Below are 96321 nucleotides of genomic sequence, written 5' to 3' on the forward strand. Positions count from 1 at the left end.
GTCGGCGCGGCAGCCTGTCCGAGGGGTGGTGGAGGACCACCGCCAACTGGAATCTGCTCAGCGTCCTGGCGGCCCGGGACAGCAGCTCATCCGGTTCGGAGGAACCCCGGGTACTGCCCGCCTGATGGGCGTTCGCGACAAGGACGAGCCGACCCGCGTTCTGCCGCCTGAGTGCCGTACGCCACCGGGACCGCTTGCCCGGTGAAAGGTCGACACCGAGCAGCCGCAGCACCTCGGAGAAGACTTCCTCGGTGGTGCGACCGGCGGCGTCCACAAGGACGCTGCCTTCGGTCTGCCGGTGGATGTCCTCCAGGACGGCAACACCGGCAGTTCGGGAGGCGGCGACGAGATGGGCCCATTTATCCCCGGGGCGCCAGTCGCGCCACCAGGCAGTGAGGGAGGCAGCTGTCATTTGTGGCGAGGTGTGGTCAGGTGCCCGGTCGTGCTCCGTCACACTGTCCCTTCTGCTGGTGGTTTCGGGCACATCTCATCACGGGCCTTCGGTGCGGAGGCGCGCGATCGGCTGATCCGACGACGAAGTCCTCGCTCCGCTTTCGACTTGCGTTGATTCTTGTAGAGGAGGCTGATTTCGGCGACGTTGGGGAGGACGTCAATACGATCCGAGATCGTCCAGATCGCCTTCGAATACCTCGTCCCAGTGATCACCGGTCTCTGTGGCCGGGTCGATCTCTTCGGCCCATTCCCGGAGGCTCCACCGAGCGTCCAGCGCTTCAGCGACGGTGGGAAGCCAACTGGTTCGGTACTCGCAGTACAGCCGCAGGAGTGTGAAGAACTGCTGCAGGCTGCTGGCCAAGAGGACCGAGGAGTATCCGCTCTCCGTATCCTGGAGGACCGACCCACTCGGCCCGTCCAGGACCACGGCTCCCCCCATCCAGGATCCGATCCGGTAGAAGGGGCCTTCCCTCTCCGGTTCCGGCCCGTCTTCGGGCCACTCGAATTCCTGGAGCCCCTCCTCATCCAAGGCAAGCGTGGAGAAAAACGGGATCTGTCCCGTGAGGTGCGGAATGCCGACGACGGTCAGGAACTCTCGGGCCGAGGTGTGGAGGCCGTGAGGCAGTTGATGCTCGGGAAGGGTTCGACAACTTTCGCTGCCGAACGTCTTCTCCAGCCACGGCCGCGAAGGGGCACCATCGGAGAGCGCCTCCTCGGGGCACCGCCATGTGGCGGACTTCGTCAATGACCCCAATAGTGGACCACCACTCCACCGGCCAGTCGCAGGATCAGTCACGGCCGCTACGTCCAAGGTGTACAGGCCGCCCTGGCCACCGACCACCCAGCGCCCTGGCCCGGCAGGCTTGATGGCCCGGTAATTGCCAGGGGTTCGTGGCGGTGGCAGCGCGGCATCGTCCTGGAACTCCGGCAACTCGGGCGGTTCCTGGTTGTAAGGAATCCGCACGACGGACTCGGCGTCCACTTCAACGCCGTCGTCAAGGGTGAAAGAGCGCTCCACGTATTGCTCGTTCAGCGGCCCGCCCATGTCGTCGTACTGAACGACCCTGCGCATCACGGCCACCGGTGCTCCGCTCCGGCGTTGAACGCGCACCTGGTCGACGCGTCCTACCTCCCCCTCGACCGGGCCGAATACGCCATACGGCCGTTGACGCGACCAGAGAGTGCGCCAGGGCATTCCGGCATTCGCACGTACGAGCCCCTCCGCGACATCCTGTTGTCCGCGGTTGACTGCGGCCCAATGCAGCCATGAGACCCACTCGCCATGTGAGACCGGATCGACTCGCTGTGTCTCCAGGTAATGAATGTCCGTGGCCAGGGTCCCTTGCGGCACTCCATTAGGCCAGGCTGCTGCGATACCTTGCAGCAGCCCATAGCGTTCGACGCCGGCAAGTATTACGCCATTACTCAACAGCTCCTCAATGATGCCACCAAGGGCCGCATGTAGCGGCACGGTCTGAGCGGCGTATCGAGCGAGCGCGGAGGGGCGATCATGCGAGGTGAGAAGGTGGAAGAGGCGCTGATGATCCGAGGCGGAGAGGCCGGCCGCGGCGCGGGCGGCCCAGCGTGTGGCCTGCGAAGTGAAGGCGACGCATTCGGCGTTTGCTTCGTCGCCTTCAGTATCCGGGTACGCAGAGAGGTGCTCACGGTATTGAGCGATGAGCGAGTGCAAGTCTCCTTCGGAGGTGGGGAAGTCCAGCGCATTGCACAGCGCGGCCCAGGCAGAGGGGGAAACCTTGGAAGTTTCGGCCGCAGCAAGAATTTGAACGGCACGCTCACATACGACCGGAGGGGCATCCTGTCGGGTAATGCTGCCATCCGTTCCAGCGCCGCCCCCGACCAGCACCTCGGGAAGGTGCCGGCGATGAGGAATGCGCAAACGCTCGCTATCGCCCTCCATCACGATCCGTAGGCACCGACGGTCGTCCTCCCCCAAGCGTTCGGCAACCCTGCGCAGAACGCGCTCGGGCTCCGTCGATGTGGTCGTGGGCCCTGCCCACTGGGCGTTCGCCAGCACTACGACGGCGTCGCGGCTGATGAGCCCCTGCGCATCCCAGAGGCTCGGTCGCCGCTTGTGCGCATCCTCCGGCGTCACGCCCAGGCCGACGAGCACGCGCGCTGCCACTTCCTCAGCGGTCAGATGAAGGCAGTCGACGAACACTCCGCCGGACAGCCGTCGGCAGAGCGCTTCCAGCAACTGTCCCGCACCCGATCCGGTGGCGTCGCGCAAGACCACCACACCACCTTGCCGCCGCGGCTCGTCGAGCCAGATGTCCAGCTCTGCGAGGGTTACGGGAGGTGATTCCACGTTCTGCTCTCCGATCGATCTCAGGGTGCCATTTGGGGCGCCGCTCCCGCCACCACTCGCCGATCAGGTCGACGGCTTCGGGAAGCGAGGAGCTTCGGGGGGCGTCTTCGTGATACGTCATGGCGTGCCCACTGTCCCGTCGATCTGCCGTTGCACCATCTGAGTTCTGGTCAGTGGCCAGAGGTCACCTACCACCTTTCGCCAGGTGACTCCTTCAGACGGCGAGGCATGAAATGTCCCCAATGCCCCAGGAGTATGGGCATCCAGCGGCCCTGCTGCCCGCCAACCTGGCTTCGGTTTCTCGGCGGATGGCCTTGGGCAGCAGACTTCCTGGGTCCGTTGCGTGAAGACCAGTGACGAATTTCTGCCGGCGCCGGGGATGGTCTGCCTTTGAGTATCTGCGGGGCGCGCTGTTAGGCGGCGAAATCGGCTGGTAGTCGACGTCCCGAGGCGTTGGTTAGGGTTCCCGCTATGAACGATGACATCCAGAGGCTTACCCACCAGCTCTGCGCGGATGATCCTGACGAAAGGGACGCGGCCGAACAGGCATTGTGCGCGCTTGGCGCTCGTGCGGTGCATGGCCTGTTGCCCCTGTTGAGCGATCCGGCGGGGCCTGGTCGCCTTCGGGCACAGAACTGCCTTGAAACGATCGGGGCCGAGGCTGTCTCTGTCCTTCAGGGGATTCGGCGGGAGGGTCCAGGCGGGCTGCGGCGCCCCGCGCTGGAGGCCCTGGCCGACCTGACTGGTGGGGAGGGTCTGTCGGAACGCGACCTCAAGGCCGTGGACAGACTGGTGCGCATCAAGCTCATCGACGAGCAACCTGACGACCTGCCAACGGGGCGCTGGCTCGCTGTGCACAACGCGCAAATCCAAGACATCGTGGCGGCCTTGGGTCTTCGCGATGCCCGTCCCGCGACCGTCGCCATGGGAATTTGTGCTGCTGTGGAATGTGAGAACTCCATTGAGTTCCAGGACGCTGATGGGCATGCGGAGCAAGCCTACCGGGTGTTCATCACCCCTAGTTTTGACGGTTGGCGTCTCATTTATGGTGATGACTTCATCAACGACCATTGGGGAAACGCCGTAGAGAATCTGAGCGCACGATGTGGAGAGGCTCACTTCTACCTGGTAGATGACTTTGACGGCGCCAACGTGTGGTGGGTTTCCCAGAACGGCTCGGATCGCCGAGGGTATCGAACGTATGGCGATCCTGAATGGGTGGGCGAACCCATGGATTTCGAGCGCTCGCTGATGGTGGACGAGGATGACCCTCTCTATGATCCTGACGAGCACGCTGACTATGCCGAGGGCGTCACTGACCCGGAAAACGTGGCGTCTTGGATCTCGATTCCCCCCACCACGGTCGGTATCGCCGAGAAGGTGGACCACGGTTGGCTTGCCGTGACGAACGGTGAAGTACCGCACGAACGGTTCAAGGGCGCGCTGCACATCTGACTCGACGTCAGGGGGTCGAGCCGGCCTCTTGAGTCCGGGACCAGGAGGTAAACGTTGAACCCGGACTCAAGAGGCGCCGCGCAGGTTAGCTGACCAGCTGTGGGTAGACCTTGTGCCAGGTCTCTTCCAGCGCGTCGACATGCCGTTCCATTTCCCGCACGATCGCGTGTTCCTTTTCGGTTCGCTCGTCTTCCTTCAGTTTCTTGTAGTCGCTGTCAATGACCTTCTTGAGCTTTTCTCGGGCGCCGGCGGCGTCTGCAGCGGAAAGCTCCGCCAAGTGCTTCGCCGTTCGACCCGAGTTCTCGCCGTATCGTTCGGTGACCCGTCGGGTGACTTCCGCTCTCACTTCGGAGTCCGAGAGGGAGGGGATCGCCTTGACTACGGCACGCTTCTGGACATCGAGCGCCTTGCGGGCAGCAACGCCTTCGGGGTCGGTCCGGTAAGTCGTGCTGTAGTAGATCGGAATTCCCTTGAGGTGCTTCTTGAGCTCCTGGGAGCACTTGGCGTGCCCCTGCCCCTGACCGCAAGGCTCGCGTTCGGTGTACAGGCTCTGCGCTGTGTACGACTTCCCGGTGGGTAGGCCCTCGTTGCTCCGCTTCAACCATTCGATCAGGTGCTTCTCTGAATGGCGACCCGAGACGTACTTCTCGCCTGTCGGGACCGACGAGTCGACCACGAATGTGGTCTCCCCGTCAGGCCCCTTGACTTCCAGTACGGCGTAGTTTCGATCTGTGAAGTCAGGGCCGTGCTTCCAGATGTCGTTCGTCTGGGCTTCGTCGGCCTCCGGAATGTCTGACAGGTATTTGTCTCCGGAAGCCTTGTGCCCCTTCACGCCCAGTGATCCGTCGGCATTTTTGGCGGCGCTGTCCCGGGTTCCTGGAGCCGGCGCCGGCTTGCCTTCTCCGAGGTACGGCTTTTCGATAGGTCGGGGGTTGTTGCCGACGCCGTGCTGTTCATGGAAGGCGAGGCTCAGACGCGCCATCGAAGAAATCACGGCCATTTGTTCGCCGTGTTCCATCGTGCCGAAGCCCGGCAGATACTTGATCAGGTCATCTTTGTTGAACCTAAGGGGGTCATTTCCGGCGTCCTGCTCAGACGGATTGGCATCGCCTGCGGCAGTGCGCAGTGCACGCGCCAGACTTCCGTCGTCCGCCCACTGATTGAGGTGGTCATGGACGTTGTCCAGGCGGACCCTGTGTACGGCCTGCTGCGCCCGGAGTGCCTGCTGCAGTGCGTCCGGCTCCAGCCCGTATTCCTTCGACTTCTCACCCTCGCGTGCGAAGACGGACTTCTCACCCGTCTCCTGCGCCGAGGTGTCACTGTCGCCACGATCATGAGGATGGCTGTACTGCTGCGAGGTCGAAGACGTCTCGTCGACGTCCATCGAATCGGAATCGAGCTTCGGTTTCTTGGCGTCGTGACCGTCGTCCCCGTCGATGTCCATGTCGTCGGGGTGCTTGTGTTTGCTTCCGCCGCCGGCGGGTTCGGCGGCGGGGCGGCGCGGAGGCTTGGGGCGCGTGTCGCCGGAGCGGTGATCGTTCGGGGTGGGTGTGGGGGTGGTGGGGCGGCGGTTGGCGTTGAGGGGGATGGCGTGGACGCCGTTGGTGCCGTCGTGGAGGGGTTTGTTGCTGGTTTTGCCGGTCTGGGCGTCGACGTAGGTGATTTTGCCGTTGTGGTTGACGACGTTCCAGGCGTGGGCGCGGCCGTTGTTGTCCTGGGTGACGATGACGGCTTGGGAGCCGTGGCCGTTGTTGCGCAGGTCGTTTTCGAGGCGGTGGAAGGCGTCGGGGCCGTTTCCGTAGTCGTGGAAGGGGGCGCCGAGGGTGTTTTCGATGCGGTCGCGGCCGTTGGTTTCGCCGCGGTCGGAGGGGGTGCCGTCGGGGTGGGTGTCGGGGGTGCGGTGGGCGGCGGCGGTGGGGTTGCCGGCGTAGGTGTCGGCGGTGGCGAGGGCGGCGTCGACGCAGTTGTTGTTGCGGCCGGGTGCGTCGGGGCCGGGGTGGTTGATGGTGCCGACCCAGTTGGTGTCGTGGGGGTCGGGGTGGCGTTGGGGGTCGCCGTTGTCGTCCTTGGGGATGGCGTTCTCGACGTGCTGTTGGTGCTCGTCGGTGGGGCCGTCCAGTCCGCCGGGGCGCTCGCGGTTACGGGTGTCGGAGGCGGGAGGGGGATCGTCGTGTGAGCGGTCGTGGTCGCCCTGGTCGCTGGGGTCGCCCTGCTCGGTGTGGTGACGCGTCTCCGAGTGGTCGGCCTGGTCAGTCTTGTGGGAATCGTGGGACTGATCGGCAGGCGCGTGGTCCCGGTCCTGGGAGTTCTCCTCCGAGGTGGGGGAGTGGTCGGCGGCCTCGGGACGTTCTGCGTCCTGGGGACGCTGGGCGTCGTTGGGGCGGTCGGAATCCGGCGTGGGCGAAGCGCCGGCGGCGGTGTTGGGGGCGCCTGCCGGGTGTTGCGGGTTCTGGAAGTTCTGCGGCTGGGGGTAGTGCGGTGCCTGCTGCTGGTACGGGTTGGGCTGCTGCTGGGCGTACGGCTGCTGGTGGGGTTGCTGCGCGTACGGGTTCGGCTGCTGCTGGTGTTGGGGCTGGGCGTACGGGTTCTGCTGCGGGTGCTGCTGGTACGGCCCAGGCTGGTGCTGCGGGGCCGGCTGCTGAGCGTAGGGGCTCTGCTGCTGGTACGGGCCAGGCTGCTGTTGGTGCGGCTGCGGCTGGGCGTACGGATTCGGCTGCGCGTGGTGGGGCTGCGGCTGGGCGTACGGGTTCGGTTGCTGCTGGGGCTGCTGGGTGTACGGGTTGGACTGCTGCTGTGGCTGTTGCTGGGCGTACGGGTGCTGCTGGTACGGGCCGGGCTGCTGCTGGTGCGGCTGCTGCTGCGCATACGGGCCGGGCTGCTGAGCCTGAGGGGTCGGCTGCTGCTGGTTGGGCTGGTTGTACGGGCCAGGCTGCTGCTGTTGCTGCTGGTGGGGCTGCTGGGCGTACGGGTTGGGCTGCTGAGGCTGCGGCTGGGGGTGCTGCGGCTGCTGTTGCTGCAGGTTTGGGTGTTGCTGCGGCTGCGGCTGCGGCTGCGGCTGTGCCTGCTGTTGGGGGTGGGGTTGCTGCTGAGGCTGAGGCTGAGGCTGTTGGGGCTGAGGATGCTGGGTGTGAGGGTTGGGTTGCTGCGGCTGCTGCTGGGGCTGGGGCTGGGGTTGTTGGTTCTGCGGCTGCGGCTGCTGGGTTTGTGGCTGTTGGTGGTGTGGTTGCTGGTTCTGGGGGTTTTGGGTTTGGTGGGTGGTGGGGTCGAAGGGCTGGCGGTTGGCGTCGAGGACGAGGTGCCAGACGCCTTCGGCGCCGGTGTTGATGGGCTGGTGGCTGACCTCGCCGGTCTGGCTGTCGACCCAGACGACCTTGCCGTCGTGGTTGACGGCGTTGAAGACGTGGGCGCCGCCGCCGGAACCATCGGGGTTCTTCGGCCAGGTCACGAGGACCGCGGCGGCCGCGCCGGGGCCGGCCTGGCGGAGCTCGTCGGCTATTCGGTCGTAGCCGTCCTTGGAGTTCGGGCCCGAGTTGCGGAACTTCGCGCCCGTGTACTCCTCGATGTTGCGGGTGCCCTCACGCTCACCTGAAGCCCGGTCGATGCCGCCCTTACCGTCCGGGTCGTACGTACGGACCGCGGACACCTGCGGGTTGCCGTACCAGGACTCCATGAAGGAGCGGGTGCAGTCGGCGCAGTTGTTGGACCGGCCGAGAACGCTGGGGCCACCGTCGTTCTGGAGCTGGGCCCACGGCTGGAACGGGTCGTTGAACGCGCGCGGGGTCCCGTCCGGGTTCCGCGGGAAGTTCGCCTCCAGGGCCTGCTGGTCGTGGGGGAACGGCGAGTACAGGCCGCTGGGCTGGTGGTTGAGGCCGACCCGCACGTCGGTGTGGCTGCGGAGGTTCGTGGGCTGGGGGATCGGCGGCTGGTGCTGTTGCTGTGTGGGCTGTTGTGGCGGAGCGGTGGGCTGGGCCTGGTTCTGGTGGGGGGACTGCTGCTGGTGGGGAGCCGGGGTCGGCTGTTGGTGGACGAACGGCTGTTGCTGTTGCTGTTGCTGCTGCTGGGGGTGGGGTTGCTGCGGCTGCGGCTGCGGCTGCTGCTGGTTCTGGGGATGAGGCTGGTTTTGCGGGGTTTGTTGCTGGGGCTGCTGCTGTTGCTGGTTTGGCTGCTGGGCCTGGGACTGGGGCTGCTGCTGTTGCGGGTTCGGCTGCTGCTGGGGCTGCTGGTGGGGGGTGTTGGGGGCGGGGGCAGCGGGGGACTGGGCGCCGGGGGTGGTCGGGGCCTGCGCGGGGGCGTCGGTCCGGGGGCGGTCCGAGCGGTTGGGGGCAGGCTGCTGCTGGCCGTCCTGCGGGCGTGACGAGTCCGGCCGGGCGGTGTCCGGGCGTGTGGCCTCCGGACGCGAGGCGTCGGGACGTGACGTCTCTGGGCGCGCCGAGTCGGGACGGGTGGTGTCCGGGCGTGAGGCGTCGGGGCGCGACGCGTCGGGTCGTGATGCGTCGGGACGTGACGTCTCCGGGCGTGACGAGTCCGGGCGGGTGGCGTCAGGCCGGGGGGCGTCGGGGCGAGTACCTTCCGGGCGGGTGTTGTCCGGGCGGGGGGTGTCGTTGCGGGGGGTGGTGGGGGCGCCCGGGGTTTCGGGGCGGGTGGGGTCGTCGCGGCGGGGGCCGTCCAGGCGGGGGTTGTGCGGGGGGCGCTCGGGGCTGGGCTGCTGGGTGTGGTCCTGGACGATCTGGGAGCCGTCGGGGCGGCGGTTGGTGCCGGGCGGCGTGGCGGGGGCGTCCTGGCGGGGGCCGTCCAGACGGCTGTCGTGCGGGGGTGGCGTCTGGTCGCGGCGGGGGCCGTCGAGGCGGGGGTTGTAGGCGGGGCGGTCCGGGGTGGGCCGCTGGGTGTGGTCCTGGATCGCCTGGGAACCGTCGGGGCGACGGTTGGTGGGGCGTGCGGAAGCGTTTCCGTTGCTGGGGGAGTTGGCCTGCGCCTGGTTGGCGGAGGGGGCGCCCGTGCGGGGCGGGGTGGCGCTGGACGGGGTGCCGGTGGCGGTGGCGCGGGGCGGGGTGCCGGCCGTCGGAGCACCGCCCTGATGCGGGACTGCGCCCATCATCATCGGGCCGCTGGCCTGGGGGGAGTTGGGCTGGGCCTGGGGTGTGGTGGGGCTGCTGGGGGCCGAGTTGGTGGGGTCGGCGGTGTGCTGGGTGGGCGGGGGGAGGGTGGCGGTGCCTGCGGACTGGGTGGTGACGGTGGTGTCGTCGCTGCCGTCCACGGTCGGCATGGGGTCGCCGGGGGCCGGGTCGCGCTGCTGGATGGGCTGGCCGGACGGCGCGTGCTGGACCGGGGCGCCCTGCGGGGTGCTGAGGTGCGGCACGGAGGGGCGGCCGCCGGCGCCGGTGCTGGAGTTGTCGCCGTTGGTGGGGTTGGTGCCGGTGGCGTCGTGGGAGGCAGCGCCGGTGTGGGAGTCGGGGGTGTTGTCGCCGTACGAGGGCGGGTTGCCGGCCACCGCGTCGGTGGCCGGGGACGCCGGGGTGGGCTGGGTGCTGACGCCGTCGCTGTCCGGGCGGATTGCCTCGGGTGTGGTGTCCCGGGCGGGCTGGGTGCTGATGCCGTCGGTGTCGGGGCGGGCCGCGTCCGGGGTGTTGTCGTGCGTGGGTTGGGTGGTGATGCCGTCGGTGTCCGGGCGCGCGAAGTCGGGTGTGGTGTCCCGGGTGGGGTGAGTGCTGACGCCGTCCGTGTCGGGGCGGGCGGACTCTGGGGTGTTGTCGTGCGTGGGCTGGGTGCTGACGCCGTCGGTGTCCGGGCGGGACGAATCCGGGCGGGCCGCGTCCGGGGTGTTGTCGTGCGTCGGCTGGGTGCTGACGCCGTCCGTGTCCGGGCGGGAGGTGTCCGGGCCGCCGTCGGGGGTGTGGGAGGGGGACGAGCCGTGGGAGCTGCTGTCGTTGCCGCCTGTGTAGCCCTCGTCGAAGGGGGAGCGCTGGTCCGGGGGCGGCAGCGGCTGGGACGGGGGGACGTCGTGCCTGGGCTGCGAGCCGTTCGGGGAGGAGTCGGAGCCGTCGGAGGGCTGGGAGTTACCGGAGTTACCGGAGTTACCGGAGTGAGTGGAGTGAGTGGAGTTGCCCGTGCCACCGGAATTGTCGCCGTCGCCGGAGTTGGCGGAGTTGCCGGAGCTGTTGTCGGAGGTCGGGGTGGTGTCCGACGGGCGGGGGGTGTGGCTGCCGCCGCCATCGCCGGGGCGGTTGCCGTCCGAGCCGTTGGAGGAGGAGTTGCTGCCGGAACCCGCGCCGGAGCTGGTGCCGGCACCGCCATCGCTGGAGCCGCCGTCGTGCGACCCGCCGGAACCCGACCCCGACCCAGAACCCGACCCAGAACCCGACCCCGACCCGGAGCCGGAACCCGACCCGGAGCCACTGCCCGACGACGAGCCGCTGCCAGAGCCGGATCCCGAGCCCGAGCCCGACCCGGAGCCGGACCCGGAACCTGACCCCGAGCCGCTCCCGGAATCGTTGGAGTGGCTGCCGCTGCCGCTATCACTGCCGCTGTCGCTGCTGCCGTGGTCCCCGTCGCCGCCGTGGCTGTTGCCGTGGCCGGCGGCGGAGTCCAGACCGCCGCGGGCGCGGTGGCCGGCGCGGTGGCCGGCACCGTCGCGCAGGCTCTCGCCGAGGCTCTCGCCGGTGTTCTTGATCGCGTCGGTGGCGGCGCTCTGGCCCTCCTTGAGGGTCCGGCCGAGGTTGTAGCCGTTCTGCGCGCCGAAGTTCTGGTTGACGGTCTGGGCGATGATGTCCGAGACCATGGCCTCCAGGGCGGAGATCACCGGCTCCTTGGCGGCCTCCAGGATCGCGTCGAGCAGCTGCTTCGCGACCTCCTTGAGGATCTTGCGGACCATCTCGCGGGTGGCCAGGGTCGCCGCCGCGCCGCCGATTTCCGATAGGCCTAGCGTGAAGGGTGCCGCGGCTTGCGCGGCGATGATTTCGGCCGCCAATATCGCCAATTGGACGATGACGGCGATCTTCATGCCGATGACGAGCGCGGCGGCGGCCTCGAAGGTGAAGGCGATGACCTCGGCCGCCTCACGGGCGTCGCTGAAGTAGCCCGAACCGCCGCCGAACTTGTCCCATGCCTTGCTGAAGCCCTCGATGGAGTCGCCGGCGTTCTGGCTGAGCACGTTCGACGCGGCGGTCGTGCCGGTGGCCTGGTGGCCCTCGACCTCCGAGGCGAACGTACGCCAGACGTTGGCGCACTCGATCAGCTTGTCCTCGTCGGCGGTGGGCCAGTTGAAGCCGAGCATCTCGAGGACCCACTCAAGAGCGTTCGGCAGCATCATGGACAAGGTGGAGCTCCCCCGTGAAATGTGCGCATATCGGCGTGGTGCGGATGAGGGCCTCGCGGGGAGGCTCTCGCTCGTCAGAAGGACGTCAGAAGGGCGTCAGGAAGGCGTCAGAAGGGCGGGCCCGGCTGGGTGCGGTCCGGCCAGGCGGGTGCTGTGGCTGGTGGGCTCAGTCCTTGGCCGGGTACCAGGCGGTTCTGACGACCTCGTCGGGCTGCTGCTGCTTCGTCGGGTCCTGCCAGGCCTGTTTGTTGTCGACGTGCTGCTTCATCAGCGCGTCGTTGAAGTCCTCGTTCTCCGCGTGGTTCTTGGACATATCGGTCAGCGCCTTGCCGATTTCCTGGAGCTTCGCGGAGAGGTGGCCCATCGACTCGTACATGCCGTCACGTACGCCCTCATAGGCCACGCCGAACTTCTCGCCGAGGTCGTCGTCGCCCCACGGCGGAGCGCCGTCCTTGCTGTCGAACGTCGTCAGTCCGCTGATGAACTGCTGGCCGAACGACTTGTCCTCCGGCTTGGGTGCGTTCGAGGGGTCGGCCGGCGGGCCCGCGCCCAGCGCACTCAGGCCGTTCATCAGCCGCGCCACGGACTGGTAGAAGTCCTCGCCGAGCTTGGTGAAGGTCGTGCCCTCGGACTTGAGGGACTCCACATCGGTCTGAAAACCGCCTGCTCCGGCCACAACGCCCCCCGCGTTCGTAACGGTTACCCAATGAGATGTTCAAGGTAAAGCTTAACTGTCGCCACTGACACGCCGACAGGTGTTGACGGTCCAGCCCTGTCCCGGCCGTGGCATCACCGCCGCCGAGCCTGGCCCGGTCCTGGCCCGGTCCCGGCCCGGTCGCGACTCAGGCCTCGGAAGACGGGCGGTAGATGCGGTGGTAGAGCTTCTCGGCCGCGGCCGGGGGGAAGTTGGGCAGGGAGGTGACGTCGCCGTTCTCCTTGTTGATGACGATGTTGCTGCCACCGGGAGAGGCGGGCGGGGCGGTGGGGTCCTCGGGGAGGGGCCAGCCGGCGTAGATGAGGTAACCGAGATCGAATTCGTGCACGTGCAGGCTGGCAGGACCGTTGGGCGAGCCGACATCGGGGAAGTGCTGACGGCCGATTTCGAGTGCCTCGTCCGCATTCGCCGGGACGGGCCGGGGCCCCTCGTCCGCCACCTGCGGGGGCAGCGGCGGAGGCGTGGGCGGCAGCGACCCGTTGTTCCCCGTCAGTCCGTTGCCTGCCGGGTTGCCACCCGCCACGTTGCCGCCTGCCGGGTTGCCGCCCGTCGGGCCGCTTGCCGTCGGGTCGCTTGCCGTCGGGTCGCTTCCCGTCTGATCGGAATCGGTCATGTGGCTGTCTCCTCGGCGCTGATCCTGTCGGTGATGGTCAACTTAACTCACGCGCTGATGGCCTGATCGGTTCGCCCGAGGGCGCGACGAGTCTGCATCTCCTACCGATGCTCTCGGTTCCCACGGGTGGCGTCAGGCGGGTGCTGTCGGTGTGCTGACTCGAAGCCGTGTGTTCACTCGAAGTTGACCAGCGACAGCCAGAACTCCAGCAGGTCCGCATCGCCGGTGACGGTGAAGGCCTCCTGGTCGGAGGAGCGGCGGCCGTAGATGAGGAGCAGGAGGTCGGTCAGTGGGGCGCTGACGGAGACGGCGGCCGGCTCCTTGGCGCGTCGCCAGGCCAGGGCGTCGCCGGTGAGGTCGACGAGCCAGTCGGCGGCGGCCTCCGGCGGGGTGTCCGTGGCGTGGAAGTGGAGCGTGCGGCCGGGGGCCAGGAGGGCGCGCCGGTCGGGGTGGTAGTCGAACATCTCGGGCAGCGAGCCGAGTTCCATCCACTCGTCGAGGGCGTCGAGGGCAACCGGCTGGGTGACGGAGAAGTCGGTGTTCAGGGCGAGGGTGGCGTCGGCCCGGTGGATGACCGTCTCGTGGCACATACGGCGCGCGAAGAAACGAGGACTCCCGGAGGGCAGCGGGGTCCAGATCCTGGCCTCCGGGCCGGCGGTGCGGAGCGTCGCGGCGAGCAGCTCGGCACCGTCGATGAGCCAGCCGGCGAGGGTGGCGGGCGGCTCCGTGGTGTCCCGGGAGAGGACACGCAGGGCCGTGTCGGGCGGGGGTGCGGTGGCCCGGGTCCGTACGACCTCCGCGACCCAGCGGTGGGCCTCGCCCAGGTGGCGCACCAGCTGGGCGAGGTTCCAGTCCGGGCAGGACGGTACGACGTGGCTGAGGTCCGTGTCCTCCGTGAGGGCGGAGCCCAGCAGGAGGGACTGGGTGACGATTTCGGTGCAGTGGCTGTCGTAATCCATGGCTGGGGGCATGACGTCACCGTAGGCGCCATTACGGACAACGCCCGGCTACGACGTCACTGAGGCGGCTGGTACTGCCGTCGGTAGTCAGCCCCGTCGGTAATCAGACCCGCCGACACCCGGAACCGCCGACACCCGGCCCCCCGACACCCGGAACCCCCGACACCCGGAACCGCAGCCGGCAGATCACCGCGTCCGTGTCGCGGCGGATCGCGTGGGCGACGACCGCGCCGCGCTGGTTCTGCAGGAGCCGCTGCCACAGGCGGGCCGGTCCGGCCTCCGGGATGAGGACGGTGATGCGGGTGCCGGGGCGGCGGGCGGTGAGGTCGGTGACGCAGTCGGCGATGGGGCGGCCGAGGGAGCGGGTCGCGGAGGGGAGTTCGAGGAGTTCCACGCCGGGGTTCCACAGTTCCCGGTCGCGGCGCAGCGCCTCGGTGGCCGGGCGGTCCTCGGGGGTGTCGTGGGTGACGGTGACCGCTATGACTTCGTTCCCCAGGGACACCGCCGCGTTCAGCGCTTCGCAGGTCAGCCGGGACAGGTGCGACACCGGGACGATGACGAGGGAGGGGGCACGGCGCGGGCGTCGGGGGCGGCGTAGGGGTGGGGCCGGGTTCCGGTTCCGGGCGGGGGAGGGGCCGTAGTGGCCAGGCCGGGGGCGGCGGCGAGTCCGTCGGCGTTCCGACCGGTGCACGGCCGGTATCCGGGGGTTCCTCAGGGCGGCCGTCGGGCCGGGAAACCGTCGTCATCGTTCGTCGTGCCTCCGTGCGGTGCGGTGCACCGCGCTGTGAGATGCACCGTGCTGCGAGGTGCACCATGCGGTGCGGTGCACCGTGTTTGTGCTGGGCCGGCCCTGTGCCGGGCTGTTCGGCTGGACCCGCCCAGCGTGCGGGCCCCGGCGGACGCCGACGAGCGGTCTTTGCGGTCCCTTGGCGGACGGCGGGGCGTTCTTCACGTGTTCTTGACGCGTGCGCCTCGGCCCTGCAGCGGGCACATGCCGCACGGCCGGATCCGGCGCCTCGTATGGCTGCTTTCCGGCGCCCGTGTCAACGCCACGTCATCGGCGCGTCAAGGTTGGGAGCGGCCGCATCAGCGCCCTGTAAACGTCTGGGGAGGGCCCGGTGCGCCGCCCTAGCGTCGAGGCATGGGACGGCGACGGGGCCTGGGGCCCGGCTTCACGAAGGACGGGGACGGCGGGGGCGGCGACGGAGGACGACGGGTCGTGTGGCGGCTGCCGGTCGCCCGGTCGGCGATCCCCCCGCCCCTGCCCGCGAACGGCACCGTCCACGACCGGACCTGGCTGCCCGAGCTGCGCGCCACGCTCTGCTGCACGGCCGGGCTGCTCGTCGTCATGCTGCTGGTCGACCTCGCCAACGGGACGCTCACGCCATGGCGCGCCGGATGCTGGGTGGCCGTCGCGCTGGTGCTGTTCGCGGTCCTCTTCCCGCCACGGGTGACGGCCGGGGACGGCTGGCTGAGGTCCCGTGGGCTGGTGCGCGGGCACCGGGTCGAGACCGACCGGCTCGTCGTCGTACGGCGCACCGACGGGATGGCGCCGCGGCTGGTGCTCCGCGACGCCCGGGGTGGCCGGGTCGAGCTGGATCCCAAGGTCCTCAGCGCCAACCCCGTGCTGTGGCACCGTCTCGACCAGGGCGTCCACCGGTCCCGTGAGCGCGGACTGCTGCGCTGCGGCGCGGCGACGCTCCAGGCCCTGGCGGACCGGATCGATCAGGACGGCGCGCGGGCGGTCTTCGAGGCGTCCGGGCTGGAGTGAGGCCCAGTCGGTCGGCACGGGGCGGCTGGGGGCCCGAGTGAGCGCTCAGCTCGGACGACAAGGGGCGGCTGGGAGGCCGGAGTGAGTGCTCAGTCGGACGTGGAAGATACGGAGAAGTCCCCGCCGACCTCCCCGTCGAAGTCCCCGCCGAAGTCGTAGTGCACGCCCGTCAGTTGTTCAGAGGCGGCCCAGAGCCGTTCGCCGTTCGTGTCCTTCTTCGTCCAGGGGGCGCGGAAGGACTGCGCCGGAGCGCCGCGCAGCCCGTTGCGCGGGCCGACGAAGGAATCCGGCCGCATGTGCGGGGCGGTGGCCGCGCAGAGGGTGCCCAGCGCGCCGCCCTCCGCGGGCTGGGCGATCAGGCGGTTGCCCAGCTCGATGACCCGTTCCGCCGCGTTGCGGCCTTCCATCCGGGCGCCCGCGGTCTGCAGGTTGGTGGCCGCGTAACCGGGGTGCGAGGCGGCCGCGACCAGCGGCGAACCGGCCGCCGCGAGCCGCCGGGCCAGCTCGTGGACGAAGAGCAGATTGGCGCTCTTGGAGCGGCCGTAGGCGATCCAACGCCCGTACGACCGCTCGCTGTTGAGGTCGTCGTAGTCCAGGTCGGCCAGCGCGTGCAGCATGCTGGAGACGGACACGACGCGGGCTCCCGGGGTGGCCAGCAGCCGGGGCAGCAGCAGTCCGGTGAGCGCGAAGTGGCCGAGGTGGTTGGTGCCGAACTGCATCTCGAAGCCGTCGGCGGTGGTGCGGTACGGCAGTGCCATCACGCCCGCGTTGTTGACGAGCAGGTCGAGGCGGTCGCCGGTGAGGTCGTCGAGGGTGGCCGCGAAGTCCCGTACGGAGGTGAGGTCGGCGAGGTCGAGCGGCCGGAACTCCACCTCGGCGGTGGGGACTTCGGTGCGCAGCCGGTCCAGGGCCGCCTTGCCGCGCGAGGCGCTGCGGCAGGCCAGCACCACGCGGGCGCCGCGGCGCGCCAGTTCGCGCGCGGTGATGTAGCCGATGCCGCTGTTCGCGCCCGTGACCACCGCCGAGCGGCCGGTCTGGTCGGGGATGTGGCTGGTGTTCCACCGGGTCACGCCTGCACTCCTCCCTAGGGGGCCGGCGGCCGGGGGGCGTTGGGCCCGCGGCCGACGAGCCGACGGATCACCCACCCTACGCCCGAGTAGCCCGGCCCGCGGCGGCGGGCCCGGGCTCGGCCGGGGGCGCCCCGGGCCAGCGCGATCACCGGGCCGGCACGATCACCGAGCCGGCCGGCACCCCCGTCGGCGTACCCCGCCACCGGCCGTCGTCACTCGCTGGCCCGCACTGCCACGGCCGTCGTCACCCGTTGTCCCGCACCCGCACCCCGTACACCGGCACCGACACCGACGGATCGTCGAGGCAGTCGCCCGACTCCAGGTCGAAGCGCTGCTTGAGCAGGGGCGAGGCCACGAACGGGCGGCCGTCGACGCTGCCGGTCAGGCCGCGGGAGAGGACCTGGGCGCCGGTGAACGGGTCGCGGTTGCCGATCGCGTACGGCCGGCCGGCCCGGTCCGCGAAGAGTGCGGCCTGGCTGCCGTCGGGGAGGAGCGCGGCCACTCCGCGCCCCGGAGTGAGGTCCTCCGGTGTGCAGACCGGGAGCCAGCCGCCCTCCGGGCAGTGGATCTCGACGAGGGCGGCCGCCGTGCCGTCGGACGTACCGGTGGCAGTACCGGCGGCCGTGCGCACGGTGGCTTCCGGCTCCGGCAGGACGGGCGTCGCTTCGGGCGAAACGGTCGTGGTCATCAGGCTCATCGAGCTCATCGGGCAGAGGTCCCTTCCAGAGTGCGAACGGGCAGGGTCGGTCCGGCCAGCAGCGTCAGATCCGGCTTGACCTGGTCACGCTCCGGGACGAAGCGGACCGAGGGGTCCGGCGCGCCGGGCGCGTTGACGAACGAGACGAAGCGGCCGAGCCGTTCGGGGTCGGCGAGGGTCTCGGCCCATTCGTCGCGGTAGTGGGAGACATGGGCGGCCATCAGCGCCTCCAGTTCGTCGCACAGCCCGAGGGAGTCGTGCACGACGACATCGCGTACGTGGTCGAGGCCGCCCTCGATCCGCTCCAGCCAGGCGGAGGTGCGCTCCAGACGGTCGGCGGTGCGGATGTAGAACATCAGGAAGCGGTCGATCAGCCGGATCAGTTCCGCGTCGCTCAGGTCCTGGGCGAGCAGATCGGCGTGGCGCGGGGTGGCACCGCCGTTCCCGCCGACGTAGAGGTTCCAGCCGCCGGCGGTGGCGATCACGCCGAAGTCCTTGCCGCGGGCCTCCGCGCACTCCCGTGCGCACCCGGAGACCGCGGACTTCAGCTTGTGCGGGGCGCGCAGCCCCCGGTAGCGCAGCTCCAGATCGATGGCCATCCGGACGGAGTCCTGTACGCCGTAGCGGCACCAGGTCTCGCCGACGCACGACTTCACGGTGCGCAGCGCCTTCCCGTACGCGTGGCCCGACTCGAAGCCGGCGTCCACCAGGCGCGCCCAGATGGCCGGCAGCTGGTCGACGCGGGCGCCGAAGAGGTCGATCCGCTGGCCTCCAGTGATCTTCGTGTAGAGGCCGAAGTCGCGCGCCACCTCACCGATGACGATGAGCTTCTCCGGGGTGATCTCACCGCCCGGGATCCGCGGCACGATCGAATAGGAGCCGTTCCGCTGGAGGTTGGCGAGGAAGTGGTCGTTGGTGTCCTGGAGCGCCGCCTGCTCACCGCCCAGTACGTAGCCGTCGGCGCCGACCGCCGGGGCGAGGGAGGCCAGCACCGAACCGACCGCGGGCTTGCAGATCTCGCAGCCCTCGCCGCCGCGCGCCTCCTCCCGGCCGTACGCGTCCAGCAGCTCGCCGTACGAGGTGATCCGACGGACCCGGACGATCTCGTAGAGCTCGGCGCGGGTGTGCGGGAAGCAGCCGCACAGGCCCTGGTCCTCGGACTGGGGCAGCAGCTGGCCGATCAGCTTCACACAACTGCCGCACCCGGTACCGGCCTTGGTGCACTGCTTGACCTCGGGGAGCGTGGCGCACGCCTGGATGGCGTCCTTGGTGACGTTGTGGCAACTACAGATCACCGCGTCGCCGGGCAGCGCGTCCGGGCCCAGTGCGGCGCCGCCGCCCTCCGCGAGACCGGCCGGCAGCACCAGCTGCTCGGGCGCCACCGGGGGCACCGTGCCGGTCAGCGGGCGCAGCGTGCCGTACGCGTCGGCGTCGCCGACCAGCACCCCGCCCAGCAGCGCGCCGTCGGCGCCGATCACCAGCTTCTTGTAGACGCCGCTGCGGGCGTCGGAGTAGACCACGTCGAGACAGCCGTCGGCGGCGCCGTGCGCGTCACCGAAGGAGGCCACGTCCACGCCGAGCAGCTTCAGCTTGGTGGACAGGTCCGCGCCGGTGAAGCCGGGGCGCTCCCCGGCGGGCTCCGCCGGCTCCTCAGCGAGGGCGGCGGCCTCGGCCAGGCGCTCGGCGAGGTCGGCGGCCGCCACCCGGGCCATGTCGTAGCCAGGCGCGACCAGCCCGTAGACCCGGCCGTCGACGGCCAGCGCGCACTCGCCGATGGCGTAGACGGCGGGGTCCTCGGTGCGGCACTGCGCGTCGATGACGATGCCGCCGCGCTCCCCGACGGGCAGCCCGCAGTCCCGGGCGAGCTGGTCGCGGGGGCGGACGCCGGCCGAGAAGACGACCAGGTCGGTGTCGATGCGGGAGTCGTCCGACAGGCCCATGGCGCTCACCGCCCCGGCCCCGTCCGCGACGATCTCCTTGCCGCCGACGCCGGTGTGGACCGTGAGGCCCATCTCCTCGACGGTACGGCGCAGCGCGCGGCCACCGCCCTCGTCGACCTGGAGCGCCATCAGCCGCGGCGCGAACTCCACGATGTGGGTGCGCAGTCCGAGCCCCTTGAGCGCACCGGCCGCCTCCAGGCCGAGCAGCCCGCCGCCGACCACCACACCGGTGCGCGCGTTCTTGGCGTACTCCTCGATGGCCAGCAGGTCGTCGAGGGTCCGGTAGACGAAGCAGCCCGCGCTGTCCTTGCCGGGCACCGGCGGGACGAACGGATACGACCCGGTGGCCAGCACCAGGGCGTCGTAGCGCACGGTCCGCCCCGAGCGGGCGGTGACCGTACGGGCGGCCCGGTCGACGGCGGTGGCCGGGTCGCCGAGGAGCAGTTCGATGCCGTGCCGGGCGAGGAAGTCGGGATCGGTCAGGCTCAGGTCGTCGGCGCTGCGGCCGGCGAAGTACGAGGTCAGCTGGACCCGGTCATAAGCCGGGCGGGTCTCCTCGCACAGGACGACCACCCGCGCCCGTGCGGTGACGCCGCGGTCGGCGAGCTCTTCCAGGAAGCGCTGGCCGACCATGCCGTGGCCTATCAGGGCGATGGTGGGGGCGGTGTCCGGTGAGGTGGCCGGTGCGGTGTCCGGGAGCGATGGAGTGGAGGTCATGGTCGTCAGCCTGCGGGGCCGCTGTTACCCGCCGGCATCTGGTATGTTTCCCGGGCGGAACGCCTGCCTCAGTGCGGGGGAGGCGGGCGTGTGAGGCACGGTCCCGGTTCTCGTACCAGGGGCGGTGATCCGGTGAGTACCCCTACTCATGCCGCGCTGGGGTCCGCCCGCCATCATGGGCGCATGAAGATACCGGGGACACTTACGGCGGCCGCCGCCGTGCTGCCCGTGGCCTTACCGGTCGCCGTGTGGGGGCTGCTGGGCCAGGACGACTACCAGGGCGTGCCGCCGTCCCGGCTGGACTATTTCGTCCGGCCCCCGGAGCTGCCGCCGGGCCTGGACACCGCGCTGGGCGTGCTGGCCCTGACGGCCGTGGTGGTGAGCGCGGTGACGCTGGCCCGCGCCACCTGCCACCACGCCTTCGACCGGCGCTGGTGGCAGGTGCTGGCCCCGCTGCTGGCGGCCGGGCTGCTGGCCGGCTGGGGATGGCGGGTGCTGACCGCCGGGACCATCGGCGCGAACATCGGGGCGGGCGTGGTCCTGATGGCCTTCGGCCCGGTGGTGGCCGCACTGGTGCTGGCCGCCGCCGGCCGCGGGATCTGGCTCGCCCGGCACTCCGGTTGAGTACGACCGTGCCGGGGGCTGCGGGCTCCACGGGCCCGGTGCCCCGGACCCGCCCCCTGCGCACCGTCCTGACCGCCCCCTTCACCCCTCGCAGCCTCGCGGCCGTGGCCCACGCCCTGCTCGCCGCGCCCCTCGCGCTCTGCGGACTGGTCCTGGTGCCGGGCGGGCTGGCGCTGGGCGCCGTGCTGTCGTGGACCGCCCTCGGGCCCTGGCTGCTGGCACTGACCGTACGCGGCGCCCTCGGCCTGGGAGGAATCCAACTCGCCCTCGCGCGGCGCCTGTTGGGCATGGACACCGAACCGGCGGGGCGGCGCGTCGCGCCCGGGGCGTTCGGCTGGCGGCGGGCGCTGCTCGGCGACCCGGCCGGCTGGCGGGCCGTCGCCGCCGCGCTGCTCACCCCGTTCACCGCCCTGCTGCCGCTGCTCGCCGTCCTGGTCGGCTACGTCTACGGCCTGCTGGCGCTCGCCCACCCCGGGCTGCGCCGCTGGAACTACGTCACCCTGCGCGGCGCGGACGGCTCGGTGCGCCGGGTGTCGCTGCAGATTTACGGCGTGGAGTTCGACAGCTGGCCGCGCTGGACCGTGGTGGTCGCCGCCGGTGCGCTGCTCGTGCTGCTCGCGCCCTGGCTGGTGCGCCGGGCGGGCGCCCCGCACCGGCTGCTGCTGCGCGCCCTGCTGGGCCCGAGCGCCGCGGAGGCCCGTATCCGCACCCTGGAGGAGACCCGCGCGCACGCCGTCGACGACGCCGTGGCCACCCTCCGCCGCATCGAACGCGATCTCCACGACGGCACCCAGGCCCGGCTCGTCGGCCTGGGCATGCACCTCACCCTCATCGGCGAACTGATCACCCAGGACGCCGACCGGGACCGGCTGCTCGCCGTGGTGGAGACGGCCCGGAGCAACGCCACCCGGGCCGTCACCGATCTGCGCCACCTCGTACGGGGCATCCATCCGCCCGCGCTCGACCAGGGCCTTGCGACCGCCCTGGCCACCCTCACCGCGGACGCCCCGCTGCCGGTCGCCCTGCACACCGCCCTCGGCCCGCGCCCCTCCCCGGCCCTGGAATCCCTCGCCTACTTCTGCGCGGCCGAACTCCTCGCCAACGCCGTCAAGCACAGCGGTGCGGCGCGGGTGACGGTCGAGGCGCGGCACGAGCCCGCGGACGCTGGGCCGGGAGACGCGGCCGGCCCCGCGGGCGGCTCCCCCGAGGGGGCTCTCCTGCTGACCGTGCGGGACGACGGGCGCGGCGGTGCGGTGGTCGGCGCGGGCACCGGCCTGACCGGGCTGCTGGGCCGGATCCGTACCGTCGACGGCACACTGACCTGCGACAGCCCGCCCGGTGGCCCTACGGTGATCACCGTCCGCCTTCCCTACCCGGCAACGGGCCGGGCGCCCACGTGAGGCGCGCTCGCGGGAGGCTGGACGGGGCAGACACGACGACCCGACGGGGGACCCCATGCGCATCGTCATAGCCGAGGACTCTGCGATCCTGCGCGAGGGCCTGGTCCAGCTGCTGGAGCTGCGCGGGGTGACCGTCGCGGCGGCCGTCGCGGACGCCGAGGCGCTGCTCGCGGCGGTCGCCGCGCACCGCCCGGACGCCGCCGTGGTGGACATCCGGCTGCCGCCCGGCCATACGGACGAGGGTCTGCGGGCCGCCGTCCGGCTCCGCCGCGACCACCCCGGTACCGGCGTGCTGATCTTCTCCCAGTACGTGGAGACCGCCTACGCCGACCGGCTGTTCGGCGCGGGCTTCGCCGGCGTCGGCTACCTCCTCAAGGAACGGGTGATGGACATCGGCGAGTTCGTGGCCGCGCTGGAACGGGTGGCGGCCGGTGGCACCGCGCTGGACCCGGACGTGGTGTCCCAGCTGTTCGGCGCGAGCCGCCGGTCCCGGGCGCTGGACGCGCTGACCCCGCGCGAGCACGAGGTGCTGGCCCTGATGGCCCAGGGCCGCACCAACCAGTCCATCGCCACCGCCCTGACCGTCTCCGAGCGGGCCGTCGAGAAGCACGTCGCCCATGTCTTCGCCAAGCTCGGCCTCCCGCCCTCGGAGACGGACCACCGCCGGGTGCTCGCGGTGCTGCGTTACCTGGAGGCCGCGGGCCCCGCCGGCGTGAGCTGAGCCGGGCACAGCCGGCGCGGCTGCGCGTCGGTGCGCAGTTCGGCGTCGACGCAGCCGCCCGGCAGCCCGTCGTGGGCCGTGCTGCCGAAGTTGGCGGTGACGGTCAGGGTGCCGTTGCCGAAGACCGTGCGCTGGACGGTGCGGTCACCGGTCAGCCACCGGAAGGACGTCATCCGCTCGGTCCCCGCGGCCCGGTGCAACGGCGCGAAGTACCGCTGCAGCGCGGCAAGTTCACTCCCGTGCTCGGTCAGCGAGCGACCGTCCAGAACGTAGTTGAGCGGCGTGTTGTAGAGCATCGCCAGCAGCGCCCGGGTGGTCTTCTGCGCCGGCAGCTTCTCGTAGGACAGCTCCCAGCGTTCGGCGTTGACCAGCGAGCCGTGCAGCGCGGTCTCGTACAGCGGCACCCGGTACTTCGGGTCGTACATCGCCTTCGCCACCTCGGCCGGCAGCCGCACCGGCTTGAAGAACGCCTTCGGTGCGTTCTCCGGGTAGTAGTTGCCCCAGTTCGGCTTGTCGCGCTCCAGTGCCCACAGGCCGTCCGCGACCGGGGTGCCCGAGCCGTGGTCGTATGCCAGCACCTCGTTGGCCCACGGCTGGGCCGATTCCGAGCCCAGCACGAAGTCCCGGGACAGCCGCCGCATCCGGGCCAGCCGGTTGGCCCGGTCGCCCGCCTTCGTCATCTCGTGCCCCGCGGTGTGGTCCCGGAAGACCTCCCCGGTCGCGTCGACGTCCAGGAAGTAGCTGTCCGCCCCGTTGGCGGTCATCGTGCGCGTACGGTCGGCCAGATAGCGCTTCGTCGGCTCGGCCTTCTCGAAGGCGCGCGAGCTGAGGTAGCAGCCACGGCCGCCGAAGCCGGTCTCCGGGGTGCCGTCCGCCTTTCGTATACAGAAGTCGGGATACACCCGGTCCGGCCACGCCGAGGTGGGACTGTCGGCGGTCTTCGGGTCCTGCCCGTTGGCGAACGTGTCGTACGGGCCGACGAGATAGCCCGCCTTCTTGGCGGCCCGCACCGCCGCGGCGTCCATCGGATGCGGGCCGGCGTCATAGCCGAGCCACATCCGCCCCACGCCGAGCCGCTTGAGCTTGTCGATACCGGCGGCGGTCCGCGCCTCGCCCCACACATACGCGTGGAACGCCCCGAGCAGCTTGGCGGTGGCCGGGTTCTGCCGGATCTTCCGCTGCAGACTGCCGAGCTTCCCGCGCTGGGCGAGGTACGCGCGGTAGTCGTCCGCCGGCGCGACCGGGTCGCCGTCGGTCAGCGCGAACGACACGTCGTACTCCCGGGTCCCCGCACCCCCGTCGAACGCATGGGTGGCGGTGCTCCGCAACCGCCCGCCCACGGAGGCGAACCGCAACGACGTCCCGATGTCCGTCGGCACGAGATAACTCACCCCGTGCCCCTGCCCGCTGCCCTTGCCGCCACCGGTGCGGCCGCGGGAGCCGTCCAGCGCATACCCCCACAGCGGCAACGCCAGATCCGCCCCCACATCGACCGTGCTCCCGGCCAGCCCGCCCTTCTCCGCCCCCGCGTTCCAGAAGGCGTCCCGCACCGGGATGTCCAGCCCTTCCCCACGCGGCAGTTGAACGGACGAGGCGGCCCGGTCCGTCCCGGTCACCGGCCAGCTCACCGACCCGTCCCGCTCCGCCCGCAGCCGGATCCGCAGCCGCCCGTGCTCCACGCCGGCCGACACCGACAGCCCCTTCGCGGGATAGCTCCAGCGCGCCCCGTCCGCCGTACGCGTCACCGCCCCCGGCTTCCCGAGCCCGCCCCCGGCCGCCGCCGCTGCCTCGGACAACACCATCCGCCGCCCGTCCCCGGCCCGCGCACTCACCGCGAGCGTCCCGGTGTCCACGACGGCCGTGCCACCCGCCACGGGCAACTCCAGCTTGCTCCCGTGCAGCGTCCCGGCGGCGGCCCTGTCACATCCGGTCACACCGAGGGCGGTCGAGGCGAGCGCGAGGGACGCGGCGAGGACGCGAGTGGTCCGGGCCCGGGAGAATCGGCGGCGACGCGGGCCGCCCGTGGGGGAGTTGACGCCCCGGGGGATCGTGAATGATGAGGTCATGCCCCCTGGATAGTGAGCACCCTTAAGAGCCTTCTAAGAAGCCTTCTAAGAGGTCGCGCAGATAGGCGTGTATTCATGTGCGCATGGGCGGCTGTGTGGGCGTGCGTCCCGGATGGTCAGGCTGCTGGTGCGAAGGCCGTGATGGCGTCGACGAGGTCGGCCGGAGCTTCCAGCGGGATCAGGTGACCCGTGTTCGGAATCACCGCGAAGTCAGCTCCGGATAGGTAGGGCACCAGGTTGTTGACGAGCACGTCGACGGGCTCGACATGGTCGTTCTCTCCGGCGACGACGAGGGCGGGGACGCTGATCATGCGGGTGTGCTCGCAGATGTCCTCCGCGATGCCGCGCAGCGGCCACTCCATGCGGGCGGCGTCGGTGCCGGCCCGCGAGTCGGTCGCGATCTGCGACTTGATCCATTCGGGCAACTCGGTCGCGGTGAGGATGTGATCCCGGGCGCCGGCGACGGACTCGTCGGAGTCGTAGGCGTGGGAAAGGCCTTCCCGGTACTCGGGAGTGATCCCTGCGGCGGGCTTCGCCGGAGCGGAACCAACGAGGATGATCCCGCGGAGGCCGGTGGGCCGGGTCGCCGCTATGAGCTGCGCGACCTTGCCACCCATGGAATGTCCGACGAGGACGTAGTCGGTGACGCCCACGTCGGCGATCACAGCGAGCGTGTCGTCGGCGAGTTGGCGGAGGGTGTAGGGGCCGGCCAGGTTGCTCGAGCGGCTCCACCCGCGGAAGTCGACAGTGAGCATGTCGCGTCCCGCGAGGCGGTCGACGACGAGGTCCCAGGTGCGGGCGGATCCACCCCAGTAGTGCAGAAACACCAGGGTCGGTCCGGTCCCCGGCCGGTGGTCATGGGCGGGCAGCAGCGGCTGCTGCGTCGTGTGCATCGTGACTCTCTCGATCAGTGTTCCGGGCGGTTGTTCCATGTGTTCATGGAATCTCTTCCGCTGGGCCGGGGCATCGGCATGACTGGTCGCCTGATGGTGAAAACTGGACAGATGACCGTGATCCGGCAGATGACCTACCAGCCCGTCGGTCGCCGTGCCGCCACTGTCGAAACCATGACGTTCGACCGCCTTCGCGAGCTGAACGACGGCGGGACACAGCGTGCCGATTTCCACGTCCTCGCCGTCGTCGATGCCGGGCACGGCTCCGTCACCGTGGACTTCCTCCGACACCTGATCCAGGAGCGGTCCGCGGTGTGGGTCGCTCCTGGAGCTGTGCACCGGTGGGATGACATCGCCGGCGTGGCTGGGCACGTCGTGCTGTTCGTGCCGACCGCGCCGGTCACCCACGCCACCCGGGAGCTCGTCGCGTCCCCGAACCTGGTCGCACACTGGAGCATTCCCGACGCCGACTGGCCGTTCGTCGACACCGCGCGTAACCATCTCCTCCTCGAAGCATCCGCCCCACCCGGGGATATCTCGACGGAGCTGCCCGAGATCCTGCTCTCCGCACTCATCGCCCGGCTCCGGCCCCCCCACGCCGAAGCACGGTCGATCAATCCGGTGTTCCGCCTGTTCCGGTCCAGCGTCGAAGCGCACTTCCGGGAACATCACGACGCCGGCTACTACGCCCGGACACTGGGGTACGCGCCCCGCACTCTCTCAAGAGCGGTGCAGCAGGTCACCGGCCGCAGCGCGAAGGTGTACATCGTCGATCGGATCGTCCTGGAAGCCAAGCGGCTCCTCGCACACGACCGTCTCACCGCGGCCGCCTGCGCCCAGACGCTCGGCTTCCCCGACGCGTCCAACTTCTCGGTGTTCTTCCGGAAGGCGACAGGCATGCGCCCTGGCTCGTGGCAGGCGACGGTGGCCGTCGGCACCATGGCTCCGACCGGCCCCAGCCTCGCCCACCAGGGGCCGGAGTCGTAGACCTGGTCTTCGGGGCGGTGCGGGGAGTCGCGTGCGGTGGGGGTCATGCCGGAGGTCTCCGAAGGGGTGTCATCAGGCCGAGGCCAGTCGCCGCGCCGCCAGTTCGGCGTAGACGGCGGCGCCGTCCGCCAGTACGGCGTCGTCGAACTCGGCGAGCGGGGAATGGTTGTTGGGGCTGCGCTCCGGGTCGGCGCCGCGGGGCGGGGCGCCGAGGAAGAGCATCGCCCCCGGGACCTCGGCGAGCACCCGGGAGAAGTCCTCCGAACCCTGGAGCGGCTGCGCCTGCGGCACGTAGCGCTCCTCGCCCAGTGCCTCGCGGATCGCGCCCGCCGCGAAGTCCGCCTCCGCGTGGTCGTTGACGGTGACGGGGTAGACCTCCAGGAACTCCGCGTCCACGTCCACCCCGTAGGCCGCCGCGATGCCGCGGCACACCTCCACCGTGCCGTCCTTGACGCGGGCCTGCGCCGCGTCCGAGAAGCTGCGCACCGTCGCCTCGAAGACCGCGGTGTCCGGGATGACGTTCTGCTTCGTACCGGCGTGGAACGTGCCCACCGTCAGGATCACCGGGTCGAAGACGTCGAAGGTGCGGGTGATCCACGCCTGCAGTGCGGTCACCATCGCGCAGCCCGCCTGCACCGGGTCCTTGGCACGGTGCGGCATCGACCCGTGGCCGCCCTCGCCGCGCACCGTCACCCGCAACGTGTTGGACGCGGCCATCGCCGTACCGCCACGGGTCCGGAAGACGCCGCTGGGCAGCCCCGCCGACAGTACATGGATCGCGTACGCCGCCACCGGCCGCTGCCCGGACGCGTCCAGTAGCCCCTCCGCGAGCATGTGCCGCGCCCCGTCGTAACCCTCCTCGCCCGGCTGGAACATGAACAGCACGTCCCCGGCGAGCCGGTCACGGTGCGCGCTGAGCAGTCGTGCGGCGCCGGTGAGCATGGTGGTGTGCAGGTCGTGACCGCAGGCGTGCATCCGCCCGTTGTCGGCGGCGAAGTCCAGCCCGGTCCGCTCGGCGACCGGCAGCGCGTCCATGTCCCCGCGCAACAGCACGGTGGGCCCCGGCCGTCCCCCACGCAACACGGCCGTCACCGAGCTGAGCCCGTCGCCCGTACTGACCTCCAACGGCACCCCGTCGAGCGCGCCCAGCACGGTCTCCTGGGTACGGGGCAGTTCGAGCCCCGTCTCCGGAATGCGGTGCAGGGTACGGCGCAGTTTGATGAGCTCGTCGGACAGCGCCCGGGCGTCGTCGCGGAGGTTCACGGAAGCTCCTTTTCAGGCGGCGAACTGCCCTTGTTTGACGGCCGAGATGAAGGTGGTCCAGTTGGTTGCGGCGAAGATGAGGGCGGGGCCGTCGGGGTGCTTGCTGTCGCGGACGGGGACGAGGCCGTGGGCGTCGGTGAGGGCGCGGGAGAACTCGATACAGGCCCCGCCGTTGCCTTCGCTGTGGGAGGACTTGGTCCACGCAAAGTCGCGGGTGAATTCGACGCAGTCGCCGCCACTGCCGTCGCTGCAGGAGGACTTGATCCATGTCGCAGTGCTGAGATCCATGCGCCCTCCTCAGGCGGCGAACTGCCCTTGTTTGACGGCTGAGATGAACGTGGTCCAGTCGTCGGCGGGGAAGAGAAGGGCGGGGCCGTCGGGGGCCTTGCTGTCGCGTACGGGGACCAGGCCGTGGGCGTCGGTGAGGGCGCGGGTGAATTGGAGGCACTGGCCGCCGTTGGCGTCGCTGTAGGAGGACTTGACCCATTGGGCGGCTGCAAGATCCAACTCGGGGCTCATGCGCGGTACTCCTTCAGCAGAGTCTTGATCAGAGCTAGTGATTGATCAGGGGACAACGCGTGCGCCCGGAGAAGATCATAATCGTCCAGGGCAGCATCGACCGTTTGTGCGGAGTCATTCATCCTGCCTCCTACCCGAGTCTCCGTGTACAGCACCGTGGGTGAGTCCGTGAAGCGCAGCACAGTGAATGGCTTCGTCGAGGCGGCGGGAGCGCCCGCGGTGAACGGCATGACCTGTAGCTTGACGTGTGGAGACGTGGCAGCGGCAAGAAGGTAGTCAAGCTGGCTGGCCATGACCTCGGAGCCGCCGACAACCGTTCGCAGACACGCCTCCTGCAGGATGGTCCAGAGGAACGGCCTATCGTCCCGCTCGAACACCTCGCGCCGCCGAAGTCGCGCGGCGACCGTGCCCTCGATCACCTCCGGCTCCTCGTTGGAGAAGTACGCGCGGAAGATGGCCCGCGCGTAGTCCTCGGTCTGGAGCAGCCCCATGACAAGGTTCGCCGAGTAATCCAGGATTCTTGACGCCTTGCGCTCCAGGTTGAGGTACGGAACGAACCACGACGGATGGTCCCCTTCGTCGATCCTGCGTAGCAGCCCGGCGAACAACTCGCCCGTTCCGAAGGCGATGTCGAGACCCTTGGCGAACTTCTCGCTGGGCCTGGCCAGAACGCCGGCCTCGACCCTGCTGACGTACGCCTCGGAGTAGCCCGCGGCTCTGCCCAGGCCCTTCTGGGTGAGCTTGCGTGCCAGGCGTACCTGTTTCACGTCGCGCCCGAAGCGCTGAAGCGGGTTCAAGTGGTCGGGTGAGGTTGCCTCGTCCATCGCTGTGACCTCTCGCCATGCGATCGCCGCCGGCATTTCAGCAGGCAGGTGACTTGCAGGCTCTTGTGCAAGTGATCCGATTCTATTGCCCGTCGCGTTGTCCGCGTGACCGAATGACTACATCCGGTTACTCGGCAAGCGCGCCCAGGAGGCCGACGACATGACGGACGAAACCCCCACATGCAACCCCGCACCCACCTCGACCCCCACCCCCCGACTCCTCCCCTGGACCGGCCCCGACGGGAAGCCATGCCTGCTCCTCGGGGACGGCGAGGGCTTCATCTCGCGGCTTGCGGACGACATCGAGGCCGAGCAGCTCTGCTACACCGCCGAGTTGCGCAAAGAGGCGCGGCGGATGCTCGACGGGCGGAGCTGGACGACCGGGGAGCTTCAGTTGCTGACCGTCGAGCTGACGGAGGCGCTCGACGCGGTGCAGCGGATCGCGGAGAGCCGGGGTGAGCGGCTGGTTCTTAACCAGCGGTCAAGCCGCTGATCGTGGAATGCCGTCGCTGGAGTACTTGGCGCTCGGTTACGGTCCCGCCATGTTCGTTGTCACAGTGACCTATACGGCGCCCCTGGCGGAAGTGGACCCGTGGAGACCGGCCCACGGCGACTGGCTGAAGGACCTCATTTCACGGCGGCTGCTGCTGGCAGTCGGGCGCCAAGTCCCTTTGGTGGGTGGCATCTACCTGACCGCCAAGATGCCCGTCGAGGAGCTCGGCCAGCTCCTCGCGACCGATCCGTACGTGCTCAACGGCGTCGCCTCGCACAGCGTGGTCGAGTTCGAACCCTTGCTGGTCGCGCCCGGCTTGGAGGACCTCAAGCGCCATGGGTGAGTGCTCCCTCGGCAGCAGTGGCGCGAGCACCGCCCCCACGCACACGCAGACACACCGATTCACACCGATTCACACCGAGACGCACCGAGGCACTTCGGGGGGCGCCGTGTACAGCTTCTACGTGTTCGAGGGCTCGCTCTGGCAGGGCGGCGGTGGTTGGGAGCACCTTGAGGTGTGCAGCGACCTCGAAGAGCTCGACGCCTCGGTCGCGTACTACGTGCGCACGGGTTCGTGGGCGGTCGGCGATGCGTTCGTGGTCAGGGTGTACCAGCGCGGGGAGCTCCTGACGGAAAGGGAGCTGGGCCCGTTCGTGACGGTGAAGGTCCCCGGGCTGACGGCGATGCGGTCCGCGGCGGACATGCGGACCAGTGGCGGTGTACCGGAGCCCGGTGGGCGGTACGACGGCATGGAGGAGTACGCGATCTGGGAGGAGCTGCCCCAGGACATGTACGAGATCGCGACGGAATCTCCCGAGCGCATCCAGGTGAGCGTCGACCGGGACGGCCTTGCTCTGCCGGCGCTGGTCCCGCCCGTGCTGCCGCCGGGGGTCGGTGTCGTGATCGACGGGCGCGAGTTGCCCTACGGCCGCACCTCGACCCTGGACGGCTGCCTCTGATCCGGCGGACGTACGCCCCTTCCGCTGACGTACGTCCCTCCCGCGGACGTGCGCCCCTCCCGCGGACGTACGTCCCTCCCGCGGACGCATGCCCCTCCCGCCCCGGCGGTGTTCGTCACAGCGGCCGTAATTCCGGGCCCGGGCCGCGGCCCGCTTCTTAAGATCAGCCGGTGCCCGCTGACATATCGCTGTTCGCCCTGACCCTGCTCTGCCTGGCCGCGCTCGCGGCGGGCTGGATCGACGCCGTGGTGGGCGGGGGCGGACTGTTGCTGCTCCCGGCGCTGCTGGTCGGCCTTCCGCACACGCCCGCCGCGTACGTCCTCGGCACCAACAAGTCCACCGCCATCGTGGGCACGACGGCGGCCGCGGTCACCTACGTGCACAAGGCGCCGATCGATCTGCGGACCGCGCTGCGGATCGGGCTGGCGGCGGTGGCCGGCTCGCTGGGCGGGGCGTTCTTCGCGGCCGGGATCAACAGCGAGGTGCTGCGCCCGCTGATCATGGCGGTCCTGCTGGGTGTGCTCGCCTTTGTGCTCTTCCGCCCGGCCTTCGGGACCGCACCGGCGCCGTCCGGACCGGTCTCCCGGCGGCGGGTGCTCGCCGCGGTCCTCGTCGCCGGTCTGGGCATCGGCTTCTACGACGGCCTGATCGGGCCGGGGACCGGCGCGTTCCTGGTCATCGCGCTCGCCGCGGTGCTGCACATGGACCTGGTGACCTCGTCCGCCACGGCCAAGGTCGTCAACGTCTGCACCAACGTCGGCGCGCTGACGATGTTCGCCGTCCAGGGCACCGTGCTGTGGCAACTCGGCGCGCTGCTGGCGCTGTTCAACCTCGTGGGCGGCCTGGTGGGTGCCCGGATGGCGCTCAAGCGCGGGGCCGGGTTCGTCCGCGGGGTGCTGGTGGTCGTGGTCGTCGCCCTGCTGTGCAAGCTGGCGTACGACCAGTGGATCGCGGTCTGAGGGGCGCGATGCGGGCCGCGATGCGGGGCGAAGGGCGGCTCGATCGGCTGTGGCCCGGCGGCTCAGAACCGGCAGTGGTACAGCCGCCAGGTGTCCCGCACCGCCGGCACCTTGGCCGCGGCCCGGGCGGCCAGCCGGGAAGCGGGCGGCAGTTGCCCGATCCCCGGGAGCTCCAGTGCGCTGACGTCCTCGACGATCCGCAGGCGCGGGCTGAGCGCGGCGATCCCCGCGCGGTCGGTGCCCCAGCGCACCCGGGCCCCGGCCTTCCTGAGCACACGGCTGAGCCGCTGGGTACGGACGGCGAAGCCGCTGAAGGCGTCGAAGGCCGCGGCGCCGTGCGGTGCGTGGACGATCAGCCGCCGCAGCAGCGCGGTGGCGTCCGCCTCGGTGAGGTACATCAGCAGCCCCTCGGCGACGATCATCAGCGGCCGGTCCGCGGGCACCTGGGCGACCCACGCCGGGTCGGTCACGGAGGAGGGGACGGCCGTGTAGTCGGCCGCCGGCTCCGGGAACAGCTGCCGGCGCAGAGCGATGACCTCGGGGTGGTCGACGTCGAACCAGCGCACTCCGGGGCCCGGGGCCAGCCGGTGGACGCGGGTGTCGAGGCCGCAGCCCAGATGCACCACCACCGCGTCGTCGTGCCGGTCCAGGAACTCCGCCGTCCAGCGGTCCAACTGGCGGGCGCGCAGGGCCACCGTGACGGCGTCGCCGGCGCTCAGCCGCATCGCGCGGAAGTCGTAGTCGATCCGGCGGACGGTGTCCAGGGCCATGGTGTCGCCGAGGACCGGGTGGGGGGAGAGGCAGTCGACCGCGCGGGCGTAGAGCGTGGGAAGCAGGGTCTCCTTCTCGCCGGTCAGCCGCACCGCGTTGCCCGGCCCGCCGGTGCCCGGACCGCTAATGCCCGGACCGCTAATGCCCGGCCCGCTGGTGCCCGCCCCACCGCTGCGGGGGCCGCTGCCGCGCGGGCGATTACCGGCGGGGCCGTCACCGGGCCTGGAACTCGTCATGCTCCTCAAGCTACATAAGATTCAGAAGAACGTGAAGAGTCGAGGGCCTCTACCCCCGCGCCGCCCCCGCCGTCTCCGCGCCGCGGACGTCCTCGCCCTTGAACTCCGTGACGGACGTCAGCAGCACCGCCGAGTCCTCCATGGCCTCCACTCCGTGCCGCTCCTGCGGGAGCACGACGATCTGACCCGCTTTCAGTTCCCTGCCGTTGCCCGGCCCGGTCAGCCGGACCCGGCCCTTGAGGACCTGCAGGCTCGCCGCCGGTGGCGCCTGGTGCTCGTCCAGCGAGGCGCCGGCGATCAGTGCGATCACGGTCTGCCGCAGCGGACCGTCGTGGAGGAAGAGATGGGCGCTGCGTCCGTGCGCGGAGGCCCTGGCGTCGTCGAGCTGCTGGCGGGTGAGTGCGTCGAGGTCGTCCATGGTGCTGGCCTTTCGATGCGGTGCCGGCGGCTGGCTCCCTTCCATCGTTGCCGCTGTACCAGCGGATGCAACCGGGGAATTCGGCCCCGTGCTTCCGGGTGCGTGCCCCTGCGGGGGGCGGCCCGTCAGCTGAGGAATGATCATCCCGGTCCGTACGATGCGGGCAGCGTCCGTTTGTCCCCCACCGGGTGCCCACCATGTGCCCGCGCCATGTCCCCCACCATGAAGGATGCCGCCGTGGCCGATCCCACCGACCCGACCTCCCGCCCGGGCGACCCGACCTCCCGCCGGGGTGAACCGCCCGTGTCCACCGAGTTCCTGACCGTCATGACCACCACGGACAGCGAGGAGGCGGCCGAGCGCCTGGCCCGCGGCGCGATCGAGGGCCGGCTCGCCGCCTGTGCCCAGGTCGGCGCCCCGGTGACCTCGGTCTACCGCTGGAAGGACGCGGTGGAGACCTCGCGGGAATGGCAGGTCTTGTTCAAGACCTCGCAGGTGCGCTACCCGGAGCTGGAGCAGTACCTCCTCCAGGCGCACGACTACGAAACCCCCGAGATCATCGCCACCCCGATCACCCGCGGCGGGGCCGGCTATCTGTCCTGGGTCGCAGAGGAGACGAGCTGACGTGGCGCGACACGCGAGGCGGCGGACCCCGGGCCCGCTGCGCACCCCCCTGCTGACCCGCGGAGGCAAGGCCGTGACGACGGCCCTCGGTATGGCGTTCTGCCTGGCCGCGGCGCCGGCCGTGCACGCGGCCGAGAGCGCCCGGGGCAGTGCCGCCGCCGGCGACCGGCCGACCCGGGCCCCCGACGCGCCCTGGACCAGCCGGGACGCGGCCGCCTACTGGACGCCCGAGCGGATGGCCGCCGCCGCACCGGCCGCGAAGGCCACCCCGGGCGCGGCGGGGTCCTCCGGGTCCGCCCCGGCCGCCCGGCCGTCCGGTGCCGCCGCCCGACTCCCCGCCACCGCCCGGCACTTCGACGGCATCCCGACCGTCGGCGTGCTGTTCTCGGTGGACGGCGACGCCCGGGCCCACCACTGCACCGCCAGCGTCGTGCACAGCCCCCACCGCAACCTGATCCTGACCGCGGGGCACTGCAATCCGGGCGACCGTGCCGCGTTCGTCCCGCAGTATCGTTCCGGTGCGCAGACCCAGCCGTACGGGGTGTGGGCGATCGACGAGTCCTTCGCCTACCCGGACCGCGGCACCACCGGCGACAAGTCCGACCTCGACTTCGCCTTCGCCACCGTCGAGCACGACGCGGACGGCCGCGCGCTGGAGGACGTCACCGGCGGCAACATCCTCGCCCCGACGCCCGGTTACACCAACGACGTCACCGTCATCGGCTACCCCACCGTCCGCAACGACCCGGAGGACCGTGCGGTGCGCTGCGTCACCCGGACCTCCCGGCTCGCCGGCACCGACCAACTCCGCATGGAATGTGGTGGTTTCTACGGTGGTACCTCGGGCAGCCCCTGGCTCGCCGGCTTCGACGAGCGGACCGGGACCGGCCGGGTCATCGGGCTGATCGGCGGCCTCAACGGCGGCGGCCCCAAGGGCCCGAACAGCGACCGGGTCTCCTACAGCCCCTACTTCGGGGCGAAGATCCTCAGCCTGTACGCCCGCGCGACCAAGGCCTGAGACCGGCCAGGGGCCAGGGGCCTGAGACCGGGCCAGGGGCCGGAGGCGGAGGCGCGCGCCCTCGGCGCAGCGCCTCCGTCACGCCTCGGCGCAGCGCCCCGGCCGGCCTCAGCGCAGCGCCTCCGTCACGCCCTTCTCGCGCGGGCCGAGGAACTGCGGGTCGGGCCGCAGCAGCGCGTCCGCCGCCGCCTTCCCGGCCGCGAAGATCTCCCGCACACCGCCGTACGCCCAGGTCACATCGCGCTTGGCAGCGACCCCGACCCCGTAGGAGTCGATCCCGGCCGCCGTGCACAGTGCGAGCGCACGCCGGATGTGGAAGCCCTGGCTGACCAGCACCGCCCGGTCCACGCCGAAGATCCGGCGGGCCCGGCTGCAGGAGTCCCAGGTGTCGAAGCCCGCGTAATCGCTGACGATCTTCCGGGCCGGGACGCCGTGGTGCAGCAGATAGCCGCGCATGGCGTCCGGTTCGTCGTAGTCGTGGCGGCTGTTGTCGCCGGTGACCAGGAGGGCCCGGACGGTGCCCCGCCGGTAGAGCGCGGCGGCCGCGTCCAGCCGGTGGGCGAGGTACGGGGACGGTTTGCCGTCCCACAGGCCCGCGCCGAAGACGATGGCGACCGGTGCGGCGGGGGCGTCGGCAACGGTCCGCACCCGGGGGCCCGCGGTGGCGTTCAGCCAGGTCGCCGGGGCCAGCGCGAGCACCGTGGCGGCCACCACGGCCTGAAAGGCGCGGCGTTGCCCGCGCCGGGTCCGCGGCAGCCGCAGCCGGGACACCCCGCCCTGTATGCGCCGCACCAGCCCTGCCACCGGCTCCCGCATGCCCCGCCCCGTCCCCGATCGCAAGTGATCGCAGCCGCTCGCACCCGGACCGGGCCCGACTGCATCTGATCGCGTCCGATCGCGATCGTGTCTGCAGGCACCGACGCCCACGGGCCGATGATGGTTGCACCGGCCGATGACGGGCAGTGCGGGGCGATGCAATGCGGCTGCAAGCCGGACGACCCCCATGGCCTACAACCCCCCGTGCCGTACGCCCCCACGCCGTACGACCCTGGAGAGGACCCCACCACCCGGGAGAGGACCGCGCCCCCATGACCACCGAGCCCGAGCGCCTGCCCTTCTTCGTCTACGGAACGCTGCTCCCCGGCCAGGCCAACCACGCCTGGGCGCTCCGCGGCCGGACCGCCCACGAGGAACCGGCCCGGATCGCCGGCGCCCTGCTCTACGACGGCCCCGGCTACCCGTACGCGATCCCCGGGCCGCCGGACGCGGTGGTGCACGGCGCGCTCGTCCACCCCCGGCCCGCCGATTACGACGAGGTACGGACGGTGCTGGACCGGCTGGAGGACTACGCCCCCGGCGACCCGCGCAACCTCTACGAGCGGGTGGTCACCGCCGCCGTCCGCCCGGACGGCCGCACCGTACGGGCCTGGGTCTATCTGGCCGCCGAGCCGCTCGCCGCCCGCCTGCGCACGACCGGCAGCCCCATAGCGGGCGGCGACTGGCTGGCCGCCCCCGCCGAGCGCGTCCCTCACCCGGTCGGTTCCGCGGCTCCCCACCACCCGGTGGGCTCCGGCACTCCGGCGACTAACCTGGAAGATCCCTCCCGTAGTACCGAGGGCCCTTCACCTACCGCAGAACAGGTCTGACCAGCGTGGCTTCCTCCCCGAACCCCTCCACCGACCGGCCGGCCGCCGGGCCGCTGCCCAAGGCGGAACTGCACCTGCACATCGAGGGCACGCTGGAGCCCGGACTGGCCTTCGCGCTCGCCCGGCGCAACGGCGTGCGGCTGCCCTACGCTACCGAGGACGAGCTGCGCCGCGCCTACTCCTTCGAGGACCTGCAGTCCTTCCTGGACCTGTACTACGCGCTGATGGCCGTGCTGCGCACCGAGGACGACTTCGCCGACCTCGCGCACGCCTATCTGGCCCGCGCCAAGGAGCAGGGCGTACGGCACGCCGAGATCTTCTTCGACCCGCAGGCGCACACCGCGCGCGGCGTCGCGATCGGCACGGTGATCGACGGCCTGGCCCGGGCGCTGGACGCCGCCGAGGAGACGTACGGCATCAGCACCCGGCTGATCATGTGCTTCCTCCGGGACGAGAGCGCCGAGTCGGCCCTGACCACCTTCGAGGCGGCCCGGCCGCACCTGCACCGGCTCACCGCCGTCGGGCTGGACTCGGCCGAGGTCGGACATCCGCCGGTGAAGTTCCGGGAGGTCTTCGCGCGGGCGAAGGAGGCCGGGCTCAAGTGCGTGGCGCACGCGGGCGAGGAGGGCCCGCCGGCGTACGTCTGGGAGGCCCTGGACGTCCTCGGCGTGGACCGGATCGACCACGGGGTGCGCTCCATGGAGGACGAGCGACTGGTCGCCCGCCTGGTGGCGGACCAGGTGCCGCTCACGGTCTGCCCGCTGTCCAACCTCCGCCTGCGGGTGGTCGACGACCTCGCGGACCACCCGCTGCCCGCGATGCTGGACGCCGGGCTGCTGGTGACCGTCAACTCCGACGACCCGGCGTACTTCGGCGGCTACGCGGACGACAACTTCACCGCCGTACGCGACGCCCTCGGCCTCGACGAGGCGACGCTGTGCACCCTCGCCCGCAACTCCTTCCGCGCGTCCTTCCTGGACGAGCCGACGCGCGAGCGCTACCTGAAGGAGATCGACGCCCACGAGGTCGCCACCAGGGAGAGCGACGCGGCGAGCGGCGGGGACAGTGCGGAGGACGGCGACGGCGCACACGGGGCGTGACGCCGACGCACCGGGGCCGTAACGCGTGACGCCGGCGCACACGGGGCGTCACGCCGGCGGCAGGCATACGGAACACGGAGTTCCCCACCACGAAACGGCAGCGCAACGCCCGGCTGCCACGCTCGGATCATGACGGTGCCGATACCGCAGCCCTCCGCCTCCGCCTCCTCCGCGCCGCTCGGTGCGGGCGAGCTCGCCGCCGAGATCACCGCCCAGCTCAGCAGAGGGCTCCGCACGGCCCGGCTGCGCGGCTTCCGCCCACCGCGCCCGGCCGCCCCCACCCTCGTCGCCGTCGCGCACGGCAGCCGGGACCCGCGCGCCCTGCCGGCCGTCCGCGCGCTCCTCGACCGGGTCCGTGCGCTCCGCCCCGGCCTCCCCGTACGGCTCGGGCACATCGAGCTCAACCGGCCGCTGCTCGCCGACACCCTCGCGGACCTCCGCGGCGACGCCGTCCTCGTCCCGCTGCTTTTCGGCCACGGCTACCACGTCACCCACGACCTGCCCGCCGCGCTCGCCGCCGCACCCCATCTGACCGGCCGGATCGCCGCGCCGCTCGGCCCGCACCCGCTCCTCGCCGAGGCGCTGCACGGCCGGCTGCTGGAGGCCGGCGCCGCCGCCGGGCCCGGGAGTACGGCCGTGGTCCTGGCCGCCGCGGGCTCCCGGGCCGCCCGCTCCGCCCGGGACACCGAGCACACCGCCCGCCTCCTCTCCGCCCGCCTCGGCGGCCTCCCGGTCGTCCCCGCCTATGCGTCCGCCGCCGCCCCGACCGTCGCCGAAGCCGTCCGGGCGCTGACCGCCGACGGCCACGAGCGGATCGCGCTGGCCGGCTGCTTCACCGCCCCCGGCCGCTTCGCCACCCAGTGCGCGGCCGCCGCCCCCGGTGTCGCCGCCGCGCCCCTGGGAGACCACCCCGCGCTGGCCCGCCTCGTACTGCACCGCTACGACCAGGCGCTCCTGACCCGCACCGGATCCGGTCCCGAAAGCATCCGGGCGGCTACCGTCGCTGTATGACGGGCACACGACCGACCATCACCGGCTACACCGCGGCCGATACCGAACGCTGGGTCCCCGAGCCCGACAAACGCCCGGGCCGCACCGCCTTCCAGCGCGACCGCGCCCGGGTGCTGCACTCCGCGGCGCTGCGCCGACTGGCCGGCAAGACCCAGGTCGTCACCCCCGGCACGCTCACCCACGCCTGGGACGCCAGCCCGCGCACCCGGCTGACCCACTCCCTGGAGTGCGCCCAGGTCGGCCGGGAACTGGGCGCCGCCCTCGGCTGCGACCCCGACCTGGTCGAGACCGCCTGTCTGGCGCACGACCTCGGCCACCCGCCCTTCGGGCACAACGGGGAACAGGCCCTCAACGAAGTCGCCGCGCCCTGCGGCGGCTTCGAGGGCAACGCCCAGTCGCTGCGGCTGCTGGCCCGTCTGGAGCCCAAGCGGTTCGTGCCCGCACCGGACGGCACGGCGCTCAGCGTCGGCCTCAACCTCACCCGCGCCGCCCTCGACGCCGCCACCAAGTACCCCTGGCCGCGCGGCGCGCACCCCACCGACCCGCACTCCCCGAAGTTCGGGGTCTACGAGGACGACCGGCCGGTCTTCGCCTGGTTCCGGCAGGACGCGCCCGACGCGGCCCGCAGCTTCGAGGCCCAGGTCATGGACTGGTCCGACGACGTGGCGTATTCGGTGCACGACGTCGAGGACGGGCTGCACGCCGGCCACCTCGACCCCAACCTCCTGCTCGCCGACGCCGAGCGCGCCGAGATCTTCGCGGTCGCCGCCGAGCGCTACGCCCCGGGCGCCGGCCCCGAGGAACTGGCCGCGGCGCTGGACCGCCTGCTGGAGCAGGAGTGGTGGCCGCACGGCTACGACGGCAGCGCACTCGCCCAGGCCCGCCTCAAGGACGCCACCAGCCAGCTGATCGGCCGTTTCTGCCTCGCCGCGGAGGGCGCGACGCGGGCCCGGTGGGGGAGCGGCCGGCTGACCCGGTACACCGCGGAGCTGGTGGTTCCGGCCGAAACCCGGCTCGAATGCGCCGTTTTGAAAGCGGTCGCCGACCGGTACGTGATGCAGCGCCCGGACCAGGAAGCCCTCCGCGCCGACCAGCGCATCGTCATCGCCGAACTGGCCGAGGCCCTCCTCGCCCGGGCCCCCGACGGCCTTGACCCGCAGTTCCGTTCGCTGTTCGAGGCGGCCCCCGACGACACCGCGCGGATGCGGGCCGTCATCGACCAGATCGCGGCCTTGACGGACACGACGGCCCGCTCCCTGCACGCCCGTCTCACCCGACGGCCCGGTAACGCGCCGGGCAACCCAGGGTGACCCTAGGGGGGAAGCCCCTCTTCCCCCCTCACGCTCCGTGCGGGACGCTCGAACCCGACCGTTGTCGAACGGCGAACAAAGAGAACCCCGCCAACACCGCACACATCTACGAGGGAAAGCACACCGGGACAGCGCATCGGGACGGCACACCCGGTCGGCACACGGGGGAAGGGACACCGGAAACACCACACCGGGGGCACATCGGGGGCGTTTACGGACGCGGACGCGGACGTACGGCACCGCAACGAGGAGGAAGCAAGTGGTCGACGCACACCAGACGTTCGTCATCGTCGGGGGTGGCCTGGCCGGGGCGAAGGCCGCGGAAACGCTCCGTTCCGAGGGCTTCACCGGCCGGGTGATCCTCATCTGTGACGAGCGCGACCACCCGTACGAGCGCCCGCCGCTCTCCAAGGGGTACCTGCTCGGCAAGGAGGAGCGCGACAGCGTCTTCATCCACGAACCCGCCTGGTACGCCCAGGCACACATCGAGCTCCACCTGGGCCAGCCCGCCGTCCACCTGGACCCGGCCGGCCGGACCGTCCGCCTCGGGGACGGCACCCTCATCGCCTACGACAAACTGCTGCTGGCCACCGGCGCCGAACCGCGCCGCCTGGACATCCCCGGCACCGGCCTGGCCGGCGTGCACCACCTGCGCCGCCTCGCCCACGCCGAGCGGCTCCGCGGCGTCCTGGCCTCCCTCGGCCGCGAAAGCGGCCGGCTGGTCATCGCGGGCGCCGGCTGGATCGGCCTGGAGGTCGCCGCCGCGGCCCGCTCCTACGGCGCCGAGGTCACCGTCGTCGAACCCGCCCCCACCGCCCTGCACGGCATCCTCGGCCCCGAACTCGGCGCCCTCTTCACCGACCTGCACCGCGAACACGGCGTCCGCTTCCACTTCGGCGCCCGCCTCACCGAAATCGTCGGCCAGGACGGCATGGTCGTCGCCGTCCGCACCGACGACGGCGAGGAACACCCCGCCCACGACGTGCTCGCCGCGATCGGCGCCGCCCCGCGCACCGCCCTCGCCGAACAGGCCGGCCTCGACCTCGCCGACCCCCAGGCCGGCGGCGGCATCGCCGTCGACGCGGCGCTGCGCACCTCCGACCCGTACGTCCACGCCGCCGGTGACGTCGCCGCCGCCGACCACCCCCTGCTCGACACCCGCATCCGGGTCGAGCACTGGGCCAACGCCCTCAACGGCGGCCCGGCCGCCGCCCGCGCCATGCTCGGCCAGGACATCAGCTACGACCGCGTCCCGTACTTCTTCTCCGACCAGTACGACGTCGGAATGGAGTACTCCGGCTACGCTCCGCCCGGCTCGTACGCCCAGGTCGTCTGCCGTGGCGACGTCGCCAAGCGGGAGTTCGTCGCCTTCTGGCTCGCCGCCGACGGCCGGCTGCTGGCGGGCATGAACGTCAATGTCTGGGACGTCGCCGAGACGATCCAGCAACTCATCCGCAGCGGTGCCCCGTTGGAGCCCGCCGCGCTGGCCGATCCGGATGTTCCGCTCGCCTCGCTGCTCCCGTAGCGTGCGCCCATGACGCAGAGCCCCAGCGGCCCCAGCGGCCCCAGCGGCCACCCCCGCCCCGCCGGCCCCGGCGCCCCGGACACCGTCACCCTCGACGACGTCCGGGACGCCGCCCGGCGGCTGGCGGGCGTGGCCCACCGCACGCCCGTCCTGCGCTCCCGCACCCTCGACGCGCTGACCGGCACCGAGGCCCACCTCAAGTGCGAGAACTTCCAGCGCATCGGCGCCTTCAAGTTCCGCGGCGCCTACAACGCCCTCTCCCGGCTCGCCCCCGACCAGCTCGCCCGGGGAGTGGTCGCCTACTCCTCCGGCAACCACGCCCAGGCCGTCGCCCTCGCCGCCCGCGAACTCGGCAGCCACGCCGTCATCGTGATGCCCGAGGATTCCCCGCGCTCCAAGACGGACGCCACCGCCGGCTACGGCGCCGAGATCGTCCGCTACGACCGCTACACCGGCGACCGGGCCGCCCTCGCCCAGCAGCTCGCCGAGGACCGCGGACTGGCCCTGATCCCGCCGTACGAGCACCCGCACATCATCGCCGGCCAGGGCACCGCCGCCCTGGAACTCCTGGAGGAGACCGGTCCGCTCGACGCGCTCCTGGTGCCCGTCGGAGGCGGCGGCCTGATGGCCGGCTCGGCCACCGCCGCCACCGCCCTCGCCCCCGGCATCCGCATGATCGGCGTCGAGCCGACGGCCGGCGACGACACCCGGCGCTCACTGGCCGCCGGCCACCCCGTCACCATCCCCGTCCCGCGCACCATCGCCGACGGCCAGGCCGTCGACACCCCCGGCGCCCTGACCTTCGCGATCAACCAGCGCCTCCTCGACTCGGTGGTCCTGGTCACCGACGACGAGATCCGCGCCGCCATGACGTTCGCCTTCGAACGACTGAAGATCGTCACCGAGCCCAGCGGCGCCAGCGCCCTGGCCGCCCTCCTCGCCGGCAAGGCCGGTCCGCTCCCGCCCCGCACCGGCGTGATCATCTCCGGCGGTAACATCGGCCTGGACCGGTTCCTGGCGGTCATGGCGGGCGCGGACGGCTGACGGCCCGACTGCGATCCAGGGGGAATCCGGCCCCGCCGCGGTGACCTGGCCCGATGCCCGCCGCCCCGTGCCCGGCCGGCCCGGCCGCGAGGCCCACGCGGCCGGGACTGTCCGACCCCGGCCGTAGAATTCACGCGTGGCAGGCAGGATCAACGATGACGATGTGAAGGCGGTACGGGACGCGGTCCCGATCGACGCCGTCGTGTCCGAGTACCTCCAGCTCCGCAACGCCGGCGGCGGCAACCTCAAGGGCCTCTGCCCCTTCCACGACGAGAAGTCCCCGTCCTTCCACGTCAGCCCCGCCAAGGGCCTCTACCACTGCTTCGGCTGCCAGGAGGGCGGCGACACCGTCGACTTCATCATGAAGATCGACCACCTCTCCTTCGCCGAGACCATCGAGCGCCTCGCCTCCCAGGCCGGCATCACCCTGCGCTACGAAGAGGGCGGCTACACCCCCGGCCGCCAGCAGGGCGAGCGCACCCGCCTGGTGGAGGCCCACAAGGCCGCCGCCCAGTTCTACGTCGACCAGCTCGACAGCCCCGAGGCCGAGATCGGCCGCCGCTTCCTCGCCGAGCGCGGCTTCGACCAGGCCGCCGCCCAGCACTTCGGCGTCGGCTACAGCCCGGCCGGCTGGGACCACCTCACCCGCTTCCTGCGCGGCCGCGGCTTCAGCGACAAGGAGCTGATCGTCTCCGGCCTCTCCCAGGACAGCCGCAGCGGAAAGCCCATCGACCGCTTCCGCGGCCGCCTGATGTGGCCGATCCGCGACATCGCTGGCGAGGTCGTCGGCTTCGGCGCCCGCAAGCTCCGCGACGACGACAACGGCCCCAAGTACCTCAACACCCCCGAGACCCCCCTGTACCGCAAGTCCCAGGTCCTCTACGGCATCGACCTCGCCAAGAAGGAGATCGCCAAGGGCAACCGCGCCGTGGTCGTCGAGGGCTACACCGACGTCATGGCCTGCCACCTGGCCGGCGTCACCACCGCCATTGCCACCTGCGGCACGTCCTTCGGCGAGGGCCACATCAAGATCCTCCGCCGGCTGCTGATGGACAACTCCGGCTCCGAGGTCGTCTTCACCTTCGACGGCGACGCCGCGGGCCAGAAGGCCGCCCTGCGCGCCTTCGAGGACGACCAGAAGTTCGCCGCGCAGACCTCCATCGCCATCACCCCCGGTGGCATGGACCCCTGCGACCTGCGCCTCCACAAGGGCGACGACGCCGTCGCCGACCTCGTCGAGTCCCGCACCCCGCTCTTCGAGTTCGCCCTGCGGCACGTCGTCTCCCGGCACAACCTCGACACCGCCGTCGGCCGGGCCGCCGCACTCGACGAGGCCGCGCCCATCGTGGCGAACATCAAGAACAGCTCCATCCAGCACGAATCCGCCGTCCAGCTCGCCGGCATGCTCGGCATCCTGGACACCCAGTTCGTGGTCAAGCGGGTCGCCCAGCTCGCCCGCTGGGCCCGCGAACGCGGCCGCGACGGCACCGGCCCCGACCAGGGCCGCCGACCCCGCCCCGGCACGGCCCCGGCCGCCGCGGAACCGCCCCGCCCGGCCGTCCCGCGCGGCCCCGCGCTCAACCTCCGCAGCCCCGCCCACCGCGTCGAGCGGGAGCTGCTCAAGCTCGCGCTGCAGCGCCCCGACCTGGTCTCCCCGGCCTTCGACGCCTACGGTGCCGACGAGTTCACCGCGCCGCCCTACGCCGTGGTCCGCCAGTGCATCGAGGAGGCCGGCGGCGCCACGGCCGGTGCCGCCGACAACGGCTACATCGCCCGGGTGCGCGAGGCCGCCCCCGACGACACCGTCCGCGCCATGATCACCGAACTCGCCGTCGAGCCCCTGCACACCCGCCGCGACCCCGACGAGGCCTACGCCGGCGTCCAGTTGGTCACGGTCCGCCTCGCCGCGGTCAACCAGCGCGTCACCGAAATCCGCGGCACCCTCCAGCGCCTCGGCCCCCGCGCCGACCCCGACCACCTGGCCGCCGTCCAGAACGAACTCTGGGTCCTCCAGCAATACGGCCAATCCCTCCGCGAACGCGGCTACGCGGCGCTGTAGCAGGCGACTGAGCCGGGGATCCCGACCGGAGCCCCGACCGGGGTCCCCGACCCGGAACAACCCCACCGTGCCGCTACGTTGTGGACCCGCAGGGGGCCCTCGCGACCCTTACGGGATGCGTTCGAACGCCCCGTAGGGGCCCCCGAGCCCCACCGCGCCCGCCCAACGCTTCCCCCACGCCCCCGCCCCCTGGCCCCGCCCCCGGCTCCTCCCGGCCGAGCCACCCCGTAACACCCCGCGGTAGCCGTCCGGTCACGGACCGGACTCAAAAAGTGGTCGCACGCCCCTCGTGGCGGGAGTGTGTCGTACTCCACACTGAGGAGCGGTGCCTGAGTCCTCGGAGCGCGGCGGGTCCGGGCGTACGCCCCCGGAAACCCCCGCGGAACCGCTCTTGACGTACGGGACGGACGGCGGCTCGGCCGCAACCGTACCCGGCCTTTCTGCCGCCACCGCAGCGATCACCCTGGAGGTCGCCCCCGTGCAGACCCAGACCCTCGCCGACGAGTCCCTCACCGTCCCGCAGCAGGCCGAACCCCCCGCCGCCGAAATGCTCCTGACTCTCGCCCCGGACGCCGTCGCCCCCGAGCCCGCCCCCGACCCGGAGCCCGGACCGGCCCTCTCCGGAGAGCCCGACGGAGACGCAGACGCAGACGCGGCCGCAGGAACGGAAGCGGAGGCCGAAGCCGAAGCCGAACGCGAACCGGAAGCGCAGCCCGAGCCCGAGCCCGAGCCCGAGTCCGTACCGGCGCCGCGCGCCGACACCAGCACCGGCCCCTCCTCCGACCTCTTCCGTCAGTACCTCCGCGAGATCGGCCGGATCCCGCTGCTCACCGCCGCCGAGGAGGTCGAACTCGCCCGCCGTGTCGAGGCCGGCCTGTTCGCCGAGGAGAAGCTCACCAACACCCCCGACCTGTCCTCCCAACTCGCCTACGACCTCGACCGGTTGGTGGTCCTCGGCCGGATGGCCAAACGCCGGCTCATCGAGGCCAACCTCCGCCTCGTGGTCTCCGTCGCCAAGCGCTACGTGGGCCGCGGCCTGACCATGCTCGACCTCGTCCAGGAGGGCAATCTCGGCCTGATCCGGGCCGTCGAGAAGTTCGACTACGCCCGCGGCTACAAGTTCTCCACCTACGCCACCTGGTGGATCCGCCAGGCCATGTCCCGCGCCCTCGCCGACCAGGCCAGGACCATCCGCGTCCCGGTCCACGTCGTCGAGCTGATCAACCGCGTGGTGCGGGTCCAGCGCCGGATGCTCCAGGAACGCGGCTACGAGCCGACCCCCGAGGAGGTCGCCACCCACCTCGACCTGACCGAGGAACGCGTCAGCGAGGTGCTCCGGCTGGCTCAGGAACCGGTCTCGCTGCACGCCCCGGTCGGCGAGGAGGAGGACGTCGCGCTCGGCGACCTCATCGAGGACGGCGATGCCGCCTCACCCGTCGAATCCGCGGCGTTCCTGCTGCTCCGCGAGCACCTCGACGCGGTGCTGTCCACCCTCGGCGAACGCGAACGCAAGGTCGTCCAGCTCCGCTACGGCCTGGCCGACGGCCGCCCCCGCACCCTGGAGGAGATCGGCCGGATCTTCGGCGTCACCCGCGAACGGATACGGCAGATCGAGTCCAAGACCCTCAACAAACTCCGCGACCACGCCTTCGCCGACCAGCTCCGCGGCTACCTGGACTGAGCCACCACCTACCCGGCCGCCGGCCGCCGGCCGCCGACGGCCCGGGCCGTGGACACGGGGGCCGTTCACGGCCCTTGCAGGCCCCGCGGGGCCCTCACCCCTCCCGCTGGAACGCCCCCGGATGGACCTCGTCCCGTACCGCCGTGTACTGCTGCCGCACGGCCTGGCCGACCGGGAGTTCGTCGCCCGGTTCGAAGACCTGGCTCGCGGCGGCCGGCCACTGCGGCGGATCGACCCAGGCGGACCCGCCGCCCGGTGCGGCCGGCGCCCCGGCGGCCGGCGCGAGCGTGCCGTGCGCCACCCCCCACGCCCAGGCCGCCTGCCGTGCCGCGCCCAGCGCCGCGTACTCGGCCGGCTGCGGCACCACGACCTGCACCCCGAACAACGCCGGCGCGACGGTCTGCACCGCCGCCAGCTCCGCCGCCGCACCCAGCAGGAACACCCGGCGCACCGCCACGCCCCGCCCGCGCAGGACGTCCAGCGCGTCGGCGAGCCCGCAGAGCATGCCCTCGACGGCGGCCCGCGCCAGATGCTCCGGCTTCATCGACTCGCGCCGCATCCCGTGCAACGACCCGGCGGTGTGCGGCAGATGAGGCGTCCGCTCGCCCTCCAGATAGGGCAGCAGCACCATGCCGTACGCACCGGGCGACGACTTCAGCGCCAGGTCGGACAGGCCCTGGAGGTCCGTCCCCAGCATCTCCGCGGCGCCCCGCAGGACCCGTACCGCATTGCTGGTGTGCACCACCGGCAGATGCCGCCCGGTGGCGTCGGCGAACGAGGTGATCGTGCCGCTCGGGTCGACCAGCGCCTCGTGATGGATCCCGAACACCGACCCCGAGGCGCCCAGCGACATCACGGCGTCCCCCTCGCCGACGCCCAGCCCGAAGGCGGCCGCCATGGTCTCGCCCGTACCGGCCGAGATCAGCAGCCCCTCCGGGGTGAACCCGGCGGTCCCGGACGGGCCCAGCACCTCCGGCAGCCGCACCTGATGGCCCAGCGCCAGCTCGACGAGATCCGGCCGGTACGAGGCGGTCGCCACCGACCAGTACCCCGTGCCCGAGGCCGCGCCCCGGTCCGTGGTCCGCCGCGCCGGCCGCCCCAGCAGCTGCCACACCAGCCAGTCGTGCGGCTGCATGACCTCCGCCACCCGGGCCGCGTGCTCCGGCTCGGTACGCGCCAGCCAGCGCAGCTTGGTCACCGGGTGCGCGGCCTGCGGCACCGCCCCGATGGCCTGCGCCCAGGCGGTGCGGCCGCCCAGCGAGTCCAGCAGGTCCGCCGCGGCGCTCTGGGCCCGCTTGTCGTTGCCGACCAGCGCCGGCCGGACGAGGTTGCCCTCGGCGTCCAGCGGCAGCAGCCCGTGCTGCTGTGCCGTGACCCCGATGGCCTGTACGCCCTCCAGCAGCCCGTTGCCCGCGGCCTCCCCGAGTGACATCAGCCACGCTTGCGGGTCGGCCTCCGGCCCCTTCTCGACCGGGTGCGGGGCATACCCCTGCCTGATGACGGCGCCCGTGTCCGCGTCACAGACGACGATCCGTGTGCTCTCGGACGAACTGTCCAATCCGGCGACTATCCCCATGGCCCCAGATGATGCCCCATGGGACGCATAGGGAAAGAGTCAGGGTTTGCCCCCGGCGACCGCCGCCCGCAGTCCGCCCCGGATGCCGCCGGGCCCGCCCCTTCAGGTGTTACTGGTTCCCCACTCGTCCTCGTCGGCGGAACGCTGCTCCCGCAGGGAACGGACCCGGTCGCTCACGGACGCCGGAAGCCGGTCCTCGACCTTGGCCGAGACCTTGCCGAACGCCTTGGCCGCCGCGTCCCGCCCGGTCAGCGCCACCGACTCGGCGCTGTTACGGACGGCCGGATTCTGCGTGACCCGCTGGGTGGCCTTGCGGAGCTGCTCGTACCGTTCCCGGCCGGCCCGTGCGCCGAGCACGTACCCCGTGGCCAGTCCCGCGATGAAAGTGAGCCGGTAGCGCATCGCTCCACCTTTCCCTGTGTTCGGTCCCGTCCGATGCCGGTACGCACCGGATGCCGGGCTGTGCCGCGCGCCTACCCTCCGGGGCCGGAGATCACCCGAGGTGACCTGAGGCGATACCGATTGGCGGAGCACCCCCCTGCTTGCGCTAATGTATGTGTCGCAGCGAACGCCCGCCGTCCGGAGGCCCGGACAGCGACGCATTCGAGGCACACGGAGCAATCCCCTGTAGCTCAATTGGCAGAGCAGCCGGCTGTTAACCGGCAGGTTACTGGTTCGAGTCCAGTCGGGGGAGCTCAATCCCCTGTAGCTCAATTGGCAGAGCATTCGGCTGTTAACCGGAGGGTTTACTGGTTCGAGTCCAGTCGGGGGAGCGAGAAGGTGGAGAAAGGGTCCCGTAAGGGGCCCTTTTTCGTGTGCCATGGAACCAAACCCCAGTGATCGAAGTCCTTTTGGGCAGCCATGGTCGCGGAACGGCAGCCCTCACGGGCAGCAGATCGTATGAGCGGCTATGCTGCGGCAGACGGCGCGCACAAATGTGCGCGACGCGCCGTGGAGGGGGCGGTAGCTCAGCCGGTTAGAGCAGCGGACTCATAATCCGTCGGCCGTGGGTTCGAGTCCCACCCGCCCCACCGCAGCACCCAGGGCGAGGCCCTTTTCGCCTGGGAGAACGGGAGAACGGGTCCACCGCCACGGCGTGGTGGTCCCGTTCGCTCGCTCAGACCAAGATCCTTGAGGTCCTGCGGTGGCCTGAGGTGCCGTCCGGGTCACATGGGCCCGGTGCGTCTTCCTGAGCAGGTTCTCGATCTTCCCCACCGGCCGCGGAATCGAAGTGATCTGCCGCGAGCTGTGCCCCAGCCGCCTCCCGGACAACCTCGATGTCGTTCCCCTGGAGCAGAGAACGGCTCGCGTCCGGCCCCGCGCCGTGGCCGGAGCTGTGGGGAGGGCATGTTTGACCTCCCTGGGAGTCGTGCTTACGCTCGAAAGTGACATCTGCTTGAGGTTGCAACGATGTCCGCGCAGCAGGTTTCGAGTCCTGCTATGTCGCCTCCCTACGCTGCGTCAGGGTCTCGCGCGTTCCCGGCGCACAGCGGTGAGGCCAGGGGAACTCACATCGACATGCCGATCGATCGGCAACGCACCAATCCCGAGAGGGACGATCATGCGCGCGAAGATCAGGTCCCACCGCATAGTCGCGGCACTGTGCGCAGTGCCCTTCCTCGTGCTCGCCGGAGCCGGCGCCGCCAGCGCGGTTCCCGCCGCCGCACCGGCGGCCGCACCCACCCACGCCTCCGCCCACGGATGGAGCTGTGACGACAACTGGCGCTGGGGTGGGGACTGCTACGACCACTTCGGCTACGACCACTTCGGCTACGGCCACGGCATCAGCGTCATCATCATCGGCTGACCATCCGAGCCGCTGGACGCCCGAAGACCTCCTACCGCAGGGGGCCGGCCCGCACGCCGGCCCCCTGTCGTCGTGCCGGACGCCGGACGCCGGACGCCGGACGCCGGACGTTGGGCGACGCGTCCGGGCAGCGCCCGGCCGGGGGCCGCGGCGGGCGTCAGATGACCGGGGGGCGGCCGAGGCGGGTCATGCGCCAGACCGTGCGCCAGCGCATCGGGCGGCGCGGGCCGCAGGGGGTGCGCACGCCTTCGGTGAAGCCGGCGGCCCAGGCCCGCAGACCGGCCGCCGAGCGGCTGCGGACGGCCGTCAGCGCGGCCCATACGCCGAGGTAGACCGGCACCAGGAGGGCCGGGAGGTGCCGCTTGGCGAGCCAGACGCGGTTCCTGGCGACCATGCGGTGGTAGACGGCGTGCCGGGTCGGTGAGGTGTACGGGTGCTGCAGCACGAGCTCCGGTGCGTAGCGGATGTGCCAGCCGTCGTCCAGGGCCCGCCAGGCGAGGTCGGTCTCCTCGTGCGCGTAGAAGAAGTCGTCCGGCCAGCCGCCGATGCGGTCCAGCATGCGCACGGAGAGGGAGTGCCCGCCGCCGAGGAACGTGGTGACCAGGCCGCCGCGCGCGGGGTCGCCGACCCGTAGGCGGGGAACGTGCCGGCGCTGCGTACGGCCCCGCTCGTCGGCGATGCGGAAGCTGACGATGCCCAACTGCGGGTCGGCGGTGTGCAGTTCGGCGAGCCGGCGGAAGACGTCCGGGCTGATCAGCAGGCCGTCGTCGTCGAGGTCGACCACCAGGTCGACGTCCCCGAGCTTGCGCAGTTCGTCCAGGGCCACGTTTCTGCCGCCGGCCACGCCGAGGTTCTCGCTCAGCTCGATCCCCACGGCGCCGTGCGGCAGGGGCGGCAGCGGCGATCCGTTCCCGACCACCACGATGTGGGCCGGTGCGAGGTCCTGTTTGGCGACCGAATCGAGCAGTGCCTGGAGTTCGGCGGGGCGGTTTCCCATGGTGAGGATGGCGACGCCTACGCGCAGGTGGGGCACGGGAGGAGACTCCGTTCTCGGCGGCCCCCGGAGGTTCGGAATGTGGGCTTCCGTTCCGGTGCTCCCGGGGTGGTTCCGACGGGTCGGTCCGGGGTTCCGGTGGGGCGGTCCGGGGCGGTTCTGGTGGGGCGTTCCGGGCGAATCGTTCCGGATGCTAGCCGTCGCGCGGGGCGGTTGCGGGCCACGGCACCGGTACGGCGACATTTCGTCCGGGGGAGTGCGGGCGCACGATGGAAGGGGTGGGGAAATCCGGGAACAACAGGGGGCGGAGGGAGGCAGTCCTCATGATGGAGGTCAAGCCGATCGACAAGCCCGATGAGCGGCGGGACTTTCCCCGGGGCCACCTGGAGGCCCTGCATCTGACCGGCCTGGACTTCGCCGTGGGCACGTTCGAGCCGGGCTGGCGCTGGTCGGAGTCGGTGGCGCCGATCGCCGGGACGGACAGCTGCGAGGTCCACCACAACGGCTTCGTGGTGCAGGGACGGCTGCGGGTGCGGATGAACGACGGCGCGGAGACCGAGATCGGGCCCGGCGACGTCTTCGTCTGCCCGGCCGGTCACGACGCCTGGGTGGTCGGCGACGAACAGGTCGTGGTGTACGACTTCGCGGGCGGTATGGCGAAGGACTACGCGAAGGAGGGTGGGTGAAGCGGCGGCTGCTGAACTGCCGGACTTCTGAACCGGCGGGCTGCTGAACTGCCGGGCTGCTGAAACTGCCGGGCCTCTGAACTGGCGGGCTGGTGAACGGCTGAAGGGGTGGTCGTCGGTGGTTCGCTGGGCGTGATTGCCTCGCCTGGTTCCGCCTCCTCTCGGGATGCGGCATTCTGTTTCCACCTAACGGAATGCTGTGGGGAGGCTGGGGCAGGCGTATGGCCATGAGCGGGAGCAGGAGCGGCGACGGCGGGCGTGCGGCGGGGGACTCCGGGATGACGCGGGAGGAATTGCGCGGGGCGCTCGATGCGTCCATGGGGCGGCTGACCGGCACCGTCGCCGGGTTGACCGACGAACAGGTCGGTGGGGCGACGCTGATCCCGCCGTGGACCCGGGGGCATGTGCTCACCCATCTCGCGCGGGCCACCGACAGTCTTTGCCGGCTGCTGGAGGGCGCACGTACGGGAGCGGCGATTCCGCAGTACCCGAGCATGGCGGCCCGCGCGGCGGAGATCGAGGCCGGGGCCGACCGCCCGGTTGCCGCGCTGGCGGAAGACCTGGCGGGGAGCGCGGAACGGTTCGCGGCGGCCCTCCGGGCGCTGCCCGAAGCGGCCTGGGAGACGCGGGTGCGGATGCGTACGGGGGAGACGCGGACGCCGGCCGGCCTGATGGAGACCCGGCTGCGCGAACTGGAGATCCACCATGCGGATCTGGACGCCGGCTACACCTTCGCGGACATCCCGGCGGCCACGGCGCGCTGGACCCTGGACGACATCGTCGCGGCCCTCGCCCGCCGGGCGGCGGATGCGGACCCGGGCCCGGGCGGGGCCCAGGGCGGCGACGGTGCGGGGCGGCCGTCGGCGTTGCGGATCGAGGCGACGGATACGGAGTTCGCCCGCGCCGTCGGAAGCGGTGACGGTGGTCCGGTCGTGCTGGGCCGATCGGCTGATCTGCTGGCCTGGCTGACGGGACGCAGTCCGGCCGGGGCGGGGCTGGCCACCTCCGGGGGAGAGGGCGTGCCGTCGCCGCCGTATTGGATATGAGGCCGTCGGGTACGCGGAAGGACGGGCGCCGACGTGTGCCTTCCCACGTGGATCGGGATGTCTAGGAATGCTGTCGGTGGGCAGGGGAGCGGGGCGGTCCGGCGTACGGATGCGCCGGGGCGTACCGAACGCGTCGCGGCGTACCACCGAACGCGCCGCGGTGTACGGAACGTCGCGGTGTACGGAATACGTGGCGGGGCGAACCCGTTTCCGCAGCCGGAGACCGTGCGAACAGCAGCACATCCTCGACAGAAGCAGGGACATACATGAGCACCGTTGAGCTCACCAAGGAAAACTTCGACGAGATCGTCTCCGGGAGCGATTTCGTGCTGATCGACTTCTGGGCCGAGTGGTGCGGCCCCTGCAAGCAGTTCGGCCCGGTCTTCGAGCGCTCCTCGGAGAAGCACGACGACCTGGTCTTCGCCAAGGTCGACACGGAGGCGCAGCCCGAGCTCGCGCAGGCCTTCCAGATCCAGTCCATCCCGACGGTGATGATCGTCCGGGACAACATCGCGGTGTTCGCCCAGCCGGGTGCGCTGCCCGAGGCGGCCCTGGAGGACGTGATCGGCCAGGCCCGTGCGCTGGACATGGACGAGGTCCGGGCGTCGGTCGCGGAGGCCCGGACGAGCGAGCAGGCACAGGGCGGGGCGGGCCAGTAGGCTCAGGGCTCGTGAGCGAGCTACTTCTGGTCCGGCACGGCGAAACCGAGTGGAGCCGGGACGGCCGGCACACCAGTTGGACCGATCTGCCGCTGACCGCCGTCGGCGAGGAGCAGGCCCGCGCACTGCGGCCGCTGCTGTCGGGCCGGAAGATCGCGCAGGTCCACGCCAGCCCGATGGTGCGGGCACTGCGCACCGCCGAGCTGGCGGGCCTCCCCCAGCCGCAGATCGACCCCGACCTGCGGGAATGGGACTACGGCGGCTACGAGGGCGTCGCCACCGCCGACATCCACCGCAGCCGGCCCGGCTGGTACCTCTTCTCCGACGGGGTCGTCCCCGGCCCCGACGGGCACCCCGGTGAGTCGCCCGAGCAGGTCGGGGCGCGTGCCGACCGGGTGCTGGCCCGGCTCGACCCGGAGCTGCGGGCCGGCCGGGGCGATGTGGTGCTGGTCGCGCACGCGCACTTCCTGCGGGTGCTGGCCGCCCGCCGGCTCGGACTGCCGGCCGCCGCGGGCGGGCTGTTCACGTTCGAGACGGGTGCGGTCGGCGTCCTGGGCGCGGAGCACGACCGCCCGGCCGTGGTGGCGTGGAACACCCGCAATCCGTAACACCGCCCGCTCACCGCTGATCCGGACGACGCCTCCTACGGCGCCATCGGGTCCAGGTGCAGCGGCTGCACCTTTCCCTCGATCATCGCGCCCAGCCCCATCACCGCGCAGGTGTCGGGCCGGTCCGCGGTGTGTACCGGCATCGAGGTGGCCTGATGGATCATCGGCTCCAGGCCGGGGATCAGCGCGCTGCCGCCGGCGAGCACGATGCCGCGCTCGCCGAGGTCGGCGACCAGGTCGGGCGGGCAGCGGCGCAGTACGGCACCGATCCCGTCGAGGATCGCGGTCAGCGGGGTGGTGATGGCGTCCCGCACCCGCTCGGTGTCGACGTGCACCGAGCGCGCCATGCCGCTGACCACGTCCCGGCCGTGCACCTCGGTGGAGCCCGGGGTGAGCCCGTCGCCACCGGTGAGGATCAGATGCAGCGGGCGTACGGACTGGCCCGCCAGCATCAGTTCATGGTGCAGCCGCAGGTGCTGGACCACCGCGTGGTCGATGGCGTTGCCGCCCACGGGTACGGTCTCCGCGGCCACGATCGAGCCGAGCGAGAGCACCGCGACCTGCGTCGTCCCCGCCCCGCACACCACGATCATGGTCGCCTCCGGCTGCTCCACCGGCAGCCCCGAGCCGACCGCCGCGGCCACCAGGGTGTCGACCAGTTCCACCCGGCGCGCGCCCAGCCCGGTGAGCGTCTCCACCGCGGCCCGCTGCGCCAGCGGCTCACTCCCGTACGGCAGGCAGACCGCGGCCCGCATCGTGGGCCGGCGGCGCCAGGACTTGCGCAACTTGTCGCCGACCAGGGTGCGCAGCAGCCGCTGGGCCATGTCGATGTCGACGACGGTGCCGCCGGAGACCGGGCGCACCACGCGGATGTGGTCCGGGGTGCGGCCGTCCATCACCTCCGCCTGTGCGCCGACGGCCAGCAGCGCACCGGTGCGGGTGTTGATGGCGGCGACGGTCGGTTCATCGACCACCAGCCCCTGGTTCTTCACATACACCCTGGTCCGGGCCGCACCGAGGTCGACGGCGGCCGAGCAGCGCCGCAGTTGGGCGAGGCTGATGGTCATGGGTGGTTCCTCCCCGGTGGGCCGGTATGAACGACAGGGCTCGTACGGCCCGTTCACCGGACCGCCGATACGGCCCGATCACACGGACCGCTCGTGCGCCATCCTCCGAGCGCCCGCACAACTCCGCCCGCCGAGAGCGTCCGGTCGGGGGACGGGCGGGGGCGGAACGGGGCGAACGGGTGACCGCGGAGGGGTGCGCGGGCCGCTCAGTCGACCCGCCGCTGATACAGCCCCCAGGTGAATTCCGCGACGAGATCCTGGGGCGCACCGTCGGGCCCGGGGGCCTTGCAGGCCAGGCGCCAGCGGGTCGGGGCGCTGCCCTCCATCGGGCGGGCCGGAGGGAACGCCCGGGCGACCTCGTCGACCGTGCACGACCACGGAGCCAGGTCCGCGGTGGTGCGCAACTCGGGGGCGGCGGCGCCGGGCGCGCGGACCAGCCAGGCGTTCCAGACGGTGCCCCGGGCGGCGGTGAGCACCTCGAACCGCAGATCGGGCCAGAGCGGGACCGGCCAGAGCAGCGCCTCGCAGGTCAGATCGCCGATGCGGCGGGGGGTGACGGACTCGGGCGCGCCCAGCAGCGCCCGGTACGGCTGGACGCCGCCCGCCCGCGGGGCGTGCATCCGCGCCTGCCAGCGACGGTTGGCCTCCCGCAGCTGCGCCCGCGAGACCCCCAGCTCCCGCAGTGCGTCCTCGACCAGGCCGGGGTGGTGGTCGGCCATCCGGCGCAGCAGCACGAGCTGGAACGCGAGCGGTCCGGGCAGGTCGGAGGGGGTGCCGGAGCCGGCGGACGGGTCGTTGTCAGTGGTGGGGTTCATGATGGACATGGTCGTGGACGACGGGGGCCGCGGGAGGTCCGGGGCGCTCGCCGTCCGGAAGGAACAACACCGAATTGACATAGCGGCGGTGCGGGGCGAGGGAGCGCCTCAGCAGGCCGTGTTCGGCGACGTGGGAGGTGCGGGACTGATGGGCGGACAGATCGAAGTCGGCCAGCGGCAGCCAGCGGTCGTGCGGCAGGACCCAGCCGCGATAGCCACGCGCCGCCGTCCAGTCCAGCACGGGCCCGAGCGGCTGGATGCGGGACTCCAACTCCACGAAGAGCGACGGGAGTTCGCGCTCCACAGTGCGCGCTGCGCCGCGCAGCACCGCCAGTTCGGCACCGTCCACGTCGATCTTGATGAGCGTGACGGACGCCAGACCGAGCGCGTCCAGCGGCAGGCAGGGCACGTCGAGGGCGGCCGTGTGCAGGTCGCGGCGGACGAGCGAGGAGACGCCGCGGTCGCCGCGGCCGTCCGGGGGCAGCCAGAGGGTGGCGCGGCCGGTGTGGTCGGTGGCCGCCGCGGAGTGCACCTCGACATGAGGTGGCGTCACGGCATCCAGCAGACGGGCGAGGTGGGGCACGGGCTCGAAGGTGACGACCCGGTCCGCGCGCCGGGCCAGCCGCCGGGTCCAGGGGCCGTACCACCCGCCGACGTCGACGGCCGTGCCGCCCGGCGGGCAGAAATCGCCGAGGCGCCGCAGCTCCGGCTCGAAGCGCGGATAGAGCCCGGCGGCCAGCGCCGACACCAGCCGGGCCGGCAGCCGGGGTCCCAGCCGGGCGGCCAGCGTCACGGCCGCCGCTCCTGGTCCGTGAGGCGGCGCAGCAGACGGGCGTGTTCGGCGTCGGTGACCTGTTCGCCGGAGGAGGGCAGGAGCTGGGGGATGCCGTCGAGGACCGGATAGCGGCGGCGCAGCCGGGGGTTGTAGAGGACGTCCTCGGGGGTGAGGAGGGAGAGCGGCCCCTTGTCGAGCGGGCAGACGAGGATCTTGAGCAGCGGGTCATCGGGCTTCATGGCTCAACTCCTGGGAATTCGGGGGAGCTTGGTGCGGAGCTCCGGGGTCGAGGTTGGACGCTCGGCGGACGAGCCGTTGGTGCGGCGACTTCGGGGCCAGAGGTCTCGGGGGCTCGCGGACCGGGAGGTGTGTCATGGCGGGGGAGGGCGAGCAGGACGGTCACCGCTACGGCGGTGCCGCCCAGCCGGAGCGCCAGCCGTAGCGGATCGGCGGGCAGCGGCTCGCCGAAGGCGACGGTGCCACAGACGACGGTGAAGACACAGGTGACGGTGGTGCAGACGGGGACGATCACCGAGGCACGGCAGCGCTGCAGCGCGGTCTGGGACAGCACCAGACCGGCGGCGCCGGTGAAGAGCAGGAGGTAGGGGTACGGCGAACGGAACAGCTGCCCGGCGGCGGCCGGGACGTCATGCGTGGTGAGCAGGCCGGAGACGCCCTTGATGGCCAGTGAGCTGACGCCGTAGAGCAGGCCGACGGCCACCCCGTAGGGGACACCGGCGGTCGGCAGGCGGTGGCGGCGCCGGGCCCGCCGTTCCGCCGAGCGGTAGAGCAGCAGCCCGGCGGCCAGCGAGGGTACGGCGATGACCAGCAGCGTCGCGGGTGGAGCGGTGCGGGCGACGGCCCGGGCATCCTCGCCGCGGAGAGAAGCGACGACCAGGACGAGCGCGACGAGGATCGCCACGATGCTCTGCCGCTCCCGGCCACTGGTCCGCTCGCCCAGCACGACCGAGGAGAGGAGCAGCAACAACACCAGGCCCGAGACGAAGATGCCCTGCGCGGCGGCGAGCGGCAGGGTGCGGTAGACGGCCAGTTGGGCGGCGAACCCGGCGGCCAGCGCGAGCGAACCGCCCAGCCACAGCGGACTGGACAGGAGGTGACCGACGACCCGGGCGGGCTGCCGGGTGCTCAGTGCGGGCAGCGTCGCCAGCGCCCGTTTCTCCAGCACGAAACCGGTGCTGTACAGGACGTTGGCGAGCAGCGCGGACGCCACGCCCCACCACGGCATCGCGCTACTCCCTTCTCCGGCGGGCATGGGCGAGCAGGATGGAGGCCAGCGACGGGAGGTGGCACGCGGCCCGGTCGAGGGGGCGCAGCGGGCGCGGTACGTCGTGATAGGGCGCACCGGCGATCCGTACGACCTCGAAGCCGGACGCGGTCAGGAAGCCGCGTAGCGCGCGGGCGGTGTAGAGACGCAGATGGCCGACGACCTGGGTGCCGGGCCGGCCGTGGATCCGGCGCATGCTCACCTCGGAGAAGACGGGCTGGACCCCGGCGAGCAGGAGCCCGCGGTTGTACCAGGCGGCGAGATTGGGGGTGGACAGCATCAGATGGCCGCCCGGGCGCAGCACCCGGTGCAGCTCGTCCAGTGCGGCATCGGGGTCGACGAGGTGCTCGACGACCTCGCTGAAGAGGACGGCGTCGGCACAGCCGGTCGCGAACGGCAGCCCGCCGCCGGTGAGTTCGCCGCGTACGACATACGGAATACGGGCCTGGGCGCGGCGCAGCGCGTCCTGTGACCAGTCGACGCCGATGAGGCGATGGCCGGCCAGGACCTCCGCCGCGGTGGCGGCCGCGGTGCCGTCGCCGCAGCCGATGTCCAGCACGGTGGCGCCCGGCGCCCCAGCCTGTACGGGGCCCAGGGCGTGCGCCAGGAGCCGCGCCTGCCGCCGGCTGCGCCCGGCCCCGGACGCCACCGGCACGGCGGGATCTTCGTAGAAGTCCCGCAGGGCACGGACCGGGCTCATGGGGCTCACCGGGCGCCGCCCTCGGAGGGCGGCGGGGCTGGCGGTGGCGCGGCGGGTGGCGGAGGTGGCGGCGGGGCTGATGGCGGCGTGGCGGGTGGGGACGAGCTGGCCGTGGGTGTGGGTGGTGTGGGCGGTGGTGGTGGCGGGGTGGGTGGGCTTGGGGGAGGGGGAGGGGGCCCAAGGACCGCCGTGACCCCCGGCCAGGCGGTGGCGGCGAGGGCGGTGCGGAAGAGGGTGGCGAGGCGGGCGCCGGCGGCCTCGTCGAGCAGGGTGTGGGACCAGCGGAGCGCGAGTTGGATGCGGCCGCCGACCGAGACGGTGGTGACGGTGAGTCCGCGCGGCATCCGGGCCGGTGCGGAGAACCACACCGCGGTCGGCCGGCCGGCGTCGCCGAAGTCCAACGGGTAGGGGAGCCGCCCGATGTTGGAGAGCAGGGTGGTGGTGGTCCAGGGCGCGGCGGTGCGGCGCAGGGCACGGGTGACCGCACCGCGTACGCCCACGGGCAGCACCGGTGCGGTCAGTACGGTCCCGGCGAGGCCGAGCGGCGGACCGGGCGGCGCCGCCTTGAGGGCGCGGGTGCGTTCGGCCGTCCGCCGCAGCAGTCGGGCCACCGCGTCCGGGGCGGGTGAGCCGGAGGTGAGCAGTGCCGCCTCCCGGCGTTCCTCGGGGCCGAAGCGGACCGGGACCAGCCGGGTGCCGTTGCCGATGGGCATCTCGGCGCCGCGCGGCCGGTCGTCCATGGGCATGGTGACGACGACGGGTGCCGGGCGGGCGCCGTGCAGCCGGTTCCAGCGCGCCACCATCAGGCAGGTGGCGACGAGGAGTTGGTCGTTGACGGTGTACGGCGCCCGGCCGCCGGTCCGTGGCGGACGGGCCGGTACCGGCAGCTCGGTCAGCAGCATGCCGTTGCCCTTGCCGGGACCGGAGCCCTTGTCCCCGCCGCGGTCCTGGTGATCGGCGGCGACCCGGGCGGGCCGGCCGAAGCGGGCCCGGGCGCCGCGCAGCTGACCGCCGTCCGGGCCGCCGGCCTGGCCGCCCGTGGGGACTGTGTCCTCCCCGCCCGCCGAGCCACCCACGGCACCCGTCCCCGTCCTCCCCGCCCCCGCACCCCCATAGAGCTCCGCCGTGGTGGCCAGGACGCGGAGGCAGGCCGGGCCGTCCAGCGCGGTGTGGTTGAGGGTGAGCAGCAGTACGGTGCCGCCGCCCGGCACCGGGGGGCCGAGGATCTCCAGGCGTACGGGCGGTGAGCAGTCCAGTGGCGGGCAGTCGGTCAAAGCCCGTTCCCTCGCCCGTAGCAGGGCATCGGGACCGGGCGGCGGGACGACCACCGGGTCCCGGTCCGGCCCGGTGGTGAGGTGCCAGGCGTAGGAGCGGTGCCACCAGCGCGTCGGCGCCTGCCGCATCAGGATGCGCGGATGCCGGGTGAGCGCCTGGTGGAACGCGGTGCGCAGCCGGGCGGCGTCCACCCGTCCGGGCAGATGCACCTCGATGTGCACGGTCTCCGGTTCGTCGTCGTCCAGGCAGTGCCGGGCGATCTCGTCGACGGCGGGGAACGGGACCCGAGTGAGGGTGTGTTGACGGTCGACGGCGGCATCGGTCCCGCTGGCGTCGCTGGGACCACTGGGTCCACTGGGGCCGCCGGAACCCCCGTGCGGTGCCGGAGCCCCGGCCCCGGCCGTCGGATGCAGTGCGGTCATCGGGCAGAACCCTCCCCATCGTCTGACGCCTCGCTGTACGACCGGGCCGGCAACGCCCCGGATCCCGCCGGCCGGGCCGGCAACGCCCCGGACCCCGCCGACCGGGCCGGTGGCACCGTCACCACCGCCGCCGTCAGTGCCAGCAGCGCCAGTGCCTGTGCGGCGCCGCTGAACGCGCCCCGGCCGGCGGCGACCGGCTCGCCCGCGCCCACCGCCGCGATGACTCCGGCGCCCGCCATCGCCACCAGTGCGAGCGGCCCGAGCAGGGCGGGCCGGAAGCGGGCCGCCAGCGCGAGGAGCGGTACGACCACGGCGTACGGCCCGGCCGCCAGCGTCAGCACCCCGGTCAGTGCCACCACCCCGAGCACCCACGAGGGTGCGGGCGGAGCAGGTTCGGCAGGCGGCGCGGCCTGCGGCGTACTACGGCGTACCAGCGCGCAGACGGCCAGCAGGCCGACGGCCGCCGCGCCGCCGATCAGCCCCGCGTCGTACAGGCCGGCGGGTGCGTAGGACAGCTCGACCGTGCCGCCCGCGCCCGCCGGTACGAGGAAGGCCTGTTGCCAGCCGTCCACCCGTAGCGGGGTGAGCCGGTGGCCGTTGAGGGTGGCCTGCCAGCCGTCGTTGGCGTTCTCGTACATCTGCAGATAGACGGCCTGGCCGGGGCCGATGCGGACGGTGCGCCGGTCCCCCGACCAGTCCTGCGCGGTGGCCGGGCGGTCCGCTGCGGCCGCCCGGATACCGGCCGCCCCGCTCCTCTCCGCCGTGGCACCCGTCGGCCCCTTCCCCGACGTCGCGCCCGGCGTTCCCTTCCCCAGCGTCACATCCGTCAGCGCCAGTGGTCCCTGGTCCCCCGCCTCGACCCGGTGGCGGCCCGCGGCCAGTTCCAGTCGTCCGTCGCGTGCCTCACCGGCGCACAACTGCACCTGGACGGGGCGCCGTTCGGTCAGGTCGCGGAGGTGTCCCGAGGCTTTGGTCGCGTGCAGTACGCCGTCGACGGCGAGCATCGGGCCCTGGCCGCAGCCGAGCGAGAAGCGGGCGTCGGCCGGTGGGCGCGGGGTGCGGTACGTGTCCAGGGCCGGGAGGTAGACCTCGCTGAGGCCGACCGGGAGTTGCAGGGGCTGTCCGGCGACCGGGTTGTGGAGCGTGAGTTCCTTCACCTTGCTGATGGTGAGGTCGAGGCGGTCGGTGGTGATCGGGTCGAAGCGGGCCTGGCCGTTCTCGTCGACGCCCGCGGTGGCCGCCCCGTCGGGGGAGTTGATCAGGATCTGTTCCGGCCGGGTGGAGATCCCGCCGGCCGCGGCCAGCACGATCTGGTCGATCTTCTTCTTGCCCGGCCAGCGCAGATGCAGGGTCGGTTTGTCGCCGGCGATCCAGGCGGTGGTCAGGTCGCCGTCGACGAGGTTGCGGGGGCTGAGCGACCGGCCGAAGCCGAAACTGGTGGAGTCGGCGGTGGCGGTGATCCGGTCCTTCTGCTCCGGGGCGAGGCGGTCCAGCAGCCGGTCGAGTTCCGGGCCGGGCACGGGTAGCGCGGTGCCGGAGACGGCGTAGGGCGCGGGTGAGCCGGTGCGGAACTGGCGGTGCAGGCCCACATCGGCGGAGACCGGCGACAGTCCGCCCGGGTCGCTGCCGCGGTGCAGTGAGACGGTCTCGGCGGGGGCGTCGGATCCCTGGGCGTCGGTGGGGAGTTGGAGCAGCCGGGTCACCTGTACGCCCGGTATGCCGATCTCGGCGAAGCCGGCACCGGACAGCCCGGCGCGCGGTGTCTGTGAGCCGAGGATCGTCACCGTCAGCCATTTCGCCGGGCCGGCGGGGGCCTTGACCTGCTGTTTCGTTCCGTCGGGGCGGAGCGGGGCGTCCGTGCTGCCGCGGTCGGTCGCGATCCGTACGGAGGTGGGGGCGGCGCGCAGGCCGTCCCCGGGGAGCGGGGTGAGGGACAGGGTGGCCGGGAGGGTGGTCCGCCGGGTGAAGGTGATCTTGATCCATTGGCCGACCGGGTCGCCGGCGCTGCCCTCCGCCCAGGCGGTGTCGGGGTTGCCGTCGAAGGCGTTGACCGGGTCGTACTGCGGCAGGTGGAACAGCCAGTTGCCGCTGCTGGACGCGGTGACCGAGGCGGCGCCGCGGAGCACGGCGGTGGTCTGGTGGCCGATGCCCGAGGTCGGCAGGATCTGCCGGGGCGGCCGGCCGGGGTCCTGCACGCTGTCGGGGTGGTTGGTCTCCGAGGCCGTGTACGTGTAGGAGGTGTTGCTGTTGACGAGTCCGAAGCGGGTGTCGGCGCGGCGCAGTCCGTCGGCGGTCAGCTGCAGCGGGGGAGTGCCGAGCCCGGGGTGGTTGTCGCCGGTGAGCACGGTGGGCCGGCGGCGCAGCGCGGGGTCGGCGGACAGCTGGAGGAGGGCCTCCGGGCCGCCGCTGAGCTGGGCGGTGGCCGCGACGGGCCGGACGGTGACCGGTCCGGGGGCGGGGGTGTCGGTCGGCCGGTAGATCTCGACGGCGCGTTGGCGCGGATAGAGGCCCTGGATCTGCAGCGGGGTCTCGGCGGGGATCCGGCCGCCGGTGGTGAGCGGGCCGAAGGCGGCCGCCTTGCGGTAGCCGGACGCCTCCAGGGTGCTTTTGACGGTCTGCGGTGGGACGTAGCCGATCTGGTCCGGGTCGAGGTCGTTGCGGACGACGACGTCGTGCAGTCCGGCCCGGTGCAGGTAGTCGCGCAGGCCGGGGACCTCGGCGCCGGTCAGCAGGGCCTGTTCGACGGCGTCCAGGGCGCGCCGGGCGCCGGGGGTGCCGAAGGGGACGAAGTCCCGTTGCGCCCACGGAGATCGGGCCAGCACGTCGAGGGGTTCGTCGATGGGGGAGCCCCAGGTGTAGATGCCGTGCGCGGTGGCGGGGACCACCAGGGCGCGGCTCTGCGGGGAGTGCGCTTTCAGCCACTGGGCGGTCTGCGTCCAGTAGGCGGGCAGCTTCGTGAAGGCGCCTGGTTGGAGGACGGTGCCGGTGAGGAACGGCAGGGCGAGCGCGGGCAGGACGAGGAGCGCGGTCAACAGGGGCAGGCGGTGGCGGGTGGAGGCACGGCGGGTGGTGGCGTGCCGTCCGCCGGCGGCCGCGAGCAGATGCGCGAGGCCAAGGGTGAGCGCGAGCGCCAGGCCGGGGGTGAACTTGTAGATGTTGCGGAACGGGCGCAGCCAGCCGTTCAGCCAGTCCTGCCACAGCCCGTGCAGCGGCCCGCCGAGCGCGCCGCCGTATCCGGCCAGCGTGATCAGCGCGACGGACAGCACGGTCAGCAGCAGCCAGCGCCGCTCGGGCAGATCGCGGCGGGCCAGGCCGGCCAGACCGAGCGCCGCGGCCAGCGCCGAGCCGAGCACCGCGTACGGCCGGGCGGTCAGCGTCCAGCCGGCCGGCAACCACGGTTCGCCGAAGTTGAGATAGCCGACCCAGTTGCCGGCGCCGCGCAGCATTTCGGTGGCGGACATGGTGCCGGTGGTGGTGCCGGCCTGCTCGATGAACGGCATGAAGTTCTCGCCGTGCAGGCCCAGCAGGAGCAGCGGCACCACCCACCAGGCGGTGGCCAGTACGACCCCGGGCAGCCACCAGGCGAGCAGCCGGGTCCGGCGCGGCCCGGTGCGGGAGAGCAGGTACAGCCCGGCGGGCAGCAGACAGGCCAGCGTCGAGGCCGCGTTCACGCCGCCCATGAACGGGATCAGCAGCGCCGAACGGGCGGCCGCGATGCGCGCGCTCACCTGTGTGTTCGTCAGCGGCAGCAGCACCCACGGGAGCATCGCACCGGGCAGCGCGGCGGCGGAGGTGGAGCCGATGACGAGGGTGAAGGTGGGCCACAGCGCGTAGCAGGCGGCGGACAGCAGGCGGGAGGCCGGGGAGCCGCACCGCAGCCGTTCGGCCAGCCGGAGCGCGCCCCAGAACGCGGCCGTGACGATCAGGGACATCCACAGCCGCTCGGCCAGCCACACCGGTAGGTGGGCGAGGTGGGTCAGCCCGTAATACGGGAGGGCCGGGAAGGCGTAGCCGATGTACTGGTCGGCGAGGCCGCCGAGGCCGGCCCGGTCGTGCCACAACTGCCCGAGGTCGCCGAGGAACCGCCAGGGGTCGGTGGTGACCCCCAGCTTCGTCTCGAACGTCATCCGGCCCGGCGCGGGCGCGAGGAAGCCGACCAGGGTGAGCACCCAGAAGGCGAGCAGCCAGCGCCGGGACCGCGGCCGCCCGGGCGACGCGGCCGGGACGGGCGCGGTCCGGCCGCCGGCGTCGGGCGACCCCGGGGACGGGGAGGGCCTGAGGGTCTGGGTCATGGCAACCGCCGCAGGATGAGGAGGAGGTTCCAGGTGGCGACCTCCCGGATGCCCGGGAGGCGGGGGATGGCCTCGGCGAGGAACGGTGCGTAGCGGGAGCGTGCGCTGACCAACGCGACGTCGTCCCGGGCCCGCACCTGGCGCAGGGTGCGGCCGACGTGCACCGCGAACAGGTTGACGCCCAGGGTGTGTTTGGCCGCCCTGCCGGTGCGCCGCCGGTAGCGGCTGCGGGCCCGCTCGGCGCCCAGGTAGTGCCAGGGCGCGGTCTCGTGGCCGCCCCAGGGAGAGAACCAGTTGGTGAAGGCGACGTAGACGAGCCCACCGGGGCGGGTGACCCGGATCAGTTCGCTGAGGAAGGTCTGCGGGTCGGCGACGTGTTCCAGGACGTTGGACGAGAAGCAGACGTCGGCGGCGCCGTCGGCGAGCGGCAGCAGATAGCCGTCGGCGATCACCGCGCCCTCGGGCCGCCGCCCGCGGGCGGTCAGTTCGGCCGGATCGGGCTCGAAGAGGTAGCAGTGGGCGCCGCGCCGCCGGAACTCCTCGGTGAAGTGGCCGCAGCCGCCGCCGACGTCGGCGACCACCGCGCCGTTCAGCGGAAGATGGCGTTCGACCTGGTCGGCGGCGTCCCGCGCGAGCAGCCGGTAGCAGTGCTCGGGATCGTCCTGCTCCCGCAGGAAGGCCCGGAACAGGGCCCAGGACCGGCGCAGTGAGGGATCGCGCACGTCGGGCCTCACCGCCCGGGGGACGCGGTGCGAAATGCCTCCGCGGCGACCGCGCGGAAGCTGCGGACGGTATGGCTCCACCGGAAGCGGGCGGCGCGCTCCTGCGCGGCGAGTCCTAGGGCGGTACGGCGCCGCGCGCCCAGTCCGAGGGCGCACCAGTGCGCGGCGAAGGCGCTCTCCCCGCGGGCGAGCAGACCGGTGACGCCGTCCTCGACGGAATCCCGCAGTCCGGGGATGTCGAAGCCGAGCGCCGGGGTGCGCCGGGCGGCCGCCTCCATGACCACCAGGCCCCACCCCTCGACCAGTGACGGGTGCAGCAACAGCCAGGCGGAGCAGAGCAGTTCGTGTTTGCACCGTTCGGAGATCCGGCCGGTGAAGGTGACGCCGGGCCCGGCCAGTGCGGTCAGCCGGGCGCGTTCCGGCCCGTCGCCGACGATCACCAGCCGGCCGCCGGTCACCGGCCGGACCCGCTCCCACAGCCGCAGCAGCAGATCGATCCGCTTGTACTCGACGAGCCGGCCCATGGCCAGGAACAGCGGCTCGGGCGCCTTCGGGACCAGCGGCCCCGGTTCCTCCAAGCCGTTGTGCACCAGCCGGATGCGGCCCGGGTCCACGCCCAGATCGTGCAGCGCGGCCGCGGTCGAGCCGGAGACCGCGACCATCAGGTTGCGGCGGTGCGCCCCGGCCAGTGCCCAGTGCTCCAGTTGGCGGCCCAGCCGGGCGGCCGGCCCCGGGTAGCGCATCCGCCACAGGTCGGTGTGGACGTGGTTGACCAGGCACAGCGTCGGCCCGCGGTGCCACAGCGGGGCGAGGTAGGGCATGCCGTTGCAGACCTCGACCAGCAGGTCGCAGCCGCCGACCCGGCGGTCCAGGTGGCGCGGCGCGCGCAGGAAGTGGCCGGCGTCGCCGCCCGCGGACACCACCCGGTACGTGCGGTCGGACGCCGGCCCGCCGCACACCAGGGTGACCTGGTGACCGTGCGCGGTCAGGCCCTCGGCGATCCGGTCCACCAGCAGCTCGGAGCCGCCGGCAGCCGGATTGCCCAGGTCGCGGCGGGCGAGGAAGGTGATCCGGCGGGGGAGCGGGGGCGGGCCGCCGGCGGGGGGACCGGCGGCCGCGGCCGGGGCGAGCGGCGGGGCGGGGCGGACCGGGGAAGCGGGCCGTACGTGTGGGGGCATCGGCGGATCCAACTCGTCTCAGGGTGCGGTACCGGGGGTGGGGGACGTACTGCGTGCTGAGTCGTGCGGCCGTGCTGCGCCATGGGGTGGACAGTTTTGGGCCGGGCCCCGGGGCGCGGCTACTCACCGGGGTGACAAAATCCGCCTCGTATTGAACTGACGGTTCATCACTTCACGCAGCGGCCCGGCGCCCGTCCCGGCCTGTCACCTGCCCTCCGTGCGCCGCCGTCCGCGCGCCACCCAGCGCGCCCCGCCGACCGTCAGCAGCCCGCCCGCCACCGCGGCGCCCACCGGCAGCCTCTCGCCCACCAGCGCCAGCTTGCCGCTGTCCGCCTCCGCCAGCTGCAGCTGTGCCCGCCGCGTCGCCGGCGTGAACCGCAGCCGCTCGCCGCGCAGCAGGGTCACCGCGTCGTGCCGTCCGCCGGGTGCCCGCAGCGTCTTGACCGGTGAGATCACCGCATCCACGATCCGGCCGGTGCGTTGCTCGGCGACCAGCTCGACACCGGAGTTGGCGTACCACTCCTCGGCCTGGATCTGGCCCTGCCGCGGCCGGCCGACCAGCCGCCCGGGGACCTGCCGGCTGCCGGTCCTGGTGGCCGGCACGGTCCCGGCGAAGCGGTAGAGCACCAGCCCCCGGGCCCGCCGCTCACCGGCGAAGCGGAGCGGGACCGCGGCGCCCAGCGTGTTGTCCCACCAGCGGTATCCGGTCCGCCGCAGATCGAAGGGGAACTTCAGGTAGGCATCGCCGTCGAAGCGGGTCGGGGCCTCGCCGCAGCAGTGCACCGGGGCGTTGCTGCGGCGGTCGGTGACCCAGCGCTCGGTGGTCCACTGGAACGCCCGGCGCGGATCCTTCAGGGCCAGCGTCTTCGGGGTGTCGACCGTGGTGGAGACGTCCCACACCGCGCGTCCACTCTTCTCGCTCGCCGCGACGTCGCCCAGTACGTGCCGGGTGAGGGTGATCCGCTGCCGGTCCCTGGTGCGCAGCGCGTCGGTGTCGAAGTAGCTGCCGGTGCCGGTGAAGACGGTGGTGACGTCGACGTCGACCGGGGTGACCTTCGCCCGCGGCGTGACGTACCAGGTCAGCAGGGGCGCGAGGACGAGCAGGAAGACGCCGAGGCCGAGCAGCGCCAGGGACATCGGGGCGGCGGTGCGGGCGCCGGTGTCCGTGGTGGCGGGGACCGGGGACGGGGCGGAAACGGTGGTGGGGGAAGGCATACGGGCACTCCTGGAAGCGGTGGGGGATCACGCTCTGGTGCACGTGCGGAAGGGGCGGGCGGCCGTCCCGGGGCACGGCGTCGGACGGGCCGGGCGCCCATAGGCCGGGAACGTAAGGGAACTCTTGACAGACCGTCAATGCCCTTCCACACTCGGCAGTCACCACGACCGAGTGGTGCCGCGCTGTGGGACGCGGCACGAGCCGGACCCCGCATCGCACCCCGGGGGCCGCGCCGTGTGCCGTACCGACCCGACGGAGACCGGTGAGGTCTCCGGTCCCGACGAAGGGCTCGCCGCGCCATGCACCGGATGCTCGCCGCCGCACTGACCGCGCTGACCGCCGCCGCCCTTGCCGTCGGCGCCGCGCTCGGTATCGTCGCGGCGCTCGACACCACCCCCGAACAGCCCAATGTGCCGCTGGTGACCTTCGACCGGACCGGCGAGTAGGCGGGCGGTATGCGCAACGCGGCCGGCCGCGGCGTACGAAGGAGGTCCTCGGCATGGTGACCGCCGTCCGCTCGGCCTGGCGGGACGTCCCGCCCTACCAGGTACGGCAGTTCGCCACCCTGGCGCTGGCGGAGGTGCCCACCCTGGCCCAGGACATCCTGCGCGAGATCCGCCACGAGTACCCTCAACTGCCGCTGGTTCTCGATGAGTTCGGCGAACCGCGGGCACTGGTCGGCATCCGCCAGTCGCTGGAGCACTTCGTCACGCACCTGACCACGGGACCGGACCGGCCGCACGTCCATCCACGGGTCTTCCAGGAGTTCGGCCGCGGCGAGGGCGTCCAGGGCCGCAGCCTCGACGCGCTGCAGGCCATCTACCGGCTCGGCGTACGGCTGGCCTGGCGGCGGCTCGCCGAGATCGGCCAGCAGGTCGCCATCCCCGCCCCGGCGATGTACGAGCTCGCCGAGTCCGGCTTCGAGTACCTCGACGGGCTGGTCGCCGAATCCGTCCGCGGCTACGCCGAGGCCGCCGCCCGCCAGGCCGGGGAGCGGCTGCGGCAGCAACGCCGCCTGATGGAGCAGCTGTTCGGCCTCGCGGCCACCCGTACGCGACGCGGCGGCAGCGGACCCGGAACGACCGGTCCCGGGCCGGCCGGCATCGGCGGGGTCCCGGCGGCGCTCGCCGAACGCGCCGCCCGGCTCGGCTGGCCGCTGCCCGAACGCGTCGCGGTCGCCGTCCTGCTGCGCCCGGACCGGGCGGCCGTGGCCCCCGCCGTCGCCCCGGACGTCCTGCTGGACATGGAGTGCGAACGGCCGCGGATGGTGGTGCCGGAACCGGACGCCCCGGGCCGGCGCGAACTGCTGGGCCGGGCCGCGGCCGGCTGGTCGGGCGCGCTCGGCCCGGTCGTCCCGCTGGCGGCCGCGGCGAAATCGCTGCGCTGGGCCGGGGCCGCGGCCGACCTGATCGAGGGCGGACTGCTGCCGGCCGGCGAACTGCTGCAGTGCACCGAACACACCGAGGCACTGGTCCTGCTGCCGCCCGAGGAACTGATCGACGACCTCACCCGCCGCCGCCTCGCCCCCCTCGACGGCTGTGGCCCGACCCACGGCCGACGGCTCGCCGAGACCCTGCTCGCCTGGCTGGAGACCCGGGGCGGCGCCCCGGAGATCGCCGCCCGGCTCGGCGTCCACCCCCAGACCGTGCGCTACCGGCTGCGCCAGATACGGGAGTTATGGGGCCCGGAGGTGGACGATCCGGACCGCCGCTTCGAACTGGAACTGGTGTTACGGGCGAGACGGCTCCGCGGGGAACTCAACTGAGTCCCCGGCCGGGTCGGGCCGCCTCTCCGCCGCCCTCGACCAGTACCGCCATGCCGTCCAGGAGACGCGCCAGACCGAACTCGAACAGCGTCTCGTGGTTGAAGGAGTCCTCCGGGGAGCCGGACACCGCCGCGTACATGGGGTACGCACCGGACTGCAAAATGCCCTCGAACTGCGGCTCCAGTGAGGCCATCCACTGGTCCTGGTCCATCCCGGTCTCCTGCTCGGCCTCCAGGTCGTCCTCGAAACCGGCGGCGGTGGACATCACGAAACCCAGCAGCGTCACGGCCATGTGGAGCAGCGTCACCGGGGGCATCCCCTCGACCCGCCCCACGGTCCACTCGATCAGTGCCATCGCCCGCGGCATCGGCTGCGGCCGGGTGATCGACAGGTACTTCGCCAGCCACGGGTGCCGGCGGTAGAGCGCCCACTGCAGCCGCGCCCCGGCCTCCATCCGCTCGCGCCAGCCGTCCGGCGCCGGATCGGGCAGTTCCACCTCCGTGAACACGGCGTCCGCCATCAGCAGCTCCAGCTCGTCCTTGCCGGCCACATGGCGGTAGAGCGCCATCGACGACACCCCGAACTCGGCGGCGACCCGGCGCATCGACAGCGCCCGCAGCCCCTCGGTGTCGGCGACCTTGATCCCGGCCCGGACGATCCGCTCCCGGCTCAGCCCGCCGTCCGCGTCCCGCGGCCGCCGCTCCCGCGGGGCCGGACCGGGCGCCGTCCGCTGCTGCGGCTGCGGCTCGGCCACGACCGTCCCCACACCCGGCACCGCCCGCACCACCCCCTCCTGACGCAGCGTCGTCAGCACCTTCGTGGCGGTGGCCATCGCCACCCCCCATTCCTGGGTGATCCGCCGGGTCGACGGCACCCGGTCGCCCGGCGCCAGCTCACCGGTGTCGATGCGGCGCCGGATCTCCGCGACGATCCGGCGGTAGGGCGGTGCGCTGGGCTGCGCCACGGGGCGGCCTCCTCCGTATTGGTGCCGTATCGGCCTGGTGCCGTATCAGTGCCCTCTCCGCGCCGTACTAGTGCACCAGGGCCTGTCCACTGGCGCCGACCCTAGCAGCGCCCTGCACCACCGGCCCGCTACCTGCGGCTCTTCGACCGCGCGCACTAGGCCAGTGCACTAGTGTGATGCACTCCCAACTCCCTTGTTGTCCCTGATGTTTGCACCGTAAGCTGCTCGTGCTTACCGTGTCACCCATGACGTTTACCTCGTACACATCCCCCGCTCCCGCCCCCGAGCCGCGAGCCGGCCGCCGGGAGTGGATCGCCCTCGCCGTCCTCCTGCTGCCCTGCCTCCTGGTCTCCATGGACGTCTCGGTGCTCTACTTCGCGGTGCCGTTCCTGACCGCGCAGCTCGAACCGAGCAGCATCCAGCAGCTGTGGATCCTGGACGTCTACGGATTCGTCCTGGCCGGCCTGCTCATCACCATGGGCGCGCTGGGCGACCGCATCGGGCGCCGCCGGCTGCTGCTGTTCGGCGCCCTGCTCTTCGCCCTCGCCTCCGGGGTCGCCGCCTACGCCCGCAGCGCCGAAATGCTCATCGCCGCCCGGGCGTTGCTCGGCGTCGGCGGCGCGACCCTGATGCCGTCCACCCTGGCGCTGATCCGCAACCTCTTCCACGACGCCAAGCAGCGCGGCAAGGCCATCGCCATCTGGTCGGCCGCGACCATGGGCGGGATCGCGGTCGGACCGGTGCTCAGCGGACTGCTGCTGGAGCACTTCTGGTGGGGCTCGGTGTTCCTGATCAACACCCCGGCGATGGTGCTGCTGCTGGTCTGCGGGCCGCTGCTGCTCCCGGAGTTCAAGAACCCGACGACCGGCCGCTTCGACCTGCCCGGCTCGCTGCTCTCCCTGCTCGCCATGCTGCCGATCGTCTACGGCATCAAGGAGATGGCCCGCAACGGCGTGTCCGTCCTGCCCGCCCTCGCCCTGGTCGTCGGCCTGCTGGCCGCCGCGGGCTTCGTCCACCGCCAGCGCACCGCCCGCCACCCCATGCTCGACCTCGAACTCTTCCGGCACCGCGGGTTCAGCGTCTCGGTGCTGATGAACCTGCTGGCGATGTTCGCGATCGTCGGCTGCGCGGTCTTCTTCACCCAGTACCTGCAGACCGTACGGGGCATGAGCCCGCTGGAGGCCGCGCTGTGGAACCTGCTGCCGACCCTCGCCGTGGGCGGCATGGCCGCGGTGGCCACGGCGCTCGGCCAGCGGATGGACCGGGCGCACGTCATCGCCCTCGGCTTCGTCCTCGCGGCCGCCGGCTTCGTCTGGCTCTCCTGGGTCGAGCCGGGCTCGGCACTCTGGTACGTCCTGGTCGCCTCGTCCGTCTACGCCTCCGGCCTGGTGATGGTGGCCTCGCTCGGCAACGAACTGGCCCTCGGCGCGGCGCCCCCGGAGCGCGCGGGCTCCGCCTCGGCCGTGCTGGAGTCCGGCACCGAACTGGGCGGCGCGCTGGGCATGGCGATCCTGGGCAGCATCGGCAGCGCCGTCTACCGCGGCCACATGGACGACACCCTGCCGGCCGGCCTCCCCCAGGGGGCGGCCGACGCCGCACACGAGACGCTGGCCGGCGCCGCCGCGGTGGCCGCACACCTCCCGGCGCAGGCCGGCCGGGCGGTGCTGACCGCGGCCCGCGCGGCCTTCACCGACGGCCTGCAGACGGCCGTGCTGAGCGCCGCGGGCGTGATGCTCTGCGCCGCCGTACTGTCCGTGGCGCTGCTGCGGGGCGTACGTCCGGCGCCCGCGGAAGCCCCGGCGGAAAGCGAGCCGGCCCCGGCCCCCTCGGGGACGGTCAGCTGAAGTCGAACTCGCCGGTGCGGGTCCGCTTGAGCTCGAAGAACTTGTCGTAACCGGCGAGGAGGCGGGCGCCGTCGAAGACCCGCACCGCGTCCTCGCCGCGCGGGATCGCCATCAGCACCGGCCCGAAGAAGGCGACCCCGTCGATGTGGATCGTGGGCGTGCCGACGTCCTCACCGACCGGGTCCATGCCCTCGTGGTGGCTCTTGCGCAGCGCATCGTCGTACGCGTCGCTCCCGGCGGCCCGGGCCAGCCCGGCCGGCAGCCCGACCTCGGCGAGCGCCTCCTCGATGACGGCCGCGGTGTCCTCGCGGCCGTTGTTGTGGATACGGGTGCCCAGCGCGGTGTAGAGGTCGCGCAGCACACCCTCGCCGTGCTCCTGGGCCGCCGCGATGCACACCCGCACCGGGCCCCACCCGGAGTCCAGCAGCTCGCGGTACTTCTCGGGGAGGTCCGTGCGGCCCTCGTTGAGCACGGACAGGCTCATCACGCGGAACCGCAGGTCCAGCTCGCGGTGCTGCTCGACCTCCAGGATCCAGCGGGAGGAGATCCAGGCGAACGGGCAGATGGGGTCGAAGTAGAAGTCGACGGAGTGGCGGGAGGCGCTGGGCTGTGTCATACCGCGACCCTAAGCCGCCACCGGCCCGCCCGCCCGGTCCACCTGGTCGCGGCGATCGTGGGCCACTTGCGACCCTGCTCCTCGCCCACTCCTGGTCCGTTCCGTATCTCCTCCCCCTCCTCCGTGGCTACTCCGTGGTGCCGCCCAGCATCCGCTGCAGCAGCTCCTTCAGCAGCGTGCGCTCGGCGATCGTGAGCTTGCCGAGCGGCTCGCGGGCGAAGTGCAGCGACGTCCGCAGCGCCTCGGCGGTCCGCGCGCCCTCGTCCGTCGCGGCGGCGAGCTTGACGCGGCGGTCGTCCGGGTCGGGCCGGCGCTCGACCAGACCGCGGGACTCCAGGCGGTCCACGATGCCGGTGACGTTCGACGGCTCGCACTTCAGGCAGTTGGCGATCTTGCGCATGGGCTGCGGCCCGACCGCGAGCAGGCTGAGGACCCGGGCCTGCGTGCCGGTGAGGGAGTGCTCGGCCGCGGCGTGCTCGTACTCCTCGTGGTAACGGGCGACGACGGTGCCGATGAGATCGACGACCTCGACGGTCAAGGAGTCTGGACGCGGTGTCATGCGGACCAGGATAGCCGATTACTTGACATCATGAAATATCGAGTCCATGGTTGTTTCAGTACCTGAAGCATTAGGAGGATGGCTCTCATGTCCGCACTGCCCACGACCAGCCGCGAATGGCACCTCGTCGCCCGCCCGCACGGCTGGCCCACCCCGGAGGACTTCGCGCTGCGCGAGGCCGCGGTGCCCGAGCTCGCCGAGGGTCAGGTCCTCGTCCGCAACCAGCACTTCTCCGTCGACCCGTACATGCGCGGCCGGATGAACGACGTGAAGTCCTACGTCCCGCCCTTCCAGCTCGACGAGCCGATGGACGGCGGCGCGGTCGGTGAGGTCATCGCCTCCCGCGACGACTCCCTCGCCGTCGGCGACCACGTCCTGCACGGCCTCGGCTGGCGCGAGTACGCCGTCGTGGACGCCAAGCGGACCGCCAAGGTGGACCCGTCGCTGGCCCCGCTCACCGCCTACCTCGGCGTCCTCGGCATGCCCGGCCTGACCGCCTACGCGGGCCTGCTGGAGGTCGCGTCCTTCAAGGAGGGCGACGCCGTCTTCGTGTCCGGCGCGGCCGGTGCGGTGGGCAGCGAGGTCGGCCAGATCGCCAAGCTCAAGGGCGCCTCCCGGGTCATCGGCTCGGCCGGCTCCGACGAGAAGGTCAAGCTCCTGGTCGAGGAGTACGGCTTCGACGCCGCCTTCAACTACAAGAACGGCAACGTCACCCAGCAGCTGAAGGAGGCCGCGCCCGAGGGTATCGACGTCTACTTCGACAACGTCGGCGGCGACCACCTCGAAGCCGCCATCAGCGCCCTCAACGTCCACGGCCGAGCGGCCATCTGCGGCATGATCTCGATGTACAACGCCACCGAGCCGAGCCCCGCGCCGCGCAACCTCGCCATGGTCATCGGCAAGCGGCTGCGCCTCCAGGGCCTGCTGGTCAGCGACCACTCCGCGCTGCAGCCGCAGTTCGTCGAGGAGGTCTCCGCCTGGATCCGCTCCGGCGAGCTGAAGTACAGCGAGACCAAGGTCGCCGGCATCGAGCGCGGCGTGGACGCCTTCCTGGGCCTGCTCCGCGGTGAGAACACCGGCAAGATGATCGTGAGCCTGACGGAGGCCTGAGCGATCACCGGCGGCGGCCGCCGGCCGGCGAGCCCTCCCCGCCGTGCCCTTGCGCGGGCCCGTTAGGCTCGGCGGCAAGCCGTCGCGATCCGTGGGCGCGAGTCGCGGCGAACCACAGGAGGATTTCGTATGTCCATCCCTACCGTCGACGTCGTCTACACCGCCGTCGCCACCGCTGAGAACGGCCGTGACGGCCGCGTCGCCAGCGACGACGGCAAGCTCGACGTGGTCGTCAACCCGCCCAAGGAGCAGGGCGGCAGCGGCGCCGGCACCAACCCGGAGCAGCTGTTCGCGGCCGGTTACAGCGCCTGCTTCCAGGGCGCGCTCAGCGTCGTCGCCCGCCGGGAGAACGCCGATGTCTCCGGCTCCCGGGTGACCGCCAAGGTCGGCATCGGCAAGACCCCGGAGGGCGCCTTCGGCCTCACGGTCGAGATCGTCGCCGCCATCCCCACGGTCGACGCCGCCACCGCCAGGGACCTCGTGGAGAAGGCGCACCAGGTGTGCCCGTACTCCCACGCCACCCGCGGCAACATCGACGTCAAGCTGACCGTCGCCTGATCGTCGTCTGGCCGTCGTCTGACCAATCGCCGCGGTGGCGTCTCCGGCAGAGGCGTCTTCCGCGACGGCGACTCCCGTAACGGCGTCTCCGCGCACGTACCAGGGGCCGCATCCCGGACCGACCCGGGGTGCGGCCCCTGCCGCACACGGAGCCGGAGGCCCTCACATCACCCCGCTCCGCGACGCCCTCGTACGACCTCATGGGCCCGGCCCGCCGTACTGCAGCCCCCGTGTGACGCAGACCACGCGCACCGCACCTTGACGCACCCGCCATGTAATCGATTTCGTAGCCCCACGGCATCCCGTGAAAACGTTTACACGAACGATTCCGCGGGATGCCGTGAGGGCTACGCACCCGATTACACCCCCGAGCGGAACGGCAACGGCGCCATGGCGAACATCAAGGACGTGGCAGAGCGGGCAGGGGTCTCCGTGGCCACGGTCTCCCGGGTCCTCAACGGGCACAGCCCGGTCGCCGAGACCCGCGACCGGGTGCTCGCCGCCGTACGCGAACTGGGCTACCGCCCCAACAACGTCGCCCGCGCCCTGCGCACCGCCCGGACCGGCGCGCTCGGCCTGATCATCAGCGATCTGACCAACCCGTTCTTCACCGAGCTGGCCGACGCCGTCGAGGACGCGGCCCGCAGCCTCGGCTACAGCCTGGTCATCGGCAACGCCGGCGAACGCCCCGAGCAGCAGGACGACTACATCCGCACCCTGCTCGACCGCCGGATCGACGGGCTGCTGGTCAGCTCGGCCGGTACCGGTTCGGCGATGCTCCGCGAAGTCGTCGCCTCCGGCACCCCGCTGGTCCTGCTGGACCGCAGCGTCCCCGGCATCGACGCCCCCTGCGTACGCGCCGACGGCCGCGCCGCGCTCACCGAACTCGCCGGCCATCTCGCCGCGCTCGGCCGCCGCCGCCCCGCGATCATCGTCGCCCCGGCCGGCACCCCCACCGGCGACGAGCGCCTCGCCCTCTTCCGTACGGCGCTGGCCGACCACGGCATCCCGCTGCCCGACGAACGGGTCGGCGCCACCCCCGACCTCCAGCCCACCGGCGGCCGCCGGATGATGCGCGACTTCCTCGACCTCCCCGAGCCACCGGACGCGGTCCTGGCCACCGACAACCTGATGGCGCTCGGCGCGCTGGACGAACTCCGCGGCCGCGGACTGCGGGTCCCCGACGACATGGCGCTGGTGGTCTACGACGACGTGCCCTGGTTCGCCCACACCGATCCACCGCTGACCGCCATCGCCCAGCCCACCCGCGAACTGGGCCGGGCCGCCGTCCGCACCCTGCTGGCCCGCATCGAGGGCCGGCCCGCCGAATCGGTACTGCTCCCGGCCCGTCTCGTGCCCCGCCGCTCCTGCGGCGAACCAACGGCCGCCTGACCCACGGGCGGTGCCCGGGCAGTACCTACGCCTCCGACTGCGGCACCCAGCCCACCTGACCGTCTCCGATCTCCGTGCCTCCGGCATCCCGCCCCGACCGTCTCCGAGCTCCGGCGTCCCGCCTCCGACCTGTCGCACCCCGCCCGCCCGGCCGTCTCCGATCTCCGGGGGCCCCGGCCCCGACCGTTACGTACGCCTCCGACCTGTGGCACTCCGCCCAGTCGACCGTTTCCGAGGAGCACCCGAGGACCACCCGAGCAGCCACACCAGCCAGATCGGCGGGCAGCACCACAGCCGTCGAGCCAGCAGCAGCCAGACCAGTGAACAGCCAGCGCCAGCAGTCAGCAGCGAGCAACCGGCAACGAGCAACCGGCAACGAGCAGTCGCACGAGGACGAGAGGGGCAGCGCATGACCGGCGTCAACGACGACGTGCCGGACGGCATACCGGCCGATGTGCGGGACGGCGCACCGGGCGGCATACCAGCCGAAGTTCCGGGGGGCGTACGGGCCGACGTGCCGGGCAGTGTGGCAGCCGGCCTGCCGGGCGGCGTACCGGCCGACGTTCCGGACGGCCGCGAACTGTTGCGCGTGGAGGGGGTGACCAAGTCCTTCCCGGGAGTGCGTGCGCTGGACGGCGTGGACCTGAGTCTGCGCGGAGGCGAGGTGCACGTACTCCTCGGTGAGAACGGCGCGGGCAAGAGCACGCTCATCAAGATGCTCTCCGGCGCCCACCGCCCCGACCAGGGCCGCATCCTCGCCGCCCCCGGGCCGGAAGGGCCCGACGCCGGACGCACCCCCGGGCCCACCAGGCCCCGCAGACCCGGCACCAGGCCGGGCACCAAGGCCACCACCAGGCCCGGCACCCGGCCCACCACCAGGCCCGACGCCCCGCCCGGCGGCGGCCTGCGCGAGGTGCACATCCGCTCCGCCCAGGACGCCGAGCGGCTCGGCATCGCCACCATCCACCAGGAGTACACCCTCGTCCCCGGCCTGACCGTCGCCGAGAACCTCTTCCTCGGCCGCCAGCCGCGCACCCGCCTCGGCCTCATCGACAAGAAGGCGATGCGGGCCCGCGCCACCGAACTGCTGCGGCGCGTACGCCTGGACGTCTCCCCGGACACCCCGGTCGCCGAACTCGGCATCGCCCGCCTCCAGATGGTCGAGATCGCCAAGGCGCTCAGCCTCGACGCCCGGTTGCTGATCATGGACGAGCCGACCGCGGTGCTCACCTCCGAAGAGGTCGAGACCCTCTTCGGGATCGTCCGCGAACTGCGCGACGCCGGCGTCGGGATCCTCTTCATCACCCACCACCTGGAGGAGATCGGCGCGCTCGGCGACCGCGTCACCGTGCTGCGCGACGGCCGCTCGGTCGCCCAGGTGCCGGCCTCGACCGGCGAGGACGAGCTGATCCGCCTCATGGTGGGCCGGGACATCGCCGAGCAGTACCCGCGGCAGCGCCCCGACCGGCCCGGCCCGCCGCTGCTGCGGGTCCGCGGCCTCACCCGCCACGGCCGTGGCACCGGACCGGTGTTCCAGGACGTCGACTTCGAGGTGCGGGCCGGTGAGGTCGTGGGCCTGGCCGGCCTGGTCGGCGCGGGCCGCACCGAGGTGGCCCGGGCCGTCTTCGGGGTGGACCCGTACGACGCCGGCACGATCGAGATCGACGGCGAGCGGCTGGCCCGTGGCGACGTGCGTGCCGCGATGCGCGCCGGGCTCGGCCTCGTACCGGAGGACCGCAAGGGCCAGGGCCTGGTCCTGGACGCGTCCCTGCAGGACAACCTCACCCTGGCCCGGCTCACCCGCGACACCCGCGGCGGGCTGGTGGACCGCGGCGCCCAGCGACGCCGAGCGGCCACCGTGGCCGAGCAGTTGAAGGTCCGGATGAGCGGCCTGGCGCAGCCCGCCCGGACGCTCTCCGGCGGCAACCAGCAGAAGATCGTCATCGGCAAATGGCTGCTCGCGGACACCCGGCTGCTGATCCTCGACGAGCCCACACGGGGTATCGACGTCGGCGCCAAGGTCGAGATCTACCGGCTCATCAACGAGCTGACCGCGTCCGGCCGGGCGGTCCTGATGATCTCCAGCGACCTGCCGGAGGTGCTCGGCATGAGCGACCGGGTGCTGGTGATGTCCCAGGGCCGGCTGGCCGGTGAACTCACCGCCGAAGAAGCCACCCAGGACACCGTGATGGAGCTGGCCCTCCGCACGACCCACGAGACGGACGACGGCAGTGCCCACGGCACGGACGGCGGTAGTACCCACGGCACGGACGGCGGGCGGGCCCACGGCCCCGGCCGAGGCAAGGCTCACGAGACGGACCGGGGCAGGGCCCACGGCACCGGCCGCGTTAGGCCCCCCAGCACCGGCCGCGGTACGGCCCCCGGCACCGGCTGCGGTACGGCCGACGACTCTGACCACCGCACGGCCCACGGCACCGACCGCGGTGGGGTCCACGGCACCGATCCCGGCACGGCCCATGACACCGATCCCGGCACCGATCATCGCACGACCCCCGACACCGACCCTGGTACGCCTTCCGGCACCGACCCCGGCACGGCCCACGACACCGACCGCGTCGGGGCCCATGACACCGGCCACCACACGACCCACGGCACCGACCGACGCAGGTCCCCCGATACCGACCACCGCAACCACCCCGACACGAGCGCGATGGAGGGCTCCGATGTCCGCTGAGCTGATGTCCGCTGAGCTGAAGACAGGAGCCGCCGCCGAGGCGGCGGGACAGGCACCCGACCGGAGGCCAGGCGGCCGCCGGCCCGCGGAGTGGTTCTCCCGGGCGGTCCTCAAAAACGGCCCGCTCGGTGGCCTGGCCGCCCTGGTCGTGGTCATGGCCGCGCTCTCCAAGGACTTCCTCAACGGCCAGAACCTCCTCAACGTCGGTGTCCAGGCATCGGTCACCGCGATCCTCGCCTTCGGCGTCACCTTCGTGATCGTCTCGGCCGGCATCGACCTGTCCGTCGGATCGGTCGCCGCGCTCGCCGCCACCGTCGTCGCCTGGGCCGCCACCGGCCAGGGCCTGCCCGTCTGGATCGCCGTACTGCTCGGCCTCGCGGTCGGCGCGGGATCCGGACTGCTCTCCGGCGCACTGGTTGCCTACGGCAAACTGCCCGCCTTCATCGCGACGTTGGCGATGCTGTCCGTGGGCCGCGGTCTGGCCCTGGTCATCTCCGGCGGCTCGCCGATACCCTTCCCCGCCTCGGTCAGCAGGCTCGGTGACACCCTCGGCGGCTGGCTGCCCGTACCGGTGCTCGTCATGATCGGTACGGGGTTGGTCGCCGCACTGATCCTGGCCCGTACGTACGCCGGACGCGCGATGTTCGCGATCGGCGGCAACGAGGAGGCGGCCCGTCTCTCCGGCATCCACGTCAAGCGCCGCAAGCTCGTGATCTACGCGCTGTCCGGGTTGTTCGCGGCGGTCGCCGGCATCGTGCTCGCGGCCCGCCTCACCTCCGCCCAGCCCCAGGCGGCCACCGGCTACGAACTGGACGCGATTGCGGCCGTGGTGATCGGCGGGGCCAGTCTCTCCGGCGGCTCCGGCAAGGCGTCCGGCACCCTCATCGGCGCGCTGATCCTGGCCGTGCTGCGCAACGGCCTCAACCTGCTGAGCGTTTCGGCCTTCTGGCAGCAGGTGGCCACCGGCCTGGTCATCGCCCTCGCAGTCCTCCTGGACACGCTGCGCCGCCGGAGCACCCGATGAGGGCGGGGGCGTGGACGTGGGCGCGGCCGTGGGCGCGGGCAGTCGGAAAGGGTGCCGGTGGGGATGCCCGGGGTGGTACTCGTGGGGATGCCTATGAGGATGCCCGTGGGGACGCCCGAAAGCGTGCTCGCGGGGATGCTCGTGGGGAGGTCCGGCCGGACGCCTGGAGGGATGCGCGCGGGGACGTCCGTTGGGATGCCCAGAGGGACGCTCGCAGGGACGCCCGTGGGAATGCCCGAAAGGGTAGTGGCGGGGACCCTCGTGGGGAGGTCCGCCGGGACGCCCGGAGGGATGCGCGCGCGGAGGCCCGCCGGGGCGCCCGAAGGGATGCTCGTAGGGACACTCATGGGCGTGCCCGTAGTGGGAGAACGCCCGCGGCGGCGAGGGCGATGGCGGTGGCCGCGCCCCTCACGGCCGCCCTCGCGCTCACCGGCTGTGACCGCGGCGGCAACACCGACCTGGGCCTCGCGCTGTCCACGATGAACAACCCGTTCTTCGTCGGCATCAAGAAGGGCGCACAGGCCGAGGCCGACGCCCGCGGGCTGCACATCAACATCACCGACGCCCAGAACGACCCCACCCAGCAGATCAACCAGATGGAGACGTTCACCAGCCAGAACGTCAAGGCCGCCATCATCAATCCGGTCGACTCGGACGCCGCCGTCCCGGCCGTCGGCGTCGCCAACCGCGCGAAGGTGCCGGTCATCTCACTCGACCGCGGAGTCAACGGCGGCGCGGTCGGCTCGACCATCGCCTCCGACAACGTCGCCGGCGGCCGGCTCGCCGCGAAGACGCTGGCCGAATCGCTCGGCGGCAAGGGCAAGGTGGCCTTCCTCGAAGGACAGCCCGGCACCTCCGCCGCCCGCGAACGCGGCCGGGGCTTCGAGGAGGGCATGAGGAAGTACCCCGGCATCCAGGTCGTCGCCCGCCAGCCCGCCGACTTCGACCGCACCAAGGGCATGGACGTGATGACCAACATGCTCCAGGCCCACCGCGATATCGCCGGCGTCTTCGCCGCCAACGACGAGATGGCGCTCGGCGCCGCCAAGGCGCTGGGCGGCCGGTCGGGCAAGGACGTCAAGGTGGTGGCGTTCGACGGCACGCCCGACGGCATCACGGCCGTCCGCAACGGCACCCTGACCGCCACCATCGCCCAGCAGCCGGAACTCCTCGGCAAACAGGCCGTGGACTGGGCCCTGAAGGCCGCCCACGGTGAGAAGCTGCCGCAGTCGGTCAAGGTCCCGGTGGTACTGGTGACCCGCAAGAATGCGGCCACGTTCGACGGCGGATGAGGCCACCCCGCCCACAGTCCCGACACAGCCCCAACACCGGGGGCCGACCCCACTCAACACACCCGACAGCAACGACAGGCAGCAACGGCAGGCACTACAGCAACACCACACGCGACAGCCACAACAGCAACACCGCACACGACAGCGACAACAGCCAGGTGACAGCAACACACGGGGAACGCCACACGCCCCAACCACTCGCCACAACCCCACGCGTCTCAGCAACGACCTCGACAGCAACAACGTCGACTGCAACACCCTGACTGCAACGCCCAGACACATCACCTCGACAGCAACACCTCGACTGCAACAACACAACCAACGCACCACACAACCGACGCACCACACGAACAACGCACCACACACACGAGATCAGAAGGAGAGCGGCGCATGGACAGCCATCGGCAGCACCGGGCGACGCTCGGAAACGGGAGAACGGCGCATGTATGACGTCCTGGTGGTCGGCTCGGCCAACGCGGATCTGACGGTACGGGTAGAGCGACGGCCCGGCGCGGGGGAGACCGTGCTCGGCACGGACCTGGTCGAATCGGCCGGTGGCAAGGGCGCCAACCAGGCGGCCGCCGCGGCCCGGATCGGCGGGCGCACCGCCCTGCTGGCCCGGGTCGGCGGCGATGCCTACGGTGAACTGCTGCTGCACGCCCAGCGCGAGGCGGGCACCGACGTCACACCGGTCATCGTGGACGAGACGGCCCGCACCGGCACCGCGATGATCATCGTCGATCCGGACGGCGACAACAGCATCGTCGTCTCCCCGGGTGCCAACGCCGCCCTCACCCCGCAGGACGTGGCCGCGGCGAAGCAGACCATCGCCGCCTCCGCGGTGGTCTCCCTCCAGCTGGAGATCCCCATGGAGTCCGTACGGGCTGCCGCAGCCACCGCCGAACAGGCCGGAAGCCGCGTCGTCCTCAACCCCTCCCCGGCACCCGAGGCGGCCCTGGCCCCCGAACTCCTCGCGGTGGCCGACCCGTTGGTGGTCAACGAGCACGAGGCTCGCCAGCTCTCCGGCCGCGCCGACGGCACCCCCGCCGAGTGGGCTGGGGCACTGCGCGACCAGGGCGCCCGCTCCGTCGTCGTCACCCTCGGCGGCGACGGCGCGCTGGTCCTGGACGCCTCCGGAGCCACCGAGGTACCCGGCGTACGCGTCAAGGCCGTGGACACCACCGGCGCCGGCGACGCCTTCACCGGTGCCCTGGCCACCCGCCTGGCCCGCGGCGACAGCCTCCCCGAAGCCGCCCGCTTCGCGGTACGGGTCGGAGCCGCAGCAGTCACCAAGCCGGGCGCCCAGCCGTCCTACCCCACCCGCGCCGAACTGGAAGCCATGGTCCCGGAAACCGCCCAGGACACGGGTGACGGCAACTAAGGCACGCGCCGGCGTGCGGCCACCGTCCCGGGGCCTTGCCGGCCTGAGGTCACCGCCTCCGGTCTTGCCGGCCGGAGGCCACGGTGCCGGCCTTGTCGGTGTGCCGCCACCGTCCCTGGCCGTGCCGGCCTGAGGTCACCGTCCCCGGTGTTGTCGGCGTGCGTCCACCGTCCCCGGCCTTGCCGGGGACGCCCCGGCCCCCTCCCGGGGCAGCATGCCCGGGTGACCGACTGACGCCTGTCCTCTCCTTTGCTCCCAATCCTTTGACATCACCCCTTTGACACCACCCCTTTCGCCCCTTCCTCCCCCAGCTCCTTCGGTCCGTACAGCGCACGGTCCGCGCCCGTCGCCAGTGCCCAGTAGCGGTCGCCGTAGGACCAGTGCCACCACTCCGTCGGATAGTTGACCAGTCCGGCGCCGGTGAGCGCGGCGCTCACTATGCGACGGTGTTCGCGCGCCGCGGGGGACAGGTCCGGCGCGCCCGTGTAGCAGGCGCTGTCGCTCTCCTCGGGGGAGGCGTTGATCGGCGTCCCCATGTCGACCTCTTCGCCGTCGGTGGTGACAAGCGTGAGGTCCACCGCACCACCCGCGCTGTGCGGCGCTATCTCCGGCGGGGACACATACCGGCTGGCGGCCTCATGGACCCGTGCCCCGTCCCAGTCCGGGTGTGCGGCGCGCAGTTCGTCTGCGTACTCCTCGAAATAGCGTCGCTGGAGGCCTGGCGGGCGGTACCCCTCGACGAACTGCAGCCGCAGCCCGTCCGGCAGTGCCCGCTGCGCTTCCAGCAGCCGCCGCAGCACCCCCTCCCGCAGGTGCGCGAACGCCCCCTGCTCGTCGCGCCGGTCCGTGGCCACCAGCAGACCGGGCGCCGCGGACCGCACATCCACCAGCGGCTCACCGCACTCCTCGACCGGTATCGCCGCCACCGCGGGGTCCGACATCAGCGTGATCCGGTCACGGACGTCGCTCACCACCAGCTCCGCACCGTCGCCCGGCACCGGCGCGGTCCACTCGGCGGCCACCGCCACCCGCTCACCCGACGGCAGCCAGACCCCGCTCAGTCCGCAGGCCGGCCCGGGGCTGCCGACCTCCATCCCGTTGGCGAGCACGACGAGGAGCCCGTGCTCGCGCGCCATCTCGCCGTACCGCGCCAAGCGCTCCGCCGAATCATGGAAGGCGCTGGAGAGATACACCCGGCATCCTTCCGCCGCGGCCCGCGCCGGCACCTCGGGGAAGCTGTTGTCGAAGCACGTCGCCAGCGCGAACCGGATTCCGCCCAGGAAGAAGCGCCCCTCATTGCTACCCGGCGCGAAGACCTCGCTCTCGTCATCGGACACATGGATCTTGTCGTAGCGGGTCAGCAGGGCGCCGTCCGGTCCGTAGACGAACGAGGAGATCGTCGGCCGGCCACCGGGCTCCACGGCCCGGCCCGCAGCGTTCACCACCGCCGCCACCCCGCTCGCCCGGCAGGCGTCCCGGACCGGCGTCAGTCGGGCATCGTCGGGAGCAACCGTCAGCCGGTCCGGATCAGCCGCTATGAGCCGCAAGTCGTAGTGCGTCAGGGCGAGTTCGGAAAAGACCACCAGGCCGGCGCCACGGCTGGCGGCCTCGCCGATGAGCGCGGCCATCCGCGCGGCGTTGGCCTCGATATCCCCTGGCACGGGGGCGAACTGTGCGGCTGCGATGATCATTCCCCCATGATGCCCGCCGCGGCCCCGACGCGTGCGGGCCTGTGGATAACTCTTCGCAGGCCCGGTCGCGCCGGCTGTCCGCACCCGCGCGCCCCCTCCTTTCGCTACGGGCCCTTTCGCTACGAGTCCTTTTATTCGGCCGCCACCGTCACGATCTCCCGTACCTGCCGGGTGATCGCCATCCGGTTCTGCACCAGGACCGGGTCGGTGACCTGCCCGTTCGCCGGATCCGTGTTGTCGGGCCCGAACTCCAGGACGGGGGTGTGCAGATGCCCGCCCGGTAGCGTCGGACGCCCGACCGCATCCCGCAGCAGCGTCGCCCGATAAGCGATCTCATTGGACAGATAGTCCCCACCGCCCCCGGCCCGGGCGGTCGACCCGGGAGTCGGCCCGTCCGGCCGCTCGACCGGCGCCGTGCCGCCCGCCGGGATCTCCGTCACGGCGGTGTGATCGACCACCGGGTACGGCCCGGTACCGGCCGCCACGATCCGCGCGTACGGCAGGCTTGTGGTCGTCCACTGCGGCTGCGGCGTAACGGTCGGGACACCGGTCGGAATCGGCACGGTCTCCGTACGCGACTCCCGCACATTGTCCGGATAGCCGCCCCGCCAGGCCCCGTTGGTCCGCTCCACGTCGAACCGCCCCGGCCGCCCCTGGCTGATCGTCGTGAACAGGTCCACCTGCCGCGACCCGCGCCGGAAATACGGTGCCAGGGTGTGTTCCACCGTCCCCCGCGCGAAATCGGCCCACCGTACGGGGAAGACCGCGGCCTCGATCCGCGCCGGTTCACCCGACGCGGTCCGTATCGTCGTCCCGTCCAGCGCGAGCGCCGCCGCTCCCGACGGATTGCTCCGCCGCGGATCGGCATCCAGCTGGAACGGGTCGAACCCGGTCACCACGATCCGCAACAGGCGTTTGCCCGCAGGAAGCGCCGCAGGCAGCTCGATCGAGTCCTGGCCCCGCGATCCACGCTCCAACGAACCGAGCAGCGCCTCCCGTTGGGCGGCCGACAGGCCAAACCCCGGCCGCCACTGTCGCAGCTCCTTCGACATCCCCAACCGCGCCCAATACAGCGGGCGGTCGTCGTCCCGGCTGAGATCACCCCCCGCGGGCCCGCGCCCCTGCGCCCGGTCCACGGCACGCCGCCACAACGCCCGCCCTTCCGTCTCCACATACCGCCTGGCCTGCGGGTACGTACTCATCCGCGCCAGCCCACGCGCGAACTCCCGCTGCCATACGGCAAACCCACTGCGCCGCAGGAGCTCCTGAGGGGCGGCCTCCGTCAGTCGGCCCTCCTCCACGGTGAGGTCCGTCGTCGTAGGCGTACCGGCGGCGGTTGTGGGTCCCGCGGAGGCCACGGGGGCTATGGGGGCTGTAGAGGTTATGGAGGGTGGGGGCGCAGTGGCAGTGGCAGTGGTGGCGGTGGCGGTCGTTGTGGATGCCGTGGTTGTCGGGGTCGCTGCGGCCGATGGGGTGGGAAGGGACAGCGGAACGGTGGCCAACAGTGCGACACCGAGCGTGCCCAGCCGAGCAGTTGAGCGCCCGGCGCACGCCATGCGTGAGGGGTTGAAGAGCGATCTCATGGGGTGAGTAAAGCGGGGGCGCGGGACGCGGTGGTAGAGGGCAGGTGCGCGGTCCTGCACGGCCCGTCCGGCCCGTCACGTCCTCCGGCGGGTGCCTTCTCCGTCACCCGTCCCGCCGGCCGTGCCGTCGCTCGCGCTGGCGCCCGTCCCGCCGGCCGTGCCGTCGCTCGCGCTGGCGCCCGTCCCGCCGGCCGTGCTGGCGCTCGCGCTGGCGCCCGTCCCGCCGGCCGCGCTGGCGCTCGCGCTGGCGCCCGTCCCGCCGGCCGCGCTGGCGCCCGTCCCGTCGCCCGTGCTGGCGCTCGCGCTGGCGCCCGTCCCGTCGCCCGTGCCGTCGCTCGCGCTGGCGCCCGTCCCATCACCCGTCCCCTCGCCCTCCCCGCCCCGGAGCAACGCCACAAAGTCCCGGAACGCCGCGGGCATATCGACGTTCTCCGGGTCCAGCAGCCACTGCAGTTGGAGCCCGTCCATCACCGCGACCAGCAGCGGAGCCGCGCGCTCCGGCGTCAGGCCGCCGGGCAGCCGGTCCCCGAACTCGGCCCGCAGTGCGGCCGCCATCGCCGCGCGTACGGTCCGGAAACGGGACTCGAAGAAGGCGCGGGCCGGGTGGTCCTCGGTGACACTGTCGGCGGACAGGACGGTGTAGGTCTGGACGATGCCGGGGCGGGTGGCGTTGTAGTCGACGAGCTGGGCGAGCGTGTCGGTGCGCCAGGTACCGGACGCGGCGGCGGACGAGGTCAGATCCCAACGGTCGCGCGCCTCCAATACACCGACCAGCAGCAGCTCCTTGGTGGGGAAGTGGTGCAAAAGCCCCTGCTGGGTCAGCCCGGCACGCTCGGCAACGGCGGCCAGCGAGGTGCGGCGGTAGCCCCGCTCGGCGATGAGTTCCACGGCGGCCTCCAGGATGGCCTCGCGCCGCTCCGCGCGCTGGGCCTCCCGTCCGCCGCCCCGCCGCGGTCCCGTCCGACCGTCGCGGGGGGCGCCCCGATCTCGTGCTGTCACCGGCCGAGCGTAACCCCGGAGTGGAGAACTCGTACGGGCAAGGTAACGGACAGGTCACAATGCCTACCGTTCGGAAGGTTGGGCGATCAGAATCCGGCCAGGGGACACATGACGTCCGGGGTCAGTAGGTCCCATAGATCCGACAGGTCCCACAGCCCAACGGACCAGCAGCCCAACGGACCAACAGCCCAACGGCCCAGCAGCCCAGCAGCCCAACGGACCAACAGCCCAACGGACCAACAGCCCAACAGCCCTGCAGGCTCCAACAGGCACAGCAGCCCCTCCAGCCCCCACAGGCCCAACAAGCACAACAGCCCCCCAGCCCCCCCACAGGCCCAACAAGCACAACAGCCCCCCAGCCCCCCCCACAGGCCCAACAAGCACAACAGCCCCCCAGCCCCCCACAGGCCCAACAGGACCAACAGCGAGACCGGAGAGCTGTATGACCGACGCCCAGTCAGACCGCCCGTCCCGCGACACCGCCCCCGCTCAAGCCTCCACTCGTGCGGACGCACACCCCGATATGCACGCCGACGCCCTCACCGAGGCATCCGGCGGGATGCACGCCTGCGACGACACGAAGGCATACGGCGAGACGCACGACGCCGAACCCACGAACTCGTACGGCGAGATGCACCCCGACCCCGACCAACACGAGGATGCACTCGCAGGCGAACACGCCGCGGCCGTCGAACGGGCGCTCACCGCCCTCGACCTCGACACCAAGGTGCGGCTGCTGTCCGGCCAGGACATGTGGACCCTGCCGGCCGTCCCCGAGATCGGCCTGCGTTCGCTGGTGATGTCGGACGGCCCCGTCGGCGTCCGCGGCCAGCAGTGGAGCGCCGAAGACCCCTCGGTCGCCCTGCCCAGTCCCACCGCCCTGGCCGCGACCTGGGACCCAGAACTCGCCCGCCGCGCCGGGCACCTGCTCGCCCAGGAGGCCCGTCGCAAGGGCGTAGACGTCCTCCTGGCGCCTACCGTCAATCTGCACCGCTCCCCGTTGGGCGGCCGCCACTTCGAGTGCTACTCGGAAGACCCGCTTCTCACCGGCGCGATCGGCGCCGGATACGTACGGGGGGTGCAGGAAGGCGGCGTCGCCACCACGGTGAAGCACTTCGTGGGCAACGACGCCGAAACCGACCGGCTCACCGTCGACAACCGCATCGCTCCCCGACCGCTCCGCGAGCTGTACCTCGCGCCGTTCGAGCACATCGTCACCCACGCCCGCCCCTGGGGCATCATGACCGCCTACAACCAGGTCAACGGCTCGACGATGACCGAACACCGCTACCTCGTCCAGGACGTCCTGCGCGGCGAATGGGGCTTCGACGGCTGCAACGTCTCCGACTGGACGGCCGCCCGTGACACCGTCCGGGCGCTGCGCGGTGGCCTGGACGTGGCGATGCCCGGCCCGCGCACCGTTTACGGCGCACCGCTCGCCGAAGCCGTCCGGGCCGGCGAGGTGGCCGAAAACGAGGTGGACGACGCGGTCCGCCGCGTACTCCTGCTCGCTGCCCGTACGGGATGCCTCGCGGGCGTACCAGCCGCCGTCGCCCCGGCCGACGTTCCCCAGTACGTCGACGGCCCCGCCATGGCCCGCGAAATCGCCCGACGCGCGTTCGTCCTCCTCCGCAACGAGCCGGTCGGCGGTCAACCGCTGGCCGACGCGCCGGTAGCGGACAAACCAGCAACCCAGGCGTCGACGGCCCATGCGCCGGTAGCCGAGAAACCGAGAGCCCACGCATCAGACGGTCATGAACCACCAACCCACGAATCGGAAGGCCACGAAACGCCGACCCACGAATCGGAAGGCCACGAAACGCCGACCCACGAATCGGAAGGCCACGAAACCCCAACCCACGAATCGGAAGGCCACGAAACGCCGACCCACGAATCGGAAGGGCTCGAACCGGCAGCCCACAAAGCGGTGATCGGCGAGGCAGCGATGGTGGGTGAGGCGTTGACCGCCAAACCAGTGGGTGCCGCCCGCCGGGTACTACCCCTCGACGCAACGGCGATCCGCTCCCTCGCCGTCATCGGAGCCACCGCGCGCGACGCCCGCGTCCTCGGCGGCGGATCCGCGACCGTCTTCCCCGACCGGATCATCGCCCCGCTGGACGGACTACGCGCGGCCCTGCCCGACGACGTCGAGGTCACCTTCGCCGTCGGTGCCGACCCGCGCACCCGGATCCCGCACGCCCGTGCCGGGTTCACCCTGCATGCCCGCTACCTCGACGCGAACGGCAACCTCCTGGCCGAAACTCCGCAGTTCGACGGCAAGGTGCAGGTGATGGGCCGCTTCCCGGCCGGCGTCACCCGGCACAACCTCAGCGCCGTCGAACTGACCGGCAGCTACACCCCGCACCTCGGCGGCACCCACACCTTCGCCGTAGCGGGCACCGGCGCCCTCCGGCTGACCGTGGGCGGCACGGTCCTCTTCGACGGCACCAGCGCACCCGAGGGCAGCGACCCCTTCGAGGCATTCATGAAACCCGTCGAGCAGCAGGTGACGGCGGATCTGGCAGCGGGGGAGCGGGTCGACGTCACGCTGCGGTTCGTACCGCGCAGCCTCGGGCTGGGAGAGGGGCTGGACGCGCTGAACTTCACCCTCGGCCACAACGCGCCGCAGCTCGACGCGGACGCCGAGATCGAGGAAGCGGTCCGCGTCGCGGCCGCCGCCGATGTCGCGGTCGTGGTCGTCGCCACGACCGAAGAGGTCGAGTCGGAGGGCTTCGACCGACGTGACCTACGGCTTCCCGGCCGCCAGGACGAGCTGGTCACCCGCGTTGCCGCGGTCAACCCGCGCACCGTCGTCGTGGTCAACTCCGGCTCCCCGGTGGAACTTCCCTGGCGCGAGCAGGTAGCCGCTGTCCTACTGAGCTGGTTCCCGGGACAGGAGGCAGGCGCCGCCCTCGCCGACGTCCTGCTCGGGACCCACGAGCCCGGCGGCCGGCTCCCCACCACCTGGCCGGCTCGCCTCGACGATGCCCCGGTCACCACGGTCACCCCCACCAACGGACAACTCGCCTACTCCGAAGGCCCATTCATCGGCTACCGCGCCTGGCAGCGGTCCGAATCCCTCCCCGCCCCCGCCTACCCCTTCGGCCACGGCCTCGGCTACACCGACTGGGAGTACGAGTCCCTGGACACCACCCCCGACTCGGTACGCGTACGCCTCCGCAACACAGGCCCCCGCCCCGGCCGCGAAATCGTCCAGATCTACCTGGCCCCCACCCCCACGCCCACGACCCCGAACGGGCCTACGCCCACCCCGCCGGCGCCCGCCAACGCCACCCCACCCACCCCGAACGGCACCGAGCCCGCCCCGTACACCGCCACCTCCGGCACCGGCCCTGCCCCGACCTCGACCGTCGACGCCACCCGCGAGGAACCCGAACGACCGGCCCGCTGGCTGGTCGGCTTCGCCGTCGTCGAGGCTGGTCCGGGCGAGAGCACCGAGGCCGAAATCCCGCTCCCGGACCGTGCCTTCGAGATCTGGGACGAGGAGGCAGGCGGCTGGCGCCGAATCAAGGGCGTCTACACCGTCGAGGCGGCCCACAGCCTCACCGACCGCCGCCTCACAGCCGAGGTCACCGCCGCTTGACAGCCAGGGCCAGTCATCGCCGTCTGATAGCCAGGGCCAGTCATCGCCGCCTGACAACCCAGGTCGCCGCGACCTGCCGACCAGAGCCGGTCACTGCCGCGTGCCTCAAGTCCCCGTGCCTGGGCCCGCCTGCCTGGGCCCCCGGCCCTCCCCCCCGCCCCCACCTCCCCCTCCACACGACGTACAGCGCATCCGCGTCGCGACCCCGGGATACAGCACGTCCTTATCGCGGCACCCCAGCTACAGCGCATCCACAAGGCAGCCCCCGGATACAGCGGAGTCACATCGCGGCAGCTCGGACACAGCGGAGCGACATCGCGGCACCCCGGCTACAGCGGAGCCATATCGCGGTGCCGTGGCTACAGCACGTCCACAACGCGGCACCCGGCGCGCAGCACCCACCCGCCCTGCCGATGCAGCACCGCCCACGCCCAGTTCGAGACGCCTCCCTGCCAGCGACCCGCAGTAGCCCGAACCGAACCGGCACCGCGGCCACAACCGGTCCTTAAGAGTTCTGCACCGACACATCGCCTCCGCTCGTGTGGGCCGTCACCTTGTGCGGGGAGTGCGGGTCCGTCGGTACGGAGACCTTGCTGGTGCCGCCGGAGGTTGTGGCCTTGACCGCGTAGCTTCCCTTCGGGAGGCGGACGGTGACGTTGCCTCCGCTGGTGCGGGCCGAGATGTCGTCGGGCATGGTGGTCAGCGTCAGGTCGACGTCTCCGCCGCTGGTTCTGGCCTGGGCTCTGCGGGCCGTGGAGTCCGCGATGGTGACGTCACCGCCGCTGGTCTCCGCGTCGATGGCGCCCGAGGTGCCGCGGACGGTGACGTCCCCGCCGCTGGTGTGCAGACTGACGGAGGCATCGCGCGGCAGCAGCACCCGGAAGTCCACCTCGCACTTGCGGCCCATGCCGCAGTCCTCGGCCTTCAGGGTCAGCCGGCCGTCCTTGACGCTGTGTGCCGGGGTCGGCTTGTGGTCGTTGTAGCGGTACTTCTCCGTGACCTTCACCGAGCCGCCGGCCGCGACCGGGACCACCTCGATGTCCCCGCCATGGGTCGTCGCCGAGAGAGCGGTGATCTTTCCGTCCACGGTGTACGTGCGCTTCGCCTCCTTGGTCGGGCCGAAATCGGAGAGCGAGCAGCCGGCCACCAGCGCGGTCAATGCCGCACAGGACAGGACGAGATGAGGAGCGCGGAGGCGGGCCATGGTGATACGTCTCCCGAGACGAAGGGAAGGGGACCGAAGCGGTTCCGGACCGGGTGGGCCGGACACTGATCATCTTCGGGTATCGCGAATCGGGAATCGTCACCGCAGGGTATGACCTTTGGCATCACCGCACGGTATGAGAAGCCCCTAGGGGATCCACCCCTGCGACGCCCCAGGACCCCTAAGGGCTGCCCCCTGGGGAGTCACGCAACGGCCCTGGCCCCCGGCCCCGGCTCACGCAGCGCCCGCCTCCCCTGGGCGTACCGAGAAGCGGTAGACGGTCTCCGAGTGGTAGACCTCGCCGGGGCGCAGGACGGTGCTGGGGTAGTCGGGGCGGTGGGGAGAGTCCGGGAAGTGTTGGGTCTCTAGGGCGAGGCCGGCCGCCGGGCCGTAGGGCAGGCCGGAGAAGCCGGTCAGGGAGCCGTCGAGGTGGTCGGCGGTGTAGAGCTGCAGACCGGGTTGCGTCGTGGCCAGCTCCAGGGCGCGGCCGGAGGCCGGGTCGTACAGCTCCGCGACCGGACGCGGGGTGGTGCTCACGCCGCCGTCCAGCACGAAGTTGTGGTCGTACGGGCCGCCCACCGCACGTGCGGTCCGGAAGTCGAAGCGGGTGCCGGCGACCTCGGCCGGCGCGCCGGGCAGCGGAATGCCGGTGTCGTCGACGGGGGTGTAGCGGCTCGCGGCGAGCCGCAGCTCGTGCCCGGTGGCGCTGCCGCTGCCGTCACCGCCCAAGTGGAGATAGGTGTGGTTGGTGAGGTTCACGACGGTGGGGGCGTCGGTGTGCGCGTCATAGGAGAGGTGCAGGGCGCTGCCGTGCGGGCCGGGGGAGAGGGTGTAGGACACCCGCACGTCCAAGTTGCCGGGGAAGCCCTCCTCGCCGTCGGGGCTGACCCGGTGGAGCTCCACTCCGTCCTCGATCTGCCGGGCGTCCCACACCACTCGGGAGAAGTTGCGCGGCCCGCCGTGCAAGCTGTTGCGCCCGTCGTTCGCCGTCAGTGGGTACGTCCTGCCATCGAGGGGGAAGGCAGCCCCGGCGATCCTGTTGGCGTAGCGGCCGACCAGCGCGCCGAAGTGGGAGCCGCCGTGGGCCACGTACGAGGCCAGGTCGCGGAAGCCGAGCGCCAACTGGGCGGACCTGCCTTCCCGGTCGGGGGCCTCGACGGTCTGGACGATGCCGCCGTACGTCAGGACCCGCACCCGTAGTGCGTCCGGTCCGGTGCCCGCCTCCAGGGTCCAGCGGTCGACGCCGGTTCCGTCGTCCAGCATGCCGAAGGGTTCCCTGCTGACCTGCGTCTTCATGGGCATGAGCCTATGCCTGGTCGGGAGCCGATGCCTGGTGGGAGGCGACTGCCGCGCGCCCTACGGGACACACGTTGCCCACGCCGCACACCGCCCCGCAGGCCATCCGCCCCCGCGCTGCTCACGCCGCACACCGTCCGCGCGCTGTCCGCCCCGCCCCACACAGCGCCGGCTCAGTGCCGCCCACAGGCCGCCCAACACGCCGAACTCCGCAGCCCAACACGCCGACCTCCACCCGCCAAAGGCACGGGTCCGCCAGACGGACCCGCCGGACGGACACACTGGATCGACCGCTGGACCAACCCACTCGACCAACCCGCTGGACCAACCAACGCGCTGACCAGCCCCCGCTACCCCTGCCTGCGCGTGATCGTCCGGAACGCCAGCTCCGCCAGTTCCTTCTGGCCGCCGGCGCCCGGGTGGAACCAGTCCCAGGTGCTCAACTGGCGCCCGGTGAAGCGGTAGTCGAAGACCGCGGGGTCGAAGCGGCACAGCGGGTCCTTGCCGCAGACCTCGGCCAGCGCCGAGTTGTAGGCCATGACCCGCTCGCGCACCTTCTCCCGCCGGTCCTGGGCCGGCTTGGTCAGGTCGTCCGGGTCCCGCAGCATCGATCCGCAGATGCCGAGCTTCCAGACTTCCTTGCCGAGCGGGTTCTTGCGTCCCTCGGACCACAGCCGCAACAGGTCGGGCACCGACGCAACATAGACCTGTGTGTGCGGCAGCGAGCGCCGCAGCGCCTTCAGGGAGCGCGTGAAATCGGCGCGGAAGGAGGCGGTGGGGGTCATCGCCCCGACGTTGGGGCGGCAGGCGTCGTTGGCGCCGATCAGGACGGTGACCAGTTCGGGCTTCCGTAGGGCCGCGGCGGCTACCTGGCCGGGCAGGTCGTTCATCAGGGCACCCGCCCGGGCGAAGTTCCAGCTGTGGGTGGCGGGACGTTTCACCAGGCGTCTGGCGAGGCTGTCGACCTTGGGGTCGGTGCCGGTGGACCAGGAGACCGCGGGGCATTCGGAAAGGATGGTGCAGGCGTTGAAGCCGACGGTGATCGAGTCGCCGAGCGCCGCGATCGAGCCGGGGTGGGTGCGCCAGGCGGGCGCCTGTTTCGCCTGCCGTCCGGCCGACGGGCTGGAGTGGGGACGTGCGCTGTCGCCGGCACTACAGGAAGCGAGGGCGAGCAGCAGGGTGGAGACTGCGGAGACGGCGGTGACGGAACGTGTCCGGCGTGCGCGACGACCGTGGCGACGGAGGCGAAAGGGCCGATCGATCTGGGTCATCCCCTGTCCCCTCCGGCGTGCGAGTGATATCTCTTCGGGTACCGACGGTACGTCACCCCCTCGTCCGGCACCGCGCGGTAGCTTTGCCCCGTGCCTGCCGGGCGGTGACCCAAAGTGGCACGTGCGGTCGGCACAGACAAATTACATCACGTCATTTCCTGTCCCTTTTGCGGCAAATTCCGCCTAATGGTGTTTACTGTAGGTCACCTCGCATGCTGGTGCCGAAGTGATCACTGGGGCAGAATGGCAACTGTCCCGGCCGCAACCGGAACGGGCACGAGGCCGCTGGGGAAGGCGAACCTCGAACCGCACTGGAGGTCCCGGTGACGACACGTGGAGTTCTGTACGTCCACTCCGCTCCGCGCGCGCTGTGCCCGCACGTCGAATGGGCCGTGGCGGGCGTCCTCGGAGTGCGCGTCAACCTCGACTGGATCCGGCAGCCGGCGTCGCCGGGCACGTGGAGAGCCGAATTCTCCTGGCAGGGCGAGGCCGGTACGGCCTCCAAGCTCGCCTCCGCGCTGCGCGGCTGGCACCTGCTGCGCTTCGAGGTGACCGCGGAACCCTGCGCCACCGCTGAGGGCGAGCGCTACAGCTCCACCCCCGACCTGGGCATCTTCCACGCCGTCACGGGCATCCACGGCGACATCCTGATCCCCGAGGACCGGCTGCGCGCCGCCGTCGCCCGCTCCGCGCGCGGCGAGACCGAGCTGGCCGCCGAGGTCGCCAAGCTCCTCGGCAAACCCTGGGACGACGAACTGGAGCCCTTCCGGTACGCGGGTGAGGGCGCCCCAGTGCGCTGGCTCCACCAAGTCGTATGAGGCGTGAGGCGCCCGTGCGCTGGCTCCACCAGGTCGTATGAGGCGTGAGGCGCCGTGCGCTGCCTGCATCAGGTCCTATGAGGCGTGAGGCGCCGGTGCGCCGGCTTCACCACGCCATAGGGGGAATGAGGCGCCCGTGCGCTGCCTCCAATAGGGCGGTGCCTGCACCAGGGCGTTGCCTCCAACAGGGGGTTGCCTGCACCAGGGTGTTGCCGCCACCAGGGCGTCCGGCGCCCCCGCCGAGGTGCCCGAAGGGCGACGACACACCGACCCCGGTTGCCCTGGAGTGTGCTCGAAGACTTAGCGTGCCCTCATGGCCGACAACAACTCTCCCGAACCCGACACCCTGTCAGTAGCCGTCCTGGGCACCGGAATCATGGGGACGGCGATGGCCCGCAACCTCGTTTGGGCCGGGCTGGACGTCCGGGCATGGAACCGTACCCGGGCCAGGGCCGAGCCGCTGGCGGCCGACGGGGTGCGGATCGCCGACACGCCCGCGGAGGCGGTGGGCGGCGCCGATGTGGTGCTCACCATGCTGCTCGACGGGGACGCCGTCCTGGACGCGGTGCGGCAGGCCGCCCCGGCGCTGCCCGCCGGCGCCCTCTGGCTCCAGATGAGCACCGTGGGCGACGAGGCGCTCGACCCGCTCGCCCGTCTCGCCGACGACCATGGACTGCGGTTCGTCGACGCCCCCGTATTGGGCACCAAGGCGCCTGCGGAGAAGGGGGAGTTGACGATTCTGGCGGCCGGTTCACCGGACGTGCGGGAGCGCGCCGAGCGGGTCTTCGGGATCGTCGGCAGCCGCACCCAGTGGGTGGGCGAGGACGGTGCGAGCGGGGCCGCCAGCCGGCTCAAACTGGTCGTCAACAGCTGGGTGATGACCCTCATCAACGGCACGGGGGAGACCATGGCGCTGGCCAAGGGGCTCGGCGTGGACCCGCGCGAGGTGCTCGCGGCGGTCGCCGGCGGGGCGCTGGACGTGCCGTATCTGCGGATGAAGTCCGACCTGATCCTCTCCGGTGAGTACCCCGCGAGCTTCACCGTCTCCGCCGGCCGCAAGGACACCCGCCTGATCACCGAGGCCGCCCACCGGGCCGGCGTACGGGTGGATCTGGCCGAGGCGGCCGCCGAGCGCTTCCGCCGGGCCGAGGCGCAGGGGCACGGCGACGAGGACGGCGCGGCGGCGTACTTCGCCAGCTTCGACGACTGAGGGCACCGGACCGGGAAAGGCGGAGGGGCCCGCCCGGCGAACGTCACCGACGCTGTTGGTTAATTCGGGCCCGAGCGTGACGTCGGCCTTCACGACCTGGTTGTGGTCGTGAAGGCCGACGTTGTGTCTGGGGAGGGCGTCCG

Annotated in this window: 74 protein-coding genes, 3 tRNA genes and 6 pseudogenes (1 of these 83 cut by a window edge); 41 read left to right on the plus strand and 42 right to left on the minus strand. The window is 72.1% G+C overall.

Annotation, left to right across the window (positions count from 1 at the left end):
- Together ACGF4C_RS19210 and ACGF4C_RS19215 are read right to left on the minus strand one after the other, a co-directional pair.
- Window positions 1-412, minus strand: the start of a protein-coding gene (locus tag ACGF4C_RS19210; RefSeq protein WP_393567657.1) for an SUKH-4 family immunity protein. It extends 1778 nt beyond the left edge of the window; the window shows 412 of its 2190 coding nt (coding positions 1-412); it begins with the start codon at window positions 410-412; its stop codon lies off the left edge, out of view.
- Window positions 413-610: 198 nt separating this feature from the next.
- On the minus strand, window positions 611-2779 hold the full coding sequence (locus ACGF4C_RS19215; RefSeq protein ID WP_393567659.1) for an SUKH-4 family immunity protein: 2169 nt from the start codon (window positions 2777-2779) through the stop codon (window positions 611-613).
- Window positions 2780-3250: 471 nt separating this feature from the next.
- Between ACGF4C_RS19215 and ACGF4C_RS19220 the strand changes: the two genes are divergently transcribed.
- Entirely contained in the window at window positions 3251-4234 is a 984-nt protein-coding gene (locus ACGF4C_RS19220; protein WP_393567660.1) for a hypothetical protein, read from the plus strand.
- A gap of 85 nt (window positions 4235-4319) precedes the next feature.
- Here the strand turns inward: ACGF4C_RS19220 and ACGF4C_RS19225 are convergent, their stop codons facing one another.
- The 5 genes and pseudogenes from ACGF4C_RS19225 to ACGF4C_RS19245 all read right to left on the minus strand — a co-directional run.
- A complete protein-coding gene (locus ACGF4C_RS19225) occupies window positions 4320-11540 on the minus strand; it encodes a toxin glutamine deamidase domain-containing protein (RefSeq protein WP_393567759.1) in 7221 nt (2406 codons plus the stop codon).
- Window positions 11541-11712: 172 nt separating this feature from the next.
- The gene (locus ACGF4C_RS19230) at window positions 11713-12192 is read right to left on the minus strand and encodes a hypothetical protein (protein WP_393567662.1); all 480 of its coding nucleotides are present in this window, start codon (window positions 12190-12192) and stop codon (window positions 11713-11715) included.
- Window positions 12193-12388: 196 nt separating this feature from the next.
- Window positions 12389-12874 (minus strand): hypothetical protein, encoded by a 486-nt coding sequence (locus ACGF4C_RS19235; RefSeq protein WP_393567663.1) that lies wholly within the window; start codon window positions 12872-12874, stop codon window positions 12389-12391.
- 173 nt (window positions 12875-13047) lie between these two features.
- Window positions 13048-13845, minus strand: coding sequence for a maleylpyruvate isomerase family mycothiol-dependent enzyme (locus ACGF4C_RS19240; protein WP_393567664.1), 798 nt, complete (start codon window positions 13843-13845; stop codon window positions 13048-13050).
- Window positions 13846-13936: 91 nt separating this feature from the next.
- Window positions 13937-14428 (minus strand): annotated as a pseudogene (locus tag ACGF4C_RS19245) (amino acid permease); the annotation flags it as partial.
- A 546-nt stretch (window positions 14429-14974) separates the two neighbouring features.
- Here ACGF4C_RS19245 and ACGF4C_RS19250 point away from each other — a divergent pair.
- Window positions 14975-15604, plus strand: a complete 630-nt coding sequence (locus ACGF4C_RS19250) for a hypothetical protein (protein WP_393567666.1) — start codon at window positions 14975-14977, stop codon at window positions 15602-15604.
- A gap of 89 nt (window positions 15605-15693) precedes the next feature.
- On the opposite strand, the gene ACGF4C_RS19255 is transcribed toward ACGF4C_RS19250, so the two are convergent.
- The 3 genes from ACGF4C_RS19255 to nirB all read right to left on the minus strand — a co-directional run bounded on the left by ACGF4C_RS19255 (window position 15694) and on the right by nirB (window position 20028).
- Entirely contained in the window at window positions 15694-16674 is a 981-nt protein-coding gene (locus ACGF4C_RS19255) for an oxidoreductase (RefSeq protein ID WP_393567667.1), read from the minus strand.
- Window positions 16675-16918: 244 nt separating this feature from the next.
- Window positions 16919-17362: a nitrite reductase small subunit NirD gene (gene nirD / locus ACGF4C_RS19260; protein ID WP_393567761.1), complete on the minus strand. Its 444-nt coding sequence runs from the start codon at window positions 17360-17362 to the stop codon at window positions 16919-16921.
- Between the two features lie 14 nt (window positions 17363-17376).
- The gene (gene nirB / locus ACGF4C_RS19265; protein WP_393567668.1) at window positions 17377-20028 is read right to left on the minus strand and encodes a nitrite reductase large subunit NirB; all 2652 of its coding nucleotides are present in this window, start codon (window positions 20026-20028) and stop codon (window positions 17377-17379) included.
- Window positions 20029-20211: 183 nt separating this feature from the next.
- Between nirB and ACGF4C_RS19270 the strand changes: the two genes are divergently transcribed.
- From ACGF4C_RS19270 to ACGF4C_RS19280, 3 genes are read left to right on the plus strand one after another with little or no spacing between them, the layout of a single operon-like run.
- Window positions 20212-20652, plus strand: a complete 441-nt coding sequence (locus ACGF4C_RS19270) for a hypothetical protein (protein ID WP_393567670.1) — start codon at window positions 20212-20214, stop codon at window positions 20650-20652.
- A gap of 8 nt (window positions 20653-20660) precedes the next feature.
- The gene (locus ACGF4C_RS19275; RefSeq protein ID WP_393567672.1) at window positions 20661-22052 is read left to right on the plus strand and encodes a sensor domain-containing protein; all 1392 of its coding nucleotides are present in this window, start codon (window positions 20661-20663) and stop codon (window positions 22050-22052) included.
- 55 nt (window positions 22053-22107) lie between these two features.
- Entirely contained in the window at window positions 22108-22773 is a 666-nt protein-coding gene (locus ACGF4C_RS19280) for a response regulator transcription factor (RefSeq protein WP_030415009.1), read from the plus strand.
- On the opposite strand, the gene ACGF4C_RS19285 is transcribed toward ACGF4C_RS19280, so the two are convergent.
- Together ACGF4C_RS19285 and ACGF4C_RS19290 are read right to left on the minus strand one after the other, a co-directional pair.
- Entirely contained in the window at window positions 22737-24839 is a 2103-nt protein-coding gene (locus ACGF4C_RS19285) for a glycoside hydrolase (protein ID WP_393567674.1), read from the minus strand. The genes ACGF4C_RS19280 and ACGF4C_RS19285 overlap by 37 nt on opposite strands.
- 116 nt (window positions 24840-24955) lie before the next feature.
- Window positions 24956-25732 (minus strand): alpha/beta fold hydrolase, encoded by a 777-nt coding sequence (locus tag ACGF4C_RS19290; RefSeq protein ID WP_393567675.1) that lies wholly within the window; start codon window positions 25730-25732, stop codon window positions 24956-24958.
- 111 nt (window positions 25733-25843) lie between these two features.
- On the opposite strand from ACGF4C_RS19290, the gene ACGF4C_RS19295 reads away from it, so the two are divergent.
- Window positions 25844-26719: a helix-turn-helix domain-containing protein gene (locus ACGF4C_RS19295; protein ID WP_393567763.1), complete on the plus strand. Its 876-nt coding sequence runs from the start codon at window positions 25844-25846 to the stop codon at window positions 26717-26719.
- A 72-nt stretch (window positions 26720-26791) separates the two neighbouring features.
- Here ACGF4C_RS19295 and ACGF4C_RS19300 read toward each other — a convergent pair whose 3' ends face one another.
- Genes ACGF4C_RS19300 through ACGF4C_RS19315 form a run of 4 tightly spaced genes read right to left on the minus strand, consistent with a single transcriptional unit; the run spans window position 26792 to window position 29325 of the window.
- Window positions 26792-27982 (minus strand): M20 family metallopeptidase, encoded by a 1191-nt coding sequence (locus ACGF4C_RS19300; protein ID WP_393567676.1) that lies wholly within the window; start codon window positions 27980-27982, stop codon window positions 26792-26794.
- A 12-nt stretch (window positions 27983-27994) separates the two neighbouring features.
- Window positions 27995-28270 (minus strand): DUF397 domain-containing protein, encoded by a 276-nt coding sequence (locus tag ACGF4C_RS19305; protein WP_393567678.1) that lies wholly within the window; start codon window positions 28268-28270, stop codon window positions 27995-27997.
- A gap of 9 nt (window positions 28271-28279) precedes the next feature.
- Window positions 28280-28501: a DUF397 domain-containing protein gene (locus ACGF4C_RS19310; protein ID WP_393567679.1), complete on the minus strand. Its 222-nt coding sequence runs from the start codon at window positions 28499-28501 to the stop codon at window positions 28280-28282.
- On the minus strand, window positions 28498-29325 hold the full coding sequence (locus ACGF4C_RS19315) for a helix-turn-helix domain-containing protein (RefSeq protein WP_393567680.1): 828 nt from the start codon (window positions 29323-29325) through the stop codon (window positions 28498-28500). The genes ACGF4C_RS19310 and ACGF4C_RS19315 overlap by 4 nt, the downstream gene beginning before the upstream one ends.
- Window positions 29326-29485: 160 nt before the next feature.
- On the opposite strand from ACGF4C_RS19315, the gene ACGF4C_RS19320 reads away from it, so the two are divergent.
- From ACGF4C_RS19320 to ACGF4C_RS19335, 4 genes are all read left to right on the plus strand, one after another.
- The gene (locus tag ACGF4C_RS19320) at window positions 29486-29818 is read left to right on the plus strand and encodes a hypothetical protein (RefSeq protein WP_393567681.1); all 333 of its coding nucleotides are present in this window, start codon (window positions 29486-29488) and stop codon (window positions 29816-29818) included.
- Window positions 29819-29867: 49 nt separating this feature from the next.
- Window positions 29868-30161 (plus strand): YciI family protein, encoded by a 294-nt coding sequence (locus tag ACGF4C_RS19325; RefSeq protein WP_393567683.1) that lies wholly within the window; start codon window positions 29868-29870, stop codon window positions 30159-30161.
- A gap of 106 nt (window positions 30162-30267) precedes the next feature.
- On the plus strand, window positions 30268-30777 hold the full coding sequence (locus ACGF4C_RS19330; RefSeq protein WP_393567685.1) for a hypothetical protein: 510 nt from the start codon (window positions 30268-30270) through the stop codon (window positions 30775-30777).
- A gap of 170 nt (window positions 30778-30947) precedes the next feature.
- Window positions 30948-31736 (plus strand): sulfite exporter TauE/SafE family protein, encoded by a 789-nt coding sequence (locus ACGF4C_RS19335; RefSeq protein WP_393567687.1) that lies wholly within the window; start codon window positions 30948-30950, stop codon window positions 31734-31736.
- Between the two features lie 62 nt (window positions 31737-31798).
- Here the strand turns inward: ACGF4C_RS19335 and ACGF4C_RS19340 are convergent, their stop codons facing one another.
- Entirely contained in the window at window positions 31799-32743 is a 945-nt protein-coding gene (locus ACGF4C_RS19340; RefSeq protein ID WP_393567689.1) for a class I SAM-dependent methyltransferase, read from the minus strand.
- Window positions 32744-32792: 49 nt separating this feature from the next.
- The gene (locus ACGF4C_RS19345) at window positions 32793-33161 is read right to left on the minus strand and encodes a cupin domain-containing protein (protein ID WP_393567691.1); all 369 of its coding nucleotides are present in this window, start codon (window positions 33159-33161) and stop codon (window positions 32793-32795) included.
- Window positions 33162-33398: 237 nt separating this feature from the next.
- On the opposite strand from ACGF4C_RS19345, the gene cutA reads away from it, so the two are divergent.
- Entirely contained in the window at window positions 33399-33785 is a 387-nt protein-coding gene (gene cutA, locus ACGF4C_RS19350) for a divalent-cation tolerance protein CutA (protein ID WP_393567693.1), read from the plus strand.
- Window position 33786: 1 nt separating this feature from the next.
- Window positions 33787-34803 carry a trypsin-like serine peptidase gene (locus tag ACGF4C_RS19355; protein WP_393567694.1) on the plus strand — a complete coding sequence of 339 codons (1017 nt, stop codon included), beginning with the start codon at window positions 33787-33789 and terminating at the stop codon, window positions 34801-34803.
- A gap of 108 nt (window positions 34804-34911) precedes the next feature.
- On the opposite strand, the gene ACGF4C_RS19360 is transcribed toward ACGF4C_RS19355, so the two are convergent.
- Window positions 34912-35619, minus strand: a complete 708-nt coding sequence (locus tag ACGF4C_RS19360; protein ID WP_393567695.1) for a vancomycin high temperature exclusion protein — start codon at window positions 35617-35619, stop codon at window positions 34912-34914.
- Window positions 35620-35891: 272 nt separating this feature from the next.
- On the opposite strand from ACGF4C_RS19360, the pseudogene ACGF4C_RS19365 reads away from it, so the two are divergent.
- The 8 genes and pseudogenes from ACGF4C_RS19365 to ACGF4C_RS19400 form a co-directional block, all read left to right on the plus strand.
- Window positions 35892-36311, plus strand: a pseudogene (locus ACGF4C_RS19365) (gamma-glutamylcyclotransferase family protein); the annotation flags it as partial.
- Between the two features lie 134 nt (window positions 36312-36445).
- A pseudogene (locus tag ACGF4C_RS19370) lies at window positions 36446-37471 on the plus strand (adenosine deaminase); the annotation flags it as partial.
- Window positions 37472-37678: 207 nt separating this feature from the next.
- Window positions 37679-38560 (plus strand): sirohydrochlorin chelatase, encoded by an 882-nt coding sequence (locus ACGF4C_RS19375; protein WP_393567697.1) that lies wholly within the window; start codon window positions 37679-37681, stop codon window positions 38558-38560.
- Complete coding sequence (locus ACGF4C_RS19380; protein WP_393567699.1) at window positions 38557-39870, plus strand: deoxyguanosinetriphosphate triphosphohydrolase; 1314 nt, start codon at window positions 38557-38559, stop codon at window positions 39868-39870. The genes ACGF4C_RS19375 and ACGF4C_RS19380 overlap by 4 nt, the downstream gene beginning before the upstream one ends.
- Before the next feature lie 259 nt (window positions 39871-40129).
- Window positions 40130-41395, plus strand: coding sequence for an NAD(P)/FAD-dependent oxidoreductase (locus tag ACGF4C_RS19385; protein ID WP_388961395.1), 1266 nt, complete (start codon window positions 40130-40132; stop codon window positions 41393-41395).
- Between the two features lie 9 nt (window positions 41396-41404).
- Window positions 41405-42439: a pyridoxal-phosphate dependent enzyme gene (locus tag ACGF4C_RS19390; RefSeq protein WP_393567701.1), complete on the plus strand. Its 1035-nt coding sequence runs from the start codon at window positions 41405-41407 to the stop codon at window positions 42437-42439.
- A gap of 136 nt (window positions 42440-42575) precedes the next feature.
- Entirely contained in the window at window positions 42576-44498 is a 1923-nt protein-coding gene (gene dnaG, locus ACGF4C_RS19395) for a DNA primase (protein WP_393567703.1), read from the plus strand.
- A gap of 325 nt (window positions 44499-44823) precedes the next feature.
- Window positions 44824-46179: an RNA polymerase sigma factor gene (locus ACGF4C_RS19400; RefSeq protein ID WP_393567704.1), complete on the plus strand. Its 1356-nt coding sequence runs from the start codon at window positions 44824-44826 to the stop codon at window positions 46177-46179.
- A gap of 94 nt (window positions 46180-46273) precedes the next feature.
- Here the strand turns inward: ACGF4C_RS19400 and ACGF4C_RS19405 are convergent, their stop codons facing one another.
- Window positions 46274-47755: an FGGY family carbohydrate kinase gene (locus tag ACGF4C_RS19405; protein ID WP_393567706.1), complete on the minus strand. Its 1482-nt coding sequence runs from the start codon at window positions 47753-47755 to the stop codon at window positions 46274-46276.
- Between the two features lie 102 nt (window positions 47756-47857).
- Window positions 47858-48157: a YtxH domain-containing protein gene (locus ACGF4C_RS19410; RefSeq protein WP_393567708.1), complete on the minus strand. Its 300-nt coding sequence runs from the start codon at window positions 48155-48157 to the stop codon at window positions 47858-47860.
- Window positions 48158-48376: 219 nt separating this feature from the next.
- On the opposite strand from ACGF4C_RS19410, the gene ACGF4C_RS19415 reads away from it, so the two are divergent.
- From ACGF4C_RS19415 to ACGF4C_RS19430, 4 genes are all read left to right on the plus strand, one after another.
- Window positions 48377-48449, plus strand: a tRNA-Asn gene (locus ACGF4C_RS19415).
- A 5-nt stretch (window positions 48450-48454) separates the two neighbouring features.
- Window positions 48455-48528, plus strand: a tRNA-Asn gene (locus tag ACGF4C_RS19420).
- A gap of 184 nt (window positions 48529-48712) precedes the next feature.
- A tRNA-Ile gene (locus ACGF4C_RS19425) sits at window positions 48713-48786 on the plus strand.
- Window positions 48787-49316: 530 nt separating this feature from the next.
- Window positions 49317-49562, plus strand: coding sequence for a hypothetical protein (locus ACGF4C_RS19430; RefSeq protein ID WP_388961388.1), 246 nt, complete (start codon window positions 49317-49319; stop codon window positions 49560-49562).
- A 157-nt stretch (window positions 49563-49719) separates the two neighbouring features.
- Here the strand turns inward: ACGF4C_RS19430 and ACGF4C_RS19435 are convergent, their stop codons facing one another.
- Window positions 49720-50595, minus strand: a complete 876-nt coding sequence (locus ACGF4C_RS19435; RefSeq protein WP_393567710.1) for a glycosyltransferase family 2 protein — start codon at window positions 50593-50595, stop codon at window positions 49720-49722.
- 284 nt (window positions 50596-50879) lie between these two features.
- Between ACGF4C_RS19435 and ACGF4C_RS19440 the strand changes: the two genes are divergently transcribed.
- The 4 genes from ACGF4C_RS19440 (at window position 50880) to ACGF4C_RS19455 (ending at window position 53555) form a co-directional block, all read left to right on the plus strand.
- Window positions 50880-51242 carry a cupin domain-containing protein gene (locus ACGF4C_RS19440; RefSeq protein ID WP_393567712.1) on the plus strand — a complete coding sequence of 121 codons (363 nt, stop codon included), beginning with the start codon at window positions 50880-50882 and terminating at the stop codon, window positions 51240-51242.
- 227 nt (window positions 51243-51469) lie between these two features.
- Window positions 51470-52288 carry a maleylpyruvate isomerase family mycothiol-dependent enzyme gene (locus tag ACGF4C_RS19445; RefSeq protein ID WP_393567714.1) on the plus strand — a complete coding sequence of 273 codons (819 nt, stop codon included), beginning with the start codon at window positions 51470-51472 and terminating at the stop codon, window positions 52286-52288.
- Between the two features lie 266 nt (window positions 52289-52554).
- Window positions 52555-52947, plus strand: a complete 393-nt coding sequence (gene trxA / locus ACGF4C_RS19450; protein ID WP_393567715.1) for a thioredoxin — start codon at window positions 52555-52557, stop codon at window positions 52945-52947.
- A gap of 11 nt (window positions 52948-52958) precedes the next feature.
- Window positions 52959-53555, plus strand: coding sequence for a histidine phosphatase family protein (locus ACGF4C_RS19455; protein WP_362136692.1), 597 nt, complete (start codon window positions 52959-52961; stop codon window positions 53553-53555).
- A 35-nt stretch (window positions 53556-53590) separates the two neighbouring features.
- Here the strand turns inward: ACGF4C_RS19455 and ACGF4C_RS19460 are convergent, their stop codons facing one another.
- From ACGF4C_RS19460 to ACGF4C_RS19510, 11 genes are all read right to left on the minus strand, one after another.
- Window positions 53591-54622, minus strand: a complete 1032-nt coding sequence (locus ACGF4C_RS19460; protein ID WP_393567717.1) for a rod shape-determining protein — start codon at window positions 54620-54622, stop codon at window positions 53591-53593.
- A 206-nt stretch (window positions 54623-54828) separates the two neighbouring features.
- Window positions 54829-55437, minus strand: a complete 609-nt coding sequence (locus ACGF4C_RS19465; RefSeq protein ID WP_393567719.1) for a hypothetical protein — start codon at window positions 55435-55437, stop codon at window positions 54829-54831.
- Window positions 55421-56230, minus strand: a complete 810-nt coding sequence (locus ACGF4C_RS19470) for an FkbM family methyltransferase (protein WP_393567720.1) — start codon at window positions 56228-56230, stop codon at window positions 55421-55423. Before ACGF4C_RS19470 ends, ACGF4C_RS19465 begins: the two co-directional genes overlap by 17 nt.
- The gene (locus ACGF4C_RS19475) at window positions 56227-56451 is read right to left on the minus strand and encodes a Trm112 family protein (protein WP_393567722.1); all 225 of its coding nucleotides are present in this window, start codon (window positions 56449-56451) and stop codon (window positions 56227-56229) included. The genes ACGF4C_RS19470 and ACGF4C_RS19475 overlap by 4 nt, the downstream gene beginning before the upstream one ends.
- Window positions 56448-57458, minus strand: a complete 1011-nt coding sequence (locus tag ACGF4C_RS19480; RefSeq protein ID WP_393567723.1) for a DMT family transporter — start codon at window positions 57456-57458, stop codon at window positions 56448-56450. The genes ACGF4C_RS19475 and ACGF4C_RS19480 overlap by 4 nt, the downstream gene beginning before the upstream one ends.
- Window positions 57459-57462: 4 nt before the next feature.
- Entirely contained in the window at window positions 57463-58197 is a 735-nt protein-coding gene (locus ACGF4C_RS19485) for a class I SAM-dependent methyltransferase (protein WP_393567724.1), read from the minus strand.
- A gap of 5 nt (window positions 58198-58202) precedes the next feature.
- A complete protein-coding gene (locus ACGF4C_RS19490) occupies window positions 58203-59894 on the minus strand; it encodes a condensation protein (RefSeq protein ID WP_393567726.1) in 1692 nt (563 codons plus the stop codon).
- Window positions 59891-64186, minus strand: a complete 4296-nt coding sequence (locus tag ACGF4C_RS19495) for an alpha-(1->3)-arabinofuranosyltransferase family protein (protein ID WP_393567727.1) — start codon at window positions 64184-64186, stop codon at window positions 59891-59893. Before ACGF4C_RS19495 ends, ACGF4C_RS19490 begins: the two co-directional genes overlap by 4 nt.
- Window positions 64183-64908 (minus strand): class I SAM-dependent methyltransferase, encoded by a 726-nt coding sequence (locus ACGF4C_RS19500; protein WP_393567729.1) that lies wholly within the window; start codon window positions 64906-64908, stop codon window positions 64183-64185. Before ACGF4C_RS19500 ends, ACGF4C_RS19495 begins: the two co-directional genes overlap by 4 nt.
- Window positions 64909-64916: 8 nt before the next feature.
- Complete coding sequence (locus tag ACGF4C_RS19505) at window positions 64917-66086, minus strand: glycosyltransferase family 4 protein (RefSeq protein ID WP_393567731.1); 1170 nt, start codon at window positions 66084-66086, stop codon at window positions 64917-64919.
- Window positions 66087-66290: 204 nt separating this feature from the next.
- Window positions 66291-67223, minus strand: a complete 933-nt coding sequence (locus ACGF4C_RS19510) for a DUF3068 domain-containing protein (protein ID WP_393567765.1) — start codon at window positions 67221-67223, stop codon at window positions 66291-66293.
- Window positions 67224-67601: 378 nt separating this feature from the next.
- On the opposite strand from ACGF4C_RS19510, the gene ACGF4C_RS19515 reads away from it, so the two are divergent.
- Both ACGF4C_RS19515 and ACGF4C_RS19520 read left to right on the plus strand, forming a co-directional pair.
- Window positions 67602-67748, plus strand: a complete 147-nt coding sequence (locus tag ACGF4C_RS19515; RefSeq protein ID WP_393567732.1) for a hypothetical protein — start codon at window positions 67602-67604, stop codon at window positions 67746-67748.
- 53 nt (window positions 67749-67801) lie between these two features.
- Window positions 67802-69067: a helix-turn-helix domain-containing protein gene (locus ACGF4C_RS19520; RefSeq protein ID WP_393567734.1), complete on the plus strand. Its 1266-nt coding sequence runs from the start codon at window positions 67802-67804 to the stop codon at window positions 69065-69067.
- On the opposite strand, the gene ACGF4C_RS19525 is transcribed toward ACGF4C_RS19520, so the two are convergent.
- The gene (locus tag ACGF4C_RS19525) at window positions 69060-70031 is read right to left on the minus strand and encodes a TetR/AcrR family transcriptional regulator C-terminal domain-containing protein (protein WP_393567735.1); all 972 of its coding nucleotides are present in this window, start codon (window positions 70029-70031) and stop codon (window positions 69060-69062) included. The genes ACGF4C_RS19520 and ACGF4C_RS19525 overlap by 8 nt on opposite strands.
- Before the next feature lie 245 nt (window positions 70032-70276).
- Here ACGF4C_RS19525 and ACGF4C_RS19530 point away from each other — a divergent pair, with 245 nt between their 5' ends.
- Window positions 70277-71875 (plus strand): MFS transporter, encoded by a 1599-nt coding sequence (locus ACGF4C_RS19530; protein WP_393567736.1) that lies wholly within the window; start codon window positions 70277-70279, stop codon window positions 71873-71875.
- Here the strand turns inward: ACGF4C_RS19530 and ACGF4C_RS19535 are convergent.
- Together ACGF4C_RS19535 and ACGF4C_RS19540 are read right to left on the minus strand one after the other, a co-directional pair.
- Entirely contained in the window at window positions 71868-72491 is a 624-nt protein-coding gene (locus ACGF4C_RS19535) for a disulfide bond formation protein DsbA (RefSeq protein ID WP_201808085.1), read from the minus strand. The genes ACGF4C_RS19530 and ACGF4C_RS19535 overlap by 8 nt on opposite strands.
- Window positions 72492-72618: 127 nt before the next feature.
- Window positions 72619-73050, minus strand: coding sequence for a MarR family winged helix-turn-helix transcriptional regulator (locus tag ACGF4C_RS19540; RefSeq protein WP_030416253.1), 432 nt, complete (start codon window positions 73048-73050; stop codon window positions 72619-72621).
- Window positions 73051-73137: 87 nt separating this feature from the next.
- On the opposite strand from ACGF4C_RS19540, the gene ACGF4C_RS19545 reads away from it, so the two are divergent.
- The 7 genes and pseudogenes from ACGF4C_RS19545 to ACGF4C_RS19575 all read left to right on the plus strand — a co-directional run bounded on the left by ACGF4C_RS19545 (window position 73138) and on the right by ACGF4C_RS19575 (window position 82502).
- Window positions 73138-74160 carry an NADP-dependent oxidoreductase gene (locus tag ACGF4C_RS19545; RefSeq protein ID WP_393567737.1) on the plus strand — a complete coding sequence of 341 codons (1023 nt, stop codon included), beginning with the start codon at window positions 73138-73140 and terminating at the stop codon, window positions 74158-74160.
- A 129-nt stretch (window positions 74161-74289) separates the two neighbouring features.
- Complete coding sequence (locus ACGF4C_RS19550; RefSeq protein WP_393567739.1) at window positions 74290-74718, plus strand: organic hydroperoxide resistance protein; 429 nt, start codon at window positions 74290-74292, stop codon at window positions 74716-74718.
- Window positions 74719-75108: 390 nt separating this feature from the next.
- Window positions 75109-76110 carry a LacI family DNA-binding transcriptional regulator gene (locus ACGF4C_RS19555; RefSeq protein ID WP_393567740.1) on the plus strand — a complete coding sequence of 334 codons (1002 nt, stop codon included), beginning with the start codon at window positions 75109-75111 and terminating at the stop codon, window positions 76108-76110.
- A gap of 538 nt (window positions 76111-76648) precedes the next feature.
- A pseudogene (locus ACGF4C_RS19560) lies at window positions 76649-78311 on the plus strand (sugar ABC transporter ATP-binding protein); the annotation flags it as partial.
- A gap of 495 nt (window positions 78312-78806) precedes the next feature.
- Window positions 78807-79891: pseudogene (locus tag ACGF4C_RS19565) on the plus strand (ABC transporter permease); the annotation flags it as partial.
- A 327-nt stretch (window positions 79892-80218) separates the two neighbouring features.
- Entirely contained in the window at window positions 80219-81121 is a 903-nt protein-coding gene (locus tag ACGF4C_RS19570) for a D-ribose ABC transporter substrate-binding protein (RefSeq protein ID WP_393567767.1), read from the plus strand.
- A gap of 442 nt (window positions 81122-81563) precedes the next feature.
- Complete coding sequence (locus ACGF4C_RS19575; protein WP_393567742.1) at window positions 81564-82502, plus strand: ribokinase; 939 nt, start codon at window positions 81564-81566, stop codon at window positions 82500-82502.
- A gap of 269 nt (window positions 82503-82771) precedes the next feature.
- Here the strand turns inward: ACGF4C_RS19575 and ACGF4C_RS19580 are convergent, their stop codons facing one another.
- The 3 genes and pseudogenes from ACGF4C_RS19580 to ACGF4C_RS19590 all read right to left on the minus strand — a co-directional run.
- Window positions 82772-84193, minus strand: a complete 1422-nt coding sequence (locus ACGF4C_RS19580; protein WP_393567743.1) for a nitrilase-related carbon-nitrogen hydrolase — start codon at window positions 84191-84193, stop codon at window positions 82772-82774.
- Window positions 84194-84324: 131 nt separating this feature from the next.
- Window positions 84325-85551 (minus strand): pyroglutamyl peptidase, encoded by a 1227-nt coding sequence (locus ACGF4C_RS19585; RefSeq protein WP_393567745.1) that lies wholly within the window; start codon window positions 85549-85551, stop codon window positions 84325-84327.
- A 609-nt stretch (window positions 85552-86160) separates the two neighbouring features.
- A pseudogene (locus ACGF4C_RS19590) lies at window positions 86161-86775 on the minus strand (TetR/AcrR family transcriptional regulator); the annotation flags it as partial.
- 631 nt (window positions 86776-87406) lie between these two features.
- On the opposite strand from ACGF4C_RS19590, the gene ACGF4C_RS19595 reads away from it, so the two are divergent.
- Window positions 87407-90379 (plus strand): beta-glucosidase, encoded by a 2973-nt coding sequence (locus ACGF4C_RS19595; RefSeq protein WP_393567769.1) that lies wholly within the window; start codon window positions 87407-87409, stop codon window positions 90377-90379.
- A gap of 505 nt (window positions 90380-90884) precedes the next feature.
- Here ACGF4C_RS19595 and ACGF4C_RS19600 read toward each other — a convergent pair.
- The 3 genes from ACGF4C_RS19600 to ACGF4C_RS19610 all read right to left on the minus strand — a co-directional run bounded on the left by ACGF4C_RS19600 (window position 90885) and on the right by ACGF4C_RS19610 (window position 94150).
- A complete protein-coding gene (locus tag ACGF4C_RS19600) occupies window positions 90885-91583 on the minus strand; it encodes a DUF4097 family beta strand repeat-containing protein (protein ID WP_351529361.1) in 699 nt (232 codons plus the stop codon).
- 234 nt (window positions 91584-91817) lie between these two features.
- On the minus strand, window positions 91818-92879 hold the full coding sequence (locus ACGF4C_RS19605) for an aldose epimerase family protein (RefSeq protein WP_393567746.1): 1062 nt from the start codon (window positions 92877-92879) through the stop codon (window positions 91818-91820).
- A gap of 350 nt (window positions 92880-93229) precedes the next feature.
- The gene (locus ACGF4C_RS19610) at window positions 93230-94150 is read right to left on the minus strand and encodes an SGNH/GDSL hydrolase family protein (RefSeq protein WP_393567748.1); all 921 of its coding nucleotides are present in this window, start codon (window positions 94148-94150) and stop codon (window positions 93230-93232) included.
- 323 nt (window positions 94151-94473) lie between these two features.
- Between ACGF4C_RS19610 and ACGF4C_RS19615 the strand changes: the two genes are divergently transcribed.
- Together ACGF4C_RS19615 and ACGF4C_RS19620 are read left to right on the plus strand one after the other, a co-directional pair.
- The gene (locus ACGF4C_RS19615) at window positions 94474-94968 is read left to right on the plus strand and encodes a DUF3145 domain-containing protein (protein ID WP_030414591.1); all 495 of its coding nucleotides are present in this window, start codon (window positions 94474-94476) and stop codon (window positions 94966-94968) included.
- 313 nt (window positions 94969-95281) lie between these two features.
- Window positions 95282-96178: an NAD(P)-dependent oxidoreductase gene (locus ACGF4C_RS19620; protein WP_393567750.1), complete on the plus strand. Its 897-nt coding sequence runs from the start codon at window positions 95282-95284 to the stop codon at window positions 96176-96178.
- Window positions 96179-96321 lie beyond the last annotated feature (143 nt).

Origin of the sequence: Streptomyces sp. NPDC048197, assembly GCF_043202395.1 — a bacterium.
Taxonomy (GTDB): domain Bacteria; phylum Actinomycetota; class Actinomycetes; order Streptomycetales; family Streptomycetaceae; genus Streptomyces; species Streptomyces siderophoricus.

What these genes read in the sequence shown, in the direction of transcription:
- ACGF4C_RS19220 (WP_393567660.1), top strand. Translation starts at nt 3,251, where the DNA reads ATGAACGATGACATCCAGAGGCTTACCCACCAGCTCTGCGCGGATGAT.
- ACGF4C_RS19225 (WP_393567759.1), bottom strand. Translation starts at nt 11,540, where the DNA reads ATGATGCTGCCGAACGCTCTTGAGTGGGTCCTCGAGATGCTCGGCTTC.
- ACGF4C_RS19235 (WP_393567663.1), bottom strand. Translation starts at nt 12,874, where the DNA reads ATGACCGATTCCGATCAGACGGGAAGCGACCCGACGGCAAGCGACCCG.
- ACGF4C_RS19240 (WP_393567664.1), bottom strand. Translation starts at nt 13,845, where the DNA reads ATGCCCCCAGCCATGGATTACGACAGCCACTGCACCGAAATCGTCACC.
- ACGF4C_RS19250 (WP_393567666.1), top strand. Translation starts at nt 14,975, where the DNA reads ATGGGACGGCGACGGGGCCTGGGGCCCGGCTTCACGAAGGACGGGGAC.
- nirD (WP_393567761.1), bottom strand. Translation starts at nt 17,362, where the DNA reads ATGACCACGACCGTTTCGCCCGAAGCGACGCCCGTCCTGCCGGAGCCG.
- nirB (WP_393567668.1), bottom strand. Translation starts at nt 20,028, where the DNA reads ATGACCTCCACTCCATCGCTCCCGGACACCGCACCGGCCACCTCACCG.
- ACGF4C_RS19270 (WP_393567670.1), top strand. Translation starts at nt 20,212, where the DNA reads ATGAAGATACCGGGGACACTTACGGCGGCCGCCGCCGTGCTGCCCGTG.
- ACGF4C_RS19280 (WP_030415009.1), top strand. Translation starts at nt 22,108, where the DNA reads ATGCGCATCGTCATAGCCGAGGACTCTGCGATCCTGCGCGAGGGCCTG.
- ACGF4C_RS19285 (WP_393567674.1), bottom strand. Translation starts at nt 24,839, where the DNA reads ATGACCTCATCATTCACGATCCCCCGGGGCGTCAACTCCCCCACGGGC.
- ACGF4C_RS19290 (WP_393567675.1), bottom strand. Translation starts at nt 25,732, where the DNA reads ATGCACACGACGCAGCAGCCGCTGCTGCCCGCCCATGACCACCGGCCG.
- ACGF4C_RS19295 (WP_393567763.1), top strand. Translation starts at nt 25,844, where the DNA reads ATGACCGTGATCCGGCAGATGACCTACCAGCCCGTCGGTCGCCGTGCC.
- ACGF4C_RS19305 (WP_393567678.1), bottom strand. Translation starts at nt 28,270, where the DNA reads ATGGATCTCAGCACTGCGACATGGATCAAGTCCTCCTGCAGCGACGGC.
- ACGF4C_RS19310 (WP_393567679.1), bottom strand. Translation starts at nt 28,501, where the DNA reads ATGAGCCCCGAGTTGGATCTTGCAGCCGCCCAATGGGTCAAGTCCTCC.
- ACGF4C_RS19315 (WP_393567680.1), bottom strand. Translation starts at nt 29,325, where the DNA reads ATGGACGAGGCAACCTCACCCGACCACTTGAACCCGCTTCAGCGCTTC.
- ACGF4C_RS19320 (WP_393567681.1), top strand. Translation starts at nt 29,486, where the DNA reads ATGACGGACGAAACCCCCACATGCAACCCCGCACCCACCTCGACCCCC.
- ACGF4C_RS19325 (WP_393567683.1), top strand. Translation starts at nt 29,868, where the DNA reads ATGTTCGTTGTCACAGTGACCTATACGGCGCCCCTGGCGGAAGTGGAC.
- ACGF4C_RS19340 (WP_393567689.1), bottom strand. Translation starts at nt 32,743, where the DNA reads ATGACGAGTTCCAGGCCCGGTGACGGCCCCGCCGGTAATCGCCCGCGC.
- ACGF4C_RS19345 (WP_393567691.1), bottom strand. Translation starts at nt 33,161, where the DNA reads ATGGACGACCTCGACGCACTCACCCGCCAGCAGCTCGACGACGCCAGG.
- ACGF4C_RS19360 (WP_393567695.1), bottom strand. Translation starts at nt 35,619, where the DNA reads ATGCGGGAGCCGGTGGCAGGGCTGGTGCGGCGCATACAGGGCGGGGTG.
- ACGF4C_RS19375 (WP_393567697.1), top strand. Translation starts at nt 37,679, where the DNA reads ATGACGGTGCCGATACCGCAGCCCTCCGCCTCCGCCTCCTCCGCGCCG.
- ACGF4C_RS19380 (WP_393567699.1), top strand. Translation starts at nt 38,557, where the DNA reads ATGACGGGCACACGACCGACCATCACCGGCTACACCGCGGCCGATACC.
- ACGF4C_RS19390 (WP_393567701.1), top strand. Translation starts at nt 41,405, where the DNA reads ATGACGCAGAGCCCCAGCGGCCCCAGCGGCCCCAGCGGCCACCCCCGC.
- ACGF4C_RS19405 (WP_393567706.1), bottom strand. Translation starts at nt 47,755, where the DNA reads ATGGGGATAGTCGCCGGATTGGACAGTTCGTCCGAGAGCACACGGATC.
- ACGF4C_RS19410 (WP_393567708.1), bottom strand. Translation starts at nt 48,157, where the DNA reads ATGCGCTACCGGCTCACTTTCATCGCGGGACTGGCCACGGGGTACGTG.
- ACGF4C_RS19430 (WP_388961388.1), top strand. Translation starts at nt 49,317, where the DNA reads ATGCGCGCGAAGATCAGGTCCCACCGCATAGTCGCGGCACTGTGCGCA.
- ACGF4C_RS19440 (WP_393567712.1), top strand. Translation starts at nt 50,880, where the DNA reads ATGATGGAGGTCAAGCCGATCGACAAGCCCGATGAGCGGCGGGACTTT.
- ACGF4C_RS19445 (WP_393567714.1), top strand. Translation starts at nt 51,470, where the DNA reads ATGAGCGGGAGCAGGAGCGGCGACGGCGGGCGTGCGGCGGGGGACTCC.
- trxA (WP_393567715.1), top strand. Translation starts at nt 52,555, where the DNA reads ATGAGCACCGTTGAGCTCACCAAGGAAAACTTCGACGAGATCGTCTCC.
- ACGF4C_RS19460 (WP_393567717.1), bottom strand. Translation starts at nt 54,622, where the DNA reads ATGACCATCAGCCTCGCCCAACTGCGGCGCTGCTCGGCCGCCGTCGAC.
- ACGF4C_RS19465 (WP_393567719.1), bottom strand. Translation starts at nt 55,437, where the DNA reads ATGAACCCCACCACTGACAACGACCCGTCCGCCGGCTCCGGCACCCCC.
- ACGF4C_RS19475 (WP_393567722.1), bottom strand. Translation starts at nt 56,451, where the DNA reads ATGAAGCCCGATGACCCGCTGCTCAAGATCCTCGTCTGCCCGCTCGAC.
- ACGF4C_RS19480 (WP_393567723.1), bottom strand. Translation starts at nt 57,458, where the DNA reads ATGCCGTGGTGGGGCGTGGCGTCCGCGCTGCTCGCCAACGTCCTGTAC.
- ACGF4C_RS19485 (WP_393567724.1), bottom strand. Translation starts at nt 58,197, where the DNA reads ATGAGCCCGGTCCGTGCCCTGCGGGACTTCTACGAAGATCCCGCCGTG.
- ACGF4C_RS19490 (WP_393567726.1), bottom strand. Translation starts at nt 59,894, where the DNA reads ATGACCGCACTGCATCCGACGGCCGGGGCCGGGGCTCCGGCACCGCAC.
- ACGF4C_RS19495 (WP_393567727.1), bottom strand. Translation starts at nt 64,186, where the DNA reads ATGACCCAGACCCTCAGGCCCTCCCCGTCCCCGGGGTCGCCCGACGCC.
- ACGF4C_RS19505 (WP_393567731.1), bottom strand. Translation starts at nt 66,086, where the DNA reads ATGCCCCCACACGTACGGCCCGCTTCCCCGGTCCGCCCCGCCCCGCCG.
- ACGF4C_RS19510 (WP_393567765.1), bottom strand. Translation starts at nt 67,223, where the DNA reads ATGTCCCTGGCGCTGCTCGGCCTCGGCGTCTTCCTGCTCGTCCTCGCG.
- ACGF4C_RS19515 (WP_393567732.1), top strand. Translation starts at nt 67,602, where the DNA reads ATGCACCGGATGCTCGCCGCCGCACTGACCGCGCTGACCGCCGCCGCC.
- ACGF4C_RS19520 (WP_393567734.1), top strand. Translation starts at nt 67,802, where the DNA reads ATGGTGACCGCCGTCCGCTCGGCCTGGCGGGACGTCCCGCCCTACCAG.
- ACGF4C_RS19530 (WP_393567736.1), top strand. Translation starts at nt 70,277, where the DNA reads ATGACGTTTACCTCGTACACATCCCCCGCTCCCGCCCCCGAGCCGCGA.
- ACGF4C_RS19535 (WP_201808085.1), bottom strand. Translation starts at nt 72,491, where the DNA reads ATGACACAGCCCAGCGCCTCCCGCCACTCCGTCGACTTCTACTTCGAC.
- ACGF4C_RS19540 (WP_030416253.1), bottom strand. Translation starts at nt 73,050, where the DNA reads ATGACACCGCGTCCAGACTCCTTGACCGTCGAGGTCGTCGATCTCATC.
- ACGF4C_RS19545 (WP_393567737.1), top strand. Translation starts at nt 73,138, where the DNA reads ATGTCCGCACTGCCCACGACCAGCCGCGAATGGCACCTCGTCGCCCGC.
- ACGF4C_RS19550 (WP_393567739.1), top strand. Translation starts at nt 74,290, where the DNA reads ATGTCCATCCCTACCGTCGACGTCGTCTACACCGCCGTCGCCACCGCT.
- ACGF4C_RS19555 (WP_393567740.1), top strand. Translation starts at nt 75,109, where the DNA reads ATGGCGAACATCAAGGACGTGGCAGAGCGGGCAGGGGTCTCCGTGGCC.
- ACGF4C_RS19570 (WP_393567767.1), top strand. Translation starts at nt 80,219, where the DNA reads ATGGCGGTGGCCGCGCCCCTCACGGCCGCCCTCGCGCTCACCGGCTGT.
- ACGF4C_RS19575 (WP_393567742.1), top strand. Translation starts at nt 81,564, where the DNA reads ATGTATGACGTCCTGGTGGTCGGCTCGGCCAACGCGGATCTGACGGTA.
- ACGF4C_RS19580 (WP_393567743.1), bottom strand. Translation starts at nt 84,193, where the DNA reads ATGATCATCGCAGCCGCACAGTTCGCCCCCGTGCCAGGGGATATCGAG.
- ACGF4C_RS19595 (WP_393567769.1), top strand. Translation starts at nt 87,407, where the DNA reads ATGCACCCCGACCCCGACCAACACGAGGATGCACTCGCAGGCGAACAC.
- ACGF4C_RS19600 (WP_351529361.1), bottom strand. Translation starts at nt 91,583, where the DNA reads ATGGCCCGCCTCCGCGCTCCTCATCTCGTCCTGTCCTGTGCGGCATTG.
- ACGF4C_RS19605 (WP_393567746.1), bottom strand. Translation starts at nt 92,879, where the DNA reads ATGAAGACGCAGGTCAGCAGGGAACCCTTCGGCATGCTGGACGACGGA.
- ACGF4C_RS19610 (WP_393567748.1), bottom strand. Translation starts at nt 94,150, where the DNA reads ATGACCCAGATCGATCGGCCCTTTCGCCTCCGTCGCCACGGTCGTCGC.
- ACGF4C_RS19620 (WP_393567750.1), top strand. Translation starts at nt 95,282, where the DNA reads ATGGCCGACAACAACTCTCCCGAACCCGACACCCTGTCAGTAGCCGTC.